Genomic DNA, 113999 nt, shown 5'->3' with positions numbered 1-113999 from the left:
AGTCGAGTGACAGGCCTAAGCGCCGTCCTGAGACAGACTTGAGGTCCCACGGGACCATTGACCAGCCCGGTGGGTGGCTGCGCCGCTGCCGGGCGAAGGGGAGCACATGCTCGATCCGAACGACGCGGCCGACACGCCCGAGACTCCCACCGACGACGCCTCCGAGGCGCCGCTGGTCACCACCACCCGCACGCGCCGCCGCGCCGCGGGTCGTCCCGCCGGCCCGCCGGCGGCGGTGTTCGCCCCGCCCGTCGAGGAGGCCCCCGAGCCCGACCCGGTGACCGACGAGGACGAGGACGCCGACGACGAGCAGGACGAGGCCACCGAGGTCGCGCCCAGGGTCTCCACGCTGCCCCCGGTCGGTGCGATGTTCCAGGCGCCGCCGGCCGAGCTGGCGCCCCCGCGCGAGCGCAAGCGGGTCGAGCCGCAGGACGACGCCGACGGCGACCAGGACGACGACGAGGACGGCTCCGGCGACGACGACGGGGGCGAGGGCGGACGCCGCCGGCGCCGCCGCGGAGGACGCCGCCGCCGCAAGAGCGACCAGGACAACGGCGACGACGAGGGCGAGTCCGGCTCCGACGAGTCCGACTCCGAGTCCGGCGACGACGACCAGTCCAGCTCCGGCTCCACCACCACCCGTCGTCGCCGCCGCCGTGCGCGCGCCGGCGAGGGTGCCGAGGGTTCGCCCGACGACCCCGAGAACACCGTCGTCAAGGTGCGTGAGGGCCGTACTGCCGAGGACGAGATCACCGGCGTCACCGGCTCCACCCGCCTCGAGGCCAAGAAGCAGCGCCGCCGCGAGGGCCGCGAGGCCGGCCGCCGCCGGGCGCCCATCGTCAGCGAGGCCGAGTTCCTGGCCCGCCGCGAGGCCGTCGACCGCGAGATGGTCGTGCGCCAGCGCGACGACTACACGCAGATCGCGGTGCTCGAGGACGGCGTCCTCGTGGAGCACTACGTCGCCCGCGAGTCCCAGACGTCGCTGATCGGCAACGTCTACCTGGGCAAGGTGCAGAACGTGCTGCCCAGCATGGAGGCGGCGTTCGTCGACATCGGCGCGGGCCGCAACGCGGTCATCTACGCCGGCGAGGTCGACTGGTCGAACATCCAGAACGGCAAGCAGCGCAAGATCGAGGACGCGCTCCAGCCGGGCCAGACGGTGCTCGTGCAGGTCTCCAAGGACCCGATCGGCCAGAAGGGCGCCCGGCTGACCAGCCAGGTCAGCCTGCCCGGCCGCTTCCTGGTCTACGTCCCGGGCGGCGGCAGCAACGGCATCAGCCGCAAGCTCCCCGAGAACGAGCGCGCGCGCCTCAAGGGCCTGCTCAAGGAGGCCCTGCCCGAGAGCGCCGGCGTGATCGTGCGCACCGCCGCCGAGGGCGCCACCGAGGACCAGCTGCAGCGCGACATCGCCGCGCTGACCGCACGCTGGGAGGACATCGAGAGCAAGGTGGCCGCCGGCAAGGCGCCCCAGCTGCTGTACTCCGAGCCCGACCTGATGATCAAGGTCATCCGCGACCTGTTCAACGAGGACTTCGCGTCGCTCACCATCCAGGGCGACGAGGCCTGGGACATGGTCGCCGGGTACATCGCCCACGTCGCGCCCGATCTCGAGGAGCGCGTCAAGCGCTGGCAGGGCGACGACGACATCTTCGCCGCCCGTCGCCTCGACGAGCAGATCCACAAGGCGCTGGACCGCAAGGTCCACCTGCCCTCGGGTGGCTCACTCGTCATCGACCGCACCGAGGCGATGGTCGTGGTCGACGTCAACACGGGCCGCTTCACCGGCTCGGGCGGCAACCTCGAGGAGACCGTCACCAAGAACAACCTCGAGGCGGCCGAGGAGATCGTGCGCCAGCTGCGCCTGCGCGACCTCGGCGGCATCATCGTCATCGACTTCATCGACATGGTGCTCGAGAGCAACCGCGATCTCGTGATGCGTCGCCTGGTCGAGTGCCTGGGCCGTGACCGTACGCGCCACCAGGTCGCGGAGGTCACCTCGCTGGGCCTGGTCCAGATGACGCGCAAGCGCATCGGCACCGGCCTGCTGGAGTCCTTCAGCCACGACTGCGAGGAGTGCCAGGGTCGCGGCGTCGTCATCCAGGACGCCCCCGTCGAGCCGAAGAAGGACGAGGGCCAGCGTCGCGGGCGTCGCGGCGGTCGCTCGGGCCGCGGCGGTGGCGGCAACGGTGGCAACGGAGGCGGCAACGGCAGCGGTGGCGGACGCCAGCAGCGTCAGGGCAAGGACGAGGAGTCCAGGCCCGAGCCCCAGGCCGAGGAGCCCCAGAGCGAGCAGCCTCAGGCGGAGAAGACGCCGGAACCGCAGCCCGTGACCGAGGCGCCGCAGGCCCAGGAGGCACCCGTTTTGACCGAGGACGGGGCGCCCGAGTAGAATCGACAGTCGGTGCGCTCGGCGCGCCACTCAGACTTTTTTTGCAGGACCCAGTTCAAGACCCAGTCTTTTTCAGTACAGAGTGAGGAATCCCGTGGTGTACGCAATCGTGCGCAATGGCGGCGGCCAGGCCAAGGTCGCGGTCGGCGACGTCATCTCGATCGACCAGGTCCAGGCGACCGAGGGCGACACCGTCCAGCTCGCCGCGGTCATGGTGGTCGACGGTGACCAGGTGACGGCCGGTGCCGACGCCTCCAAGGTCAAGGTCGACGCCGAGGTCATCGGTGGGCTCAAGGGCCCCAAGATCATCATCCAGAAGTACAAGAACAAGACCGGTTACAAGAAGCGCCAGGGTCACCGCCAGAAGTACACCCAGGTCAAGATCACCGGAATCTCCAAGTAAGGGACTGACGACATGGCACACAAGAAGGGCGCAGCCTCCACCAAGAACGGTCGCGACTCCAACGCCCAACGCCTCGGCGTCAAGCGTTTCGGCGGCCAGCTCGTCAACGCGGGCGAGATCATCGTCCGTCAGCGCGGCACCCACTTCCACCCCGGCTCCAACGTGGGCCGTGGCGGCGACGACACGCTCTTCGCCCTCGCCCCCGGCGCGGTCGAGTTCGGCACGAAGCGCGGCCGTCGCGTCGTGAACATCGTTCCGGGGCAGTGACGCGCAGATCTTCCTGAGGAGGGCGGTCCGCTGATGCGGGCTGCCCTCTCTCTTTTTTCCCACCCACCGTCCAGGAGAACCCATGGCGATCCCCTCGTTCGTTGACCAGGTCACCCTGCACGTGTCCGGAGGCAACGGCGGCAACGGCGTCGCCTCGGTCCACCGGGAGAAGTTCAAGCCGCTCGGCGGTCCCGACGGCGGCAACGGTGGTCACGGCGGCGACGTCATCCTCGTCGTGACGCCCGACGTCACCACGCTGATCGACTACCACCACGAGCCCCACCGCAAGGCCACCAGCGGCGCGCCCGGCGCGGGCTCGAACCGCAACGGCGCCAACGGCGAGGACCTCGTCCTCAAGGTTCCGGACGGCACCGTCGTGCGCGACGCGAACGGCGAGGTCCTGGCCGACCTGGTCGGCGCCGGCACCGAGCTCGTCATCGCGGCCGGCGGCCGCGGCGGGCTCGGCAACGCCGCGCTGGCCTCCAGCAAGCGCAAGGCCCCCGGCTTCGCGCTCAAGGGCGAGCCGGGCGAGGAGCGCACGGTCACCCTCGAGCTCAAGGTCGTGGCCGACATCGGCCTGATCGGCTTCCCCTCGGCCGGCAAGTCCAGCCTGATCGCGTCGCTGTCGCGGGCCCGTCCCAAGATCGCCGACTACCCGTTCACCACGCTGGTGCCCAACCTCGGTGTCGTGCGTGCGGGGGAGACCACGTTCACCGTGGCCGACGTCCCCGGCCTCATCGAGGGCGCCAGCGAGGGCCGCGGCCTCGGTCACGACTTCCTGCGCCACGTCGAGCGCTGTGCCGCCCTCGTGCACGTGATCGACTGCGCCACCGTCGAGCCCGGTCGCGACCCGCTCACCGACCTCGACATCATCGAGGCCGAGCTGGCCCGCTACGGCCAGTACGCCGGCGTCGACTTCTCCGACCGGCCCCGCCTCGTGGCGCTGAACAAGACCGACGTCCCCGACGCCGCCCAGATCGCCGAGTTCGTCATCGGCGAGCTGCGCGAGCGCGGCCTGCGGGTGTTCGAGGTCTCGGCCGCGAGCCACGCCGGCCTGCGCGAGCTGTCGTTCGCGATGGCCGAGATCGTCGCCGCCCGTCGCGCCGCCGAGCCCCACCGCGAGGCCACCCGCATCGTGCTGCGCCCGCCGGCGCCCTCGGGCGTGGGCCGCGAGTTCGAGGTCCGCAGGATCGACGGCCGCTGGCACGTCATCGGCGAGAAGCCCGCTCGCTGGGTGCGTCAGACCGACTTCAGCAACGACGAGGCCGTCGGCTTCCTCGCCGACCGGCTCAACCGGCTCGGCGTGGAGGACCACCTGCTGTCCCTCGGCGCGACCGCCGGCGACGACATCGTCATCGGTGCCGCCAACGAGCTCGAGCTGGGTCGCGACGAGGTCGTCTTCGACTTCGATCCCACGATCACCGCGGGCGCCGAGGTGCTCGGCCGCCGCGGCGAGGACCTGCGCCTCGACCAGAGCAACCGCCGCACGAACCAGGAGCGTCGTGAGCTGCTGGCCGCGCGCCGTGCCTGGGAGCTGGAGGCCGTCGCGCTGCGCGCCGAGGGCCGCGAGCCCGAGCCGTTCGACCCCAGCACGATCATCCCGGACTGGACGATCGGTGAGGAGTACCCCGGCGACGACGAGCTCGACGAGGACGAGCAGTGAGGGTCGTCGTCAAGGTCGGCTCGTCGTCGCTGACCACCCCCGACGGTCATCTCGACCCCGACAGGATCGGCACGGTGGTCGACGCCGTCGTCACCGTGAGGGCGCGCGGTGACGAGGTCGTCCTGGTGTCCTCGGGTGCCATCGCCGCGGGACTCGGCCCGCTGAACCTGCCGCGGCGCCCCCGCGACCTGCCCACGCAGCAGGCCGCGGCCGCCGTGGGCCAGCGCGCGCTCATCGCGCACTACTCGGAGTCGTTCGCGGCGGCCGGGCTCGTGGTGGGCCAGGTCCTGCTCACGGTCGACGACGTCAGCCGGCGCAGCCACTACCGCAACGCCCACCAGACCTTCGCGAAGCTCCTCGAGCTCGGAGTGGTGCCGGTGGTCAACGAGAACGACACCGTGGCCACGTCCGAGATCCGCTTCGGCGACAACGACCGGCTCGCCGCGCTCGTGGCGCACCTGGTGCACGCCGACGAGCTCCTGCTGCTGTCCGACGTCGACGGCCTCTACACCGGACACCCCGACCTGCCCGACTCCCGGCCCATCCGCGAGGTGCGCTCGGAGGCCGACCTCGCCGGCATCGACGTGGCCCGGGTCGGCTCGGCCGTCGGCACGGGCGGCATGGTGACCAAGCTCGAGGCTGCACGGATCGCCACGGCGGCCGGCATCCCGGTGCGGCTCACGTCGGCCGCACGTGCGGTGGAGGCCGTGGAGGGCGAGTCCGTCGGCACCCTGTTCACGCCCACCGGCAAGCGCCGCGCGGCGCGGCTCATGTGGCTCGCGCACGCCAGCGAGACCCGCGGGCGCCTCGTGCTCGACGCGGGCGCGCGACGCGCCCTGGTCGAGCGGGGTGCCTCCCTGCTGGCCGCCGGCATCGTGGCCGTCGAGGGCGACTTCGCGGCGGGCGACCCGGTCGACGTGGTCGACCCCGAGCACGTCGTGATCGCCCGCGGGCTGGTGAACTTCGACAGCGACGAGCTGCCCGAGATGTTGGGGCGCTCCACCGCCGACCTGGCGGCCGAGCTGGGTCCCGAGCGGGAGCGCGAGGTCATCCACCGCGACGACCTCATCCTCATGTCCTGAATCAGGACCCCTTGCCACGGACTCACCACCAGTGACACGGTCGAGTCACGGGAGGTGGACCGATGTCCGCACCGCAGCCCAGCAAGGTCGTCATGGAGCTGCGCGTGCACGGCGTCCGCGGCACGCCGACCGACTCGATGCTGGGCGTCCCGCCAGAGGACGTCGTCCAGGTGGCCGGCGACCGGCTCACCGGCTTCTACCGCATCGCCGGCGGCGCCGACCCGCCGCTGCGCACCCTTCCGGCAGGCCTGTCCCTCGAGGCGTACTCGTGGGGTGAGCTGACCTCGGGCGTGCGTGGGGTCCTCGGCTGGGTCACGCGCGTGCTGTGGCTCGTGCTGCTGCCCTTCGCGCTGGTCAATCTCGCGTTCTGGGCGCGCACGCAGGCCGGCGAGGACAACGGCCAGGCCCGGTGGGGCATGCGTGCGGTCCGGGTCAGCGCCGTGATCCTGACCGTGATCGCCATGCTCACCGTGAGCTTCATCGCGATCGACCTCGTCGCGTGGCAGTGCTTCCGGGCGAACGCGATCGCGTGTCCCGTGCTGCCCGACTGGATGGACCGGATCGCCGGACTGTCCGCGGGGGCGCGCATCGCCGTGATGTCGCTGGTGCCGCTCGGCGCGCTGCTGGCGCTCGTCGCCCTGTCGTTCCAGAGCCTGGCGCGGTACGAGGCCGCGGTGCACGAGACCGAGGTCACGATGACCGACGCGGAGCGGGCCGAGCCGCGCGCCAGCATCCTGGAGCACCCACTGATGTGGCGCGGGGAGCAGCGCACGCGGCGTCTGCAGCGGCTGCACATCGCCGCCGGACTGACCACGGTGGTGCTCTACACCGGGATCCACATGCTCGTCCGGGGGAGTGGGGGTTGGCTGTGGCCCACCACGCTCGCGGCCGCGCTCATCATGGTGCTCGTGGTGCTGCGCACCATGACGGTCGACGAGGACGACCTCGAGTACCGCGACGAGCCGAACCTGGGCCGGCTCACGCGCCGGGTGTTCCCGTGGACCGGACCGGGGCGCCTGATGCGACGGCTGCCGCTGGACATCCTGGCGTGGACGGCCCTGGGCGTGGTGGTGGCGCACCTGGCGGCGCTGTGGACCGCAGAGCTCTCCTTCGCCAAGCAGGAGCTCGCCTGGTACGGCTCGAACCTGTGGTTCATCGGACTCTTCGTCCTGCTCACGGTGGTCCACGTCATCGTGTTCGTGGGTGGCCGCGTGCGCCTGCGGTGGACCTTCGTGGTGGTGCTCGCGATGGTCGCGCTGGTGGTGTCGGGCTGGTTCGTCCCGGCCGGGTGGCTGGCGGTGGAGACCCTCGCGGCGTGGGGCCTGCTGCTGTTGTTCCACCGCAACCGCAGCCGGCTGGCCGGGAACCGGTGCGTCGCGTGGGGTGGTGCCGGTGCGTCCGTGATGCTGGGCGCGGCCACGATGGTGGCACTGCTGTTCACGTCCGCCGGGGCGGTCGCCGCCTCGAACTTCCTCAACGGCGACTCGCAGACCGTGGCCGACCTCATCACCGTCCGGAACGAGCGCTCGCCGGTGTCGGCACAGGGCGAGCCGCGGCTCGTCGCCGCCGGCGACGTGCGGCTCGACGGTGCCCGCGTGGTCCTGGAGAACGGCGCCGTGCGGGTCACCCACGGCACGGTCCGGACCGACGCGCTCGCACGCGAGAGCGACGGCGTGGCCTCCTACGCGACGGCGTCGACGATGGTCGACAAGGCGGTGCTGCTGCTCCCGCCGGGCACCACCACGGTGCAGCTGGTCGGGTCCTGCTTCGGTCGCGGTGACGACCCCGCCTACCCCGCGCAGGAGCCGTGCACCGGTGAGTCCAAGGGCTTCCGCACGGCGGGTGCGCTCGACGTGTCGCCCTCGTGCATCCTCGATCGAGCCCTCGTGCCGTGCCTGCGGGTCGTGGCCGCCGACGGCAGGGTGGCGCTCAAGGTCAACGACCCGCCGCAGACGCCGCTCGTCGTGCCGCAGGTGCTGGTGTGGACCCCGCTCATGCTGTCGTCGATGCTCGTCCTCGGCGGTGTGCTGACCGCGGTGATGGTGGTGCTCTACCGGACGAAGGCCGCACCGGCCATCCGCGACCTCGTCCTCGGCGACGATCCCGAGGTTCCCTCGCAGGACCGCGACGGCGTCACGGACGCTCGGGTCGCGGCCGGGCTGGCCCACCGGGTCGAGCGCCTGCTCGACGGCTCGGGCACGCTGACGACGGCTCTGGCACTGACGACGCTGGCGCTCTCCTCGGGCGGGCGAGCCCCGTGGTCGGTGTACCCGGGGCTGCGGGACGTCGCCACGATCTCGCTCTACATCGCCCTGCTGGGCAGCATCGGACTGATGATGGCCGGCGCGCGGGTGCGGCGCTCACCCACGGCCCGTCGCAACGTGGGCATCCTGTGGGACGTCACGACCTTCTGGCCGCGGGCGGCCCATCCCTTCGCGCCGCCCTGCTACGCCGAGCGCGTCGTCCCCGAGATCACGGCGCGGGCCCGCTGGGCGCTGGGGGACGACGACTCGAGCGCCGTGGTGCTGTCGGGACACAGCCAGGGCTCGCTGATCTGCGTGGCGGTGGCCTGCCGGCTCAACGGCCGGGCGAAGCAGCTGAGGCTGCTCACCTACGGCAGCCAGGTGCGCGCCATCTACGGCCGGGTCTTCCCTGCCGCGGCCGGACCCGACGCGCTGGGCTACGTCCCGACGCCGGGAGCGACGGGGCTTCGCGAGGCCTGGCCCGACGTCCCGGACGGGAGGCCGGGCGGTGAGCCGGCCGTCACCGGGCTGCGGTTCCTGCTGGCCCGACCCGAGCACTGGGTGAACCTGTTCCGGCGCGGCGACCCGCTGGGGTATCGCGTCTACTCCGACTGCGACGACCCGGTCTACGACAGGCCGACGCTCGAGGTGCGCCCGAACGGGTCGGGGGATCCCGGGTCGCTCGTGATGACCCACGGTGGCTACCAGCACTCGCCCGAGTACCGGATCGCCATCGCCCAGTGGACCGGCGAGACCGTGCACGTGCCCCCGACGGACCCGACGCTGGCGGTGCCGTTGCCCCCGGCCTGATGCACCAAATCTGAAAAACATTGCACGCGCGCCGCCCATGGGGCAGGATGCGTGACGTGGATCACACGACGCAGGCCATCGTGCGCGCGGCCCGCCACGCGCTGATCGCCGGCGAGCCCGTGGACGTCGGACGTGTGGCGGCCGAGGTCGGGGTGGACCGCAGCACCGTCTTCCGCCGCGTGGGCCGTCGTGACCGCCTCATCGCCGAGGCGCTCTGGGAGACCACCGAGAAGCTCGCGTGGCCTGCCTCCGTCGAGGCGTACCCGCCCGGCACGCCGCACCGCGCCGCCCGCGTCCTGCGGGCCTACGTGCGGTTGCTGATCGACGAGCCGTGGTTCCGCGAGTTCCTGCACCGCGATCCGGCGCGGGCCCTGCGGATCCTCACCACTGCCGAGCTGCCGACGCAGGGGCGCATGCTCGCGCTCGTGACCGGGCTGATCGCGAGCGAGCCGCCAGGACCGGTGGACCTGGCGCCCGACGCCCTGGCCTTCGTGGTGGTCCGCGTCGCGGAGTCGTTCATCTACGCCGACTTGATCACCGGGGCAGCCCCCGACGCCGATGCGGCGTACCGAGTTTTCGTCGCCCTCCTGGGGTGACCGGATGAAGGAGAGAGACATGACCGTTCACGGAGACACCGACCCGCGATTCGACCGGCTGCGCGAGGTCTTCGCCGCCAATCTGGAGTCGGGTGAGGAGCTCGGTGCCGCGATCGCGGTCGACCTCGACGGCGAGACGCTCGTCGACGTGTGGGGTGGGCACGCCGACGTCGCCCGCACCCGCGCGTGGGAGCGGGACACGATCGTCAACGTCTGGTCGACCACCAAGGAGGTCACCGCGCTGGCGATGCTGACGCTGGTCGAGCGCGGACTCGTCGACGTGGACGAGCCCGTGGCCACCTACTGGCCCGAGTTCGCCAAGAACGGCAAGGAGCACGTGCTGGTGCGCCACGTCATGTCGCACACCTCGGGCGTCTCCGGCTGGGACCAGCCCTTCGTCGTGGAGGACATGTACGACCGCGAGGAGTCGACCGCGCGGCTGGCCGCGCAGGAGCCGTGGTGGGAGCCGGGCACGGCCTCGGGCTACCACGCCATGAACCAGGGCCACCTGCTCGGTGAGATCGTCCGGCGGGTGACCGGGCGGACCCTCACGCAGTACGTCGCCGAGGAGATCGCCGGCCCGCTCGGCACCGACCTGCAGATCGGCGCGCAGGAGCAGGACGACGACCGCGTCGCCGAGATCGTGCCGCCCCCGCCGCTGCCGATCGACTTCTCGCAGATCGATCTCGAGTCGCCGATGGCCCGCACGTTCATGGGGCCGATCGCGGACGCGGCCGCCGCGAACACCACCGCGTGGCGTCGCGCCGAGCTCGGCGCCCTGAACGCGCACACGAACGCGCGGGCGCTGGCCCGGACCTTCTCCGTGGTCTCGCGCGGGGGAGAGGTCGACGGGGTGCGGCTGCTCTCACCCGCGACCATCGACGTGATCTTCCGCGAGCAGTCGCGGAACGTTGACCTCGTGCTCGGCGTGCCGCTCCGGTTCGGCATCGGGTTCGCGCTGCCCGAGCCGGCGACCCTGCCCTACATCCCCGAGGGGAGGATCTGCTTCTGGGGCGGCTGGGGCGGATCCCTGACGGTGATGTTCCCGGACCGCGGCCTGACGATCTCCTACGTCATGAACAAGATGGCTCCGGGCATCATCGGCTCGGAGCGCTCCGCGGCCTACGTCAAGGAGATCCTCGCCGCGGTGGGGTGAGCGGTCGAACTAGACTCGCCGCATGGGTACCGAGGTCCGCGAGGCCGCTCTCCGCGCGCGTGACGCCGCGCGCGTGCTGGCACTCGCGACGCGCAAGGACAAGGACGCGGCACTGACCGCGATGGCCGAGGCGCTCGTCGCCGGCACCGACCGCATCGTCGCCGCGAACCGCGACGACGTGGCGGAGGCGAGGGCCGAGGGGACCCCGGAGAACGTGATCGACCGGCTGGCGCTCGACGCCGACCGCGTCGCCGCCTTCGCCCAGGGCGTGCGCGCCATCGCGGCACTGCCCGATCCGATCGGCGAGGTCGTGCGCGGCTCCACACTGCCGAACGGCCTGCAGCTGCAGCAGATCCGCGTCCCCATGGGCGTCATCGGGATGATCTACGAGGGTCGTCCCAACGTCACGGCCGACGCCGCCGCGATCTGCCTCAAGGCCGGCAGCGCGTCGCTGCTGCGCGGCTCCCGCTCGGCCCGCCGGTCGAACGCCGTGATCGTGGAGATCATGCGCGACGCCGTGGCCTCGGCGGGCCTGCCGGCCGACGCGATCCAGGCCATCAGCGCCGAGGACCGCAGCACGTCGACCGACCTGATGACCGCCCGCGGTCTCGTCGACCTGGTGATCCCGCGCGGGGGAGCCGGCCTGATCCGCACGGTCGTCGAGCAGTCCACCGTGCCGGTCATCGAGACCGGCACCGGCAACGTGCACGTCTACGTCGACGCCGAAGCCGACCTCGACATGGCGCTGGACATCGTCCTGAACTCCAAGACCCAGCGCAACAGCGTGTGCAACGCGGCCGAGTCGCTGCTCGTGCACCGTGCGGTGGCCGACGAGTTCCTGCCGCGCGTCGTGAAGGAGCTCCAGCACCGCGGCGTCTCGATCCACGGCGACGAGGCCTTCCGTGCGTTCGACGGCGTCGACGCGGCCACCGAGGACGACTACGCCACCGAGTACCTCGACGCCCAGATCTCGGCGCGGGTCGTCGACTCGGTCGACGAGGCGATCGACCACGTCCGCCGCTACAGCTCGGGCCACACCGAGGCCGTCGTCACGCGATCGCTGGAGGCTGCTCGCCGCTTCACGATGGGCGTCGACTCGGCGGCCGTCATGGTCAACGCGTCCACCCGGTTCACCGACGGCGGCGAGTTCGGATTCGGTGCCGAGATCGGCATCTCGACCCAGAAGCTGCACGCCCGCGGACCGATGGGACTGACCGAGATGACCACCACCACGTACGTGGTGACCGGCACGGGTCAGACGCGCTGATAGATTGTCGCCCATGCTCGATCTGATGCTGGCCGCCGAGGAAGCGGCCCACCACGGCGAGGCCGCCATCAACCCCTGGATCATCGGCGGCATCGCCCTCGGGATCCTGATGGTGCTGCTGCTCATCACCTTCCTCTTCGGATTGGGTCGCGAGCACACCTGAGCATGACCGACCGTCGCCGCCGCATCGGCGTGATGGGCGGCACGTTCGATCCCATCCACCACGGACACCTCGTTGCCGCCAGCGAGGTGCAGTCGTGGTTCGACCTCGACGAGGTCGTCTTCGTCCCCACGGGCCAGCCCTGGCAGAAGTCCGAGCGCCAGGTCTCGCCCACCGAGGACCGTTACCTCATGACCGTCATCGCCACGGCGGCCAACCCGCGGTTCACCGTGAGCCGGGTCGACATCGACCGCCCCGGCCTCACCTACACGATCGACACCCTGCGCGAGCTCGCCGCACGGTACCCCGACGACGACCTGTACTTCATCACCGGCGCCGACGCGATGGCCGCGATCCTGACCTGGCGCGACCACGCCGAGCTGTTCGAGCTGGCGCACTTCGTCGGCTGTACCCGTCCCGGGCACGAGATGGACGAGTCCACGCTCGAGGGACTGCCCAGGGAGCGGGTCACCCTGGTGGAGATCCCCGCCCTGGCGATCAGCTCCACCGACTGCCGCGCACGGGTGCACGGCGGCGAGCCGGTCTGGTACCTCGTGCCGGACGGCGTCGTCCAGTACATCGGCAAGCACCGCCTCTACCAACCCCACGACCCACCGAAGGACCCCTCATGACCGCCACCGATCGCGCGATCGAACTGACGCGGGCCGCTGCACTCGCCGCCGCCGACAAGCAGGCGGCCGACATCATCGCCTTCGACGTCTCGGAGCAGCTGGCCATCACCGACGTCTTCCTGCTGTGCTCTGCCGCGAACCAGCCGCAGATGAACGCCGTGAAGGACGAGATCGAGAAGAAGCTGCTCGAGATCGGCGCCAGGACCATCCGCCGCGAGGGTCAGCGCGAGTCGCGCTGGATCCTCATGGACTACGGCGACATCGTCGTGCACGTGCAGCACTCCGAGGAGCGCGCGTTCTACGCCCTCGAGCGGCTGTGGAGCGACTGCCCGACCATCGACCTGAAGCTGCCGTGAAGCCCGGTTCGAACCCGGGTCGCCGGGTCATCCTGTGGCGCCACGGGCGCACCGAGTGGAACGTCGCCGGCCGCGTCCAGGGCCAGACCGACATCCCGCTCGACGAGGTGGGGCGCCAGCAGGCCGAGGAGGCCGCCGCGCGCCTCGCGTCGCTGCAGCCCGCCCGCATCGTCAGCTCCGACCTGTCGCGCGCCGCGGACACCGCGCGGGCGCTCGCGGCACGTACCGGTCTGGAGGTCGAGCTCGACCCGCGGCTGCGCGAGCTGGCGTTCGGCGCCCGCGAGGGCCTGACGTGGCGCGAGTCGTGGGAGCGCTTCCCCACGGAGATGCAGGCCTGGGCCGACGGCGACGAGACCCGCATCGAGGGTGCCGAGACGCACGCCCAGGCGGGCGCCCGCCTCGACGAGGCCCTGCGCGAGCACATCGAGCAGCTGCCGCTCGGCGAGACGCTCGTCGTGGTCGCCCACGGTGCCGTCCTGCGCACCGGCGCGCTCACCTTCCTCGGGATCGCCGAGCAGTCGTGGCGCCAGTTCGGCGGCCTGTCGAACTGCCACTGGTCGGTGCTGCAGGAGGCCCGGTGGGAGGACATGTCGCAGTGGCGGCTGGCGGAATGGAACTCCGGATCGCTGCCCGAGCCGGTCATGTCCGACGACGAGGCGGACGAACCCGACCCCGGTTTGGGGAAGTCGGGGGCGAGCAGGTAATCTTGTCGAGGTTGTTAGCGGGGCATTGGCGCAGTTGGTAGCGCGCTTCCATGGCATGGAAGAGGTCAGGAGTTCGAATCTCCTATGCTCCACCGGACAGAGGCCGACCCGCCGGGTCGGCCTCTTCTCATGTCCAGTGCGACAGACTTGCCCCATGGCGCGCTACGTGACGTACTCGCAGACCGGCGGACCCGAGGTCCTCGAGCTGCACGAAGGCCCTGAGCCCACCCCCGGCGAAGGCACGGTGGTCGTCGAGGTACGGGCCGCGGGCGTGAATCCGATCGACATCAAGCTGCGGGCGGGCATCCGGCCGTCGCCGCCGTTCGACGAGCCGCGCCGAGCAGGCTTCGACGGCGCGGGCGTCATCTCGGCCGTCGGGCCGGGCGTCGACGGCTGCGGCGTCGGTGACGCCGTGGTCGTGCAGAACACGCAGGGCACCTACGCGACCCACGTCGTGGCGTCCCCGGGGAACCTCACCGCTCTGCCCTCCGGCGTGGACTTCGAGGTCGCCGCCGCGCTGGGCGTGCCGGTCTCCACGGCCTACCAGGTGCTGCGGTCGCTCGGCGTCGAGACGGGCGACCGGCTGCTCCTGCACGGCGGTTCCGGAAGCGTCGGCCAGGCCGTCATCCAGCTGGCGCGCTCCTTCGGGGCCGAGATCGTCGCTACGGCGGGGGAGCGCAACCACGAGCGCCTGCGCGAACTGGGCGCCGTGCCGGTCGCCTACGGCGAGGGTCTGCTGGACCGGCTGCGGGAGGCCGCGCCCGAGGGCTTCACGGTCTCGCTCGACTGCGCCGGCACCGAGGAGGCGCTCGCGACGAGCATGGAGCTGGTCGACCACACGCGGATCGGCACGATCGTGCAGGGCGCGCAGTACCACGAGCTCGGCCTGCAGGCCTGGTCCGGCGGCTCGCCCGAGCCGCTGACCCCCGAGCAGCAGGGATGGCGCGACGAGGCTGTCGCGGCCGTGCTGCCTCTCGTCGCCGCCGGCGCGTTCGAGGTCGAGATCGGGCGGGTCATGCCGCTGGACGACGTCGTCGAGGCGCACCGGATCAGCGAGCGTGGGGCCGTGCGGGGAAAGATCGTCCTCGTCCCCTGAGTCGTCCCCGGCGTCCACAGCCGGCCCACAAGCGAGCCACACCGACCGCTGACGCTGCGTTGGTGTGCTGTTCACATGAACTCGTACCTGGGCTACGCAGCCGATCTCGTCGCCATCACCGTGATGGTCTTCGTCCTGTTCCTGCCGCGCGGCGGCCGTCGCGAGCTGGTGGTGGCCTACCTCGCGGTCAACGTCGGCGTCCTCGCCGTCGCCGCCGTGCTGTCCTCGAGTGGCGTGAGTGCCGGACTCGGTCTCGGGATCTTCGGCGTGCTGTCGATCATCCGGCTGCGCTCGGAGGAGCTCTCGCAGCGCGAGGTCGCCTACTACTTCGTCGCTCTGGCACTCGGCCTGCTGGGAGGACTGGCCCCGGCCGACTCCTGGCTCGCGCCGGGTCTGATGGTGGCGCTGCTGGCGGTGCTGTGGATCGGTGACCACCAGCGGCTCGCGGGTGGTGGTGGCGGTCAGGAGCTCGTCATCGACCGGGCGATCACCGACCCGTCGGAGCTGGCCTCCCACCTCACCGTCCTCCTGGGCGCCGAGCCGGGGAAGATCGAGGTGCGCCGGACCGATCTCGTCAACGACACGACGACGCTCGTCGTTCGTGGCCTGGGCGGCTCCCGATGACCCTCGTGGCCCAGCGGCTGGAGCCGGTCGGGCTCGCCGAGCTGGTGCAGGACGCGGCGCTGCTGACGCGTGTCGACCGCAAGTACCTCGTGCCGGCCGATGCCGTGGAGGAACTGCTGGAGGACGCTCCCGCCGGCACGCGCGAGCTGGAGATCGACGGTCTCCGGACGTTCGCCTACCGCTCGACGTACCTCGACACCCCGGACCTGGCCGCCTACCACCTGGCCGGCCGCGGCCGGCGCCGCCGGTTCAAGGTCCGGTCGCGCGCCTACGAGGACACGGGTACCTGCTGGCTCGAGGTGAAGGTGCCCGGTCCACGAGGCACGACCGCCAAGGAGCGGATCGAGCACCCCGATCCGGGACGGGTGCCGCTCGGGCTCGAGGCCCGGACGTTCGTCGACGCGGCCCTGGCGCGAGGCGGAGTCACCGGCGTGCGCGCCGCCGATCTGGAGCCCGTGGTCGTGACCTCGTACCGCCGGCGAACGCTGCTGCTGCCCGACGGGAGCCGCGTGACGATCGACCTCGACCTCGGGTGGACCGACGAACGCGCGTGTCGCGGGACTCGCCTCCACCGGCCCGGCCTGGCGATCGTCGAGACCAAGAGCCGCTCCAGCCCGTCGGCGTTCGACCGGCTGCTCTGGCGTCGCGGGCACCGACCCACCACCCTCTCGAAGTTCGCGGTCGGTCTGGCCGCGCTCGACCCCGACCTGCCGCCCCTGAAGTGGGCGCGAACCCTCAAGGAGATCCGATGACCACCCCGAACTGGAAGCGTCGCGTCGCGGCGTCCACCGCCGCCGCCGGACTGCTGCTGCTCGCTGCCTGCGGAGGTGGTGACGAGGCGTCGCAGGACGTGACGACCGGGGCCGTGACGGCCCAGCAGGCCCTCGCCGACAACGTCGCCCCGCACGCGAACCGCGACGACGCCGAGGACGCCGCGCAGTACGACGCGGCGAGCGCGATCAGCATCACGCTGGCCGACGGCGCGTCCACGACGTCGGACGACGCTGCTGTGGCGATTGACGGCGACACCGTGACGATCGGCGCGGCGGGGACGTACGTCCTCACGGGCTCGCTCGACGACGGCCAGGTCGTGGTCGCCAGTGAGGGCGACGGTGAGGTGAAGCTGGTGCTCGACGGCGTCGGCATCACCTCGGAGGCCGACTCGCCGCTGGTGGTCACGCAGGCGGATGAGACGACCGTCGTCCTCGCCGAGGGGTCGCAGAACACGCTCGCCGACGGCGCGGACTCCGCGGCCGACGACGAGGAGGAGGACGCCGCGAACGCGACGCTGTGGTCCTCGGACGACCTCACGATCGCGGGTGACGGCGCGTTGACCGTGACCTCACAGGCAGCCGACGGGATCACGGCCAAGGACGGCCTCGTCGTGCTGGGTGGCGAGATCAGTGTCGAGGCTGGCGACGACGGCATCCGCGGCAAGGACTACCTGGCACTCGACGGTGGGAGGATCTCGATCACGGCCGGGGGCGACGGGCTGAAGTCCGACGACGACACCGACGCGGGCACGGGGTACGTCCTGCTCGACGGTGCCGCGGTGACCGCGGACGTCGGCGACGACGGGGTCTCGGCCACCACGGACGTGCTGGTGGCATCGGGCTCGCTGGACGTCACCGCGACGGCGCCGTCGACCGAGGAGGACCCCTCGCCGAAGGGCCTCAACGCAGGCGCGGTGGTCGCGATCTCCGGCGGTGACGTCGTCGTCGACGAGTCCGAGGAGGCCGTCCAGGGCACGGTCGTCAGCATCACCGACGGCACGGTGGACCTCACGGCGACCGACGACGGGATCAATGCGTCCAGCGGATCGGGAGAGTCGATGGCGGCCGAGGACGGGGTCGAGCTGGTGATCTCGGGTGGCACGGTCACGGTCGACGCCGAGGGCGACGGTCTGGACTCCAACGGGACGACCACGATCACCGGTGGAACCGTCGTCGTCGACGGTCCCACTCGGGACGGCAACGGCGCGCTCGACGCCGCAGGGGGCACCGTCGTCCAAGGTGGCTCCCTGCTCGCGGTCGGCAGCGGTGGGATGGCCGAGGCCCCGACGGAGAGCTCGAAGCAGGGTTGGCTGCAGGCGAGTCTGGGCACTGCAGCGGCCGGCGCGACGGTCACCGTGCTCGACGCGGACGGAAACGAGGTCGCGACGCACACGCTGGCGAAGGCCGCCGGGAACCTCCTGGTCGCCGGCGACGACATCGAGACCGGCGCGTCCTACACGGTGCAGGTCGACGGCGAGGAGGTCGCCTCCGTCACCGCCGGCGAGAGCACCGGGGGCGGGATGCAGGGCGGACGCGGCGGGGGAGGTCCCGAGGGCGGGCCCGGCGGCGACATGGCGCCGCCTGAGCGTCAACGCTGAGTTCACGCGACGTTCAGCCGGGGGCGGCCCGGCGTTGGCGCGAGGCCGACACAGTGACGCCCGTGTCACGTTCCCTCGCAGCCCTCGCCGGCGCCGCCGTGCTGGCCACGGCCCTCCCGCTCCTGTCCACCTCGGTCGCCGACGCGGCCCCCGAGAAGTCGTTCCACCGCCTCGCGACCTACCCGGTGTTCCAGAACGTGCCCCCGGGCACGCCGGCCTCGGCCGAGACCGTCGCCGAGATCTCCGCGGTGTCCGACGACGGCAGGACGCTCGTCTACACCGACGCCCTCGGCAAGCGCATCGGCTTCCTCGACATCAGCGACCCCTCGAACCCGCGCGGTGACGGCTCGCTGTCACTGGAGGAGCTCGGCGACGCCGACGACCAGCCCACCTCGGTGAGCATCGTCGGGAAGTACGTCCTGGTCGTCGTGGACACCTCGGCGTCCTTCACCGAGCCGAGCGGCCGCCTGGACGTCGTGCGGCTGTCCGACGGCGTCCGCGTCCGGAGCATCGACCTGGCCGGTCAGCCCGACTCGATCGCCCTCGACGCCAAGAAGTCCGTCGCGGCCATCGCGATCGAGAACCAGCGCGACGAGGACTTCACCCCCGCCGGCCGCGCGAAGGGCGACCTGCCGCAGGCCCCGGGCGGCTTCGTGCAGCTGCTCGACCTCGAGGGCGGCCCCGCCGACTGGAGCCTGCGCCGCGTCGACCTCGACGCGGACACGCTGGCGGCGGCCGGGATCGCCGAGCCGACCGACCCCGAGCCCGAGTACGTCTCGATCAACGGCAAGGGCACGCTCGCCGTGACCCTGCAGGAGAACAACGGGATCGTCCTGATCGACACCGCCACCGGCGAGGTCACGAAGGCCTTCAGTGCGGGCTCGGTCGACCTCACGGGCATCGACGCGAAGAAGGACGGAAAGATCTCGCTGACCGACTCGCTGCCGTCGGTCGTGCGTGAGCCCGACGCGATCGCGTGGATCGACGACGACCACCTGGCCACCGCGAACGAGGGCGACTGGAAGGGCGGGAGCCGTGGCTGGACCGTGTTCGACACCGATGGCGACGTCGTGTGGGACGCCGGCAACACCTTCGAGCGCCTCGCCGTGAAGCACGGCCTGTACAACGACGATCGCGCCGCGAAGAAGGGCTCCGAGCCCGAGGGCCTGGCGGTCGCCGAGTTCGACGGCACCAAGTACGCCTTCGTCGGCTCCGAGCGCAGCAACTTCGTCGCCGTCTACGACATGCGCGACCCTGCGAAGCCGGAGTTCGTCCAGGTGATGCCGACGACCAACGGACCCGAGGGCCTGCTGCCGATCCCGTCGCGCGGCCTGTTCGCCGTCTCCAGCGAGACCGATGACGCGAGCGTCTCCGTGCGCGCCACGGTCGGGCTCTACGCATGGAAGCCCGGGAAGGCGACCTTCCCGTCGATCGTCTCCGAGGACAAGGGCGGCGACCCGATCGGCTGGCAGGCGCTCGGCGCGCTGACCGCCGATCCCACCGACGCGAGCACGCTGTGGACCGCCGCCGACACGGTGGTCAAGAACGGCACCCTCTACCGGGTCGACGTCTCCGCCTCCCCGGCGCGCATCACCGACACGGTGGCCGTGACCGAGGGCGGGGCGCCCGCGCCGCTCGACATCGAGGGCCTGTTCAAGCGTCCGCAGGGCGGCTTCTGGCTGGCCTCGGAGGGCGCCACCGGCCCCGCGAACGTGCTCGTGCGCACCGACGACGCCGGCGCGGTGCAGGAGCGCGTGAGCCTGCCCGCCGACATCACGGCCAAGCTCGGCAAGTGGGGCCTCGAGGGCGTCACCGCCACGACCGACGCCGCCGGGGAGCACGTCTGGTTCGCCCTCCAGCGCCCGCTCACGGGTGAGGACGTCGCGCGGATCGGCCGCTACGACGTCGCGGACCAGAGCTTCCACTGGTTCGGCTACGAGCTCGAGAACCCGCTGCGCGGCAGTGGCGACTGGGTCGGCCTGTCCGAGATCACGGCGATCGACGCCGACACGTTCGCGGTCATCGAGCGCGACAAGCTGAACGGCCCGGCTGCGCGCAACAAGCGCATCTACACCGTGACGATCCCGAAGGACTCCGCCGAGGAGTTGCCGATCCTGGACAAGCGCCTCGCGATCGACGTCCTCCCGCACCTGCGGGAGACACAGGGCTGGACGCAGGAGAAGCTCGAGGGCTTCACGATCGCGGCGGACGGCCAGCTGTACGGCGTCACCGACAACGACGGGCTCAAGGACGCCACGGGCGAGACCGTGTTCCTGCGGCTCGGAAAGGCGGCCGACGCGTTCAAGCAGGAGGTCGCCACGACGACGGGCCTGCGACTCTCGGCCTCGCGGGCCGAGTACGCGCAGCGGATCACCGCGACGGTCTCGGTCGGGGGAGCGCCTGCGGGCGCGGTCGAGCTGCGCGACGGCGCGAAGGTCGTCGCTCGCGCCAAGGTCGCCGGTGGCAAGGCCACCGTCACGCTGCCGAGGCTTGCGGTCGGGCGCCACAGCCTGACGGCACGGTTCACCGGGTCTGCGCTGGCGGCGGCCTCGACCAGCACGCCGGTGGCCGTCACCGTCGTGAAGACCTCGAGCCGCACCTCCCTCGCGGTCAAGCGAGCGGTGAAGCGCTTGAAGCCCGTCAAGGTGGTCGCGACGGTCCGCGCGGCGGGTCACCAGCCCACCGGCAAGGTGCGCTTCATGGCGGGCTCGAAGGTCCTGAAGACGGTGCGGCTGACGAACGGCAAGGCCGTTGCGACGGTGAAGCTCCGCTCCAGCCAGCGGATCCGCGCGGTCTACCTCGGCTCGGCCCAGACGAAGGGCTCGACTTCGGCACGAACCGCGGTCACCGTCAGGCCATAATGGGCTGATGCCCAAGATCTCCGCGCCCACGGTCGGCGCGCACCGCGAGGCGCAACGCGCCGCGCTGGTGCGCGCCGCCGAGGACGTCCTGCGGGAGGACGGCATCGCGGGGATCAAGCCGGGCACCGTCACCGAGCGCGCCGGGATGTCGCGGTCGAGCTTCTACGACTACTTCCCGTCGAAGGACGACCTGCTCGTCGCCGTGGCGATCGAGGCGTTCGACCGGTGGAACCGGGGCCTCGACGAGTCGATGGCGCAGGTCGAGCCGGGCCTCCCGCGCCTGCGCGCCCTCGTCGACGCCACGATGCGGATGACCGCAGACGGCCACCATGGCCTCGCCGGTGCGCTCCGCCAGGCCGATCTCTCGCCGACGCGCTTCGACGACCTCATGGTCCTGCACGACGCGCTCATGCGGCCGGTCGCCGAGGTCCTTGCGGAGCTCGGGATCCCGGACCGCTTCGTCCATCTCGTCCAGGGTGCGCTCGGGTCGGGGGTCCAGCTCATCGAGCACGGCGCCGATGCCGGGACGACCGCCGACGACGTGTTCGCGATGCTCACGACGGGACTGCCCCGGGACTGACGCGTTGGGAGCGTCTGACACACTGTCGGTATCTTCCCGACACAGTGTCGGGACGTTCTGACCCCGAGGGATGTGCATGTTCCTAGCGCTGCGCGAGCTGCGGTTCGCCCGTGGCCGATTCGCCCTGATGGGTGCGGTGATCTCGCTGATCTCCGTGCTCGTCGTCCTGCTCTCCGGACTGTCCACCGGACTCGTCAACGACGGCGTCTCCGGGCTGAAGGCCATGCCGGTCACCGCGTTCGCCTTCGACGAGGGGACGATGAAGGACAACGCGTTCAGCCGCTCGATCATCGAGCCCGACCAGCTCGCCCCGTGGCGTGACGCCGACGGCGTCGAGGCCGCCGAGCCGCTGGGTGTGAGCATCGTCAACAGCACGACCGATGCGGGGAAGCAGGTCGACCTCACGCTCTTCGGCGTCGACCCGGACGGCTTCCTGGCTCCGGCCACGTCGAGCGGTGACGGCATCGCCGGCGTGAACGGGATCGTCGTGTCCGAGACGCTCGCCGACGACGGGGTCGAGATCGGCACCGTCGTGACGCTCGACCGGATCGACGTGGAGCTGACCGTCGTCGGCTTCACCGAGGGCCAGGCCACCTTCGGCCACGTCGACGTGGCGTACCTGCCGCTGGAGACCTGGCAGCTCATCGCCTCGAACTCCGTGCAGCCCGGCCCGCCCACGCAGGCCACCACCGCCGCCGCGGACTACCCCCTGTTCAGCGCCATCGCCGTGCAGGCGCAGGACGGCGCGGAGGTCGACCTCGCCGCAGCCGACCGCGCCGCCGGGACGACGAGCATGACGCTCACCGAGTCGTTCAACGCCTCGCCGGGCTACGAGGCCGAGACGATGACCCTCAGCATGATCCAGGTCTTCCTCTACGTGATCTGCGCGCTCGTCGTGGGCGCCTTCTTCACCGTCTGGACGATCCAGCGCGCCGGCGACCTCGCCGTGCTGCGAGCGATGGGCGCGTCCAGCCGCTACCTGCTGCGCGACAGCCTCGCTCAGGCGACCGTCGTCCTTCTGGTCTTCACCGGCATCGGAGTCGCGGCCGGAGTCGCGATGGGCGCCGTCATGCCGGACACCATGCCGTTCGAGCTCGAGGCCGGACCGATCGCCGTCGCTTCCGCGCTGACCATCGTGCTGGGTCTGCTCGGCGCCGCCGTCTCCGTCCTGCGCATCACCCGGATCGATCCACTCGCCGCGCTGGGAGGCCGTCGATGAACACCCACACCCCCGCCCTGGAGATCGTCGACGCCACCTTGGAGCTTGGCGACGGCGACTCGCGCGTCCGCGCCCTCGACGCGGTCTCGCTGACCGTGCAGCCCGGTGAGTTCGTCGCGATCGTCGGCCCGTCGGGCTCGGGCAAGTCCTCGCTGCTGGCCGTTGCGGGTGCGCTGTCCCACCCGGACTCGGGCTCGGTCCGCGTCCACGGCACCGATCTGGCCACCCTCTCGAAGGGCGCCGCCGCGCGCTTCCGGCTGGCGCACGTCGGCTTCGTCTTCCAGTCGGGCAACCTGCTGCCCGCGCTCACGGCCGCCGACCAGGTGCGGCTGGCGGGTCGGCTCGCCGGAAGCCGCCGGGTCGACCCGACGGCCGTGCTCGACGCGGTGGGCATGGCCCATCGCGCGAAGCACCGCCCGGGCCACCTGTCCGGCGGCGAGCGCCAGCGCGTGGGCATCGCTCGTGCCCTGGTGAACGATCCGAGCCTCCTGCTGGTCGACGAGCCCACGGCGGCGCTCGACCGGCGCCGCAGTCACGAGGTCGTGCAGCTGCTCGCCGATCGCGCTCGCGACGCGAACGTCGCCGTGGTCATGGTGACCCACGACCACGACGTCCTCGAGCACTGCGACCGAGTGCTGGAGATGGTCGACGGATCTCTGACAGGGTTGGCGCATGCTGCCCGAAGGATGGATCCCGCACCGCCGCGCTGACGGCGAGGTGGTCGGGTGGATCGAGCTCGACGGTGACGACATCGCCGCGTTCGACCTCCTCGGCCGCCGCGCCACGCCCCCGGGCGTCGACTGGCACGAGGCCGAGCAGGCGCTCGACGAGCGGGGCATCGGCTACCTGGCCGACCAGTACACGCTGACGACGCCCGAGGGCGATCACCTGACCGTGCGCATCGGTGAGGCCACGACCGAGCAGGTCACGGTCGTGGAGGACGAGTTCGGCGGCGCTTCAGTGATCGGTGCCGATCCCGCGACCCACGTCCTCCCGTTCCCCGTGCCGGAGGACGTGCTGCGGACTCGCTGATCCCGTCTCAGGACAGGCTGAGCCGCATCAGCACCCGCGGGAACCGGTTGAGCACGGAGTCCGTGTCGGCGGCCTTGGTGAAGCCGGCTCGCTCGAACAACGCGCGCGTGCCGACGTAGGCCATCGTCAGGTCGACCTTGGCCCCGTCGTTGTCGACGGGGTAGGCCTCCACGGCCGGCGCCCCCTGGGAACGGGCATACTCCACGGCGCCCTCGATGAGGTGGTGCGCGATGCCCTGTCCCCGGTGCCCGGGACGCACGCGCATACACCACAGGCTCCAGACGCCGAGGTCGTCGACGTGGGGGATCTTGCGGTTCGTCGCGAACGAGGTGTCCGCACGCGGGTGGATCGCGGCCCAGCCGACCACCTCGTCACCGTCGTACGCCAGGACGCCGGGCGGGCCCTGCTGCATCAGCTCGCGGACGTACTCGCCGCGCGCCTCGCGGTGCAGCTCACGGTTGACCTTCCCCGGGACGCGATAGCTGAGGCACCAGCACGACTCGGCATCGGGCCGCTTGGGCCCCACCATCGTGCGGACGTCGTCGAACTTCGTGGCCGGACGAACCTCGATCGTCATGCGTCGAATGACATCAGATGACGGGGACGTTGGCCAGCGCCGCCTGCAGGTCCGCGTCCGACAGCGGATCGTCCTCGAGGCGACCGTTGAGGTACGAGTCGTAGGCGCCCAGCTCGAGCAGGCCGTGGCCCGACAGGCCCACGACGATGACAGGCTCGGTGCCCTGCTCCGTGGCCTCCAGCGCGCCACGGCGCGCCTGGGCCAGCGCGTGGGACGACTCTGGCGCGGGCACGATGCCCTCGGTGCGCGCGAACTCGACCGCGCTGTCGAAGCACTCGCTCTGGTGCAGCGCCACCGCCTCGACGAGTCCTTCGTGCACGGCATGGGAGACCAGCGGCGCCATCGCGTGATAGCGCAGGCCACCGGCGTGGATCGGCGAGGGCACGAAGTCGTGGCCGAGCGTGTACATCTTCATCAGCGGGGTCATGCCACCCGTGTCGCCGAAGTCGTACCGGTACTCGCCGCGGGTCAGGGTCGGGCACGAGGACGGCTCGACGGCCAGGATCCGCGGGGACTGGTTCCCGGCCAGCTTCTCGCGCAGGAACGGGAAGGTGAGGCCGGCGAAGTTCGAGCCGCCGCCGGCGCAGCCGATCACCAGGTCGGCACCGGACTCGCCGGCCATGGCGAGCTGCTTGAGCGCCTCCTCACCGATGATCGTCTGGTGCAGCAGCACGTGGTTGAGGACCGAGCCCAGCGCGTACTTGATGGTCTCGTCCTGGGCGGCGACCTCGACGGCCTCGCTGATCGCGATGCCGAGCGAGCCGGTGTGGTCCTCGGGCAGGGAGCGCCCGAACTCCGTCAGGCGGCTGGGGGAGCGGTGGACCTTGCCGCCGAAGACCTCGATCAGCGTGCGGCGCTGCGGCTTGGTGTCGAACGAGGCGCCGACCTGCCAGACCTCGCACTCGAGCCCGAACAGCGAGCAGGCATAGGCCAGCGCGGTGCCCCACTGACCGGCTCCGGTCTCGGTGGTCAGTCGCTTGATGCCGTGGATCGCGTTGTAGTAGACCTGCGGCACGGACGTGTTGGTCTTGTGCGAGCCGGCCGGCGAGACGCCCTCGTACTTGTAGTAGATCCGGGCGGACGTGCCGAGGGCCTTCTCCCAGCGACGGGCGCGCACGAGCGGCGACGGCCGGTACTGGCGGTACACGTCGCGGACCGGCTCGGGGATCTCGACGAAGCGCTCGGAGGTGACCTCCTGCGCGATCAGCTCGGGCGGGAACAGCGCGGCGAGGTCGTCGGGGCCGACCGGCTGGTGCGTTCCGGGGTGCAGCGGCGGAGGCGGCGGCGTGGGGAAGTCCGGGACGATGTTGTACCAGTGCGTAGGCATGTCGGACTCGGAGAGCACGAACCTGATCTGATCGGTCACGCGGCGAGCCTAGTGGCGCGATAGACCACGGGAGCACCCCGCAGGTAGGACTCGGCGAACTGCACCGGGGGCCTGAGGTGGCGCCGGTCGAGGTGGTCGTGGGACTTCATGTTGTGGTGCCGGCGGCACAGCGATCTCAGGTTCTCGGCGGAGGTGGTGCCGCCGCGGTCGTACGCCAGCTCGTGGTCGAGGTCGGTTTCCCTGATGTCGGCCTGACATCCGGCGACCCGACAGGTGCCGTCGCGCCAGCGCAGTGCCTCGCGCAGTGAGTCGCTGGGCTGGTAGCCGAGCTTCGTGGTGTCCATGACGTTCCCGAGCGGGTCGAGCACGAGCCGGCGCAGGAGAGTGTGCTCGCTGGTGACGAGCTCGCGCGCCCACTGCGCGGGGACCGGCTCGCGGTCGCCGCGGGTGAATCCGGCGCCGGTGGTGAGGCCGATCAGGTCGGTGGCGTCGATCGTGATGGCGACCTCGGCCCGGATGTCGGTGGAGGTGCCCTCGCTGCACGTGAGCCAGTGGGCGACGAGGTCGGCCTGCTTCTGGTCGCGGGTGCGACGGTCGCGCTCGCCGGTCTCGGGGTCGATCTTGGGTAGCGCCTTGGCCGCGGCACGCAGGCGGTTGCCCACGGCGACGGCGACGCCGGTGGGCAGCAGTGCGCTGAGCCAGGAGGTGCCGTCGTCGTTGTGGGAGATCTCGACCTGGCGCTGCTCGGTGGCGCGAGCCGCCTCGTCCTCGAACTGCTCGGGCTCGAGCCGGGCCCGCAGCCGCTTCAGCCAACTGCGCAGCTCACCCGGCGTGTGCTCGGCCGCGTATCCGACGGCCGTCTGGTCGAGGGCCTCGATCGCCTCGGGGGAGCGGAGCTTCGCCACGGTGTCGGCGATGAGGCCGACGCGGCGCGCATCGAGCACGCCGTCGCGGAACGCGTCCCAGACGGCGGGAGTGCGGTCGCGGACCTCCTCGCCCTGCACGACGATCCGCCAGACCGAGTTCTCGGTGATGCCGAGCAGCTGAGCGATCTCGAGCGCGATCCCGCGCCGCGCGAGCTCCTTGCCGAGCGGCACCTCGTCACCGGAGTCGATCCTGCGGATCTCCCGCTCACGATGCGTGAGCACGAGGTTCCACTCCGCGAACTCCGCCCGTGCCCGCGCACGCCGCACCTCGATGAAGGCGTCTGCTGCGGGCGAGGTCATGTCGACCAGTCTAGAACGGGTGTTCGACAAACGGGCCGAAAATGTTGGGCCTTCTCGTCAGGTGAGACTGCGGGCCGGCGGTCGCGAGGCCATCAGGATCGCCGCGACGACCGGCAGCGTCAGCAGGGCCGCCACGCCGCTCAGCGCACCGAAGCTCCACAGCGCCACCACCACGCCGGCCACGAGTCCACCGGCCGCGCCGGCGAGGTTCATCGTCAGGTCGCTGAACCCCTGGACAAGAGGCCTGACCTCGGCGTCGACGCTGCGCGTGAGCAGGGCGGCGCCCGCGATGACCGACATCGACCAGCCGACGCCCAGCAGCACCAGGCCGACCGTGATCTGCACGTTGGACTCCCCGGCCGTGCCGGCGATGCCGCACGCGAGGATCAGTACCGCCTGGCCCATCAGGATCGTGGGCTCGGCACCCCAGCGGTCGGTCATCCAGCCGAAGAGGGGCGAGAGGGCGAACATGCCCGCGATGTGCAGGCTGATGGTGAAGCCGATGATCGACAGCGAGGCGCCGTGGCCCGACATGTGCACCGGGGTGAGCGCCATGACCGCCACCATGACCGCGTGCGACAGGGCCACCGAGGCGATCGCGACGGCGGTGGTGCCGCGGACGTGGGGGAGTGCGGCGGCGATCCGCGGCGGGGGCGGGGCGGCGGCGTCGCGACGGTCGAGCGGATCGGGTCGCAGCAGCAACCACGTCAGCAGCCCGGCGCCCGTGAACGCGACGGCGGAGAACACCTGCGGACCGGCGAGCTCGGGGATGCCGAGGGCGCGGGCCACGGAGGCACCCGGACCCGTGAGGTTCGGGCCGGCCACCGATCCGATGGTGGTGGCCCACACGACGAGCGAGATCGAGCGGCCCACGGCTGCGGGCTCGGCACGATCGGCGGCGGCGAACCTCGACTGGAGGTTGGCCGCCGTGCTGGAGCCGAACAGCAGAAACCCGAGCAGCAGCAGCGGCAGCGAGGCCAGCTCGGCACCGATGACGACCGTGACGGCACCCAGGGCACCACCCAGCCAGCCGGCCGTCAGCGCGGGCCGGCGCCCACGGTGCACCGCAAAGTTCGACAGCGGAATGGTGAAGCCGGCGGCGCCCAGCGTCATCGCGACGACGGAGAGACCGGCCCAGCCGGCCGAGCCCGTGACGTCCTCGATCAGCAGGGCACCGACCGCGAGCCCGGCACCGTTGCCGATGCCGCCGACCACCTGGGCGAGGGCCAGCGTGCCGACGGTGCGGCGCTGCGCGGGCCAGGTCACCTCAGGCCCAGATCGTGACGCGCTCGGCCGGGTCGAGCCACAGGGCGTCGTCCGGCGTCACGTCGAAGGCCTCGTAGAAGGCGTCGATGTTGCTGACGACCTGGTTGCAGCGGAACTCCGGCGGCGAGTGCGGGTCGACCGTGAGGCGGCGGATCGTCTCGGCCGGGCGCACCTTGCCCTGCCACGCGCGCGCCCACGCCAGGAAGAAGCGCTGGTCGGGGGTGAGCCCGTCGATGGGCTCCGCGGGCTTGTCCTGCTGCGCCAGCCGGAACGCGAGGTGGGCGATGCCCAGGCCGCCGAGGTCGCCGATGTTCTCGCCGATCGTGAGCGCGCCGTTGACCGTCTGGCCGTCGGCGTTCTCGGGGCTGAGGTCGTCGTACTGCGCGATGATCCGCGCGGCGAGGGCGTCGAAGGCCGCGCGGTCCTCGTCGGTCCACCAGTTGCTCAGCGCGCCGGTGCCGTCGTACTGCGAGCCCTGGTCGTCGAAGCCGTGGCCGATCTCGTGGCCGATGACCGAGCCGATCGCGCCGTAGTTCACCGCGTCGTCGGCCTGCGCGTCGAAGAACGGCGGCTGCAGGATGGCGGCGGGGAAGACGATCTCGTTCATCGTCGGGTTGTAGTAGGCGTTGACCGTCTGCGGCGTCATGTACCACTCGTCGCGGTCGATCGGCTGGCCGATCTTGGCCAGCTCGCGGTCCATCGCCACCGACTGCGCCCGGCGGGCGTTGCCGACCAGGTCGGTCGGGTCGGTCTCGAGCGCCTCGTAGTCCTTGAAGCTCTCGGGGTGCCCGATCTTCGGGGTGAACGCGTCCAGCTTGGCCAGGGCGCGCTGCTTGGTCTCGTCGCTCATCCAGGGCAGCTCGCGGATGCTGATCCGGTAGGCCTCGAGCAGGTTCGCGATGAGCTCCTCCATGCGCGACTTCGCCTCGGCGGGGTACTCGGTGCGGACGTAGATCTTGCCGACGGCCTCGCCCATCGAGCCCTCGACGAAGCCGATGGCACGCTTCCACCGCGGGCGCAGCTCGTCGGTGCCCTGGAGGGTCTTGCCGTAGAACGCGAAGTTCTCCTCGACGAAGTCGTCGGACAGGAACGGCGCCGCGCCGTGCACCAGCTGCCAGCGCAGCCAGTCCTGCCACGCGGGCAGGACGTCGTCGGAGAGGAGGGTCTGGAGGCCCTCGAGGTAGGACGGCTGCGAGACGACCGCCTCGGCCAGCACGGCCTGCTCGATGCCGGCCGCCTCGGCCCAGGCGCGCCAGTCGAACGCGGGCGTCAGCGCGCCGAGCTCATCGAGGGTCTTGAGGTTGTAGGTCTTCTGGGCGTCGCGCACGGCGACGCGGTCCCAGTGGTGCGACGCGATGCGGGTCTCGAGATCGAGCACGCGGTCGGCGCGCTCGCTGGCGTCGGAGAGGCCGGCGAGCTCGAGCATCGTGGCGATGTGGTCGCGGTAGGCATCGCGGACGTCGGCGAACTGCTCGTCGCGGTAGTACGACTCGTCGGGCAGCCCGATGCCGGCCTGCACGACGTGCGTGACGTAGCGGTCGGGGTTCCCACGGTCGGGGGCGATGTAGAGGCCGATGATGCTGTTGACGCCCTCGCGCTCCAGCGTGCCGAGGGTGCGGACCAGTGAGGGCACCGAGTCGATCGCGTCGATGCGGGCGAGGTCGTCGGCCAGCGGTGCGGCGCCGAGCTGCTCGATGCGCTCGGTGTCCATGAAGCTGGCGAAGAGGTCGCCGATCTTGCGCTGCTCGTCGTCCTGCGGCTTGGCGGCGGCCTTCTCGACGATCGAGCGGACCAGGATCTCGGCCTCGTCGACCAGATCGACGAACCCTCCCGCGGTGGCCCGGTCGGGCTTGATCGGCGTCTCGCGCAGCCACGGCCCGTTCACGTGTCGGAACAAGTCGTCCTGGGGGCGGATCTGGGAGTCGAAGGTCGATGGATCGAGGCCGTTGGTCACGCGGTTTAGGCTACACAGCGTGGCTCAGAAGACCGAGGTTGAACTGATCGTTCGTCGCACCGAGGACCTGGCGCCGCGACTGCGCCGCGTGGTGCTCGGCGGTCCCGCGTTCGAGGAGTACCTCGCGCACCACCTGGAGTCGACCGACACCTACGTCAAGCTCGTCTTCGCCGATGGTGACGACACGGTGCTGCGCACCTACACGGTGCGGTGGGTCGACGCCGCGGCCGGCGAGCTCGCGATCGACTTCGTCACGCACGGCACCGAGGGCCTGGCCGGCCCGTGGGCGCTGCGCGCCAAGCCCGGGGACACGCTGCGGTTCCGCGGCCCCGGTGGTGCCTACCGACCCAGCCCCGACGCCGACCACCACCTCTTCGTGGGCGACGAGGCGGCGCTGCCGGCGATCGCCGCGTCGATCGAGGCGCTCGAGCCCGATGCCGCCGCTACGGCCTTCATCGAGGTCGACGGACCCGGGCACGAGATCGACCTGCCCAGCCCGGCGAGCGTCGACGTGAACTGGCTGTACCGCGACGGCGACGCGCCCGGCTCCACCACGCTGCTCGACCAGGCGGTGCGCGCGTGGGCGTGGCCCGAGGGTCGGGTGCAGGCCTTCGTGCACGGGGAGTCGGCGCTGCTGAAGTCCGTGCGGCCCTACCTGATGGACGGGCGCGTGGCCCGCCCCGACATCTCCGTCTCGGCCTACTGGCGCTGCGGCGAGACCGAGGAGGGCTTCCGCGCCTGGAAGAAGCAGCAGCAGGACGCGGTCATCCGCCCCGGCGCCTGAGCATGGTCTCGATACGCCCCTCGCTGCGCTCGTGAGCTACTCGACCAACGGCTCCGTGGCCGTGGTCTCGATACGCCCCTCGCTGCGCTCGTGAGCTACTCGACCACCGGCTCCGTGCCCATGGTCTCGATATGGCCCTCGGCCGCCGGTGATCGAGTGCCGGCGAGCGCAGCGAGACGGTGTACCGAGATCCCGTGACGCCTCACCGGTAGCCTCGACGGGTGACCGAATTGCGCAACGTGGCCGTGATCCTCGCCGGTGGCACCGGGACCCGGGTGGGTCTGGCCATCCCGAAGCAGCTCATCAAGATCGCCGGCAAGACGATCCTCGAGCACACGATCTCCGTGTTCCAGGCCGCCGACTCGGTCGACGAGATCATCATCCTGATGGCGCAGGGCCACCTCGATCCGGTGCACGCAATCGTCCGCGACGGCGCGTACCCGAAGGTCACGCAGGTCCTCGAGGGCGGCTCGACCCGCAACGAGACCACCAGCCTGGCGCTGAAGGCGCTCGGCGAGGACGAGTGCAACGTCCTCTTCCACGACGCCGTCCGCCCGCTCGTGTCGCAGAAGATCATCACCGACGTCGTCGAGGCGCTCGGCACGTACGAGGCCGTCGACACGGCGATCCCGTCGGCCGACACCGTGGTGCAGGTGCACGACGAGCGCTCCGGCGACCTCGACACGATCTCCGACGTGCTGCGCCGCGACCTGCTGCGCCGCGGCCAGACCCCGCAGGCGTTCCGCGCGTCGATCATCCGCGACGCCTACGAGAAGGCCTGGCAGGACCCCGACTTCACCGCCACCGACGATTGCACCGTCGTGCTGCGCTACCGCCCCGACGTGCCGATCGCGGTCGTCCAGGGGCACGAGCGGAACATGAAGGTCACCGAGCCGATCGACGTCTACATCGCCGACAAGCTCTTCCAGCTGGCCTCGGCCGAGACGCCGGAGGAGCTCGACGACGAGGGGTACCGGGCCGCGCTCGAGGGCAAGACGATGGTCGTGTTCGGCGGCTCCTACGGGATCGGCGGCGACATCGCGAAGCTGGCCGAGTCGTACGGCGCCCAGGTGTTCGCGTTCTCGCGCTCGTCCACGGGCACGCACGTCGACCGCCGTGAGGACGTCGCCGAGGCGGCCCGTGAGGTCATCGAGAAGGCCGGGCGCGTCGACTACGTCGTGAACACCGCGGGCGTCCTGCCGATCGGCGACCTCGCGGACACGTCGGAGGAGACGATCTGGGCCGCCACCGAGATCAACTACCTCGCGCCGATCTTCATCGCGCAGGAGTTCCGGCCGCTGCTGGCCGACTCGAACGGCTCGCTGCTGCTCTTCACGTCCTCGTCGTACACGCGCGGCCGCAAGGGCTACTCGCTGTACTCGTCGGCGAAGGCCGCCACCGTGAATCTCACCCAGGCGCTGGCCGACGAGTGGGCCGGCGAGGTGCGCGTGAACTGCGTGAATCCCGAGCGCACCGGCACCCCGATGCGCACCAAGGCGTTCGGCGAGGAGCCCGAGGGCACGCTGCTGTCGTCGGAGGAGGTCGCCCGCCGCTCGCTCGACGTGCTGGTCGCCTCCATGACCGGCCATGTCATCGACATCCGTCGCGAGGCCGGACCGGCGGCCATCGGCGGGGGTCACTGAGGCTCGATGCCCCAGGTCACGGCGGAGGCGTGGGTCCCGGTCCCGCCCGACACGGCGTTCGCGGTCTCACAGACCACGGGCGCCGTCCGGATGCGCTGGGACCCGTTCATCCGTGAGCAGCACCTGATCGACGCCGACCGTCCTGCGAAGGGCGTGCGCACGCACACGCGCGCCCGAGTCGGACCGCGGATGGTCTCGGAGTACGTCTCGTACCGCCCACCGACCTCGGTGGGCATGACGATGGTGACCGGCCCCTGGTTCTTCGCGTCGTTCGGCGGCGGCTGGCGGTTCGTGCCCGACGTCCGGGACGGGCGCGACGGCACGCGCGCCGTCTGGAAGTACACCTACTCGGTGCGCCCGTCGTGGCTGCGCTTCGTGGCTGAGCCGATCGGCCAATGGCTGCTGGGTCGCGAGATCCGCGCGAGGATCGCGGCGTGGGCGCGCGCGTGCGAGGACCCCGTCGTCCTCGACTCCCTCTGATCGCCTCGTGGCCGGTCGCGATACTGGACCGGTGACGGTCACCAGGCAGGACGTGCAGGCAGCAGCGGAGCGCATCGAGGGCCGCGTGCGGCGCACGCCGTTGTGGCGGGCGTCCGCCGACGGTTCGCTGTGGCTGAAGCTCGAGCAACTCCAGCACTGCGGTGTGTTCAAGACGCGCGGGGCGTTCAACCGGCAGCTCGCCGGCGTCGAGGCAGGGGAGATCACCGAGGCCGGCATCGTCGTTGCCTCGGGCGGGAACGCCGGGCTGGCGCAGGCCTTCGCGGCCCGCGAGCTGGGCCTCAAGGCCACCGTCTTCGTGCCCGAGTCGGCGCCCCAGGTGAAGGTCGACCGCATCGCCGCGTACGGGGCCGAGGTGCGGCGGGTCGGCAGTGAGTTCGCCGAGGCGTACCGGGCGTCCGTCGACTTCGCGGAGCAGTCGGGGGCCGTGCTCGCGCACGCCTACGACCAGGTCGAGGTCGCGGCGGGTGCCGGGACGCTGGCCGAGGAGATCCTCGAGGACGAGCCGTCGATCGACACGATCGTCGTCGCGGTCGGGGGCGGCGGGCTGTTCGCCGGCGTCGCGGCCTCGGCGCGCGGCCGGGCCCGGGTGGTCGCGGTCGAGCCCGAGCTGTGCCCCACGCTGCACCGCGCGATGGAGGCCGGCGGGCCGGTCGACGTGTCCGTCTCGGGAGTGGCGTCCGACTCGCTGGGCGCGCGCCGCCTCGGCGACCTCGCGTTCGCGGCGGTCGAGGCCGAGGCGCCGGTTCCGGTCATGGTCACCGACGACGAGATCGTCGCGGCCCGGTCGGCGCTGTGGGACGAGTTCCGCGTGCCGTCCGAGCACGGCGCCGCCGCGGCCTACGCGGCGCTGCACTCCGGGCGGTACGTGCCGCGGCCCGGCGAGCGCGTCGCGGTCGTGGTGTGCGGCGCGAACACCGACACGGCCACCCTGGCCTCGCGACCCGCGCACTGACCCGGCCGTCCGAACGATGGGTCGATTCGGCCCACATATGGGCCTCAGCGACTCAACTTTCCGTCCGGTTCCCCAGCTGTTCGGTCGCGCGGTTGCCCCTGCCGGGTCCGGCCGCGAGCATGAGGGATGACCTCGCCGCTGAGCAGGAGGCTGATGGTGGTCCTTCTCGTGACGCTGCTGATCGTCGGGACGGGGGTGCTCGCCGTGTGGTTCCTGCAGCGCCAGCTGATTTACTTCCCCGACTCCGAGCCGGTGCCGTCGGCCGCGGAGGTCGTCGACGGCGCTCGTGACGTCACCCTCCGCACGGAGGACGGGCTCGACCTCGGAGCCTGGTTCGTCCCGGCGGCGGAGGCGACGGACACAGGCCTGGCGGTCCTCGTCGCTCCGGGCAACGGTGGGAACCGGCTGAGCCGTGCCGAGTTCGCGAAGGAGCTGAGCCGTCGGGGGCTCGCGGTCCTGCTGATGGACTACCGCGGCTACGGCGGCAACCCGGGCCGGCCGAGCGAGTCGGGGCTCGCCGCCGACGCGGACGCCGCCGCGGCTGCGCTGGAGGAGCTCGGCTACCCGCCCGAGCGGACCATCCACTTCGGCGAGTCGCTCGGCACCGGCGTCGTGGCGGCGCTCCAGGCCAGGAGGCCTCCGGCGGGCGTGGTGCTTCGGTCGCCGTTCACGGAGCTCGCCGACGTCGGGGCGCACCACTATCCCTGGCTGCCGGTGCGCCTGCTGCTGCGTGACCGGTTCCCGGTGAGCGAGCACCTGGCGGACAGCGACGTCCCCGTCACGGTGATCTACGGGAACCGCGACTCGATCGTCCCCACCGCGCTCAGCGAGCAGGTCGCGGACGAGGCGCCGGCGCTGTTCGAGCGCGTCGTGCTGACGGCCGACCACAACGACTCCGTCATGTTCGGAGCGCCCGTCGCCGACGCGGTTCTGCGCCTGGCGAACGAGGTCGGGTGACGGTCAGCCGAGCGCCGCGGTCAGCGGCTCCAGCCCCGGGCCCTCGAGGTCGTCGAGCGCGATCGTCCGTCCCGTCAGCACGAGCAGGAGGGACAGCGCCAGGCCACGCACCTCGAGGCCGTCGCCGATCGCGACGTCCGAGTCCGTCGCCGTGAGGCGCGCGTGCGTGAGGAGCTCCTTCCCGCCACCGAACGACCGTGGTGTGCGGGCCTGGAGGCGGATCGCCCGCTCGACGGCCTCGAGCGGGTAGGTGTGCGCGATGCCGAGCGGCCGCCGGATGTCCTCGCCGTGGACGATCGCCTCCACGAGCCGGCTGTCGAGCGGTGCCGGCGGCGTGGTCGTGCGCCGGGCGACGGAGCGGAGCGCTTGGAAGGTCTCCGCGGGAGTCGCGCCGCGGTGTCGCTGGACACCCCGATCGTTCTGGCGGTCGAAGTCGAACCGTGCCCGCGCGAGTCCGGCGACGAAGCCGACGCGCGTGGTGAGCGCCGTGTCCACCAGGTGCGCGACGACGTCGTGCACCGTCCACGCGGCGCACAGCGACGGGGTGTCCCACGCGGCGGCGGGCAGCTGCTCCAGATCGGCGATCAGCGCATCGCGCTCGGCGTGGACGATCGGCCAGACGTCGGTCATGCGCACTCCCATGGGTCGGAACCGGTTGGCGCTCAGACTACGGACCCGCCGTCCACTACCGTGCCGAGCATGAGAGCCGTCCTGCAGACCCACTACGGGTCCGTCGACGACCTGCAGGTGGGGGAGATCGCTCGCCCGGAGCCCGCTGACGACGAGGTGCTGGTCCGGGTGCGGGCCGCGTCGGTGCACCCGGACGTGTGGCACGTCGTGGCCGGGCAGCCCGCCGTGCTGCGACTCATGGGCTCCGGGGTCCGGCGTCCGCGCCAGCAGGTGCCGGGCACCGACGTCGCGGGCGTGGTCGAGTCCGTGGGCCGTGAGGTCACCCGGTTCCAGCCCGGCGACGAGGTGTTCGGCGAGACGATCCGCGGCGTGCAGTGGCGCAACGGCGGCGCCTGGGCCGAGTTCGCGACCGCGCCCGAGGTGGGGCTCGCGCACCAGCCCTCCGGTGTCACGTTCGAGGAGGCCTCCGCGGTGCCGACGGCCGGCCTCATCGCCCTCAACAACCTCCCGCAGCGGTGGGTGCCGGCGGGGTCGCGGGTGCTGGTCAACGGGGCCGGCGGGGGAGTGGGCGCGATCGCGGTGCAGCTCGCCAAGGCCTACGGCGCAGAGGTCACGGCCGTCGAGCACACGAGCAAGCTCGACCTGGTCCGCTCGCTCGGCGCCGACCGCGTGATCGACTACACCGCCGAGGACTTCACCCGCAGCGGCGACCGCTGGGACGTCATCTTCGACGTGCCGGGCAACCATCCGTTCCGGGAGGTGCGCCGCGTGCTCGACCCGCATGGTCGCTACCTCCTCATCGGCCACGACGCGTTCGGTGCGGGCGGACACCACTGGCTCGGCGGCATCCCGCTCCAGCTCGGGCTCATGGCGCGCTCCGCGGTCAACCCCCAGCTGCGCGGCCCGTCGTTCGCCTCCCCGGACAAGCGCGAGCTGATGGGCACGCTGACGCAGCTCATGGAGACGGGGCAGCTGCGCGTGGTGGTCGACCGCACGTTCCCGCTCGAGCAGGCGCCCGACGCGCTGCGCCACCTCATGTCGGGGCGGGCGCTGGGGCGGGTCGTCGTCCGTCCGTGAGCCTGTCTCATCGGCCCCGGCCGGGCGTACGCTCCGAGGATGAGCGCCGATGAGCTGCTTCCACCCCTCCCGTCCGATGCCTTCGAGCGCGTCCTGTGCGTCGTCGCGCACCCCGACGACGTCGAGTACGGCACGTCGTCCGCGGTCGCGCGGTGGACGAGCGAGGGCGTCGACGTCGCCTACCTGCTGCTGACCCGCGGCGAGGCCGGCATGGACGCGCTGTCGCCGAAGGAGACGGCCGAGCTGCGCCAGAAAGAGCAGATCGAGGCGTCGAAGATCGTGGGCGTCTCGGACGTCCAGTTCCTCGACTATCCCGACGGGATCCTCGAGTACTCACTGGCGATGCGCCGGGACATCTCGATCGCGATTCGGCGTTTCCGGCCCGACGCGGTGCTGGTGGGCTCGTGGGAGGTCGAGTTCGTGGCCGGGCTGAACCAGGCCGACCACCGCGTCGCCGGACTGGCGGCCCTCGACGCGCTGCGCGACGCCGGCAACCGGTGGGTGTTCCCCGAGCTGCTCTCGGAGGGGCTCGAGCCGTGGTCGCCGCGCTGGCTCCTCGTCTCCGGCGACTCGGCGCCGACTCACGGCGTCGACGTCACGGGGGAGCCCCTCGAGAAGGGGATCGCGTCGCTCGAGGCGCACGGTCAGTACCTCGCGGGCATCGAGGGGCACCCGCCGCCGCGACCCATGATCACGGGCATCACCAAGATGCAGGGACGGCGGGTGGGCGTCGCGCACGCCGTGCTGTTCCGCGCCTTCGACTTCCACGCCCCGCCGCCGATCGCGCGCGAGGCGATGGAGCTGGGTGGAGGGGCTTCATCCGAGGAACCTCCGCTGGGCCTGAGCTGACTGAGACGGGGATGCCCGAAGCGGTCACGCCCAGACCCGGCCGTCGACGTAGAACGGCGCGCCGGGGACCGTCGCCGCGGTGATCGCCTCGAGGGCGGCTGCTGCGACGGCGGGCTGGCGTCCGTCGAAGGCGCCCACGCGGTTGGCGACAGCGAGGTCGTACGGGGGCTCGCCGGGCTCGAGAGCGAACGCCTCCACGGGTGAGCACCTGACGCCCAGCAGACCGTCGCGGATCTCGGCTGCGCAGGCCCGTTCGGTGGCCGCGGTGCCGCGTTCGGACCGGTCGACGACGAGGACGAACCCGGTCGGCGCCACGCGCTCGGCGATGGCGCGGGCGAGGGGGCCGGGCGCTCCGCCGATCTCGAGGACGCGCCGCCCGGGCCGCAGCGGCAGCACGTCGAGGACCTCCGCGAGACGCGACGACAGCTTCGGGCTGGGGTCCATGACGTCATCCTCGCAGCCCTCGACGTGAGCGGAGACACGCTCCGGACGTGGAATCCTCGGCTCGGCGTGGCGCGTTAGTTGAAATGTGAACAATTCTCTGCGACTGTCCCCCGAAGCCCAGGACCTGCTGTTCCGTGAGGCCCGCACCGCCAACTCCTTCACCGACGAGCCGGTGACCGACGAGCAGGTCGCGGCCATCCAGGACCTCGTGAAGTTCGGGCCGACCGCGATGAACTGCCAGCCCCTGCGCGTCGTGCTGATCCGCAGCGACGAGGCGCGCTCGCGTCTGCTCAAGCACATGGCGGACGGCAACCGCGACAAGACGGCGTCCGCGCCGCTGGTGGCCGTGCTGGCCGCCGACACGAACTTCAACGAGCACCTGCCCACCGTCTTCCCGCACGCGGAGGGCGCCAAGGACTGGTTCCCGGACGCGGACGCCCGTGAGGCCACCGCGCGCTTCAACGCCGCCATCCAGGTGGGCTACTTCGTGATGGGCGTGCGCGCCGCCGGCCTGGCCGCGGGCCCGATGACCGGGTTCGACGCCGCCGGCATCGACGAGGACCTGCTGGCCGGCACCGGCTACAAGTCGATGGTCGTCGTGAACATCGGCCACCCCGGCGAGAACGCCTGGTTCGACCGCCTGCCGCGCCTCGAGCACGAGCAGGTCGTCACCGCGCTCTGAGCCGTCAGGGGAGCGGGCGGGACGTCGGGGGAGCGTCCTCGGCGTCCGGCCCGTGACCCCGGCGCGTGACCTCGGCGCGCGCCCGGTCGATGCCGCCGTGCTCGAGCGCGGCGACGTGTGACTCGCCCTCCCACACGACGCTGCCCCGGTGCCGCACCGTGACGCGCATGTGCGCGCCGAGGTGCTCGATCGCGCCGGGCACGTTGCGCCGTTCGAGGGGGAGCGGCACCGGCAGCACGTGGGCACTGGCGAGGCTGCCCGATCCCTCGATGTCGATGCGCCACCGCGCGCTGCGGCCGTGGAGGGACCAGCGCTCGTCGGTGACCTCCGCGTGGACCGGTGAGACGACCGGGTCGCCGAGGCGGATCACCGAGCCGTCGGGCAGCCGCACGACCACGGCCGTGACGGTGGTGCGCAGCGGCCCCGCGGTGACCTCGCCGCCGGCGAACGCGACGCACACCGTCGGGTCGGCGAAACCCTGCGCCTGGCCCCACCACCACGAGTCGGGGAACCCGCCCTTGCCCCAGTTCTTCTCCGCGTAGACCGACCAGCCGTCGAGCTCCCAGGTCTCGTCGCCGACCACGGCCGTGCCGTGCGCGGACCCGCCGAGCAGCCACGGGTGCCAGTACTGGTTGAGCCCGGGGACCGACTGGAAGATGCTCGACCCGCCGAAGCTGCGCCGCGGCCAGGGCACGGGGTTCGTGATCCGGACGTCGAGTCGCGCGTTGGGCGCGAGGTCGACCCGCAGGCTGTCGGTGGTGCCGCGGAACACGTCGCCCGAGGTCACGCCCAGCTCGTGTTCGTCGGCTTGGCCCTCGGGGTGGGTCGTGGTGTGGAGGAAGCCGTTCGGGTGCGCCGCGAGCCCGAGCGTCGACCACGTCCCGTCGGCCGCCCGGTTCACCCCGTTGAGCGCGATCACCACGCGTCCAGATGCGGGATCGGTGAACCGCCAGAAGTAGCCCTCCATCGCAACCCCGTGCGCAGGCAGCGGATCCCCGAACGGCCGGTCCGCCCCGCTGGCCCGGTACGCGTGCTGTATGGATCCGAGGGCACGACGCAGCAGAGTCATGACTGCACTATCGCCGCGGTTGTGGAATGCGACAACTTCCCGCGATGCGCCGGCCGCGCACTGCTGGTGGGACTCGCCCGCCTCTCGCATACGGCCCGTCGAAGTTTCCATTCGGTGGCCCCAAATCTGAGAGAGTTTGTCCCGTGGAGCTTCTCACCGGAATCGGAACCGCAGGATTTCGCAGTTTTTCGCAGGAGGCTCCACAGTTCTTCAGCGGTCTTGGGAGCGTGAACTTCCTGGCCGGGCGCAACAACTCGGGCAAGTCGAACGTGCTTCGGCTACTCCTTCGACTCGCGCCCACTGAGGAACACGCAATCGAAGCAATCGACTACTACGGGGCTGCTGAGGCGCAGCCCATAGCGGTCTTCGTAGAGTGCACTGAGGATCGACTTCAGCAACGACTTAGCGACCGCGGTGTTCCAGATCATCTCTGGCAGGCCTTCGCCAACTCTGCGATGAATCGCTTCGGGGACGGTTCAATCTGGGTCCCATACGAACTTACGTCCCGCGGTCTGGGGCTGCGGGAGTCGCTGTTGGCGGAGGCTCAGAGGGGGATGTCGCGGCAGTCGCTTTCTGAGATTTCGTCAGCGTTGACTCATCAAGGAGGCGGAGGTGAGACCGACGACCTACAGCGAATTGTCAATCACCTGAACTTCGTCGATCTAGTGCCGAAGGTTGCGTTCGTCCCAGCGTCCCGCCAGGTTCGAGAGGGCGCCAGCCTTGGCCCGGATGGGTCTGGGATAGTCCGTGGCCTGCAGAGACTCAAGGATCCAACACTTGAACTTGCGTCAGAACGTCTCGCCTTCGAGGACGTCGAGCGCTTCGTTCGAACTGTGCTTGAGGACGAGCAGGTGGCTATTGAGATCCCACACGACGCTAGTCAGATCCTCATTCGGCAGGGAGGAATGCTGCTCCCGCTCTCGAGCATGGGTTCTGGAGTCGAACAAGTGGTCATTCTTGCGGCGGCCGTGGCACTAATGCCAGAGGCGCTCATTCTGATGGAGGAGCCGGAGGTCTATCTACACCCGCGGCTGCAACGGAAGTTAGTCAGGCATCTTGCTCAGCAACACAACAATCAATTTCTAATCGCTACCCACTCGGCACACATGTTGGATCACGACGATGCATGCATCTTCCACCTCACCAAGGAAGTAGGCCGAACTGAGGTTGCGCTCGCAACGTCGGCGAGCGAACGCTTTGGAATATGTGATGATTTGGGTTATCAAGCTTCGGACCTTCTCCAGTCAAACGCGGTGATCTGGGTCGAAGGACCGTCTGACCGTACGTACATCCGTCACTGGATCTCGATCCTCGCGCCCGAGCTTTCTGAACACGTCGACTACTCAATTATGTTCTTTGGTGGCGCATTGATGAGTCACCTCTCCGGGCTTAATCCCGATCTCTCCGTTCGCGCGGTCGAGCAGTTCATCTCCCTTCGACGCTTAAACCAAAACATGTACCTCGTGCTGGACTCCGACAAGAAAAAGCCGCGTCAACGCGTAAATGTCACCAAGCAACGGCTAATCGCGGAAATGGATGCTGGTGCCGGCATCTGGGTCAGCAAGGGCTACACGATAGAGAACTACGTGCCTCACGAACTTCTTAATGAGAGCTTGCTGAAAGTGCACCCGGCGGCCAAACCCCGGTGGGCGGGGGAGCAATATGAGAATCCCCTCGCAAACGTGGGCATCAAGGCGAGCAAGTCTGCCGTAGCCCGCGAAGTTGTCGCTCGATGGGACGAATTGACGCCCATGAGTGCTGAACTCTCAGCTCAGATCAGGAAAATCGTTGCCTTTATTCGAAGGTCGAACGAATCCTGACGTCGCTCACCTTCCAGGAGGAACGTGCGTGCCTGCAATGATCGGGAGTCGGGGTTACCGTCGGAGCATGTGCCGAAACATCAGGGTGCTCCACAACTTCGAGCCCGCGACGACCGATGACGAGGTGCGCGAGGCCGCGCTGCAGTTCGTGCGGAAGGTCAGCGGGTCGACGCGGCCCTCGCAGGCCAACGCGGAGGCGTTCGAGCGGGCGATCGACGAGATCGCGGAGGCGACGCGGCGGCTGCTCGACGACCTCGTGACGAAGGCGCCGCCGAAGAGTCGCGAGCTCGAGGCGATCAAGGGGCGCGAGCGTCACGAGAAGCGGATGGAGCGCGAGGTCCGGAACCGGACCGCGACCGCCTAGGCCGAACTCGTCGCCGTGTCGTGCACCAGGTGGTGCCACACAAGGGCGTGCCCGAGTGCGACCAGGAGGACGAGCAGGAGCGCCTCGGCCTGGATCGGGCGCAGGCCCACGAGGTCGGCGGCGCCGGGGAAGACACCCATGAGCGCCACCAGCACGTAGACGGCAATGGAGCCGGCCCGGATCGCGGTGAGGGCGGGCTCGTGGTCGGAGGTGAGCAGCCGCACCGTCGCCAGGCAGCCGGCCGCGGCGATGACGATGAAGCTGACCCTCCAGATGGCGGGCTGCTCCACGCCGCCGACCTGCGCGAACAGTCCCATCAGTGCCGGCAGCAGGAACGCGAGGTAGACCCCGCCGATCGCGCGGCGGCGGACCGGGTCGCCCACCCAACTGGTGTCGCGCAGCGTCACGCCCCACCACAGCCCGACCAGCGTGAAGCAGGTGGCGGAGAAGACCGCGTAGAACGTGTTGACATCCATCGTGTCTCCCCCGGAGCGCTCAGCCCCAGTGTGGCGCGACCTCGGCCACTTGGACAGACCCATGCCCTCGGAGAGGTGCAGGTGAGGGCGCTGCCTCCCTGAGTAGCGCCCCCACCGCACCGGTCCTGAAGGACCTCCCACGAAGTACCCCGACAGGACGCGAGTCAACGCGGGAAGCACCATCCAGTTCAGAGCGCCCGGGTTCAGGCCGTCAGCAACCCGACGCCGAGGGTGGCGAGACTGACCGCCAGCAGGAGGCCACCGGCGAAGACGAGAAGGATCAGCCGGTTCGGCTCGGTGCGACCGCGGCCCATCGAGGCGAAGAAGAAGCCGCCCGGCATGAGCAGTGCCGACACCGCGACGCCGGTGCGCGCGAGCCACTCCCAGATGCCGGTGAGCTCGGTGGCGTCGACGAACGGCTGGCAGACCAGCGCGAGCACCAGCAGCACGCCGGCGTGCGCGTGACCGGCGCGGGCGAACTTCTCCTGGAACGGTGTGGCGCGCTCGCGACCCGTGACGATGCGGACCATGTAGAGGCCGCCCGTCTCGACGGTCACGAGCGCGAGGAAGAGGATGCCGGCCAGTTGACGGGAGGCGTCGGAGAGCAGGGGTTCCATGGGGACTCCAATGTTCGGATAGTGGAACTATCCCATTTATTGGAGACCTTGACTATCCCATCTGTCAAGATGTCGTCATGCGCCTCGCCGAACTCTCCGCACGCAGCGGGCTGCCGACCGCGACGATCAAGTACTACCTCCGAGCGGGTCTCGTCCCACCCGGCGCCACGGAGGGCGCCACGTGGGCGCGCTACGACGAGTCGCACCTGCGGCGGTTGCGCCTGGTCCGCGCCCTCACTGATGTGGCCGGGCTGGCGCTCGACGAGGTCCGCGCCGTGGTCGCCGCGCTTGACGCGTCCGGATCGCTGCACGAGGCGCGCGGCGTGACGCAGTGGCACCTGTCGGCGCCCGTGCAGGACGAGCCGTCCGATGAGTCGCGGCGGCAGGTGGATGCCCTGCTCGCCCGGCGCGGCTGGGACCTCGAGCCCGACAGCCCGCACCGCCGAACCCTTGCGGCCGCGCTCGACACCGTCGACGAGCTCGACTTCCCGGCGACCGACGAGGTGCTGGACGCCTACGCCGAGGCCGCCGCGACCGTGGCGGCCGTAGACGTCCCACGGGTCGCCAGCGAGACCGATCCGATCGTCGCCGCGGAGAAGCTCATCGTCGGCACCCTGCTCTACGAGCCCGTGCTGACGACGCTGCGGCGGATGGCGCACGAGGCGGGCTCGGGCGTGTCATCGTGGACGGGTGGAAGCTGAATTCCCGGGCCCGTCCCTCCCCGCCGACTCACGAGCGGATGTCCTGATCCGCTACCTCGACTACTTCCGGGACCGTGTGATGGCGAAGACCGAGGGTCTCGACGAGGACGAGCGACGACGCAGCCGTCTGTCGTCCGGGTGGACCCCGATCGAACTCGTCAAACACCTCACGTTCGTGGAGCTGCGCTGGCTGGAATGGTCCTTCGAGGGCCGCGAGGTCGACGCGCCGTGGGGTGACCGACTCCACCACGAGCGGGACCAGCCCTGGCACGTGGCACCGGATGAGGCCACCGAGGACGTCATCGCTGCGCTGGCGACGCAAGGTGCACGCAGCCGAGCCGTGATCGCGGCCCACGACCTGGCCGACGTCGGCCGCCCCGGGCCGCACTGGAGAGGGGAGCCCGCCACGCTCGAACGCGTCCTGCTCCACCTCATCCAGGAGTACGCGCGCCACCTCGGGCACCTCGACATCGTGGCCGAGCTCGCCGGTGAGCCTGTCGGGGAGTAGCCCGGTTCTCGTTGTCGTGTCAGGCCGTCTCGCGGATGCGGTCGACGACGAGCGTGGGCACGTGATCGGGGTCGGCGCCGGGCGCGCGCTCGGGGAAGTCGAAGACCGCGAGGATCACCTGCATCGGGTAGGCCGGCGGGCTTGCACAGGTGCGCAGCGGCTCGCCGTCGACCGAGAAGCGGACCTCGTCGGTGGTCCAGTCGAAGGCGTACGTGTGGAACTCGGTGACGTCGATCGGCAGCCGCGTCGTCGCGAAGTCCTCGGGAACGTCAGGGTCGCGGAAGGCGTGCAGACCGGCGCCCACCTCCGCGGAGCCCGCCTGGAGCGTGTCGCCGAAGACCTCGAACAGGCAGATCTCGGACGACTCGCGGGGGTCGAGCTCGCGGCCCACGAGCCAGCACGAGGCCATCGAGCGCGGCGACAGGTCCATCCGCGCCACCACCTCGAGCGACGCGAGCCTCGGGGTCCAGCCCCAGAACGTCTCCTGCTCCTCCCGCACCGTCAGGCCCTCGCGGAACGGCTGCTGGCCGATCGTGCTGCCGACGGGCCCCGAGTGGTTACCGGTCTGCACGCCCGAGACGCGCAGCGCCGGCCGGTGGTCGTCGGCGCACCACAGACCCTGGTCAGGCCCGATGCGCAGGGTCAGGCAGGAGTCAGCGACCTCGAAGTCCGCCGCGGTGGTCGCGAGCGAGCTCCACGCCGGGAGGTAGTGGGGGAGCCAGGCCGATCGGTCGAGGCCCGGCCCGTCGAAGTCGTCGTCGAAGGCACTCGGCATGCCTCATGGTGCACGCGCCAGGTGCCAGAGTGGAAGTCATGACGGACGGTCAGGTCGCGCCCATCGAGCTGGCGTATCCCTTCACCGGCCGGTGGCTGGCCCGCAACAGCCCCGCGCGGCGCGTGCCGAGCCACGGCACCCACCTGATGGGGACGACCTACGCGATCGACTTCATCGCGGTGGACGAGCGGGGCAGGTCCGCGCCGTGGAGCTGGCGCGCGGCGGTGGCCACCGAGCCTCCCGAGGGCTTCGTCGGGTTCGGCCGCCCGATCCTGGCGCCGTGCTCGGGTCGTGTGGTGATCGCCCACGACGGCGAGCCCGACCACGAGGCGCGACGGTCCGCGCCGACGCTGCTCGGGTATGCCCTCACGCAGGCGCGGCGCGTGCGGGGCGGTGCCGCGGCGATCGCCGGCAACCACCTGGTGATCGCGGTGGGGGAGGGTGGACCGTTCGTCCTGCTCGCGCACCTGCGGCAGGGGTCGGTACGGGTGGCCGCCGGTGACGAGGTCGTCGAGGGCCGCGCGGTGGGCGCCTGCGGCAACTCGGGCAACAGCACCCAGCCGCACGTGCACCTCCAGGTGACGGACAGCCTCGAGTGGAACGTGGCCAGGGGACTGCCGCTGGCGTTCCGAGGGCCGGACGGCCCCACCCTCCCGGGCGAGTCCGAGATCGTGACTGCGTGACCCGCGTCAGTCCTCGGGCAGCTCGGCGAACTTCTTCTTCATGTCGTTGTACCAACCGAGCGACTTCTTCGGGTGGCGCCAACGCCCCTTCATGGCGTCGCGCGCCTCCTGGTGAGTGGCGTCACCGGCCTTCTCGGCGGCCTTCAGGTGCTTGTCCTGGGCATTGATCACGGCGTCGGCGTCCTCGCCGCGGTGGGCGTGGTCGCAGGGTCCGCCGAGGTCGCGGCAGGTCATGGTCTTCATGGTGTTCTCCTTCGTTGGGCCTTCATCTGTCTGACGAGTGGGAGGGCGTCGGTGTGACCGATCAGCCCCGGGGATCTGCGCCGTCGCGGCGCTGCACCGTCTCCAGCACCTCGGGGGCGGCGCGGAACGTGATGGCCTGCACGAGGCCGTCGCGGACGGTGAAGTCGAAGACGACCTGCGCGGCTCCCTTGAGGAACCACGCGGTGCCGGGCCGGTCCTCGACGAAGACGGGCAGGGCCGCGTGGGCGCTGCCGTTGAAGAACGCGGCCACCTCGCCGCGCCCCTCGATGCGCTCGGGCGTGCCGACCAGGATCGCCGCGTCGTCCGCCGAGACGAGCGCGTCGGGCGCCAGCAGCTGCAGCAGGCGGTCGAACTCGCCGTTCCTCGCCGCGGCCATGAACGCGTCCACGACCTCCCAGTCGGTGAGGCTGTCCTCGGGCCGCGGCTGGGTCACCTTGGCGCGGGCGCGCGAGGCGAGCTTGCGCGCCGCCGCCGGCGTGGTGTCCAGGACCGCGGCGATCGTGCCGAACTCGAAGCCGAAGCTGTCGTGCAGCACGAAGGCGACCCGCTCGCGCGGGGCCAGCCGCTCGAGCACGACGCTGAGCGCGATCCCGACGGTGTCGGCCAGAGCGACGTCGTCGGCCGGGTCGCCCTCGGTCTCGCCGGGGTCGACGTCCTCCCACGGCACCGGGGTGCGGGACTTCAGCCGGTCGAGGCAGAGCCGCGTGGTGACGGTGGTCAGCCAGGCGGGCAGGTCGTCGATCGGGGTCTCGTTGCGGTGCAGGCGCAGCCACGCCTGCTGGACGATGTCCTGCGCCTCGGCCGGGTCGCCGAGCACGCGCCCGGCGACCGCGACGAGGCGTGGTCGCTCCGCCTCGAACTGTTCGGTCTGCTCCACGGCGTCCACCCTTCCATCTCGTTCGTTCACCCCGTTGACGATCGGGACGTGCCGGATGTGACCGATCAGAGCGGAGTCGTCGTGAACTCGAGGAAGTCGTGGACGTCCATGGCGCGCAGGATCGCGGCGATAGGCGCGGGCACGTCGGCGTGGGCGTCGGTGCGCCTGCGCGGGTCGGAGATCACGTACCTGCGTCCGGCGCGGACCATCTCACCCTGGCCTGCTGCGAGCAGGTTGAGCGCCCAGTTCGGGTCGTGCCCGTAGGTGAGCGCCACGATGTGGCCCCGACCCGTGGCGAAGGCCAGCACCGGCGCCTCGAACGTGCGGCCGGTGCGCCGGCCGAAGTGCCGCAGCACCACCAGCGGGGGCACCTTTCTCGCGAGCGGCAGCATGTACGGGTTGAGGACCCGGGGAAGGGCGGGGAACCGGCCGAGGAAGGGCATGGACTCTCCTGTCAGGTGCTGTCGATGTCACGCCGGCGGAAGCCGGCGAAGCCGATGGTGGTGAACACGGCGATGAAGCCGACGAGCCAGGCCAGGCCGCTCCACTCCGGCGACGCGGACGTCACGTCGGGGACGTGGCGCAGCGGGCTGATGTCGAGCACCCAGTCCCACAGGTTGAACGTCGGGCCGAGGATGGTGAGGCCGAAGGTGGCCACCACGCCGAGCCAGCCGACGAGGCGCTTCGACGGTGCCGCGCCCACCACGGCGAGCGCGAGCGCGACCAGCACCCACACGCCCGGGATCGTCGCGGCGGCCTGCGCCACCACGTCGACGAACTCCACGGTCTCGTCCTCCGCCGAGGCGACGAGGCCGAGCGTGGTGCCCGCGACCAGCATCGCCACGGCCGTGGAGCCGAACGCCACGAGCGCGTTGCTGGCCAGGTAGGTCGGCCGCCGCAGCGGCGTGGCCAGCAGCGGGTCGACCCGGACGTCCGTCTCCTCGGCATGGATCCGCAGCACGACCTGCACGCCCATGGCGGCGGCGATGATCGCGATGATCTGCAGGATCGTCAGGAGGAACGCGAAGGTCAGGCTGCCCACGCCGCTCGCGGCGAGCACGACGCCGACGGCCGGGTTCTCGGCGATGAGGTCGCCGATCGAGGTGGCGATGGTGCCGAAGAGCAGGCCCAGCCCGGCGAAGCCGATCAACCAGGCAGCGAGCAGGCCGCGGTGGAGCCTGAAGGCCAGACCCCACGCGCTGCCGGCGAGCCCGGCGCGTGCCGGGCCGGGTCGGGTGGCGACCATGCCCTGGCCGAAGTCCCGGTGTCCCTGCAGGACGAACGCCGCGAGGACGAGCAGCACGGCGAAGACCAGTGCCAGCAGCAGCGGCCACGGGTCGTTCTCCGTGGCGGGCCGGGTCTCCTCGAGCCACCCGAGCGGCGTGAGCCACGTGACCCAGTCGGGGAAGTCGCTCGAGTCGATGTAGCCGCGCAGGACGTAGAGGACGCCGAGCGTGCCCACCGCCATGCTGCTCGCCGTCCGCGCCTCGGAGGCGAGCTGCGACGTCACCGCCGCGACGCTCGCGAACATCAGCGCCGACACGGTGAAGCTGGCCGAGAGGATCAGGGTCGGCACCACACCACCACCGCAGAGCAGCGTGACGACGAAGCAGAACACGCCCAGCGCGACGGCGGCGATGGCGGCCATGAGCACGGCGACGGCGAGTCGGGAGTGACGCGCGATCACCCCGGACGCGATGAGCTCGGCCTGCCCGGAGTCCTCGTTGGCGCGGCTGTTGCGCACCACGATGAGGATCGCCATCAGCCCGGCGAAGAACGCGCCCAGCTGGCCGGCACGCCAGGCGTTGAACCCGTCGGCCGTCATCAGGTCGCGTGCCGGGCCGAAGACGAGTGACAGGGCGGGGTTCGACCCGAGTGTGGCCGCCAGCGCGCGACGGTCGTCGGCGTCGGGGAACACCCACGCATAGGCCAGGATCGACGACGCCGACAGCACCGAGATCAGCACGACCCACGGCGCGATGAGGCGGGCGTCCTGGTGCAGCGAGACCTTGAGCAGCGTCCCGGTCCCGGTCAGCGGCGAAGTCCTGACGGCGGTCGTCATCGGGCGTCCTCACCGGTGTCGCCGTACTGCCGCAGGAACAGGTCCTCGAGCGATGCGGGCGACACCGTCAGCGCCGTCATCCCGAGCTCGGTCAGTGCGGCCATCGCCTCGTTGATGCGGGCCGGCTCGACCGTGGCGGTCAATCGTTGGTGCTCGTCGAGGTGAACGTCGTGGAGGACATCGAGCCGCTCGTGCGGCACGCTCGACAGCGTGGCGCTGATCGTGAGACGCGTCTGCCCGCGGAGGTCGTCGAGCGTCCCGGTCTGGACGACCCGCCCGGCGCGGATGATGCTCACGCGGTCGGCGAGTGCCTCGACCTCGCTCATGATGTGGCTCGACAGCAGGATCGTGCGGCCGCGCGCCTTCTCCTGCGCGATCTCGTCCTGGAACACCGCCTCCATGAGCGGGTCGAGGCCGGACGTCGGCTCGTCGAGGATCAGCAGCTCGACGTCGGCCGCGAGCGCCGCCACGATGGCCACCTTCTGCCGGTTGCCCTTGGAGTACTGACGTCCCTTCTTCGTGGGGTCCAGCTCGAAGCGCTCGAGCAGGTGCGCGCGTCGTCGCTCGTCCAGGCCGCCGCGCAGGTTGCCGAGCAGGTCGATCGCCTCGCCGCCCGACAGCCCCGGCCACAGCACGACGTCGCCGGGCACGTACGCGAGCCGGCGGTGCAGGGTGACCACGTCGCGCCACGGATCGCCGTCGAGCAGGCGCACGGTGCCCGAGCTCGCGCGCAGCAGGCCGAGCAGGACGCGGATCGTGGTGGACTTGCCGGCTCCGTTCGGGCCGAGGAAGCCGTGGACTTCCCCAGTGGCGACGCTCAGGTCGAGTCCGTCGAGTGCCGGGAACGAACCGAAGCGCTTGACGAGTCCGTCGACGACGATCGCCGGCTCTCCGGACGTGGGGGAGTGGGGCATCGGTCCTCCTCTCGTCCTCCCGTCGATCGTCGTGGACGGGAGCCCGGCTGTACAGGGTGCGCGATCGGTGGCGGGTGACCCGCTGCGGGAGGACAGTGGAGGAAGGGAGTGATCTCGATGACGAATCTCCTTCGGTGGACCGTCGTGGCGCTGGTGACCGTCCACGGCCTGATTCACCTCCTGGCGGCCGCCGAGAGATTCGGGTGGGCCGAGGATCCCACCCTCGAGAAGTCCACCGGACTGGGGCTGCTGTGGCTCGTCGCCGCGATGCTGCTGCTGGTCACGGCCCTCTTCGCCGCCCTCGGACGCGTGGTGGGCTGGTGGCTGCTGGCGGTGGTCGCGGCGGTGGTCTCGCAGGTCGCGATCATGACGTCGTGGGACGTCTCGGGCTCCGGCACCGTGGTCAATGCCTTCCTGCTGGTGGTGGCCGCGTACTCGTTCCTGCTGCGTGGCCCGTTCAGCTTCCACGCGCAGTGGCACCACCAGGTGGAGGAGGCGCTCGCCCAGGCGGACTCCCTCGCTCCGGTGATCACGGAGGAGGACCTCGACGCGCTGCCCGCGCCCGTGGCGGCCTACGTCCGCAGCGCGGGTGCCGTCGGCCGGCCGCGCCCCACGAGCGTGCGGGCCGACTTCACCGGTCGCATCCGCACCGGCCCGGACGCGCCGTGGATGGACTTCACCGGCAAGCAGGTCAACACGTTCGGGTCCGATCCGCGCCGCATCTTCCTCATGGAGGCCAGCCGGTACACGCTGCCGGTGCTCGTGCTGCACAGCTACGCCGGGGCGCGGGCGTCGATGCGGGCCAAGGTGCTCTCGGTGGCCACGGTGCTCGACGCCTCAGGGCCCGAGCTCGACCAGGGGGAGACGGTCACGGTCTTCAACGACCTCGTGGTGCTGGCGCCGGGCGCGATCGTCGGCGCGCCGATCCGGTGGACCCAGGTCGACGACCGTCAGGTGCGCGGCGTCTTCACGAACGGGCGGCAGACGGTGACGGCGGTGCTCACGTTCGACGGGGACCGGCTCGTCAACTTCGTGTCCGACGACCGCTTCAGGGCTTCGGACGACGGGACGGCGTTCATCCCCCAGACCTGGTCGACCCCGCTCGCCGGCCACACCGACGACGAGGGCCACCACGTGGTCTCCTCGGGAGTGGGTCGGTGGCGCGACCCGCGGGGCTGGTTCACGTACGTCGAGATGGAGTTCGAGGACGTCGACCTCGACCCGGTCAGGTCCGGGCGCTCGGCAGGAGCTCGCGCACCTCTTGGTCGCACCGGCAGGCCGCCGCGATCTCGGCGGCCCACTCCAGGGCCTCCTCGTACGTCCGCACCTCGATGAGCGCGAAACCGGCGATGGCGCCGTTCGCGGAGGGCTCGGGACCGTCGACGAGGGTGCGCTCGGGCGTGACGACGGTGGCCTCGGAGTGGTTCTTCAGGCCGCCGCCGAGGATCCAGACGCCGGCGTCCTTGGCCTCGTCCACCACGGCGTGAGCGGCCTTCACCACCTCGGGCAGGTCGGCCTCGGGAACCCGCATCGCACCCTCGACGAACGAGATCAGAAATTTCGCCATCTCACGGTTCCTTCCGGGAGCCACGACCCGTCGGGCTGACAGGCCCCTACTGGCCATTGTGGACCCGGAGGGACTCAGCGGCGTTGAACAGCGTTTACGCTCGCCCCATGACGGACCCGGAGGACGCGCGCTGGCTGAGCATGACGATCGATCTCGCCGTCGAGAACGTCGAGGCCGGCGGCGGTCCGTTCGCCGCCCTCCTGGTGCGTGACGGCGAGGTCGTCGCCACGGGCCAGAACCGGGTCACGCGCGACTTCGACCCCACCGCCCACGCCGAGGTCGTCGCCATCCGTGCGGCGGGCCGGGCGCTCGGCGACTTCTCCCTGGCCGGGCTCACGCTGTACGCGTCGTGCGAGCCGTGCCCGATGTGCCTCGCGGCGTCGCTGTGGGCACGCGTCGACCGGGTCGTGTACGCCGCCGATCGCGACGACGCCGCCGACGGGGGATTCGACGACCGGGAGTTCTACGAGCTGTTCGCCCGGGAACGCGCCACGTGGGGCGTCCCCGTGGTCAGCGCACGCACGGAGGCCGCGTCGCGTCCGTTCGCGGCGTGGCTCGCCCGCGCCGACCGCGTGCGCTACTGAGCCGGCGGGCGTCGTCACACCAGCTGGGCGAGGCGTTGCATCCCCGGGACACCGTGCGCCGCGAGGCGCTCGCGCGCGTCGTCCAGGGCTGCTGACGAATACCCCTCGGGGATGCGCGCGGGGTTGAGGGCGACCCCGTTCGACCACGCCTTCACGTCGGCCTCCGAGGTCGCCGCGGCGGCGGAGCGGCCGCCCAGGACCGTCATCGCGATCCACTGGCGCATCGAGTCGCCGTACGGAGTCGGGGCGCAGAGCCGGTTCTTCGCCGCGTCGTCGTCGCGGGTCGCCTCGACGTAGCCGGCGAGCGCCGCGCCGAAGCACGGGAAGCCGGCGCGGATGGGCTGCAGCGTGATCGCGTCGGGGCCCCAGATCGGCACGAGCGGCGGGTACTTGAGGCCGTCCGCGGCGCAGTGGACGACCAGGGCGTCGGGCGCCACCTGCACGGAGGCGTCGGCGAAGTCGAGGCGCCCGCGGCCGACCGATCTGAGGTGGCCGTGGCGGACGACGTGCTCGAGCGTGCGCAGCTGCTCCAGCTCCCACCGGCCGAGCGTGGGGCACTTCGCCATCGTGGGCGCCACGTCGCGGTCGATCCGCAGCATGATCCCGGCGTCCTCCAGGCGCAGGAAGAGGTCCCCGGGCGATGCCGCCTCGCGGGCGGTCTCCATGAGGTCGGCGACCATGCCCAGGAAGATCGCCGGCTCGGGCTGGATCACGGCACGGTCGAACAGCCAGGGATCGCGCGGACGCACCCACGTGATCCGATCGGGGTCCACACCGTGGGCCAGCAGCCAGATACAGGCGTCCGTCGCGGTCTTGCCCGCCCCGGCGATGACGTACTCGCTCGGCGCCTCCTCGAGACGGGCGAGGTCGTTGACCGCGATCACGTGCGCTCCGTCCTCGACGGCGAAGGGTGGCGGCTGCTCCGCGGGGATGCTCGGGGCCAGGTAGTGGGCGTCAACGATCCGGCAGTGCTCGGGCACGCCGAACCGTTCCCGGGAGACCAGCGACACCACCGTGCGGTCGCCGACGTACTCGCAGCCGGACAGGAGGTCCACCCGGCCAGATTCGGTCAGCGTCGTCAGCACCGACTCGAAGTAGCCGCAGATCTCGTTGCGGGTCGCGCGCTCCTGCAGGCCCCGCTCGGGTCCGCTCTCCTGGAGCCGCCCGCCGCCGAGCAGGGTGGACGCGACGCCGTAGAACGCGGAGGCCTGGTGCAGCCGGACGAACGGGTACGCCTCGAGCCAGTGACCGCCGGCGGCGTGCCGCCGGTCGACGAGGGCGACGCGGGCGTCGGCGTGGTCGACCAGGGCGTCGGTGAACGCCATCCCCATGGCGCCGGCGCCCACCACGAGGTAGTCCACGTCGAGCTGGGTGCTCATACGTTCACCGTGCGCCCGCGCGAGCACGGCGTCAACGGCCCATCAGGACCTCCGGGTGATCCGGTAGTCCAGGACGAGGAAGCCGAACCCGAAGAGCCGGAACGCGTGCTCGGCGCGCAGGGCGCCGTCGCGGACGAAGACGTCGAGCTCCTCCTCGAAGCCCGGCACCGACAGGGTGGTCAGCTCGTCGGCGGCGGTGTCGACGTAGGACAGGTAGTGCCCGGCCTGGCCGTCGTCGACGCGGCTGGTGAGGGCGAGGCCCCCGTCGGGTCGTGTGCGGGGACGCAGGGTGGCGGTGAAGCTGCCCTCGGGCAGGGGGAAGCCGACGCTGACGTAGCCCGCTCCCTCGTGCGCGTAGGTCGTGTAGATGCCGAGCATGATCGGCTCGTCGTCGTCGGCGAACGACCGGATCCAGCCGCGGACGGACACGGTGCCGTCCACGCCCGAGATCGTGTCGATGCGGCTGCGGATGCCGCGCTGGGCCTCGCGCTGGTTCATCGGCATGCTGGCCTGGCCCAGCGGCCGCGCGACCAGGCGGCGGTAGAGCAGGTAGCCGGGCCGGACCCAGGCGCGCCACCGCGGGACGATGTCGAGCGCGAACCGGGTGGTGTGCTCGTAGAACTCCCGCACGAGCGGATCGACGTGCTGCGGGTCGAAGTCGGGGCCGGCCAGGGCATCGAGCGAGGCGACGATGCCCGTGTCGGGGTGGTCCGCCGTGTAGGTCCCGCCGAGCTCCTCGGCGAGGGCCCGGACGTAGTCGGTGCCGACGAACCTCGACCGGGCAGGACGCGGGACCACGAACGGCAGGTCGGCGGCGCGGGCGCGCTCGGCCAGCAGGCTCACCTGCGGGTCGCGGAAGATCAGAGCCGAGAGGCTGCGCTGGGCCACGACCGTCACGGCGGCCGCCAGTGCCCCGGAGGCCCCTCCGCGGTGCAGGGCCTGGCCCATTGCCGCGCCGACGACGGGGCCCATCACCACCTTCTGCGGTCGCAGGCCGAGTGCGCCGATCGCGGCACCGGTGACCGTGCCGATCGTCCTCGGTCCGGCTCCCGCGCGCTCCGCGGCCGAGCCGAGCGGGGCGGCGAGCGCCGCGCTCACGGCGATCCGCTGCCACAGCGCCGGGATCTCGTCCTTGCCCTGGCGGGCGCGGGCGACGGCCTCGGACGCCGCGAGTGCGGCTCCTCCGGCCATCGAGGAGGCCACGACCGCACGGGTGCCGCGCCGGGAGGCGAGGGCCGCGCCGGCGAGACTTCCGACGATCGCGGCGAAGCCGAACGAGTCACGCGTGCTCACGCCCGCGAGCCTAGTCCGCGGTGGACCCGCTAGCGGAGGGTTCGCAGCTGCGACGACGTCGCCAGCGGCACGCCGTCGGGGGTCCAGATGCGGATGTCCTCGGTGAGCCAGCCGTCGCCGCTCGCGTCGACCGTGGTGGAGTCGACGAGCACCCAGTCCACCTCCTCGGTGGCCACCTCGGGCGTGAACCGGACGGTGGTGCGCACGGTGGGGATCCGGCGCATCTCGCTGACGACCGCCGCGAACGACGGGGCCAGGGCGTCGGAGAGGATGAGCAGCCGCTCCCACGGGTCCTCGACGCGTTCGTTGATGCGGATCCACGCGCTCAGGTTCGGCTCCGAGGAGCCGGAGAACGGCAGGGGAGCAGTGGCGGGCCGGATCTCGATCCGGGTGCTGATCGGCACGAACTCGGGCGGCACCACGAAGCGTCGCGCCTCCTCGAGCGGGAAGTCCACGACGGGTGGGCGCCCCGGATCCGTCGGCACGTCCGGACGGCGCGGAGCCGCGAGCACCGCGGTGGCCACCGCTGCGGTCTTGCCGCCTGACGTGGCCGTCGCGCTGGTGAGCTTCGTGGAGCGCCCGTCGTGCGTCAGCTCGGGCCGCACCCGAAGGCGCTCGGTGACGGGTCGCACGACGTGCGCGGTCAGCTCGATGGGGACGAGGTCGGGCGACGCCACGGCGCGCATCTCGCGCAGCATGATCGCTGCGACGACCCCGCCCTGCAGACCGCCGAACCCGTTGAACGGCTGGAGGTCGATGTCGTGCGCGCCGTCGAGCACGTCGGCGATCACGGCGGTCATCGCGTGGGCCGTCCGATCGCGGTGAGGCTCGCCGCGAGGGCGAAGCCGGCGGTCATCCACCAGGCGACCGCGAAGGCGTCGGCACCCGCCGGTTGCGCCGTGAGGACGGCGACGAGGGCGGCGACGCCCACCGCGATGCCGACCTGGCGCGCGGTCTGCAGGACGGCCGAGCCGGTGCTGCTCTGGTCCGGTGGCAGCGCGCTGCAGCCCAGCACCATGGACGACGGCACGACCAGTCCGACGCCGACGCCGGTGAGCAGCATGCCGGGGAGGATCGTCGCGGCGTACAAGGTGGAGGGGCCGGCGAGCACCGCCCACGACGCCACGCCCACGGCGAACACGACCGTGCCGAGCGCGATCGCGGCCCGGGGGCCGATCGTCGACACGAACCGGGCGCCGTACACCGCCACGAAGGGCACCAGGAGCGGACCGGGCGCGATGCCCAGGCCGGTCTGGAGCGCGGAGAGGCCCCACACGTCCTGCAGCCACAGCACGACGGACAGCAGCATGGCGCCGAACGCCACGTGGAACGCCAGGAGGGTGAGGCTCATCGAGGCGAAGTGCGGGGCCCGGAGCAGGGTGAGGCTCACGATCGGGTCCGCGGACCGCGCCACGGCCCACGCGTTGAGCGCGATCCCGAGCACCACGATCGCGGCGACCGTCAGGGTCCGCGTGGAGGTCCAGCCCCACTCGGAGCCGTCGACCAGGAGGAGGACGAGAGTGGCGACGGTGGTCACCAGGAGCAGGGCTCCGACGAGGCCCGGGCGCCGGCCGGGATGCCCGGTGGTGGCGGGCAGCACGCGCCAGCCGACGACCGCCGCCGCGATGCCCAGCGGGACGTTGACCAGGAAGATCCACCGCCAGTCGGCCTGCACGAGGACGCCTCCGACCACGGGGCCGAGCGCGGCGCCGACGCCGCCGAGACCGGCCCACAGCCGCACCGCGCCCGCGCGGCTCTCGGCCGGGAAGGAGGTCAGCACCAGGCCCAGCGACGAGGGGATCATGAGGGCCGCGCCCGCGGCCTGCACGATCCGGAACGCCACGAGCGTGCCGAGGTCGGGGCTGAACGCGCACGCGGCGGACGCGAGCGTGAACACCAGGAGGCCGGCCAGGAACCCGTTCTTGCTGCCGATGAGATCGCTGATCCGCCCGGCCGGCACGAGCAGTGCGGCGAAGGTGATCGCGTAGGCGTTCAGGATCCACGACAGGTTCGCGAGGTCGCTCTCGCCGATCGAGGCGGCGATGTCGTTCAGCGCGACGTTGACGATGAACAGGTCGAATCCGGACAGCAGCACGCCCACGGCGACGACCGCCATCACGGCGCGGGGCGAGGTCGTCCGCGTGGTCAGTTGTGTCACGAAACGGACTGTAGACCTAGTGCGTTGCATGACGCAACCGACTAGGCTGGGGTCATGCGCCGCAGCAGCTTCTCCGAGATGAACTGTTCGATCGCCCAGAGCCTCGAGGTGATCGGCGAGTGGTGGACCCCGCTCATCCTGCGCGATGCCCTCATGGGCGTGACCCGGTTCGAGCAGTTCCAGTCGCGCCTGGGCATCGCCCGGAACGTCCTGTCCGCCCGGCTCCAGACGCTGGTGGAGCACGGGATCCTCGAGGAGGTGCAGTACTCGGAGCGGCCGCCGCGGTTCGAGTACGTCCTCACGCAGAAGGGCCGCGACCTGTGGCCCGTCATCACGATGCTGCGCCAGTGGGGCGACCGCTGGCTCGCTCCCGAGGGCGCTCCGGTGGAGATCGTCCATGCCACGTGCGGCCACGTCGCCCACGCCGAGCTCACGTGCTCTGACTGTGGCGAGCGGTTGCGAGGGCGTGACCTCGAGCTGCGCCACGGGCCCGGCGCCCCCGACGGCGGCATCGTTCCCGAGCACGTCGACAGCGGCCGCGCGAAGGTCTAGTCCAGCGCCGCCCTCGCCACTTTTGGAACGGAATCAACCTCGCGGGGCGCTCCGCACGTCGATCCCGTTCCAAAAGTGGCAGGTGGCGGGTGACAGGGTGGAGCCATGCGACTCCTGCTGCTGCGCCACGGCCAGACGCCGTCCAACGTGCGCGGGCTGCTCGACACCGCGGCGCCGGGTGCCGAGCTGACCCCGTTGGGAATCCGTCAGGCCGAGGCCGTCCCGGATGCCCTCGGTGAGCGAGCGATCGACGCCGTTTTCGTCTCGAACCTGCGGCGCACGACCCTGACGGCCACGCCGCTGGCGGCGGCCAGCTCGCTCGAGCCGACCTCGCTGGAGGGCCTGCGTGAGATCGGCGCGGGCGACCTCGAGATGGCCGGTCACCACGACGCCCACCTGACCTACCTCCACACGGCCTTCGCCTGGGCGCGGGGACGGCTGGCGGCGCGGATGCCCGGCGGCGAGGACGGGCACGAGTTCCTCGACCGCTACGACGCCGCGATCGCCGACATCGCGCGATCGGGCGCCGAGACGGTGCTGGCCGTGTCGCACGGTGCCGCCATCCGCGCGTGGACCAGCGCGAGGGTGGGAGGGATCGACGTCGACTTCGTCGAGCGGTCGCCGCTGCCGAACACGGGCCTGGTCGAGGTCCAGGGCGATCCGCGGAACGGATGGACCCTCGTGGGCTGGCCCGAGGGTCCCGTGGGCGGCGCCCACCTCGACGTCCGGCAGGACGACCCGACCGGCGAGCCCGTCGACGAGGACTGACGCCGCTTCCCGGTCGAGTCGACAGCGGGCACGCGGGGGGTTAGACCTGAGGGATGGAACCAGTCACACGGGCGGGTGCGGGTCTCGCGGGGCTGGCGGCCGCCGCTCTCGGCGGCGTGGTCGCCTACGACCTCACGCAGAAGAAGCACGCGATCCTGCGCAACTTCCCCGTCCTCGGACACTTCCGCTACTGGGTCGAGACGGTCGGTCCCGAGCTGCGCCAGTACATCGTCACGAGCAACGACGAGGAGCGCCCGTTCTCGCGTGACCAGCGGCGCTGGGTCTACGCCAGCGCCAAGGGCGAGAACAGCTACTTCGGGTTCGGCACCGACAACGACATCGAGCGCGTCGTCGGCTACCCGATCATCAAGCACCGCACGTTCTCCGGCCCCGGCGCCACCACCGCGCCGCACGGCAGCGAGGGGATGCCGCTGCCCTCCGCGAAGGTGCTCGGTGGGCCACGCGGCCGGCGGCACGCCTTCCGTCCCGCCTCGGTGGTCAACATCTCGGGGATGAGCTTCGGCGCCCTCTCCGCACCCGCCATCCAGGCGCTCAACGCGGGCGCGGCCATCGCCGGGTGCATGCAGAACACGGGGGAGGGGTCGATCGCGCCGGCGCACCGTCACGGCGGCGACCTCGTCTTCCAGATCGGCACTGCCTACTTCGGCTGCCGCGACGAGCAGGGGCGGTTCGACCTCGGCCGGCTCGTCGACCTCGTGCAGTCGGCCCCGGTGCGCGCCATCGAGATCAAGCTCTCGCAGGGGGCCAAGCCCGGCCTCGGCGGCATGCTCCCGGGCGCCAAGGTCGACCGGACGATCGCCGAGATCCGCGGCATCCCCGAGGGGGTGGACTGCGCCTCGCCGAGCCGCCACACCGCCTTCGACGACGTGGACTCGATGCTCGACTTCGTCGAGACCGTCGCCGACGCCACGGGACTCCCGGTGGGCATCAAGTCGGCGGTCGGGAACATGGAGTTCTGGGACGAGCTCATCGAGCTCATGGGACCCCGTGAGCGCGGGGTCGACTTCGTCAACATCGACGGCGGCGAGGGCGGCACGGGCGCGGCGCCGATGATCTTCGCGGACTCGGTCGCCTACCCGTTCCGGATCGCGTTCACCGAGGTCTACAAGCGCTTCGCGGTGGCGGGGCTGACCGACGACCTCACGTTCATCGGCGCGGGCAAGCTCGGCCTCACCGAGAACGCGCTGGTGGCCTTCGCGCTGGGCGCCGACATGGTCAACGTCGGTCGCGAGGCGATGCTGTCGATCGGCTGCATCCAGGCCCAGAAGTGCCACACCGACCACTGCCCGGTCGGCGTCGCGACGCAGAACCCGCGCTACACCCGCGGGCTGGACCCGACGTCGAAGAAGGACCGGCTCGCCAGCTACGTCCTGGCCCTGCGCCGCGACCTGCTCAAGGTCTCCGAGGCCGTGGGCGTGGTGCACCCGGGGATGATGACCGCCGACGACATCGACATCCTCGACGGCCAGCGCTCATCGGAGTCCCTGCGCGACCTCTACGGCTACGAGAAGGGGTGGGGCGAGCTCGGCCCGAAGCTCCAGGAGGAGTTGATCGGCGTCATGGCCGCCCTGGGTGAGGACCAACGGGAGGCGGGTCAGCCCCTCCGCTGACCCGACCGACTCGGCGCGCTCACCCCCGACCCAACTTTTGTGACGCGATTCGCTCTGTGTGAGCTCTGACGGCCGAGCAGCGTCACAAAAGTTGGGTCGGGGGGCTTGGGGGCGACGCGGGGCTGACGCCGCCGGTCAGAACTGGCGCGAGTCCGACGAGGCGTCGGGGTCGGCGTTGCCGGCGCCGCGGACGGTGGCGGTTCCCGAGGGCTCGACGGCCATGAGCACGAGCTGCAGCGGCGTCACGGCCTGACCCGGCTGGTACGTGTAGTCGCACGTCACGGTGTCGAAGAAGTACGGGTCGCCGTTCGAGCCGCCCTCCTCGATGGGGCCGCAGCTCCACCCGGCCGAGCGCCGCTCCACGAATCCGGTCACGTCGTTCATGGTCAGGTCGACGCTCAGCGTGAACGACTCGGCCGCCGCGCCCTCCTGGGCGAGGATCGGGACGGTCAGCTCCCAGTAGAGCTCCTCGCCCGTCGCCACCACGGTGGGCTCGCCGACACCGAGGTCGACCGGCTCGACCGGCGGCTCCTCCGTGGGCTCCGGCTCGGTCGGCTGGGGCTCCGTCGGCTGGGGCGAGGGCTCCGGCGTGGGCTCGGGGCTGGTCTCCGGCGCCGGCTCGTCCGACGGAGGCGGATTGGTGGGCGCGGACGTCGTCGGATCGCCATCGGACGGCAGCTGAGTCACGCCGAGCGGCGTCGCGAGCAGCGCCTGGGGTCCGTCCGTCGGGAGGACCTCCGGCTTCGCTGGGCGCTCCTGGTCCACCGGTGCGAGCGCAGGCGTCGCGACCCGGGGCGGGGACGGCTCGGCCGAGCTGCTGGTCAGCCAGAGAACACCGGCCGCCACGACGGCGACGAGGCCCACGATCCCCGCGGCGACCGCGGCCACGGGTGCACCCGCGACGACTCCGCCGACGCTCGTGCCGATGCTCGCCCCCGCACCGCCACCCACACCGGACGACTGGCCCGAGGGCGTGGGCGAAGCGGCGGCGCCGACCGACCACGGGAACCCACCGGCGGAGACGCCACCCGCGAGCACGAGGGGCCAGACGAAGGCGCCCAGCTTCGTGTTGAGCCGGTGGAGGTCGTCGTAGAGCGCGGCGCACTCGGCGCACTGGTTGAGGTGGAGGTGGACCTTCGCGGTCGCCCGCGACGTCAGGCTGCCCCGGGCGAGGCGGCTGAGGCGTGCGCGCGTCCACGCGCACTGACCGTCGTCGGCGCGCGGGACGTGCTGGTCGAGGTACGCCACGCGCAGGCCCTCGCGCGCACGGTAGACGGTGCTCGAGACCGAGGCGACGGGGATCTCCAGCTCACGGGCGACCTCGGCCGGCTTGCTGCCCTGGACGTCGAGCTTCCACAGCAGCTGCTGCCAGTTGTCGGGCAGCGAGCGAAGGGCGCGCGCCGCGCGGTCGGCGTCGACCTCGTCGAAGACCTCGGGCTCGGCTTCGTCGGTCGAGTCGAGGAGCCACGGCTTGTCGGACGCGGCCTGCTCGCGGCCCGCCTGCCGACGGCGCTCGATGTTCAGGTTGCGGATGACCGTGTGGAGGTAGGGCCGGAAGCCCGACGTGGGGCCGCCGCCCTCGGTGATCTTGGTGATCACGCGCGCGAACGCCTCGGCGGCGAGGTCGTCGGCGTCGGTGTCCTGGCTGACGATCCTGGCCACGCGCAGCGCGTCCGCGCGGTGGCGCTCGTACAGCTGCGCCATCGCGTGCTCGTCCCCGGACCGCACCCCTTCCACCAGCTCGGTGTCAGGTGGCGCGGCGAGCGTTTCCTGATCCGTCATCGCCTCGTGGAGCGGTCCGTGTCCCGGCCCTGCTCCGCCTCCCCTTCGGCCGCCACGTTACGACACCACCCGGAACAAATGTCTCGTTTCGTCCCAATGTGAACAGGGACACGTTGCGTGCTTTTTGGCGCGAGATTTTCGCTCCCGTCACTCCAGTAGACGTTCAGACGTTCGCGTTCTCGGGGACGAGAAGCTCCACCACGAAGGAAACACATCGATGAGACGAACACTGTCGGCCGCTCGGGTCGCGCTCGTGGCGGCACTGGCGCTGCTGCTGACCGTGCTGGCACTTCCCGCGGTCGCGGCGACCTCGGGGATCACGTCGAATCTGTTGCTCAACGGCGCCACGTACCACGGCACCGAGGTCGTCGACGAGGGTGACGAGCTGACCCTGCGAGTGCAGTACGACACCCAGGTCCAGCCCGGCGCGACGGTGGACTTCGAGCTCGGTCCGAACGTGAAGGTCACCGGCGTCCTGGCCGCCAACACGGCGATCGAGTCGGTCCGCCAGGACGGCAACAAGGTCGCCATCACCTTCAAGGATCCGTGGCCGAGCGGCGTGAACCAGGGCGTCTTCGACCTGAAGTTCACCGTGAACCAGGTCGACGGCAGCACCGAGGACACCATCGTCTGGAAGGTGGACGGCCAGGAGAGCTCGATCGAGGTCATCGTCCGCGACTCGGGCGACGAGTTCGCGAATGTCTCCGAGGGCTTCTCGAAGGGTGTGGCCCCGGGCAACCTCGACAGCTTCGTGACGGTCGTCGACGGCCGGGTGAGGCTCAAGCCCGAGATCGTGGACCAGGACCTCACCTACACGCTGCGGGTCAACTCGCCCGAGGCGCGCGACGACTTCGAGATCGCCGACCGGCTGCCCGCGGGTCTCGGCTACGTGGCGGGCTCCTTCGGCGGTCAGCTGACCAGCTGGGACGCCGCCGGACTGAACCGGAAGACCACACCGTTCACGTTCGCCCCGACCGTCGCCGGTCAGCAGTTCAGAGGCGATGTCGACCTGCCCGGCCCGTCGATCCTCGCGATCACCTACCGGGCGGAGGTCACCGACGTGGCGGCGATCGAGGCTCTCCTGCAGGCGCAGTACGACCGGTTCTCGGGCGGCTACGGCCAGTTCGAGACCGTCCTGACGAACACGGCGAGCTTCGGTTCGGCCTCGGTCGTGCGCGAGGCGGGCGTCCGCCTGCGGCACTCCGTGGCGAACCCGAACCCCGGACCCAACGTGGGTGCGCTCTTCGGCAAGACGGCCGCCTGGAGCACCAAGAACATCGTCACGGACGAGGCAGGCAACCTCACGCCTCGGGCCGACCTCACCTACACGCTCAAGGCCGACCTGCGCGGCTGGGACGGCAGCAACCCGAACAAGGTCCTGGGCCGCAACGTGGTCATCAGCGACACGCTGCCCACCCAGGCGTCGTGGCGCACCGACGCGGCCGACTTCCTCACCTCCACCGGCATCAGCCTGACGAAGGCCGAGACCTGCCCCACGAGCGCGGCCGCTTTTGCCGGTGACGCGTTCGTCGGCCAGTACTGCGTGGACGGACAGCGGCTGCTCGTCAACGTCGGCAAGGACGCGACCACGAACGCCTTGATCGCGGTGAAGGCGCAGCTCACCACCGTCGACGGCCTCGCCGTCGCCGGCAGCACGACCATCAAGGACGCGACGCCGTACCGCTGGCGCAACGTGGCCGACTTCCACTACCGCGACGGCAACCCGCACTCCGTGACGCGCGACGTCACGGTGGTCGCGCTGCCCGACACGACGGGCGGGGTCAACGACCCGAGCGTGTTCACCAAGACCGGCGCCGCGCGTCAGCAGTCGGTCGAGCCGGGCGAGTCCGTCACGGTCGACTACACGTTCACGGTCGCCGCCGGCAAGGGCATCGACGTCCGCCACAGCCGCATCGTCGATCACGTCGACACCGACGTGTACGACCTGGGCGACCTCTCCGGCGTGACGGTCAAGGGGACCTACGACGGCGTCGCGCTCGACGCCTCGCACTTCGAGCTCCGGACGAACGCCGACGACGACCTCGTCATCGAGCTGAGCAGCGCCGGCGACGCCGTCGTCAGCGCCCGCGGAGCCGACAAGCGCCTCCAGGTCACGATCGCGCTGACCACGAAGGAGTTCGTCGGCAAGGAGACGAAGACGATCCGGAACAAGGCCACGCTGTTCGGCCTGGACGGCGTCCCGCTGCACTGGTCCGACACCGTCAGCGAGGCCACCTCCTACGGCGACGAGGCCGAGGTCCGCAAGCGGATCTGGGACAACGTGGCGCAGGAGTGGACCGAGTCGATCTCGGCGCAGATGGACGGATCGGGCTCGCTCGTCCAGGACCGCTACGTCTACCGGATCGAGTTCATCCCGCACGGCAGCTACGACCAGGTCGCGATCCTGCCTGTCGTGGACCAGCTGCCCGGCGCGGTCGACTTCCTCGGGTTCGTCGACGAGGCGGACCGAGCCACCGGCGCCGATCCCAGCACCGGACCGGTCGACATCGGCGGCAACCTGGTCGCGTCCTACGACGCGGGCAGCGAGTCCGTCACGATCAGGCAGAAGGACGGCACCCGCCTGGAGGCGGGTGGCTCGCTCGCGGCCTACGTGGCCGTGAAGGTCAACGACGCCTCGGCCCCGATCGTCAACCGGATCGGCGACACGTTCGCCGAGATCGTGCCCCTGCGCTCGGTCTCCGTCGGCGACTTCGTGTGGGTGGACTCTGACCGCGACGGCCGCCAGGACGACGGCGAGCCGGGCATCGAGGGCGTCGTCCTCGAGGTCGTCGGACCCGACGGCAAGCCCGTGGTGGACGTGTTCGGCCAGCCGGTCGGCCCCGTCACGACGGGTGCTGACGGTGCGTACACCTTCGACCACCTGCCCGCGCTGACCGGCGACGGGACGTACACCGTGCGGATCGACCGCGACGCGTCGGCGGAGGCGTTGAAGCCCTACGTGCCGACCAAGGCCGGCGAGGGCGACCGCGTGCTCGACTCGTCCACGTGGGAGGCCGCGACGGTCCCCGGCGAGCTGCACCAGGACGGCGACCGTGACCCGACGCTCGACTTCGGGTTCGTGACGAAGTCGTACGCGATCGGCGACCGCGTTTGGATCGACACGGACAAGGACGGCATCCAGGGCTCCGGCGAGAAGTCGCTGCCCGGTGTCACCGTCGAGCTGCTCGACGAGGACGGCGCCGTCCTGGCGACCACCACGACGGACCGCGACGGCCGGTACGCGTTCGACGAGCTCGCGGCGGGCACCTACCGGGTGCGCTTCACGCTCACGCCCGAGCAGCAGCGGACGTACGAGTTCACGCAGCGGGACGCCGGGGGCGACGACGCCCTCGACTCCGATGCGGACCCGGCGAACGGCCTCACCGTGGTGATCGTCCTCGACGACTCGAACGCCGCCCTTCAAGGCGACTACGAGCACCGCGAGATCACCGCGACGCAGGGCATCGACCCCACGTGGGACGCCGGTGTCGTCGTGAAGACCCCGCCGATGGACATCGGCACGGGGGAGGAGACGGGGGACCCGGAGGGTGACGACCCTGCGGTGTCCGACGGGTCGGGTTCTGGGGGATCCGACCCGAGCGAGCCCGCCGAGGCGTCGGACGGACAGCTGTCCAGGACCGGCACCAGCATCGGCCTCGGGCTCGTGGCGCTGATGCTCGCCCTCTTCGGGGCGGGTGGAGCGATCCTGTGGAGCGGACGGCGACGCACGCTGTAACGAGCGAGCGACGCGACCGCCCCACAGCATGGGGAGGTGACGGTGCCCCGGTCGGAAGACCGGGGCACCGTTGCGTCCGGAGGCGGCTCAGTCGCCGGGCTCGACCACGTCGACCAGGGTGAACCGGATGCACACGATCGGGGTGTCGTCCTCGACCGGTGATCCGGCGGTCGCCCAGAAGCCGCGGTGGCCGGCTCGCCACTCGTCGAGGTCTGCGTCGCCCTCGCCCTCGGCGGCGGCGAACTCCCACGGCACCTCGATGAAGGGGTGGATCGAGAGCCCGGTGACCTCCACGGTCCCGATGCGGTTCTCGTCGTCGTCCAGCAGGGCGAGCCGCTCGCCGATGTGCTCGAGCTCCTCCTGCTCCACCTCGTACTCCGCCAGGATGCCCGCGGTCGCGCGCTTCTTCCCGGCCAGGACGAGCCCGTTCAGGCGGGCGCGCAGCTCACCGGGGGAGCCCAGCTCGAGTCCCCGCATCCCGTCGACCCGCGGCCACGTCATCGCTGACCCTCCTTCGCCGAGGCGCAGTCGATGCAGAGCCGGGCGACCGGGCGAGCCCCCAGCCGCGCCGCGGCGATCTGCCGGCCGCACGACTCGCAGGTGCCGTACGTGCCGGCGGCGACCCGCTCCATGGCGGCGTCGATCTCGACCAGGTGCTGGCGGGTCTGCTGCAGCATCGAGTCGACCTGCGAGCGCTCGAACGCGACGGTGGACCCGTCGGGGTCGTGCTCGTCGTCGGCGTTGGAGTCCAGGGAGGCCTCGACGACCTGGTCGAAGTCCTTCATGAGGCCGTGCAGCTGGCCCCGGGTCCGCTCGCGTTCGGCCTCGAGTCGCTCGAGTGTCTCGTTCGTCATGGGGGACCTCCGTTCCGCGCCGCGCACGCGCCGCCCATCCATGATGCCGCGTCTGTCCACCGTGAGGGGGTTCCGCGGCGAGCGAGCCGCGACGACACTCAGGTGATGAGCACCGTCGACCTGCAACCCGCGGCCCAGGCCCTCCTCGCGACCGTCCGGGGCATCGAGGACGAGCACCTCGATCACGAGACCCCGTGTGAGGGCGTGTCCGTGGGTCAGATGCTCCACCACGTCGACGGACTGTCGCAGGCGTTCCGCGCGGCCGCCGACAAGGAGCTCGGGCCGCTGACCGACACCGCGCCGGATCCCGGGGCGTCTCCGACCGTGGAGGACGGCTGGCGCTCGGAGCTGGAGGGTCACCTGGAGCGGCTGCTGCTGGCCTGGCGCGAGCCCGCGGCGTGGGAGGGCATGACGCGGGCCGGTGGTGTCGACCTGCCGGGCGACGTCGCCGGGAGGGTCGCGCTCGACGAGGTGGTGCTGCACGGCTGGGACCTCGCCCGTGCCACCGGTCAGGAGTACGTCCTCGACGACGCGACGGCGGCCGCGTGCCTGGAGTTCGTGCAGCAGTTCGACCCGGCGGGAACGCCGGGGCTGTTCGGTCCGGCCGTCACCGTGCCGGACGACGCCCCCGTCCTCGATCGCCTGGTGGCGCGGGCCGGGCGCGACCCGCGCTGGGCGCCCCGCTGACCGTTCAGCCGCGCAGGACCTTCTCCATCGACTTGCCCTTGGCGAGCTCGTCGACCAGCTTGTCGAGGTAGCGGATCTTCTGCATCAACGGGTCCTCGACCTCCTCGACTCGCACGTGGCACACGACGCCCGTGATGAGGGAGGCGTTCAGGTTGAGGTCGGCCTGCGCGAAGAAGTCCTCGAACGTCGTCCCGGCATCGAGGTGCTTCTGCAGGGTGCTCTCGTCGAAGCCGGTCAGCCACTCGATGACCCGGTCGAGCTCGGCCTTCGTGCGACCCTTCTTCTCGACCTTCGTGACGTAGTGGGGGTAGACCGAGGCGACGCTCGTCGTGAAGATCCGGTGCATGCGCCGATCCTAGGCCCCGATCAGGCCTCGGCAGCAGCCTCGACGAACGCGTCGGCGAACGTGCCGAACTGCTCGAGGAACCGGGCGCGCTCGGAGCGGGGGAGGGCGTCCAGGGCGCGGTCCAGCAGACCGAGGTGCCGGTCGAGATCGCGGGCGAACTCCGCGAGAGCGCTCTCGTTGGCCACGAAGTGCCACGCGCTCTGGCCCGGCTCCCGGGACCGCTCCAGCAGCCCGGCCTTGAGGGCGGCGTTCGCCTGCCGGTTCACGGTGGACTGCTCGAGCCCGAGCTCGTCCGCGATCTCCCGCAGGGTCCGCGGCCGGCCGTCGGAGAACATCCACAGCAGCCGCTGGTCGGCGTGCCCGCGCGGCCCGACGACCGCCCGCTGGCCCCGCTCGAGTCGCGAGATCGCGGTGAGCGCGGACCAGGCGGGGTTGGCCCGGGCGGCCTCGGTGATGGAGGTCATGCTGGCTCCGGTGGTCGGGGAACGGACGTCATGTGTAGTCTACACAAGTCGAATGTGTAGGTTACACATCGCTGTTCCCGACAGGACCCGCCCATGCCCTCTCCTTCCGTCGTCGACGAGCGCGTCGAGACCCGCTTCTCGCCGATCGCCGTCATCCTCGTGCTGTGCTTCGGCAGTCTCGCCGGCGCGCTCATGCAGTCGCTCGTCATCCCGATCCAGAGCGACCTCCCGCGGCTCCTCGGCACGGAGCCGGGCAACGCGTCCTGGGCCGTCACAGCCACCCTGCTCGCGGCCGCGGTGACGATGCCCGTCACCGGGCGCCTCGCCGACATGTACGGCAAGAAGAAGATCATGGTCGTCTCGGCGGGGATCCTCGTGGCCGGCTCCGTGGTCGCCGCGATGTCGAGCTCGCTCGCGCCGTTCCTCGTCGGCCGCGCGCTCCAGGGCATGGCGATGGGCTACATCCCCGTCGCGATCAGCATGGTGCGCGAGGTCGCCCCACCCGAGAAGCGCGCCACCGCCGTCGCGGCCGTCAGTGCCACGCTCGGCGTCGGCGGCGCCCTCGGCCTGCCGCTGGCCGCGTGGATCGCCCAGGACTACTCGTGGCACGCGCTGTTCTGGTTCTCGTCCGTGCTCGCCGCGGTCATCCTCGTCGCGACCCTCGTCGTCGTCCCGAGCGTCCACGACGCGCACCCCGCCCGCATCGACGTCGTCGGTGTCATCGGACTGGCCATCGGCCTGGTGTCGGCGCTGGTCGGCGTCAGCAAGGGCAGCGAGTGGGGCTGGTCGGACGGTCGCACGATCGGCGCGATCGTCGGTGGCGTCGTCGTCCTGCTGCTGTGGGGCTGGTTCGAGCTGCGCCACCACGACCCGCTCGTGGACCTGCGTACGAGCGCCCATCCGCCCGTGCTGTTCACGAACCTCGCGGCCGTCCTGATCGGCTTCGGCATGATGGCGCAGTCCATCGTGCTGCCGCAGCTGCTGCAGCTGCCCGAGGAGACCGGCTTCGGGCTGGGCCAGACGATCCTCCAAGCGGGCCTGTGGATGGCGCCCGGTGGCCTGATGATGATGTTCTTCGCCCCCGTCTCGAGCCGGCTGATCACCTCGATCGGCGCCCGCCTCACACTGTCGATCGGCGCCACGGTCCTGGCGGTCGGCTACCTCGTGACGCTGTTCCTGATGAACGCGCCGTGGGAGCTCATGCTCGGCTCGCTGGTCGCCTGCGCCGGTGTCGGCATCGGCTACGCGGCCATGCCCACGCTGATCCTGGACAACGTTCCGGAGTCCGAGTCGGGCTCCGGCGTCGGTCTCAACGCCCTGATGCGCTCGGTCGGCACCACGATCGCCGGTGCCGTCATGGCGGCCGTGCTGACGAGCCGGACGGTGGACTTCGGGGGCTACGCGATCCCCGACAAGGGCGCGTTCCAGCTGTGCTTCGTCATCGGCGCGGGTGCCGCGTTCGCGGGTGCTCTCGTCGCGTTGCTGGTGCCGCGTCAGGGCCTCAGTCGTCGATGACGACCTCGCCCCGCTCCTTCATGGCGGCGAGGCTGTCGAGCATGTGCTGGAGGACCTCCGGCGGATGGGGCTCCCACCCGACGACCTCCTCGACCACGCGGATCGGCTCCTTGCTGCGGTAGGAGCGGGTGGGGTTCCCCGGGAACTTCTTGTCGGTGAGGTTCGGGTCGTCCTCGAAGGGCCCGGTCGGCTCCACCCGGTAGATGTGGCCGCGGCCCTCACCCACCGAGAGCTCGGCGCCCCACGTCGCGGCGTCCAGGGTGCCTGTGAAGTAGATGTGGCCGGCGGTGCGGTTCTCACCGAAGTTCGCCCTGCGACCCGGCTCGAGCAGGTCGCCGGGGGAGAGGACCGCCTTCGTGCCGTGGAAGAAGGGCCCGTCGTCGGGGCCCAGCCGCTCGTCGCTCATACGGTCAGGATCGCCCACGGTGACGCATCTGGGTACCCAGATGTCCCGAAGGACGAAGCGCGCGTCCCGTCAGGGGCCGGTCGCGCCCAGCCGGCGGTGCTCGGCCCAGGCGCGGTCGCGCAGGTCCATCGCGCCGGAGCAGGCCTGCAGGAACCGCTCGGTGGCGGCGCCGGGCGACGTGTCGCCGAGGTAGTACTCGATGAGGTCGCGGCGGGCCGCCGCGCTCGGGTCGGTCGAGAGGTGCTGCGCCACGAGCGCGGCCACGTCGGCGTCCTCGTCCAGCAGCGGCAGGGTGTCCATGAGGCGCGACGGCGGCACGGGCACACGGGGGCGGCACACGAGCACCGGCTTGCCGGTCGGCAGCCAGTTGAGGGTCACCGCCGAGACGTCGGTGATCAGCAGGTCGGCGTCCGCGAACGACTGCTCGAGCGGCACGTCGGTGTCCACGCGGTCGGCGCGGGCGCGGATCGCGGCGTCGGCCTCGCCGTAGGCCGGGTCGATGACGCCGTTCAGCGGGTGCGGGCGGTAGATCACGCGGTGGGTGCCCGCGAGGGCGTCGAGGACCGCGGACCCGTGGGTCAGCAGCGAGCCGTACGAGACCGACGGCTGCGACGCCTCCCAGGTGGGCGCGTAGAGGACCGTCGACCGCGACGGGTCGGGCTGCGGCTCCGGCGCGGGAGCGTCGAGCTGCGGCTGGCCGATCAGCACCGAGCGGGCCGACGCGTCGTAGAGCATCACGCCGGCGCTCGTGCGGTCGAGCGCGGCCTGACCGGCGAGGAAGCAGAAGTCGTAGGCCTTCACCTGGTTCGACACCGAGACGCCCTTGTCGCTGTCGCCGTGGCCCAGGTACACGTGCACGAGCGACGTGAAGCGCAGGCACTCGAAGTTGATCGGGTCGTGGTTCACGTACAGCGCGAGCTTCACGTCGCTGAGGGCCAGGATCTCGTCCAGCTGGCCGTAGCGGGCCAGGGTCACGCAGTCGAGGCCCGACTCGGCCCGCACGAGCGCGGCGGTGCGCGAGTCCTTGAACACGGCCACCACGCCGTGCGCGGCGTCGAGCGCCTTCAGCGCCGCGAACCACGGACGCAGCTGGTAGAGCGCGTCGGCGCCGTTGGGGAAGTAGACCAGGACCGACTGCGTGAACGCGCGACCCAGGCGGTCCTCGTCGGTGCGCTTGTCGGGCATGCCGACGGGCAGGAAGCGCGAGCGGCGCAGCCGCCCGATCGCCCACTGGCGGAGCCGGGGAACGATCCCAGCCCGCGAGTCAGCCACGGACGAGCCCCGGCCGCAGGACGTTGTCGACCATGGACAGTGCCGACGCGATCGCCATGTGCATGTCGAGGTACTGGTAGGTGCCGAGACGACCGCCGAAGTGCACCTGCGACTCCTGCTCGGTCAGCTCGCGGTAGGCCTTCAGGGCCGTGCGGTCGTCCGAGGTGTTCACGGGGTAGTAGGGCTCGTCGTCGGTGCCGGCGTTCGCGAAGCGGCTGAACTCGCGCATGATCACCGTGGCGTCCGACGGGTAGTCGCGCTCGGGGTGGAAGTGCCGGAACTCGTGGATCCGCGTGTAGGGGATGTCGGTGTCGGCGTAGTTCATCACCGGCGTGCCCTGGAAGTCGCCGATCGGCAGCACCTCGGACTCGAAGTCCAGGGTGCGCCAGCCGAGCGGGCCGTGCGCGTGGTCGAAGTACCGGTCGAGCGGGCCGGTGTAGACGATCGGCAGCTGCCCGACCGTGGCGGCCTTGTTGTAGGGCTGGCTCTCGTCGAAGAAGTCGGTGTCGAGGCTGATCGTGATGTTCGGGTGGTCGGCCATCCGCTCGAGCCACGCCGTGTAGCCGTCGGTGGGCAGGCCCTCGTAGCGGTCGTTGAAGTAGCGGTTGTCGTAGGTGTACCGCACCGGCAGCCGGGTGATGATGTCCGCCGACAGCTCGGTGGGATCGGTCTGCCACTGCTTGGCGGTGTAGCCCTTGATGAACGCCTCGTAGAGGGGGCGGCCGATCAGGCTGATCGCCTTCTCCTCCAGGTTCTGGGCCGCCGCGGCACCGCCCGACAGCGCGGCGCCGGCCTGCTCGGCGACCCACGCGCGCGCCTCGTCCGGACCCATCGCCGAGCGGGTGAACTGGTTGATGGTGCCGAGGTTGATCGGCAGCGGGAACACCTCGCCGCGGTACGTCGAGTAGACGTGGTGGCGGTAGCCGGTGAAGGTCGTGAAGCGGTTGGCGTAGTCCCAGACCCGCTCGTTCGAGGTGTGGAACAGGTGCGCGCCGTAGCGGTGCACCTCGATGCCGGTGGTGGGCTCGGCCTCGCTGTAGGCGTTGCCGCCCAGGTGCGAGCGGCGGTCGATCACGTGGACCTTGAGCCCGGGATCGTTGGCCAGCTGCTCGGCCACGGTGAGCCCGAAGAAGCCCGACCCGACGACGAGGACGTCAGTCATCGCGGCCGCCTTCCAGCGCGGGCATCGGCTGCCACGTGCGGTCGGCCCAGATCCTGCGGCCGTCGCGCCAGCCCTTCACGAGTGAGGAGAAGCCGCGGAAGGAGCGCTCGACGACCACGAGCCGCACGATCTCCTTGGCGAAGGTCAGCGCGGTGCCCAGGGCGAAGCCGGGCCGGCTCAGGTGGCCGTGCTCGTCGAAGTAGCGGCCGACGTAGGCCCGGTTGCGCATCACGTGGTACTTCGCCAGCGGGCTGGAGTCGTTGAGGTGGCGCACGCCGAGGCTGACCTGCTTCTGCTCGCGCTTCTTCTGCAGCACGAACTCGTCCACGTAGACGACCTCGGTCTCCAGGGAGGCCAGCCACGCGTAGATCGCGTCGTCCCAGGAGATGAAGAAGCGCGGGTCGGGCAGGCCGATGCGGCGGACCACGTCGGCGTGCACGAGCATGCCCTCGAAGGTGCCGGAGTTGGTCACGGCGTAGCCGTCGGTGTTGAACGTCTTCACCGAGTAGGGCAGCGGCACGCCGAGCCACTGGTTGAACTTCGCCTGCCAGTAGAAGGGGGTGCCGTCGACGTCGTAGCGGCGGCCGTGGATGACCTTGAACCGCGCCATCCACGGGGCAAACCGCTCGAGCGCGTCGGGCAGGATCTCGACGTCGTCGTCCATCAGCCAGACCCACTCGGCGCCGAGCTCGAGCGCGACCTTGGTGCCCTCGCTGAAGCCGCCGGCGCCGCCGGTGTTGGTCTCCATGCGGTGGTTCACGAGCAGGCCGGGAGGGAACTTCGCCTCCCACGCGGTGACGACCTCCTGCGTGTCGTCGGTGCTGGCGTTGTCGACGACGATGATGCGATCAGGGGGTGTCGTCATCGTCGAGGCGCTCTGCAGCAGCTCGTCGAGCAGTGCGGAGCGGTTGAACGTGACGATGGCGATCGCCAGGGTGCCGGTCGTCGAACTCACCACGACAGGCTATCGGCCCGCCTGACGGATCAGTGAATCCGACCTAAGGTGATCGAGTGGGGTTGCGCACCGCGGGTCGGGCACTCACCGTCGCCGGGATGCTGGCGGCGGCGGCCGGCGCGGGCCTGGTGGTCTCGCCTCCCGCCTGGGCTGTCGGCCCGGTCAACCCGGTGCTGATCGACATCGCCGATCCTGCCAACGCCGGCTTCCTCGTGTTCGTCGAGAACGACGTCATCCTCGAGGCCGACGAGTCCGAGGGCACGATGGCCGTCGGTGGCGACGTGACCTTCCGCCGCAACTACAACGTCATGCGTCCCGCCTCCTCTCCGACGCCCCAGAACGTCGCGCTCTACGTCGGCGGCGGGTTGAACTTCCCGCAGGCCGGCTCAGGATCGATTCTGCGGATCATGGGCGGTCAGGCCCGCGTGATGGACGACACCACCTACGACGCCTTCGTCGGCGGCCCGGGCGCCGTCGCCGTGCCGCCGGGGGAGGCCGCCGACTACATCCCCAGGCTCGAGGTCCAGACGGCGCAGACGGTCGCCGAGTTCACCCAGCCGGTGCCCGAGGTCAACTTCGACGCGGCGTTCTCGCAGTACAGGACGCTGTCGACGGAGATGGGGCAGTGCGCCAACACCGTCGCTCTCACATCGGCCGACGGGACCCAGCTCGTGCGGCCCGTCCCATCGGGGACGCAGGCATATCTGTCCCTCACGGCTGGGACGACGAACGTGCTCAACGTGACGGCCGCCGAGCTCGACGGGCTGACGAGCCTGACGTTCAACGAGCCGCGGCCGGGGCCCGGCACGACTCTCCTGATCAACGTGACCGGGAACTTCAACGGCAGCATGCCGAACCTCGCCGGTGTCTCGAGCGCGAACGCGCGGTACATGCTGTGGAACTTCCCGGACGCCACTGCCCTGGAGATCGAGAACTCGGACTCGCTGGAGGGCACGATCTATGCGCCGCGCGCCGACCTCGACTGGTTCGCCCACGGCAACATCGAGGGCAACGTGATCGCGCGGAGCTTCGACCACCTCAGCTTCGCGGGCCGTGATGTCCGGGAGGTGCACGACTTCCCCTTCCAGGGCGTCATCGACTGCGAGTCAGGAACGCAGCCGACCAGCGAGCCGTCCACGGAGCCGACGACGGAGCCGACCACGGAGCCGACGACCGAGCCCACCACGGAGCCGACGACCGAGCCCACCACGGAGCCGACGACCGAGCCCACCACCGAGTCGACGGACGTCGGCTCCGGCGGGGACGAGCAGGGACCCGGCTCGGACTACTACTGGAGTTCGGGCGGCGGCGGGGGAGGCACCGGCCTGGCCGACGCGGGCGGCCCGGGCGCCGCGATCCTCGCGGGCGGGGCGCTGGCCACCGCCGCGGGACTGCTGCTCCTGCTGCTCAGCGGTAGATCGAGCGCTCGGCGTCCGAACGCTGGACGAAGGCCGTGACGGCCTCGCGGAACGCCTCGAGCGAGCGCTGCTCCGGCGGGCCGAGCAGGTAGGTCGCGAGCTTCGAGCGGTACTCGGCCAGCTGGTCGGGGCCGCGTCCGGTGATCACGTCGAGGAACTCGTCCATGCCCTGGGCGTGGCTGCCGAGCAGCGTGGCGGCGGCGCTGGAGGGGTAGTCCTCGCGGAACTGCCTGGTCGAGACGCCCGCGTGGTTGAACACGGCGTAGGGCTTCTCGCCCGCGAGCCAGTCCGAGAGCACGCTCGAGATGTCGCTCACCAGGGCGGTGGACTGGTTCATCCAGCCGGTCAGCGACCCACTGGTGACCACGCGGTGGTCGATGCCGGTGCGCGCCTTGGCGTCGTCGAGGCGGCGCGAGATCACGGCGTGCGCGATGCGGTACTTGGCGTCGCGCTGGCCGGTGAACGGGTGCGGCTTGTAGACCACGCGCACCGACCCGTCGGCCAGCAGCGCGTCGATCAGCTGGACGCCGATGGCGCGCAGCGAGGAGTACTCCTGGTGCTGGTTCACGCCCTCCCACGTGGGGGCGTAGAGCACCGTGGGGATCTCGGCCTCGCCGACGCGGGGCGTGCGCTCGATCGCGTGCACCTGGGGGCGGCCGACGAACCGGTACTGGTCCTCGGGGATGTGCATGCCCGAGCGCCGGTAGCGGTCGGCGCCGGCCTCGCCGGCGACCCACAGCTCGTCGTAGACGCGCGAGAACGGGTTGTTGGAGGCGCTCTTGTCGCTGTCGCCGTGGCCGATGAACGCACTCATCATCGTGGGCAGGCGCAGCAGGTGGATGTTGTTGCCGGTGTTGCTGGGGTAGAGCGCCACCTTGACCATGGAGAAGTCGAGCATCAGCAGCTCGCCCGGCGCCGGCAGCGACAGCGTGGGCAGCGACGAGGACGCCATCCGCTCGAAGAGGGGATGGTCGCGCAGCACCACGAAGACCCGCTGGTCGAGACTCTCGAGGGCCTCGATCCAGGTGTTGATCTGGTAGGCCGCGGTGTCGGGGCCGGAGAGGTGGACGACCACCTCGGGCCGGTACTCGTCCAGGAACTTCTGGACGGCCGACAGCTGCGGCGTGAAGCCCGTGGCGCGCTTGGCCGTGCGCATCCGCCAGCTGGCGAGCACGTCGGGCACGGTCGCGGCGGCCAGGACCGCGAAGGCGGCCACTCCGGAGGACAGCACGATCCACCACGGGGCGCCGAGGATGGCCGGCGCGAGGGCCGCCAGTTGGACGAGCGTCACGAGCACGGGACGGCTGCGGGGCTCCTCGGCGATGTACGTGTCGCCCGGGATGTGGCGGGTGCGCATCGGCTTGAGGGGCCCGATCCGCCGGTACTCGGCGTGCAGGGCCCGCGCGCACAGGCCCGTGACGATGAGCAGCGTGACGAGCAGGAAGGCGTGCAACGCCGTGTCGTCGGCGAACTGCGAGGCGGCGGTGGCCGCCACGATGACGCGCAGGGCGAAGCGCAGGGGAGGCCCGGCCGACGCCTGGCGCAGCAGCATCGACGACAGGGGCGAGCGGCGCTCGAGGAGCCACTCGGAGACGACCGAGACGATCAGCGCGATCGCGGCGGCCAGGTCGAGGTCGAGGACGACGAGCAGCAGCGCCAGCAGGATCGTGCCGTTGACCAGCAACAGGCCCGGCAGCTCGCTGCTGTGACCCAGCCGCGCGACGAGAGAACGCACGAAACGCGCCGGGGAAGCCATGGGCGGCAATCTACCGCGTGTGACGGTTGTGGCCGGTGTACCGTCGGGGCGTGCCTTGGGGACGTCGCCGTTTTCGCCTCCCGGCGTCGATCGCCCATCCCGTGCGATTGCTGCCGCTGGCCTTCCTGACCCTCATCCTGGCCGGCACCCTCCTGCTGCTGCTGCCGTTCGCCCGCGAGGGCGAGGCCGACCCCTCGTTCATGGACGCGTTCTTCACGTCCACCTCGGCGGTCACGGTCACGGGCCTGGCGACGGTCGACACGGGCACCTACTGGTCGATCATCGGGCAGGCGATCATCCTGGTTCTCGTCGAGATCGGCGGCATCGGCATCATCGCGATGACCACGGTCCTGGGCCTGTTCGTGGGCGGGCGTCTCGGCCTGCGCACCCGGCTGGCGGCCCAGACCGACATGCACGTCGTGAGCCTCGGCGACGTGGGTCCGCTGTTCAAGCGCGTGGCCATCACGACCCTGCTCTTCCAGGGCGTCACCGCGGCGATCCTCACGTGGCGGTACGCCACCGGCTACTTCGACTCGTTCGCCGAGTCCCTCTGGCACGGCGTGTTCGACGCCGTGATGGCGTTCAACAACGCCGGCTTCTCGCTGCACCCCGACAGCCTCACCAGCTACGCCGGCGACTTCGCGGTGATCCTGCCGGTCTCGGTGGCCGTCTTCGCCGGAGGCCTGGGCTTCCCGGTCCTGGCCGAGCTCTACCAGGAGTGGCGCTCGCCGAAGACGTGGACGATCCACACGCGCCTCACGATCTGGGGCTCCCTGCTGCTGCTGGCCATCGCCTCGACGATGTTCGTCGTCGTCGAGTGGAACAACGCCGCCACGATCGGCGACCTCAGCCCGATCGACAAGCTGGTCACCGGCATCGAGGGCGGCATCATGACCCGCTCCGGCGGCCTGGCCAGCTTCGACTGGGGCGCGGTCGAGCCGGTCACGCTCTTCATGGCGATCATCATGATGTTCATCGGCGCGGGCAGCGCCTCGACCGCCGGCGGCATCAAGATCACGACGTTCCTGCTGCTGGCCTACGTGATCCTGGCCGAGCTGCGCGGTGAGGACCAGGTGCGCATCGGGTCGCGGGCGATCAACCCGCGCACGATCCGCACCGCGCTGAGCATCGCGCTCATCGCCGTGGGCCTGGTGACGGGCGGATCGATGGCGCTCATGATCCTGGCCGGCGTCCCGCTCGCGGACGGACTGTTCGAGTCCGCCTCCGCCTTCGGCACCGTGGGACTGTCCACGGGTCTGACCCCCGAACTCAACATCCCCGGCCAGCTGGTGCTCATCGTCTTGATGTTCATCGGCCGAGTGGGCACCATTACGGCAGCCTCCGCGTTCGTGCTGAGGCGGCGCCAATCCAGGTATCACCTTCCCGAGGAGCAACCGATCATTGGCTAACAACGACCCCCTCACCGCGCCCGTCCTCGTCGTGGGACTCGGCCGGTTCGGCTCCGCCGTCGCGCGGTCGCTGGTCCGGCTCGGCCACGACGTCCTGGGCGTCGACGAGGACCCCCAGTTGGTGCAGCGCTTCGCCAGCGAGTTCACCCACGTCGTCTCGGCCGACACCACCGACACCGAGGCCCTGCGCCAGATCGGCGCGGAGCAGTTCGACCGCGCCGTCGTGGGCATCGGCACCGACATCGAGGCCAGCGTCCTGACCGTGCTGAGCCTCGTCGAGCTGGGCGTCTCGGAGGTGTGGGCCAAGGCCATCAACGCCAAGCACGCCCGGATCCTCGAGCGCGTCGGCGCCACGCACGTCGTGCGTCCCGAGTCGGCGATGGGGGAGCGGGTGGCCCACATGGTCACCGGCGCGATGATCGACTACATCGAGTTCGACGACGGCTTCTCGATCGCCCGCACGCGAGCGCCGAAGCTGGCGGCCGGCCGCACGCTGCTGGAGTCCCAGCTGCGGGCCAGGTTCGGCGTCACCGTCGTCGGTGTGAAGCGTCGGGGCGAGGACTTCACCTACGCGCGGCCCGAGACCTCGATCGCCGCGTCGGACGAGCTCATCGTCTCCGGTCCCACGCGCAAGGTCGAGACGTTCTGCGCGCTGCGGAACGAGTAGTCCCGGGCGCCGGGTGAGTCCGTTGACCTCGACCGCGGCCGACCTCCTGCGCGACCTGCGCGATGCCGCGGACTCCTCCGCGCACCCGCAACGGCACTACCGCGGTGGCGCCGAGGTCCTGGGCGTGCGGATGGGGACGGTCTTCGACCTCGCCAAGCGCCACAGCGCCATGTCGCTGGCCGAGGTCGGCCGCCTGCTCGACGAGCCCGAGTACGAGCCGCGGCTGGCGGCCTTCTGCGTCCTCGACTTCCAGGTGCGGCGCCGGGGCGTCACGGACGCGGAGCGCGAGGAGCGCCACGACCTGTACCTGGCCCGGCACGACGCGATCGACTCGTGGGACATGGTCGACCGGGCCGCTCCGCGCGTGGTCGGTCAGTTCCTGCGCGACCGCTCGAGGGAGCCGCTGTTCGCGCTGGCCGCGTCGCCCGATCCCCTGCGTCGTCGCACGGCGATGACGGCGCCGCTGGCGTACACGCGCCCGGCGCACCCCGCGGGCATCGCCGACCTCCTGCGTCTGGCCGAGCTGCTCGCCGACGATCCCGACCCGACCGTCTCCAAGCCCGTCGGCATCGCGCTCAAGCACGCGGGCGCCGTCGCGCCGGAGGAGGTGCGCGCCTTCCTCGATCGGCTCGGCGACCGGCTTCCCGCGCCCGTGCGCCGCGAGGCGCGGGCCAAGCTGACGTAGTGATCGCTGGGGCCTCGACGATGCGGCGACCGCCGGTGCGCCGGGTGGGTCCGGTCGCCGGATAGTGTTGACCGGTGAACTACCAGACCCCGGAGGGTGCGGCACCCGACACTGCGGCGCACCGGTACACCAGCGAGTACGCCGGCCGCATCGAGACCGCGTGGCAGGACCGCTGGGAGGCCGAGGGCACCTTCGAGGCGCCGAACCCGGTCGGCGACCTCGCCGCCGACGACGGCCGGCACAACGCGGGCGGCTCCAAGTACTTCCTGATGGACATGTTCCCGTACCCCTCGGGCGCGGGCCTGCACGTCGGTCACCCGCTGGGCTACATCGCCACCGACGTCGTCGGCCGCTTCCGCCGCATGCAGGGCGACAACGTGCTGCACGCGCTGGGCTACGACGCGTTCGGCCTGCCCGCCGAGATCTACGCCGTCCAGACCGGCCGCCACCCGCGCGAGACGACGCTGGAGAACATCGCGAACATGCGGCGCCAGCTGCGCCGCCTCGGTCTGGCCCACGACGAGCGCCGCTCGTTCGCCACGATCGAGCCCGAGTTCATGCGCTGGACGCAGTGGATCTTCCTGCAGATCTTCAACTCCTGGTACGACCCCGAGCAGGGCAAGGCCCGGCCCATCGCCGAGCTGATCCAGGTGCTGGGCACCGACGACCCCGAGGTCATCGACCAGCACCGCCTGGCCTACATCAGCGAGTCGCCCGTGAACTGGTGCCCGGGCCTGGGCACCGTGCTGGCGAACGAGGAGGTCACCGCCGACGGTCGCAGCGAACGTGGCAACTTCCCCGTCTTCAAGCGCAGCCTGCGCCAGTGGAAGATGCGGATCACGGCCTACGCCGACCGCCTGATCGACGACCTCGACCGGGTCGACTGGCCCGAGCCGGTCAAGCTCATGCAGCGCAACTGGATCGGCCGCTCGCACGGAGCGAAGGTGCGCTTCGAGTCCGCCGCCGGCCCCATCGAGGTGTTCACGACCCGTCCCGACACGCTATTCGGCGCGACCTACGTGGTGCTGGCGCCCGAGCACCCGCTGGTCGACGAGCTGGCCGCCGAGACGTGGCCCGAGGCCGTCGACGAGCGCTGGACCGCCGGAGCCCCCGACCCCGTCTCGGCGATCGACCGGTACCGGCGCACCGCCGCGGCGAAGTCCGACGTCGAGCGCCAGGAGAACAAGGAGAAGACCGGCGTCTTCACCGGCTCCTTCGCGACCAACCCGGTGAACGGCGAGGCCGTCCCGGTGTTCGTCGCCGACTACGTCCTGATGGGCTACGGCACCGGAGCCATCATGGCCGTCCCCGGCCACGACGCTCGCGACTTCGAGTTCGCCACCGAGCTGAGCCTGCGGATCGTCCCGGTCGTGCAGGCGCCCGAGGACGAGGTCCTGCCGTGGACCGGCGCGGGCGTCGCGATCAACTCCGACAACACCGACGTCTTCGGCGACGAGGGCGTCATCCTGGACGGCCTGGCCGTCGACGATGCGAAGGTCGCGATCATCGCGTGGCTGGAGCAGCGCGGCCTCGGCGAGGGCACCACCACCTACCGCCTGCGCGACTGGCTGTTCAGCCGTCAGCGCTACTGGGGCGAGCCGTTCCCGATCGTCTACGACGAGGCCGGCCACGCGATCGCGCTGCCCGACTCGATGCTGCCGGTCGAGCTGCCCGAGGTGCCCGACTACTCGCCCAAGACGTTCGAGCCCGACGACGCCGAGAGCGAGCCCGAGCCGCCGCTGGCGCGCGTGCCCGAGTGGGTCGAGGTCGAGCTCGACCTCGGCGACGGCCCGAAGCGGTACCGCCGCGAGACCAACACGATGCCGAACTGGGCGGGCTCCAGCTGGTACGAGCTGCGCTACACCGATCCCCACAACAGCGAGGTGCTCGCCGACCCGACGAACGAGCGCTACTGGCTCGGTCCGAAGACGCCCGGCGGCACCGGCGGTGTCGACCTGTACGTCGGCGGCGTCGAGCACGCCGTCCTGCACCTGCTCTACGCGCGCTTCTGGCACAAGGCGATGTTCGACCTCGGTCACGTCAGCAGCGAGGAGCCGTTCCACCGCCTGTTCAACCAGGGCTACATCCAGGCGTACGCCTTCACCGACGAGCGGGGCACCTACGTTCCGGCCGACGAGGTCGAGGAGCGCGACGGCGGCTGGTTCTTCGAGGGCCGGGCGGTCAACCGCGAGTACGGGAAGATGGGCAAGAGCCTCAAGAACATCGTCACGCCCGACGACATGTACGACGCCTACGGCGCCGACACGTTCCGCGTGTACGAGATGAGCATGGGCCCGCTGGACGTCTCGCGTCCGTGGGAGACCCGCGCCGTGGTGGGTGCGCAGCGCTTCCTGCAGCGCGTCTGGCGCCTCGTCGTCGACGAGGAGACCGGCGAGGTCGTCGCCGACGACACCGAGCCCGACACCGCGGCGCTGCGTGCGCTGCACCAGGCGATCGCCGGCGTCACCGAGGACATGGGCGAGCTGCGGTTCAACACCGCGATCGCCAAGCTCATCGAGCTGACGAACCACCTCACCAAGGAGTCGGTGCGCTCGCGGTCGGTCCTCGAGCCGCTCGTGCTGATGCTGGCGCCCGTCGCCCCGCACCTGGCCGAGGAGCTGTGGTCCCGCCTGGGCCACGAGGAGACGCTCACGTACGAGGCCTGGCCCGTCGCCGACGAGCAGTACCTCGTCGAGGACCTGGTCACGTGCGTCGTGCAGATCCAGGGCAAGGTCCGCGGCAAGCTGGAGGTCCCCGCCGACATCAGCGACGAGGACCTCACGGCCCTCGCGCTGGCCGAGCCCAACGTCGTGCGCACCATCGGCGACCAGGAGATCCGCAAGGTCATCGTCCGCGCGCCGAAGCTGGTCAGCGTCGTCGTCTGAGCCTGCTGGAGGAGGACTCTCGCGTGCCACGATGAGCGGGTGACCGCCATCGAGCTGAGCAACGTCGTCAAGACCTTCGGTGCCGTGCGCGCCCTGGACGGTGTCGATCTGTCGGTCGAGGTCGGGGAGGTCCATGGCTTCCTGGGGCCGAACGGCGCGGGCAAGTCGACCACGATCCGTGTCCTCCTCGGGCTGCTGAAGGCCGATTCCGGCACGGCGAGGCTGCTCGGTGGAGACCCGTGGGACGAGGCGGCGGAGCTCCACCGCCGGATCGCGTACGTTCCCGGCGACGTGGCCCTGTGGCCCGGCCTCACCGGCGGCGAGGTCATCGACGTGCTCGCGCGGATGCGCGGCGGCCTGGACGAGGCGCGTCGTGCAGAGATGATCGATCGGTTCGAGTTCGATCCCAGCAAGAAGAACCGCACCTACTCCAAGGGGAACCGGCAGAAGGTGGCGCTGATCGCCGCCCTGGCGAGCCGGGCCGAGCTGTACCTGCTGGACGAGCCGACGTCCGGGCTCGATCCCCTCATGGAGGCGGAGTTCCAGCGGGCCGTGCTCGAGCTGAAGGGCGAGGGCGCCACCGTGCTGCTCAGCTCGCACATCCTCGCCGAGGCGGAGGCGCTGTCCGACCGGATCAGCATCATCCGGGCCGGTCGCGTGGTGCAGAGCGGCTCGCTCGCCGAGCTCCGGCACCTGACCCGGACGACGGTCATCGCGGAAACCGCGCGGCCCGCCGCGCTCATCGCGGAGGTGGAGGGGGTGCACCATCCCCGGTTCGACGGCACGCGGGTCACGTTCGACGTCGAATCGGCCCACCTCGACGACGCCGTGCAGGCGCTGGCACCCCTCGGCGTGCTCTCGCTCGCGGCCCATCCGCCGACGCTGGAGGAGCTCTTCCTGCGTCAGTACGGCGAGGAGGTGACGTCGTGAGCTCCCCCTTCACGGGGACTCGACATCTCGTCAGGCTCGTCCTGCGACGTGCCGGCTCATCCTGCCGCTGTGGATCATCGGCCTCGGAGGCACGATCGCGGCCAGCGCGGTGGCCGTCCCGTCGATCTACGACACCCCCGAGAAGATCGCCGGGTACGCGAGCGCGGTCGGGGCGAGTCCGGTCAGCTTCCTCATGTCCGGTCGCCAGGCCGGGATCGACACCCTCGGCGGCATCGTCGCCAACGAGATCTCACAGGTCGCGCAGCTGGGCATCTGCCTCATGGTGATGTTCCTGGTGGTGCGCCACACCCGGGCCGAGGAGGAGACCGGTCGTGCCGAGCTGGTCCGCTCGACGGTGGTGGGCCGCCACGCCGCGACGCTCGCGGGTCTGCTGTACGGCGTGTCGGCGGCGCTCCTGATCGGCCTCGTCACGACCGTCGCGATGCTCGCGGTGGACCTGGATCCCGTGGGCAGCCTGACCTACGGCGCGGGCCTGACGCTGCTCGGACTCGCCTACGTCGCCGTCACGCTGGTCGCCGTGCAGATCTCGACGTCGGCGCGGGGCGCCCTCGCGCTGACCGGGGCGGCGATCGCGGTGGGCTACCTGGTCCGGGGCCTGGGAGCGATGCAGGACAACGCACTCGTCTGGGCCTCGCCCTTCGGGTGGGCGCAGCGCATGGACGCCTTCGGCGACGAGCAGTGGTGGCCTGCCGTGCCCCTGGTGCTGCTGACGGCCGCGCTGCTCGTCGTGGCTGGCCGGCTCACCGTCCGTCGCGACTTCGCGGGTGGCGTGCTGCCGGATCGCCCCGGGCGGCCGCGCGCGTCCCGGTTCCTCAGCACGCCGCTGGGCCTGGCCCTTCGCCTCCAGCGTGGGCTGGTCATCGGCTGGGCCATCGGAGTGACGGCACTCGGACTCCTCTACGGCGCGGTCATCCCGACCATCCCGGACCTGGTCGCCTCGAACCCCGACATCGCCGAGGTCATCGGAGCCTCACCCGACGTCGAGGAGCAGCTCATCGACGCGTTCCTGCGCTACATCTTCCTGTTCATGGCGGTCGTCTCCTGCGGCTTCGCGGTCACGTCGGTGCTCCGGCTCCGCGCGGAGGAGGAGTCCGGCCGCGCGGAGCTGGTGCTGGCCACCGGTGTCCGGCGGGTCTCGTGGATGGCCGCCGCCGTCTCGGTCGCGTTCGTCGGTGCACTGCTCCTCTCGCTGCTGATGGGTCTGGGCCTCGCCGTGGGCTACGCGGTCGGCCTGGGGGAGTGGGACCGGATCGTGGAGCAGGTGGGCGGGCAGGTGAGCTACCTGCCGGGCGTGCTCGTCGTGGCCGCGCTCGCCGTCGCCCTCTTCGGGCTGTGGCCGCACCGCGCCCTGCTGGCGTGGGCGGTCGTGGCGTTCGTCGCCCTCCATGTCATGCTCGGAGAGACGCTGCGGCTGCCGGACTGGGTCGACTCGCTCTCGCCGTTCACGCACCTGCCCGAGGTGCCGGTCGAAAGGTTCGACCCGGTCCCGGCGCTGGTCGAGATCGTCCTGGCGGCGGCCCTCGTGGCGGTGGGCCTGTGGGCGTTCCGGCGCCGCGACGTCACCACCGGGTGATCCGACCGCCTCAGACCCGCGCCGCGGCCGTCTCGGTGCCGGGCCGGGCGTAGACGCCCCAGGCCACGACCAGCATCACGGCGTACACCCCGGCGAAGGCCCACAGGCCGCCGGTGATGCCCAGCTCGGCGAACGTCCGGGGGACGAAGAACGAGCCCAGGGCACCGACGGCGCCCGCGATGCCGATGCAGCCGGCCGCCGCCCGGTGCGCGCGCGCCTTCGCGGCGTCGTCGTCGGCGCCGATGAGGAACGCGATCGGGATCATCCGGTAGACCGAGCCGTTGCCGATGCCCGCGGCGGCGAACAGCAGCAGGAACAGTCCCAGGAAGAGCCCGAAGCCGGCCTCCTCGACGGTGAGCACCAGACCGACGACGCCGACGCCCATGGCCAGGTACGAGCCCATCGTCACGCGGGTGCCGCCGAACCGGTCGGCCAGCGCACCGCCGAAGGGCCGGGTCAGGGCGCCGGTGGCCGCGCCGAGGAACGCCACCGCGATCGGCACGTCCGGGTGCATCGCCTTCATGAGCGTGGGGAACGTCAGCGAGAAGCCCAGGAACGAGCCGAACGTGCCGATGTACAGGAACGAGATCACCCAGGTGTGGTGGTTCTTCACGGCGAGCGCGTAGCTGCGCAGGTCCGACTTCGCGTTCGACAGGTTGTTCATGAGCACGAACGCCGCGAGCGCCGACAGGATCGCGGCGGGCACGAAGATCAGGCCGGCGCGCTCGAGCGCGATGCCCGCGCCCGACGTGATGATGAGCGGCACGACCAGCTGCACGATGCCGGTGCCGAGGTTGCCGCCGGCGGCGTTGATGCCGAGCGCCTTGCCCTTCTCGCGCTGCGGGTAGAAGAACGAGATGTTGACCATCGACGAGGCGAAGTTGCCACCGCCGAGACCCGCGAGCGACGCCACCAGGAGCATGACGCCGAACGAGGTCGTCGGGTCGCTGACGGCCCACGCCAGCCCGAGCGAGGGGATGAGCAGCAGCAGTGCCGAGATCACCGTCCAGTTGCGCCCGCCGAACACCGGGACCATGAACGTGTAGAGCACGCGCATGGCCGCGCCGGTGAGTCCGGGCAGGGCGATCAGCCAGTAGAGCTGGTCGGTCGTGTAGGCGAAGCCGGCCGCGCCGAGGTTGGGCACCACCACGCTCCACACACCGAGCATCATGAAGCCGAAGAACTCGGCGAAGACCGAGACGGCGAGATTGCGGCGGGCGATCGCGCGTCCCTCGCCCTCCCACTGGTCGGTGTCCTCGGGGTTCCAGCCGTCGATCCAGCGGCCGGGGCGGTGGACGAGTGTCGAGGTCTGCAGGTCGGTCTTCACGGTGGTCATCAGGACTCCTGACGCGGGTCGGGTCGGACGCCACGACGCTAGGAACGCCGCATTTCACCCACGCGCTCCTTCGGGTAACCGGGCGGGAACGTTCTCCTCACAGGCCGTCCCGTCCGGGTGTGAGACCGATGTCATTGTTTGTTACATCCACATCTCGGGTCGGAAACCTGCGGCACCGAGGCTGGATGCATGACACGCAAGAGACTCATCGTCGTCGGCGCCGGCATGGTCGCGCGCCGCCTGGTCGAGGCACTCGTCGAGCGCGGCGCCACCGCGCAGTGGGACATCGACGTGTTCGGGGAGGAGAGCCGCCCGCCGTACGACCGCGTGGCGCTCACCTCCTTCTTCACGGTCGCCGACCCCGACGACCTGCTGCTCGGCGACCAGGGCCTGTGGCGCACGCCGGGCGTCCGCCTGCACCGTCATGCCCAGGTCAGGGGCATCGACCGTGAGTCCCGCACGGTCACGGTGCACGGTCGCGAGGAGCACTACGACGAGCTCGTGCTGGCCACCGGCTCGTACGCCGCGGTGCCGCCGATCGACGGTGCCGACCTGCCGGGCTGCTTCGTCTACCGCACGGTCGACGACGTCACCGAGCTGCGCACCTGGGTGCGTGACCGCGGCGAGCAGCTCGGTCACCCGGCCCGTGGCGTCGTCATCGGCGGCGGCCTGCTGGGCCTCGAGGCCGCCGGCGCCCTGCGCGAGCTGGGTGCGGAGTGCACGGTCGTCGAGTTCGCCGACCGCCTCATGCCCGTGCAGCTCGACCTCGCCGGGGGACAGGCGCTGCGCCGCCTCATCGAGGGCCTCGGCGTCGAGGTGCGCACCTCCACCGCGACGAAGTCCGTGCGCACCGGTCGCGGCACGAAGAAGGTCGGCCGGATGACCTTCGCCGACGGCGAGACCATCCCGGCCGACGTCGTCGTCTTCGCCACCGGCGTGCGGCCCCGCGACGAGCTCGCCCGCGAGGCCGGGCTCGAGGTGCACCCGCGCGGTGGTGTCATGGCCGACCCGGCCTGCCGCACCAGCGACGAGCACATCTGGGCCATCGGCGAGGTCGCCTGCATCGCCGACCGCGTCTGGGGCCTGGTGGGCCCGGGCTACACGATGGCGGAGGTCGTGGCCGACCGGCTGCTCGGTGGCTCGGCCGCCTTCACCGGCGCCGACCTGTCCACCAAGCTCAAGCTGATGGGCGTCGACGTCGCCAGCTTCGGCGACGCCTTCGCCGCGAAGGGCGGCAGCCTCGAGGTGGTCTACGCCGACCCGCTCGCCGGCGTCTACAAGAAGCTCGTGATGAGCGACGACGCCTCCACGCTGCTCGGCGGCATGCTCGTCGGCGACGCCTCGGCCTACACGAGCCTGCGCCCGATGGTCGACGCCGAGCTCGGCAGCGATCCCGCGGCCTGGCTCATGCCCGACGGCGTCGAGCCGCCCTCCACGGGCGCGCTGCCCGACACGGCCACCGTCTGCTCCTGCAACAACGTGTCGGCCGGCTCGATCCGGTGCGCGATCAGCGGCGGTGAGTGCACCGACCTCGCCGGCGTGAAGGCGTGCACGAAGGCCGGCACCAGCTGCGGCTCGTGCGTGCCGCTGGTGAAGCAGATCGTCAACGCCGAGCTCGAGTCGCAGGGCATCGCCGTCAGCAACGCGCTGTGCGAGCACTTCGACCTGAGCCGCGCCGAGCTGTACGAGGTCGCCCGCATGACCGGCATCGGCTCCTTCAGCGAGCTGATCGCCAAGCACGGCCGCGGCCAGGGCTGCGACATCTGCCGCCCCGTCGCCGCCTCGATCCTGTCGACGCTGGGTCGCGGCCACGTGCTGGACCGCGAGAACGCGCGCCTGCAGGACACCAACGACCACGTCATGGCGAACCTGCAGAAGGACGGCACCTACTCGGTCGTGCCGCGCATCCCCGGCGGCGAGGTCACGCCCGAGGGGCTCATCGTCATCGGTCAGGTCGCCGCCGACTTCGGGCTCTACACGAAGATCACCGGCGGCCAGCGGATCGACCTCTTCGGCGCTCGCATCGACCAGCTGCCGGCGATCTGGAAGCGTCTCGTGGACGCAGGCTTCGAGTCGGGTCACGCGTACGGCAAGAGCCTGCGCACCGTGAAGTCGTGCGTCGGCCAGACCTGGTGCCGGTACGGCGTGCAGGACTCCGTCGGCCTGGCCGTCGAGCTCGAGCTGCGCTACCGCGGCCTGCGCTCGCCGCACAAGATCAAGCTCGGCGTCTCGGGCTGCGCCCGCGAGTGTGCCGAGGCCCGAGGCAAGGACGTCGGCGTGATCGCCACCGACCACGGCTGGAACATGTACGTCGGCGGCAACGGCGGCTTCACGCCCCGCCACGCGCAGCTCTTCGCGGAGGATCTCACCACCGAGGAGCTGATCCGGGCCATCGACCGATTCCTGCTCTACTACGTGCGCACGGCCGACCGGCTGCAGCGGACGGCGCCCTGGATCGAGTCGATCGAGGGCGGCATCGAGCACGTGCGTGACGTCGTCCTGCACGACTCGCTGGGCATCGGGGAGGAGCTGGACGCGCAGATGGCCGAGCACGTCGAGAACTACGCCGACGAGTGGGCGCAGACCCTGGCCGACCCGGAGAAGCTGGCCCAGTTCGGCTCCTTCGTCAACGCGCCGGACACTCCCGATCCCGACCTGTCCTACGTCGAGGAGCGGGGCCAGCGCCGGCCCGCCGACCCCGTCGTCATCGCCGGCGGCACGCTGCCCGTGCGGACGGAGGCAGTGACATGAGCGCGGCGGCGGTGTCGGAGAGCGCGTGGACGGCGGTGTGCACGATCGACCGCCTCTGGGTCGACCGCGGCGCGGCGGCGCTGGTGAACGGCGAGCAGGTGGCGCTCTTCCGCCTCGGTGACGGCGAGATCCTCGCGGTGGGCCACCGCGATCCGTTCACGGGCTCGAACGTCATCGCCCGCGGTCTCGTCGGGTCGCGGGGCGACGTGCCCACGGTCGCGTCGCCCCTGCACAAGCAGGTGTTCGACCTGCGCACCGGCGTCTGCCTCGACGACCCGGAGGTCTCGCTGGGCCACTGGGACGTGCGGGTGGTCGACGACGTCGTGTGGCTGAGACGGGGCGAGGCGTGACCCCTCACGGGCCGGTGCTCGCCGGGACCCGCATCCTCGTCACCGCCCAGCGCCGCGCCACCGACCTGGCCAGCGCGCTCGTCCGACGTGGCGCGCAGGTGCACATCGCCGCGACCCTCGGGGTCGAGGCGCACATCGACGAGGACACGCTCGTGCGGCGCACGCAGGAGCTCATCGCCGACCCACCGGACGTCGTGGTCGTCACGACCGGCATCGGGTTCCGCAGCTGGCTGGAGACGGCCGAGTCGGTCGACCTGCTCGAGCCGCTGCTCGAGGTCCTGGCGGCGGCGCGGATCGTCGCGCGGGGGCCCAAGGCCCGGGGCGCCATCCAGGCCTCGGGACTCGTGGCGGACTGGGTCGCCGAGTCCGAGACGTCGCGCGAGATGGCCGAGTACCTCGTGGCCGAGGGCGTCGACGGGATGCGGATCGCGGTGCAGCACCACGGCGCCGGCGACGACGGGCTGGAGTCGGCGGTCACGGCGGCCGGCGCGTCCACGGTGCCCCTCGTGGTCTACCGCTGGGGCCCGCCGCCGGACCCCGAGGCCGTCGAGCGGTCGGTGCGCGACGCCGCGTGCGGCGGCTTCGACGCGATCGTCTTCACCTCCGCCCCCGGCGCGAGCGCCTGGCTGTCCGTCGTTCGCGACCTCGGCAAGCGCGCCGCCCTGCTGGAGCTGGCGCGCGAGGGGCGGCTCGTGCTCGCCGCCGTCGGACCGGTCACGGCCGAGCCCCTCGTCGTCGCGGGCTTCGAGCCGCTCGTGCCCGATCGCGGGCGTCTCGGCGCCCTCGTGAGGTCGGTGGTCCTGCACTTCGGTGGCGACGACCTCGGCGTCGACGTCGCCACCGGCCGGCTGCGCCTGCACGCCACCGCCGCCACCGTCGACCATGCGGTGCTGCCGCTCCCGCCCGCCGGGCTGGCCGTCCTGCGGCTGCTGGCGTCCGACCCCGGCGCCGTCTTCACCCGCGACCAGGTGCTGTCGGTGCTGCCCCGCGCCACCGACGACCACCACGCCGCCGACGTCGCCGTCGGGCGCCTCCGGGAGGCCCTCGGCGACCGCAGCCTCGTCAAGACCGTCGTCAAGCGCGGCTACCGCCTCGAACCGCTCCACCGGGAGGACATCGCATGAGGATCGCGTCGCAGCCCGTCCTGATCGCCTGCAGTCACGGCACCCGCTCGGCCCGCGGAGCGGCCGCGGTGGCCGCCCTCGTCGAGGCCGTGCGCACCGCGCTGCCCTCCGTGGAGGTGCTCGACACGTGGGTCGACGTCCAGGAGCCGGCCCTCCCCACGGTCGCCGAGTCGGTGGCCGACCGCGAGGCCGTCGTCGTGCCGCTGCTGCTCTCGGCCGGCTACCACGTGCACCACGACATCGCGGGCGTCGTCGCGAGGCGTCCCGGCCACGTCGCTGCCGCGCCGCTGGGGCCGCACGCTGCCATCACGCGGACGCTCGTGTCGCGCCTGCACGACGAGGGCCTGCGACCCGACGACAGCGTGGTGCTGGGCGCCTCGGCGTCCAGCGATCCGCGGGCCCTGGCCGACCTCCGCGCGACGGCGGCCGAACTGTCGTTCCGGCTCGGCCGCCGCGTCGAGCTCGGCCACGTGGGCCACTGCGGCACGCCGCTGGCCGACGTCGTTGCCGGCGTGCGGCGTCCGGGCCGGCGGGTGCTGGTCGCCAGCCACCTGCTCGCGCCCGGTCACTTCCACGACGCTCTCGGCCGGGCCGGGGCCGACGTCGTCACGGCCCCCCTGCTCGACGAGCGCCGGCCCGACGAGCGGCTGGTGTCCCTCGTGCTGGAGCGGTACGCCGCCGCCTGCGCCCACGACCTCGCGACCGCGGTGTGACGGTGGTCGACACCGTCTGCGGCTACTGCGGCGTCGGGTGCGGCCTGACGCTCCAGGTCGAGCGGCGTCACGACACCGTGCGGGTCACCGGTGCCGTGGGCACGGCGAGCCACCCCGCCAACGCCGGACGGCTCTGCACGAAGGGCGCCACCACCGCCGACCTGCTCGCCGCCCCGGGACGCATGGAGAAGGCCTCGGTGCGCTCCGACCGTGGGTCCGAGCGGGTGGAGGTCGGCATCGAGGCAGCACTCGACGAGGCCGCCACCCGGTTCCGTGCCGTGATCGACGAGCACGGACCCGACGCGGTGGCCCTCTACGTCTCGGGCCAGATGTCGCTGGAGGCTCAGTACCTCGCCACCAAGCTCGCCAAGGGCTACCTGCGCACCGTCAACATCGAGTCGAACTCGCGGCTGTGCATGGCCAGCGCGGGCACCGGTTACAAGCAGTCGCTGGGCGCCGACGGCCCGCCCGGCTCCTACGACGACTTCGACCACGCCGACCTGTTCCTGGTGATCGGCTCGAACATGGCCGACGCCCACCCGATCCTGTTCCTGCGGATGATGGAGCGGGTCAAGGCCGGTGCGCGCCTCGTCGTCGTCGATCCCCGGCGCACGGCGACCGCCGAGAAGGCCGACCTCTTCTGCCAGATCCGACCCGGCACCGACCTGGCCTTCCTCAACGGCCTGCTGCACCTGCTGGTGGAGGCCGGTGCCGTCGACCGCGAGTTCGTCGACCGGCACACCCGCGGCTGGGACGACGTCGAGGCGATGCTGGCCGACTACTCGCCCGACAACGTCGCCGCCACGACCGGCATCGCCGCCGACGACCTGCGGACGGTCGCCGGCTGGATCGCCGAGGCGGGCGACTGGATGACCTGCTGGACCATGGGCCTCAACCAGTCCACGCACGGCACCTGGAACACCAACGCGATCTGCAACCTGCACCTGGCGACCGGAGCGATCTGCCGTCCGGGCTCGGGCCCCTTCTCGCTGACGGGCCAGCCGAACGCGATGGGCGGCCGCGAGATGGGCTACATGGGTCCCGGCCTGCCGGGGCAGCGCTCGGTGGTCTCGGCCGCCGACCGTGCGTTCTGCGAGGACGTGTGGGGCCTGGCGCCCGGCACGATCCGCGACGAGGTGGGTCGCGGCACGATCGACCTCTTCGAGCAGCTGGCGGCCGGCGACGTGCGGGCCGCGTGGATCATCTGCACCAACCCCGCGCACTCCGTCGCGAACCGGTCCACCGTCCTGGAGGGGCTCGCCGCGGCCGACCTCGTGGTGGTGCAGGACGCCTACGCCGAGAACGAGACGCTCACCCACGCCGACGTCGCGCTGCCGGCCGCGCTCTGGACCGAGGCTGAGGGCGTCATGGTGAACTCCGAGCGCAACCTCACCCTGTGCCGGCCGGCCGGGCCGCCGCCGGGCGACGCCCGCCCCGACTGGAGGCTCATCGCGGACATCGCGACGCGGCTCGGCTTCGGGGAGGCCTTCGCCTTCGACAGCGCCGAGGAGGTGTTCGAGGAGATCCGCGCGTTCGCCAACCCGACCACCGGGTACGACCTGCGCGGAGCGACCTACGAGCGTCTGCGGGAGGGCCCGCTGCAGTGGCCGTGCCCGCCGGGCGGAGAGCGTCGTAATCCCGTTCGCTACGTCGGCGACGGCGGGATCGCGTTCCCGATGCCAGACGGGCGTGCCGTGTTCCATGCCCGGCCGCACCTGCCGCCGGCCGAGCTGCCCGACGACGACTTCCCCGTGGTGCTCAATACCGGCCGGCTGCCGCACCAGTGGCACACGATGACCAAGACCGGCAAGGTCCCGCGGCTCAACCGGCTCAACCCCGACCCCTTCGTCGAGGTCCACCCCGACGACGCCGCGGTCCTCGGGATCGGCGAGGGCTCGTCGGTGCGGATCGTCTCGCGGCGCGGTGAGGCGGTGCTGCCGGCCGTCGTCACCGACCGCGTGCTGCCCGGCACGTGCTTCGCACCGATGCACTGGGGCGAGATGACGGGGGAGGGGCTGGCGGTCAACGCGGTCACGAACGACGCGGTCGACCCCGACTCGCTGCAACCGGAGTTCAAGGCCTGCGCCGTGCGCCTGGAGCGCGCGCCGATCCGGCTGCCCGTCGCGCCCCCGGCCGGCGCGGAGCCGTCCGAGCTGGAGACGGCCTGGCTCGCCGGCTACCTGGCCGCGATGACGCACCGCGCGCCGACGCTGCCTCCGTCGGCGCCGGTCGCGCCGGAGGTTCGCGCGTGGTTCGCCGAGGTGCTCGCCGCCGTCGCGCCCGATGCACAGGAGGCGTCCGCCGACGTCACGATCCTCACCGCGTCGCAGACGGGCCGGGTCGAGGACCACGCCCCGGAGCTGGTCCGACTCCTGTCCGGACGGGGCGTCACCGCCGTCCACCGCTCGCTCGCCGGCGTCCGTCCCGAGGACCTCACCGGCACGGTCCTGTTCGTCACGAGCACGACCGGTGACGGCGACCCGCCCACGGAGGCGGCGGCGTTCTGGCGCCTCCTCGCGGACGCGCCACGCCTCGCCGGCCTGCGCTACAGCGTGCTGGCCTTCGGCGACTCCACGTACGCCGACTTCTGCGGGTTCGGGCGGCGCCTCGACGAGCGGCTGGCCGACCTCGGTGCCGAGCGCCTCGCCGCACGCGTCGACTGCGAGCCGGCCTTCGACGCGCCGGCCTCGGACTGGCTCGACTCCGTCGGGCGGGCGCTGGGCGCCGTCGACACGATCACGGTCGCCGAGCCCGACACCCCGGCGTACGGGCGCAACCGGCCCCTGGTCACGCGGATGACACGCAACGAGCTGCTGACCACTCCCGAGTCGTCCAAGGAGGTGCGCCGGTTCGGCTTCCACCTCCCCGAGGGCACGCTCGAGTACGAGCCGGGCGACGCCCTCGCGGTGGCGCCACGCGTGGACCCGGCCTACGTGGACGCCTGGCTGACGCTCACCGGTCTGGACGGCGACGCCCTGCTGGAGTCCGACGGCGAGCCGGTGCGCCTCGCCGACGCGCTCGCCGAGCGGTACGACCCGGTCACGATCACCCCGGCCGTCGTGCGCCTGGTCATCGACCGCCATCGCGGCGGCCTCAGTGGGCTGCCCGACCCAGACGACCGGCTCGCGGTGCAGGAGTGGGCGTGGGGGCGGCAGATCGTCGACCTGCTGCACGACCACCCCACGCTGGCGCGACTCGACCAGTGGCTCACCGTCCTCGGCCCGCTCACCCCACGGCAGTACTCGATCTCGTCCAGCCCGCTCGAGGACCCGCGTGAGGTGCAGGTGACCGTCTCGGTCGTCCGGCACCGCGTGCACGGCCTGTGGCGCCACGGCATCTGCTCCAGCCACCTCGCCGACCGGGCGGGGGAGCAGGACGTCAGCATCCACGTGCAGCGCCAGCGCCACTTCTGGCCGCCGGGCGACCCGGACGCAGCCGCCATCATGATCGGCCCCGGCACGGGCATCGCGCCGTTCCGCGGGTTCCTCCAGCATCGGGCGCTCGCCGGCGAGCCCGGTCCGAACTGGCTGTTCTTCGGCGACCGGAACGCGAGCTCGGACTTCCTCTACCGCGACGAGCTCGAGTCGCTGCGGCGCGACGGCGTGCTGACGCGGCTCGACACGGCGTTCTCGCGCGACCAGGACCGGCGGGTCTACGTGCAGGACCGGATGCGCGAGCAGGGCCCCGAGCTGTGGCGCTGGCTCGACGAGGGCGCCCACCTCTACGTGTGCGGCGATCGCGTGCACATGGCCAAGGACGTCGAGGCCACGCTGCTGCACCTGGCCGAGCGCCACGGGGGCCTGTCCCGGGACGGTGCGCGCGACTGGCTCGCGGGGCTGGCCGAGGAGGGCCGCTACGCCAAGGACGTCTACTGACGACCGGCGCGACCCCGCTGGGTAGGGTTTCGGCATGACCGTGGCCGTCGTGACCGACTCCACCGCGTCGTTGGATCCCGACGACGCGGCACGCGAGGGGATCACGGTCGTGCCCACCACGGTCATCATCGGCGCCCGGGTCTACACCGAGGGCGTCGACGTGACGTCCCAGATGATCGCCGACGCGCTCACCGAGTCCGTTCCGGTGAGCACCTCGCGGCCGTCGCCCGAGACGTTCCAGGCCGTCTACCGTGCCCTCGCGTCCACCGGCGTCGACGAGATCGTGTCGGTCCACATCAGCTCGAAGGTCTCCGGCACCGTCGACGCGGCCCGGCTCGCGGCCGACCGGGTCGACGTCCCCGTCCGCGTCGTCGACACGATGCAGGCGGGACTGGCCACCGGGTTCGCGGCGGGCGCCGCCGCCCGCGCGCGCGACGCCGGCGGCACCGCCGAGCAGGTGGAGGCCGCCGCCGTCGCCTCGGCCCGCTCGGCCCGCGTCCTGCTCTACGTCGACACGCTGGAGTACCTGCGCCGCGGCGGCCGCATCGGCCGGGCCGCGGCGCTCATCGGGTCCGCGCTGGCGGTCAAGCCCATCCTCACCCTGGAGGACGGCGAGGTGACGCCGCTGGAGAAGGTGCGCACGTCGTCCAAGGCACTGGCCCGACTCGTCACGCTCGCCGTCGAGACGGTGGGCACCTACCCCGGGGACTACGACATCGGCGTGCTGCACCTGGCCAGCGAGCCGGTGGCGGTGGGGGTGGCCCACTCCCTCGCGCAGCGGCTGGACCGCGCCGAGATCGGCGTGGACGAGGTGGGTGCCGACATCGGGGCCCACGTCGGACCCGGGATGATCGCGGTCACCGTCAGCGCCCGCTGACCGTCCACAGGACCACCGCCGCGGGACCGGCGGTCCACAGGCCGTGCGCAGGTGGTTCCGCCGCCCGCGGGGCGTTCCTAGGGTCGCGACATGGCCCCCGTCCCGCCCGAGACCCGCGCCCAGGTCGCACGGCAGCGCCTCGCCGAGCTGGCCGCGACCTTCGACGCCACGCTTCCCGATCCTGACCGGCCACCGCCCGGGCGACGGCGCAGGCCCGACCTCTCCCGACGCCTGCTGCGGCCCGGCCACGTGCGGTTCGCAGCCGTCGTGGGCGGCGCCGCGGCGGTCCTCGTCGTGTGGTGGCTGCTGGCGGGGCGGCCCCACGAGGTCACGGTTCCGGCGTCCTCGGGGGTGGAGGTCGCCGGCAGCGAGCCGTCCGCGGGAGCCACGGCGGGCACGCTCGTGGTCGACGTCGCAGGCCGAGTGCGCCGCCCCGGCATCGTCACGCTGCCGCCGGGGTCGCGCGTGCACGAGGCGATCAAGGCCGCGGGCGGGACCAAGGGCAAGGTCGACACGGCGTCCCTCAACCTCGCTCGCGTGCTCACCGACGGGGAGCAGGTGGTGGTCGGTGCCCCGGCCGCCGCGCCGGCCGGGGGAGCCTCGGGCGCTTCGGGGCCGGCGGACGCTGTCGTGAACCTCAACTCCGCCGACCTCGTGGCTCTGGACTCGCTGCCCGGCGTCGGACCGGTGACGGCCGAGGCGATCGTCGCATGGCGCGAGGAGAACGGTCCGTTCCGCTCCGTCGACGACCTTCTGGACGTCAAGGGGATCGGCGAGGCGACCCTGGCCGACCTGCGTGACCGGGTCTCGGTCTGACCTGCGCGTCGTCCCGGCCGCTCTCGCGGCCTGGGCGACCGCAGCAGCTCTGACCCGAGCCCCGGTCGCTGCGTCGCTCGTCGTGGCCGTGGTCGCCGTGGTGGTGCTCGCCTGGGGCTGGCGCCGGCCCTTGTTGGCCTTTCCCGCGGCGGTCCTCGTCGTGGTCGCGGCCACGTGCGGATGGCGCGTGACGGCCGTCGAGTCCTCCCCGGTGACCCACCTGGCCGAGCGCGGGGCGACGGTGCGGGCGGAGGTGCACGTCCGCGAGGACGGGCGGCTGTTCGCAGGTGCCGGCCGCGCGGGGACGGTCGTGCCGGTGACCGTGCGCGTCGTGGAGTCGCGCGGCCGGACCTGGCGCGTCCGGGTCCGGGCGACGGCCTTCGTGGAGGGTTCCGAGCGCTTCGTCACCGGGACGCGGCTGACGGTCCGTGCCGGGCTCCAGCCTTCGGACGACAGCGACGAGGCGGCCGTGCTGCGGGTGCACGACTGGCGCCCGGCGGGCGCCGGTCCGTGGTGGTGGCGGTGGAGCGAGGTGGTGCGCGAAGGCGTCCGTGACGGTGTCGACCACCGCGACGACCAGGCCGCGGCGCTGGTGCCCGCGCTCGTCGCGGGGGACGAGTCGGGCCTCTCCGACCGCACGCGTGAGGAGTTCGCGACCACGGGCCTGACCCACCTGCTCGCTGTGTCCGGCGCGAACCTGACGATCGTGCTGGGCATCGTGCTGCTGGGCCTGCGCGCTGTCGGGGCGTCGCGTCGCGTCGTGCTCGTGGCCGGCGCGCTGACCGTCGTGGCGTTCGTGGTCGTCGCGCGACCCGAACCCAGCGTCCAGCGCGCGGCGGTGATGGGCTCGGTCGCCCTCGCGGGGCTCCTCGTCGGCAGCCGCGGTGCCGGACTGCGAGCCCTGGCGTGGTCGGTCGTGGCGCTGGTGGTGCTGGACCCGTGGCTGGCCACCCGGCCCGGCTTCGTCCTCTCGGTCTCGGCCACGGCGGGCATCATCGCGCTCACGCCGGTGCTGACCCGCCGGCTGCACTGGCTCCCGCTGCCCGTCGCCACCGCCGTGGCGGTGCCGATCGCGGCACACCTCGCGTGCCTCCCGGTCGTCACGTCGCTGAGCGGCGAGATCTCGATGGTGGCCGTCTTCGCGAACATCGTCGTCGCGCCCGCGGTCGCGCCGGCCACGGTCGCGGGACTCGCCGCAGGACTGATCGATCTCGTGGCGCCCGCCCTCGCCCCGGTGCCCGGCACGGTCGCCTGGGCGGCGGCCTCGGTGATCGTCCGGGTGGCCCGTCTCGGTGCCTCCGCACCGGGCGCCGCGATCACGTGGCCCTGGCCGTGGTGGACGCTGATCCCCGTCACGCCGATGGTCGGGTGGGGCGTGTGGGGGCTGCTGCGCCGCCCTGCGCTCGCGGTCGGCATGACCCTCGGGCTGCTGATCGCGATCGTGCGCACGCCGACCCCCGGCTGGCCGCCGCGCGACGTGGTGGTCGTGGCGTGCGACGTCGGGCAGGGCGACGGGTTCGTCGTGCCCACAGCGCCGGGGGAGGCGATCGTGATCGACGTCGGCCAGGAGCCCGGCCCCATCCGCCGCTGCCTGACCGAGCTCGAGATCGACCGCATCGCCCTGCTGCTGTTCACCCACGGCGACGCCGACCACGTCGACGGCTGGCGTGGGGCGGTGCGCGGCCGTGAGGTCGCCGTGCTCGCCGACGGCCCGTCCGGCGGTCCCTCGGTGCCCGCCGCGCGTCGGATCCGGCTGCTCGCGGGCCAGCACGTGAAGGTGGGTGACGTCGGCCTCGAGGTGCTCTGGCCGCGGGCCGACACCGGCCGTGTGACGCCCGAGGCGCGCAACGACGCGAGCGTGGTGGTGCGGGCCACCGTGCGCGGACACCGGATCCTGTTCACCGGCGACCTGGGGGAGGAGGCGCAGCGTGGCCTCGGCCGGCTCAACGCCGACCTGTCCGCCGACGTCCTCAAGGTGGCGCACCATGGCAGCGCAGACCGCTGGGAGGGACTGCTCGAACGGGTCGGTCCGTCGGTCGCGCTGGTCGGCGTCGGGGCGGACAACCCGCACGGGCACCCGACCTCCGCGGTGCTCGACGACCTCGCGCGTCAGCGGGTCGCGGTGTGGCGCACCGACACCTCCGGCACGATCGCCGTCCTCGATCGCGACGGGCGCCTCGTCGTGTCGGCCCGGTGACCTATTCTCGGGACGTGGCGAACCCGTTCGGCAAGATCCTGCTGGTCACCGGCAACTCCGAGTTCCTCTCCGACCGCGCCAAGCGCCAGGCCGTGGCCCAGGTCCGCGAAGCCGCTCCCGAGGCCGAGATCGCCGAGACGGCCGCCTCGGCCCTGGCTCCCGGCGAGTTCACGGCCCTCACCAGCGCCTCGCTGTTCAGCCAGGCCACCGCGGTGGTCCTCACGGATCTACAGGATCTCGGCGAGCAGGTCGCCGGAGAGCTGCTCCAGTACGCCGCGTCGCCGTCCGACGACACCGCCGTCGTGCTCGTGCACGGCGGGGGAGCCAAGGGCAAGGGCCTGCTCGACAAGCTGCGCAAGACTGCAGCCGTCTCCGAGGTCGCCCAGCAGGCGCCGAAGTACGAGCGCGACCTCATCGCGTGGGTGCGTCAGGAGGCCCGCTCGCAAGGGCGCGCCATCGACGACGAGGGCGCCGCCCTGCTCGTCGCGGCCGTGGGCTCCGACCTGCGGTCGCTCGCGGCCGCGGTCGACCAGCTCGTCACCACTCTGGCCGAGGGGGAGCGGCTCGACGCCACCGTGGTCGGCCGCTACTTCGGCGGCCGAGCCGAGGTCCGCGGCTACGAGATCGCCGACGCCGCCCTCGACGGCCGGCTCGACCTCGCGCTCGAGCGGGCGCGGTGGGCCGAGTCCGCCAAGGTCGCCCCGCTGCTGATCACCGCCGCGCTCGCCTCGGGGCTGCGCCAGTTGGCCCGGGTCGCCACCGCCGATCCCGGCCTGCGCGACGCCGACCTGGCGCGCGAGGTGGGCGCACCGCCGTTCAAGATTCGCTCGCTGCGCCAGAGCGCCCGCGGCTGGAGCGAGGCCTCGCTGCGCCAGGCGCTCGACGCCGTCGCCCACGCCGACCTGCAGGTCAAGGGCGGCTCCGCCGAGCCCGGCCACGCCGTCGAGCGGATGATCATCGACATCGCCGTGGCTCGCGCCCGCACGTCGTAGGCAACGCGAAAACGCCCCGCACCATCAGGTGCGGGGCGTTGTCGTGAAGATCAGAGCGAGGCGGCCTTCTTGGCGATCGCGGACTTGCGGTTCGCGGCCTGGTTCTTGTGGATGACACCCTTGGAAGCAGCCTTGTCGAGCTTCTTCGCGGTGTCGGCGGCGAGGGTCTTGGCCTCGTCGGTGTTGCCGGCCTCGACGGCCTCCTGGAAGCGGCGAACGGCGGTCTTCAGCGCGGAGCGCACGGACTTGTTGCGCTCGCGCGCGGCCTCGTTCTGCCGGTTGCGCTTGATCTGCGACTTGATGTTCGCCACGGCAAACCTTTTCTTTCGTCGTTCCGGTGATGAGAAGTCTTGGTCGCGTCCGAGCCCGTCGTACGGTGGGCTGGACACGCAATCGTCAATGCTACCAGCGGGAGCACCCGGTCCTCAAATCCGCTCCGTCTCGTACGCTCGGGTCGTGCAGCTCTTCTACGACATCCTCGTCTGGGTCCACATCGCGTGCTGGGTCGCGGCCCTCGTCCTGTGGGCCATGTCGCTCCGCGCCCCGCGGGTCCCCAAGGGCATGGCGCACGCCGTCGCCACGGCCCTGGTGATCGGCATCGTGCTCACCGGGATCGGCTCGGCCAGCGAGGCCGTGCACGACCCGAACAACGCCAAGGTCGGCGTCAAGCTCGTCATCGCGGCGGTCGCCACGGCGCTCGCGTTCATGAAGCAGAAGCTGCCCGCCCCGAACCCCTGGGGCCACGTCGTCGCAGCCCTGGTCGTGGTCAACGTCGTCATCGCATACGCCTGGCGATGATCGCTGGTCACGACCTGTGCCCGGGTCGTGGACAATGGACCTCACCATGACGCGCTCCACTCCTGCCCCCACCGTGGGGTCGACTCCGCCCGAACTGCTGCGGAACTTCTGCATCATCGCGCACATCGACCACGGCAAGTCGACCCTCGCCGACCGGATGCTCCAGCTCACCGGCGTCGTCGATGCGCGCGCCGCCCGCGCGCAGTACCTCGACCGGATGGACATCGAGCGCGAGCGTGGCATCACGATCAAGAGCCAGGCCGTGCGGATGCCGTTCACCAAGTCCGACGGTGACGACGACGGCACGACCTACATCCTCAACATGATCGACACCCCCGGGCACGTGGACTTCACGTACGAGGTGAGCCGGTCCCTGGAGGCGTGCGAGGGCGCGATCCTGCTGGTCGACGCCGCTCAGGGCATCGAGGCCCAGACGCTGGCGAACCTCTACCTGGCGATGGACGCGGACCTGCACATCATTCCCGTGCTCAACAAGATCGACCTGCCCGGCGCGCAGCCGGAGAAGTACGCCGCGGAGATCGCCGGGATCATCGGTGGCGAGCCCGACGACGTGCTGCGCGTCTCGGCCAAGACGGGCCAGGGCGTCGAGGCGCTGCTGAACCTCATCGTCGACGAGGTGCCGCCGCCCCAGGGCGACCCCGACGGTCCGCCGCGCGCGCTGATCTTCGACTCCGTCTACGACACGTACCGCGGCGTCGTCACCTACGTCCGCGTGATCGACGGCAAGCTCAGCCACCGCGACCGGATCAAGATGATGTCCACCGGCGCGGTGCACGAGATGCTCGAGGTCGGCGTCATCAGCCCCGAGCCCGTCAAGGCCGACCACCTCGGCGTCGGCGAGGTCGGCTACCTCATCACCGGGGTGAAGGAGGTCCGCCAGAGCCGCGTGGGCGACACGGTGACCTCGGCCACCAAGCCCGCCGCCGAGCCGCTGGGCGGCTACCAGCACCCGAACCCGATGGTGTTCTCCGGCCTGTACCCGATCGACGGCGACGACTTCGCCACCCTGCGCGACGCGCTGGAGAAGCTCCAGCTCAACGACGCCGCGCTCGTCTACGAGCCCGAGTCCTCCGGCGCGCTCGGCTTCGGCTTCCGCATCGGCTTCCTGGGCCTGCTGCACCTCGAGATCGTGCGCGAGCGGCTCGAGCGCGAGTTCAACCTCGACCTCATCTCGACCGCGCCGAACGTCGTCTACCGGGTGAAGCTCGAGGACGGCAGTGAGCACACCGTCACGAATCCGAGCGAGTACCCGAACGCCGGCAAGATCTCCGAGGTCTACGAGCCCATCGTGTCCGCCACGATCCTCGCGCCGTCGGACTACATCGGCACGATCATGGAGCTGTGCCAGGCGCGGCGCGGCCAGCTCGGCGGCATGGACTACCTCTCCGACGACCGCGTCGAGATCCGCTACACGCTGCCCATGGGCGAGATCATGTTCGACTTCTTCGACGCGCTGAAGTCGCGCACGAAGGGCTACGCCTCGCTCAACTACGAGCTGTCCGGCGAGCAGGCCGCCGACCTCGTGAAGGTCGACATCCTGCTCCAGGGCGAGCCCGTGGACGCCTTCAGCGCGATCGTGCACCGCGACAGCGCGTACTCGTACGGCGTCGCCCTGGCCGGCAAGCTCAAGGAGCTCATCCCGCGCCAGCAGTTCGAGGTGCCGATCCAGGCCGCCATCGGCGCGCGGATCATCGCCCGCGAGAACATCCGCGCGATCCGCAAGGACGTGCTCGCCAAGTGTTACGGCGGCGACATCAGCCGCAAGCGCAAGCTGCTGGAGAAGCAGAAGGAGGGCAAGAAGCGCATGAAGATGGTCGGCCGCGTCGAGGTCCCCCAGGAGGCCTTCATCGCCGCGCTCTCCACCGGCGACACCAAGCAGAGCTGAGCCGCTCGCCCGCCGCTCCGCTGCCCGCACAGGGTGGGCGGTGCCGCGCCCGGGGTGATTTCGTGACTGAGCGGTAACGGGGCCCTCCGCACGTATAGGGTGACCTGCATCACACGCTTGCCATCCGTCCCTGGGAGAACTCCAATGGCTGTTTCCGAAGCCGACCAGCTCTTGATCGTCCAGAACCGCGCTCGCAACGTCGGCGAGTTGTTCTTCGGCCGCGTCGAGGCCTCCGGGCCTCGCGAGGCGTTCCGCTACCCCGATGCCGACGAGAGCTGGCACTCGCTGACCTGGAACCAGGCCGGCGAGCAGGTCTCGAAGCTCGCGGCGGGCCTCGTCGCGCTGGGCATCGAGCCCGAGGAGCGGGTCGCGATCGCGTCCGGCACCCGCATCGAGTGGATCCTGGCCGACCTGGCGATCAACTCCGCCGGCGCGGCGACCACCACGGTCTACCCGAGCACCGTCACTCCTGACGTCGTCTACATCCTGTCCGACTCCGACAGTCGCGTCGTGTTCGCCGAGGACGACGCCCAGGTCGCGAAGCTGCGCGACGGCCGATCCGAGCTGCCGCAGGTCATGAAGGTCGTCGCCTTCGAGGGCGAGACCGACGGCGACTGGGTGATCTCGCTCGACGACCTCCTCGCCCAGGGCGAGAAGTACCTCGCCGACCACCCGGGCGTCGTGCAGGAGCGCATCGCCGCGACCGGACCGGAGTCGCTGGCCACCCTGATCTACACGTCAGGCACCACCGGACGACCCAAGGGCGTCCGCCTCGTCCACGACTGCTGGACCTACGAGGGTGCCGCCGTCGCCGCGCCGGGCCTGCTCACGATCGACGACCTCGAATACCGCTGGCTGCCCATGGCGCACTCGTTCGGCAAGGTGCTGCTCACGACGCAGCTCGCCGTCGGGTTCCCGTGCGCGGTCGACGGCCGCGTGCCGAAGATCGTGGAGAACCTCGCCGTCGTGAGGCCCACCTTCATGGGCGCCGCGCCGCGCATCTTCGAGAAGGCCTACGGCCGCATCGTCGGCATGATGGAGGAGGAGGGTGGCGCCAAGCTCAAGCTCTTCCACTGGGCCGAGCGCGTCGGCCTGCAGAAGTCGCGCCTCGAGCGGGCCGGCAAGCCCGTGCCGCTGCCGCTCAAGGCGCAGCACGCCGTCGCCGACAAGCTGGTCTTCTCCAAGGTCCGCGACCGCTTCGGCGGCCGGGTCCGCTTCTTCATCTCCGGTGCCGCGGCGCTGTCCACCGACATCGCCGAGTGGTTCCATGCCGCGGGCATCCTGGTGCTCGAGGGCTACGGCCTGACCGAGACCTCGGCCGGTGCCGTGGTCGGTCACCCCGACGACTACCGCATCGGCACCGTCGGTCGACCCTTCCCGGGCACCGAGGTCAAGATCGCGACCGACGGCGAGATCCTCATCAAGGGCCCCGGCGTCATGCGCGGCTACCACAACCTCGACTCCGAGTCCGCCTCCGCGCTGGTCGACGACGGCTGGCTCGCCACGGGCGACATCGGCGAGTTCGACGCCGACGGCTACCTGCGCATCACCGACCGCAAGAAGGACCTGTTCAAGACGTCGGGCGGCAAGTACGTCGCGCCGTCGCACATCGAGGGCGCGTTCAAGGCGGTCTGCCCGCTGGCCAGCCAGATGGTGGTCCACGGGAACGACCGCAAGTTCTGCTCGGCGCTCATCACGCTCGACCCCGACGCGGTCGACGCCTGGGCCGCAAATCACGGCATGGAGGGCAAGTCCTACCAGGAGATCGTCTCCTCGCCGGGGATCCAGCAGCAGATCGCGCAGGACATCGAGGAGCTCAACGCCAAGCTCAACCCGTGGGAGACGATCAAGAAGTGGGCCGTGCTGGACCACGACCTGTCGATCGAGTCCGGTGAGATCACGCCGAGCATGAAGGTGAAGCGGCGCGTCGTGGAGGACCGCTACTCCGACGTCCTCGACGGGTTCTACGCCGGGGCCTGACCGCGGGACCGCCCCGTACGCTGGGGACGTGGCGTTCGGCATCTACCTGCACGTGCCGTTCTGCTCCGTGCGGTGCGGCTACTGCGACTTCAACACGTACACCGCCGACGAGCTCGGCGGGCCGGACGTCGTCGGCGCCTCCCGGTCGACCTACATCGAGGCGGCGTTGAGCGAGCTGGCCCTCGTGCCCGAGCGCACCGTGGACACGGTGTTCGTGGGCGGCGGCACGCCGTCGCAGGTGGCCGCGAGCGACCTCGTGCGATTCCTGCGCTCCGTCGACGACCGCCTCGGGCTCGCACCGGGCGCCGAGGTCACCACCGAGGCCAACCCCGACAGCGTCTCTCCGCAGTCGTTGGCCGAGCTGCGCGAGGGCGGGTTCACCCGGATCTCCTTCGGCATGCAGTCGGCCGTGCGGCACGTGCTCTCGGTGCTCGACCGCACCCACGATCCCGAGCGCGTCCCGCAGGCCGTGGCGTGGGCCCGCGAGGCCGGCTTCGAGCAGGTCAGCCTCGACCTGATCTACGGCACGCCGTCGGAGTCGATGGACGACTGGCGCCACACCGTCGAGTCGGCCCTGGAGATGGAGCCCGACCACATCAGCGCCTACGCCCTGATCGTCGAGGCCGGCACCGCGTTCGCGCGCAAGGTGCGCCGCGGCGAGGTGGTCATGCCCGACGACGACGAGACCGCCGACAAGTACCTGCTCGCCGACGACCTGCTCGAGGCGGCCGGCCTGAGCTGGTACGAGCTGTCGAACTGGGCTCGCGACGAGGCGGCGCAGTGTCGTCACAACGTGGGCTACTGGAACGGCGGCGAGTGGTGGGGCGTCGGCCCGGGCGCCCACTCCTTCGTCGACGGCGAGCGCTGGTGGAACGTCAAGCACCCCGCCGCCTACGCCCAGCGCCTCGCCGCGGGGAACTCGCCGCGCGCCGACGGCGAGCGGCCCGATGCGCAGGCCCGGCACCTCGAGGACGTGATGCTGCGCATCCGGCTGGCCGAGGGGATCGAGCCGGCGCTGCTCGGCGACGTCGACCGCTTCATCCAGGCGGGCTGGCTCGAGCCGCTCGGGGACCGCGTCGTGCTCACACGTTCAGGTCGGCTGATGGCCGACCGCGTGGTCCTGGAGGCCGTCGGCGGCGAGTGAGACCTGTTCGGCGGACGTCGCGCTGCGCTACGTTCAGCGCATGGGGGACACGGAGGTCACCACCGCCCAGGGCGGGTCGACCGGCAAGGTCAGCCGCCCGGTCCTCACGGCCATGGTCATCGGGTCCATGGTGGGCGCCGGCGTCTTTGGGCTCCCGGCCCGCTTCGGCACGGCCACCGGCGTCGCCGGTGCGCTGATCGCGTGGACCGTCGCCGGCACCGGGATGCTCATGCTCGCGTTCTGCTTCCAGACCCTCGCGATCCGCAAGCCCGAGCTGGACTCCGGCGTGTTCATCTACGCCAAGGCGGGCTTCGGGGACTACGCCGGCTTCAACTCCGCCGTGGGCTTCTGGGCCAGCACGATGGCGGGCAACGCGTTCTACTGGATCTTCATCACGGCGACGATCGGCTTCTTCTTCCCCGAGTTCGGGGAGGGCGACACGCTGCTGGCCGTGGCGGTGTCGACCATGGGCGTGTGGGTGTTCCACTACCTCATCGCCCGGGGCGTGCGTGACGCGGCGGTCATCAACCGGATCGTCACGATCTGCAAGGTCATCCCGATCCTGACGTTCATCGTCGTGCTGGGCTTCCAGTTCGACGCAGGCGTCTTCAGCGACAACTTCTTCGCCTACGACGATCTGGGCACCCTCACCGAGCAGGTCAAGAACACGATGATCATCACGACCTTCGTGTTCATCGGGATCGAGGGCGCCAGCGTCTACTCCCGCTACGCGCAGCGACGCGAGGACGTCGGCCGCGCGACGGTGCTGGGGTTCCTCAGCGTCCTCGCGATCTTCTCGCTCGTGACCATGGTCTCCTACGGCGCCTTCAGCCAGGCAGAGATCGTGGGGACCCCTCAGCCGTCGATGATCGGGCTGTTCGAGCAGGCCGTCGGCCCGTGGGGCAAGTGGTTCATCAGCATCGGCGTCATCGTGTCGGTGCTCGGTGCCTACCTGGCGTGGACGCTGATGGCGGCGGAGGTCGTGTTCATCCCGGCCCGCAGCGACGACATGCCCAGGTTCCTCGGTCGGGAGAACGCTGCGGGCACCCCCATCGCCGCGCTGGTCGCGACGTCGATCGGCGTTCAGGTGCTGCTGGCCCTGACGCTGTTCATCGAGGACTCGTTGGACTTCATGCTGGACCTCACCACGAGTCTCGCGCTCGTGCCCTACCTGCTGGCGGCGGCGTACGCGCTGAAGCTCGCACTGAGCGGCGAGACGTACGAGGCGGAGGACTCCGCCGAGCGGCGCAAGCACCTGGTGTTCGCCGCCGTCGCCTCCGCGTACGCGATCTTCCTGTTCATCGCGGCGGGGCTGGAGTTCCTGCTGCTCTCGTGCCTGGTCTACGCGCCCGCCGCGGTGCTGTTCGTCGTCGCGCGCCGCGAGCGCCGCCTGCGGGTGTTCACCCCGGCCGAGCTGGCGTTGTTCGTGGTCATCGCCATCGGTGCGGTGGTCGCCCTCTACCAACTGCTCACCGGCGGGATCACCGTGTGATCCCACGTCCCGAAGGAGTCTCATGACGCAGCCCTCCGACGCCTACGGCGTCCACTCCGAAGTCGGCCGCCTCCGCAAGGTGCTCGTCTGCGCGCCCGGACTGGCGCACGAGCGGCTGACGCCCTCGAACTGCGACGACCTGCTGTTCGACGACGTCCTGTGGGTGCAGAACGCCCAGCGCGACCACCTGGACTTCGTCGACAAGATGCGCGAGCGCGAGATCGACGTGGTCGAGCTGCACGACGTGCTCTCCGCGACGATGGCCGACCGCACCGCGCGAGCCTGGCTGCTCGACCGCAAGATCGTGGCGAACGAGGTCGGCATCGGCCTCGTGGAGGAGACCCGCGGCTACCTCGACGAGCTGCCGGCCGACGAGCTGACGAAGTTCCTCATCGGCGGCCTGTCCACCCGTGACCTCCCGCGCGAGCTGGCGCCGGGCTACCGCGCCCTCGTCCGCGAGGCGCACGGCGGCCACGAGTACCTCATGCCTCCGCTGCCGAACACGCTGTACACGCGCGACACCACGTGCTGGGTACACGGCGGCCTGACGCTGAACCCGCTGTACTGGGCGGCCCGCAAGGACGAGACGCTCCTGATGAAGGCCATCTACGAGTTCCACCCCGAGTTCGCCGGGTCGAAGGTCTGGTGGGGCGACCCCGAGGAGAACTGGGGGACCGCCACGGTCGAGGGCGGTGACGTGCTCGTCCCGGGCAACGGCGTCGTGCTGGTCGGGATGAGCGAGCGCTCGTCGCGCCAGGGCATCACCCAGCTGGCGAAGGCCCTGTTCGACCAGGGTGCGGCCGAGAAGGTCATCGTCGCCGGCATGCCGAAGCTGCGCGCCGCCATGCACCTCGACACCGTCTTCACGTTCGCCGACCGCGACGTCGTCACGATCTACCCCGAGATCGTCAACACAATCCACGCGTTCACGATCCTGCCCGGCGAGGGACTGCCCGGCATCGAGGTCATCGACCACGAGGACGCGCTGTTCGTGGACGTCGTCGCCGAGGCGCTCGGGGTCGAGAAGTTCCAGATCGTCGAGACCGGCGGCAGCGAGTACGACACCGAGCGCCAGCAGTGGGACAGCGGCAACAACCTCGTCGCGCTCGAGCCGGGCGTCGTCATCGCCTACGACCGCAACACCCACACGAACTCGCTGCTGCGCAAGGCCGGCATCGAGGTGATCGAGATCGTCGGAGCCGAGCTCGGCCGCGGCCGCGGGGGCGGGCACTGCATGACGTGCCCGATCATCCGCGACCCGCTCGATGCCTGAGGAGTCAGGAGCGCGCCGACGCTGGGTGCGGCTCGGCCTGGTCGCGGTCCTGCTGACGGTCATCGTCGTGGTGATCCGCGGGCTGCTGGGCGACATCGACTGGGAGCAGGTCCGCACCGCGATCGCCCAGCTCGCGCCGTGGCAGTTCGCCGTCCTCGTGATCGGGCTGCTGGTGCGCCAGTTCCTCAATGCCCTGCCGCTCGCCCTGTTCATCCCGGGGTGTCCGCCGATCAGGGCCATGCAGAACGACCAGGCGGCCATCCTGATGACCACGGTCGCCCCTCCGCCCTCCGACGTCGTGCTGCGGCTGGCGATGTTCGGGTCCTGGGGGATCCCGGCGCCGGCGGGCCTGGCCGGCACCGTCATGAACACCGTGACGTTCTACGTGGTGCGATTCGGCGCGCCGCTGCTGGGGATCGCGCTGATGCTCGGCCTCGGCACGTTCTACCTCGGCGAGTTCGTCCCCGCCGTCCTGAGCGGTTCGGTGAGTGCCGCACTCCTGGCCGTCGTGTGGCTGGCGTTCCGCGGCGAGGCGTTCACGGTGGGTTTCGCCCGCCGGCTGGCACGGTTCGTCGGACGGATGCGCCACGGGGTCGACCCCGAGGCGTGGGCTGCCTGGGCGGCGGACTTCCGCGGGCGCGTCGTCGACCGCGTCCCGTGGGCACTGCCGCGCTCGGTACTCGCCCTCGTGGCGATGGTCGTCGTCGATGCGACGCTGATCGTCGCGTCGCTGCGGTTCGTCGGGGTCACCACGTCGGAGGTTCCCGCCATCGAGGTGCTCGTGGCCTTCCTCGTCGCCTACCCGCTGACGCTGTTCCCCTTCTCGGGGCTCGGCATCCTCGACGCGGTCGTCGTCGCGACCCTGCTGGCGATCGAGGCCGGCGCGGACGAGGCCGAGCTCGTGGCGGGCTTCGTGATCTGGCGCACGATCACGATCGCGGGGCCGCTCGTGCTGGGGCTGCTCTCCGTGGGGCTGTGGAAGCTGCAGCTGCTCAGGGCGAGGTGACGAAGTCGATGAGCTCCTCGACCCGGCCCAGGAACGCGGGCTCGAGGTCGGTCCAGGAGTCGACCCGGCCGAGGATCGCCTTCCAGGCCCGCGCGATGTCGGCCTGGTCGTCGTGCGGCCAGCCCAGGTGGGCGCAGATGCCGCGCTTCCACTCGATGCTCCGCGGGATCGTCGGCCAGGCGTCCATGCCGAGCCGCTGCGGCTTGATCGACTGCCAGACGTCGACGTAGGGGTGCCCGACCACGAGCAGGTGCGGCACGTGCGCGACCTCGTCGGCGAGACGCTGCTCCTTCGATCCGGGCACCAGGTGGTCGACGAGCACGCCGAGCCGGCGCTTCGGACCGGGGGAGAAGTCGCGGACGATCGCCGCCAGGTCGTCGATGCCGTTGAGGTACTCCACGGCCACGCCCTCGGCGCGCAGGTCGTCGCCCCAGACCTTCTCGACGAGCTCGGCGTCGTGGCGGCCCTCGACGTAGATCCGGCTGGGCAGCGCGACCTTCGCCCGGGTGTCGGCGGCGATCCGCGAGCCCGAGGCGGTGCGGGTGGGCGCGGCCTTCCCCTTCGGCGTGGGGGCGACCAGCACGACCGGCTTGCCCTCCAAGAGGAAGCCGGGGCCGAGCGGGAAGACCTTGCGTCGCAGGCGCCGGTCCTCGAGCTGGACCGTGCCGAGGTCGCGCTCGACGCGCATGATCTCGCCGACGAAGCCCGTGGAGGCCTCCTCCACGACGAGGCCGGTGTCGGCAGCCACCTCGGTGGAGCGGCCGCGGGCGGGCCGGCGCCAGTCGCCGGAGAGGACGTCGGAGCCGTAGCGGTCAGCCATGGCCGAACCACACTCCCAGGAGTCGCTGGTGGAAGTCCTCGACGTCGTCCTTGGTGCCGCTGTCGAGGGTGTCGTGCACGATCAGCCCGATCGCCAGGTCGACCGCCGCGGGCCAGCTCTCGGGCACGGTGGCGGGGATCTCGTCGGTGACGAGTGCGCCCAGCGCGACGTCGGGGGAGTGGCCGGGCCGGGTGACCACCATGACCAGCTCGCCGCCCTCCGGGCCGTGGCCGAGGTGGCTGACCTCGACGAAGGCCTCGCCCACGGCACTCGCCCAGACCGCGGCCATCGTCCCGCCGCGCGACTCGTGCGCGACGGTGGTCCCGTCGGCGGCCGTCACGGCGTAGGGGGTGTACACGAGCACCTGGCCGCCGTCGGCGACCTCGATCGCGCCGTCGGGGCGTACGGAGACCTCACTCACCCCGACAGGTTGCCATGCCGCCCGGCGGCCTCCGCGCAGGCGCACCGCCCTCGACGACCTCGGTAGACTGGCACTGGTCAGGTTCGAGTGCCAGCAGCGTGGGAGGTGACAGCGTGATCGAGGACCGTCGGCTCAACGTCCTGCGAGCCATCGTCGAGGACTACGTCGCCACGCAGGAGCCCGTCGGCTCCAAGGCGCTCGTCGAGCGTCACCGCCTCGGCGTCTCGTCGGCCACGATCCGCAACGACATGGCGGCCCTCGAGGACGAGGGCTACCTCACGGCGCCGCACACCAGCGCCGGCCGGATCCCCACCGACAAGGGCTACCGGATGTTCGTCGACCGGCTGGCCGAGGTCAAGGCGCTCTCGGTCGCCGAGCGCCGCGCCATCGAGACGTTCCTCTCGGGCGCCATCGACGTCGACGACATCGTCATGCGCAGCGTGAAGATCCTCGCGCAGCTGACGAACCAGGTCGCGATCGTCCAGTACCCGTCGCTCACGCGCTCCACCGTCCGTCACGTGGAGCTCGTCGCGCTCGAGGGCTCGCGCGTGCTGATCGTCGTGATCACCAGCAGCGGCCGCGTCGAGCAGCGCATCGTCGAGCTCGCGCAGACCCCCGGCGAGGGCCTGCTGAGCGACCTCAAGTCGCGCATCGTCCGCGCCACGCTGGGCGAGCGGCTGCCCGAGGCCTCGCTGCGGCTGGCCGAGCTGATCGACACGTTCGCCACCGACGACCGCCCGGTCGTCACCTCGATCGTCACGACCCTGGCGAACACGTTCTCCAACGAGCGCTCCGACGAGCGCGTGGCGGTCGGCGGCACGGCGAACCTCGCGCGCTTCGGCGCTGACTTCGACACCGCGATCCGTCCCGTGCTGGAGGCGATGGAGGAGCAGGTCGTGCTGCTGCACCTGCTCGGTGAGGCCACGGTCGGACCGCACGTGCGGATCGGGCGCGAGACGGGCCGCGACGACCTGTCGGGCACGGCCGTCGTGTCCAGCAACTACGGACCCGACGGCGAGAGCTTCGCCCAACTGGGCACCATGGGACCGACGCGCATGGACTACCCCGCCACGATGGCCGCCGTCGGCGCCGTCGCCCGCTACGTCGGGCGGATCCTCGCCGACGGCTGAGCGATCCACCCCAGGAATTGCGAGAGAGAAAGAGACCTTGGACTACTACGAACTGCTGGGCGTGTCCCGCGAGGCGACCCCGGAGGAGCTGAAGAAGGCGTACCGCCGGCTGGCCCGCCAGCTGCACCCGGACGTCAACGACGCCCCCGACGCGTCCGAGCGCTTCAAGGAGGTCACCACGGCCTACGAGGTGCTGTCCGACCCGCAGAAGCGCGCCGTCTACGACCGTGGCGGCGACCCGCTGTCCGCCGGTGGCGGCATGGGCGGCGGCTTCGGCCAGGGCTTCAGCTTCGACGACATCATGGATGCGTTCTTCGGCCAGACGTCCTCGCGCGGCCCGCGCCCGCGCGTGCAGCGCGGCCAGGATGCGCTGCTGCGCCTGTCGATCTCCCTCGCGGAGGCCGCGTTCGGCGTCAGCCGCGAGATCAAGGTCGACACCGCGGTGACCTGTGAGGTCTGCGACGGCACCGGCGCGAACGAGGGCTCCGAGCCGGTCACGTGCGGCACCTGCCACGGCCACGGCAACGTCCACCACGTCCAGCGCTCGCTGCTCGGCGACATCCGCACCTCGCGTCCGTGCCCCACGTGCCACGGCTACGGCACGGTCATCCCCGACCCCTGCCGCGAGTGCAACGGCGAGGGCCGCGTCCGCTCGCGCCGCAGCCTGCAGGTCAACGTGCCCGCCGGCGTCGACGACGGGAACCGGATCCAGCTCGCCGGCGAGGGCGAGGTCGGCGCGGGCGGTGGCCCGGCCGGCGACCTCTACATCGAGGTCAAGGTGGCCCGCCACCCCGTCTTCACGCGCCAGGGCGACGCCCTCGCGTGCCAGATCACGGTCCCGATGACCGCTGCCGCGCTGGGCACCCGCATCGACCTGCCCACCCTCGACGCGGAGCGCGACGAGGTCGACGACGCCGAGCGCTCCGTCCCGATCGAGGTGCCGCCGGGCACCCAGTCGGGCGAGACCGTGGTGGCCCGTGGCTTCGGCGTCCCGCGCCTGCGCGGCTCGGGTCGCGGCGACCTCACCGTGCACGTCGTGGTGGAGACCCCGCGCGAGCTCGACGCCGAGCAGCGCGAGCTGCTCGAGAGGCTCGCCGCCGCGCGCGGCGAGGAGCACGTCGACCCGGTCGTGGGTCACAACTCGCGCTCCGGCGTCTTCGGCCGCATCCGCGACGCCTTCAAGTGAGCCGGTCGCTAGAGTCGGCGCATGGCTGCTGACTGCATCTTCTGCAAGATCGTCGCGGGCGAGATCCCGGCCGACGTCGTCGCCGAGTCCGAGCACACGATCGCGTTCCGGGACATCAACCCGAAGGCGCCGGTGCACGTGCTCGTCGTGCCGAAGGTGCACGAGCGCGACGCGGCGTCCCTCGCCTCGGCGGAGCCCGCCGTCGCGGCCGAGCTGCTGGCCCAGACGCGTGTGGTGGCCTCGCAGGAGGGGTACGAGGACTACAACCTGGTGTTCAACACCGGGGAGAACGCGGGACAGACCGTCTTCCACGCGCACGTGCACGTGCTGGCCGGCGTCGACGTCTCGAAGCTGTTCCTGGCCTGACGCTACGCTGGAGGGGTATGACTGACGACACTGCACAGCCACGACACACGGTGACGATTCCCGCGTCCGTGCCCCTGGTCTCCCTGTTCGGGCCCGCCGACGAGTTCCTGCGCCTCATGGAGTCCGCCTTCGAGGCGAAGATCCATGCGCGCGGGAACGAGGTCACGATCACGGGCGAGCCCTCCGAGGCCGCCCTGGTCGAGCGACTCCTCGACGAGCTCGTGACGATCCTGCGCACGGGTCAGGCGCTCAGCGCCGAGACCGTGGAGCGCAGCATCGGCATGCTCCGCACCGAGACGCAGGAGCGCCCGGCCGACGTGCTGAGCCTCAACATCCTGTCCAGCCGCGGGCGCACGATCCGGCCCAAGACGCTCAACCAGAAGAAGTACGTCGACGCGATCGACGAGCACACGATCGTGTTCGGTATCGGCCCGGCCGGCACCGGCAAGACCTACCTCGCGATGGCCAAGGCCGTCCAGGCCCTCCAGGCCAAGGAGGTCACCCGGATCATCCTGACCCGCCCGGCCGTCGAGGCCGGCGAGCGGCTCGGCTACCTGCCGGGCACCCTCAGCGAGAAGATCGACCCGTACCTGCGCCCGCTGTACGACGCGCTGCACGACATGCTCGACCCCGAGTCGATCCCGAAGCTGCTGACGTCGGGCGTCATCGAGGTGGCGCCGCTGGCGTACATGCGCGGCCGCACGCTCAACGACGCGTTCATCATCCTCGACGAGGCGCAGAACACCACCGCCGAGCAGATGAAGATGTTCCTCACCCGTCTCGGCTTCGGCTCGAAGATGGTGGTCACGGGCGACGTCACCCAGGTCGACCTGCCCGGCGGCGCCACCAGCGGCCTGCGGGTGGTGCAGCAGATCCTCGACGAGGTCCGCGACGTGCACTTCAGCCGCCTGACCAGCCACGACGTCGTCCGCCACAAGCTGGTGGGCCGCATCGTGGCTGCGTACGACGACTACGAGGCGAACGGGCGCGCTCGCTCCGAGGTCGCGGGGGGAGCGCATGACCGTCGACGTCCTCAATGAGTCCGGGGTCGACGTCGACGTCGCCTCGCTCACCTCGCTGTGCCGCTTCGTGATGCGGCGGATGCGGCTGCACCCCCAGACCGAGATGACGCTGCGGCTCGTCGACGTCGACACGATCTCCGTCCTGAATCGCGAGTGGATGGGCAAGCAGGGGCCCACCGACGTGCTGTCGTTCCCGATGGACGAGCTGACTCCCGGCCGCGAGGACGAGGAGCTCGACGCGGGCTACCTCGGCGACATCGCCCTGTGCCCGCAGGTCGCCGAGCAGCAGGCCCCCGCCGCCGGCCACGAGCGCGACGACGAGATGGCGCTGCTCACCGTCCACGGCATCCTGCACCTGCTGGGCTACGACCACGCCGAGCCCGAGGAGCACGCCGAGATGTTCGGCATCCAGGGCCGACTGCTGCTCGAGTGGGCCGACCCGGCCCTGCGGGAGCAGTG

Annotated in this window: 106 protein-coding genes and 1 tRNA gene (1 of these 107 only partly in view); 72 read left to right on the top strand and 35 right to left on the bottom strand. The window is 71.3% G+C overall.

Annotation, left to right across the window (positions count from 1 at the left end):
* Positions 1-106: 106 nt before the first annotated feature.
* From ACY1JX_RS05525 to ACY1JX_RS05415, 23 genes are all read left to right on the top strand, one after another.
* Positions 107-2389, top strand: coding sequence for an Rne/Rng family ribonuclease (locus tag ACY1JX_RS05525; RefSeq protein ID WP_462565477.1), 2283 nt, complete (start codon positions 107-109; stop codon positions 2387-2389).
* Between the two features lie 97 nt (positions 2390-2486).
* Positions 2487-2792 (top strand): 50S ribosomal protein L21, encoded by a 306-nt coding sequence (gene rplU / locus ACY1JX_RS05520; protein WP_078701245.1) that lies wholly within the window; start codon positions 2487-2489, stop codon positions 2790-2792.
* Positions 2793-2804: 12 nt separating this feature from the next.
* A complete protein-coding gene (gene rpmA, locus ACY1JX_RS05515; RefSeq protein ID WP_181755190.1) occupies positions 2805-3059 on the top strand; it encodes a 50S ribosomal protein L27 in 255 nt (84 codons plus the stop codon).
* Positions 3060-3141: 82 nt separating this feature from the next.
* The gene (gene obgE / locus ACY1JX_RS05510) at positions 3142-4722 is read left to right on the top strand and encodes a GTPase ObgE (protein ID WP_462565476.1); all 1581 of its coding nucleotides are present in this window, start codon (positions 3142-3144) and stop codon (positions 4720-4722) included.
* Positions 4719-5804 carry a glutamate 5-kinase gene (gene proB, locus ACY1JX_RS05505; protein ID WP_181755192.1) on the top strand — a complete coding sequence of 362 codons (1086 nt, stop codon included), beginning with the start codon at positions 4719-4721 and terminating at the stop codon, positions 5802-5804. Before obgE ends, proB begins: the two co-directional genes overlap by 4 nt.
* A gap of 62 nt (positions 5805-5866) precedes the next feature.
* Positions 5867-8857, top strand: a complete 2991-nt coding sequence (locus ACY1JX_RS05500; protein WP_462565475.1) for a hypothetical protein — start codon at positions 5867-5869, stop codon at positions 8855-8857.
* 56 nt (positions 8858-8913) lie between these two features.
* The gene (locus ACY1JX_RS05495) at positions 8914-9453 is read left to right on the top strand and encodes a QsdR family transcriptional regulator (protein WP_181755194.1); all 540 of its coding nucleotides are present in this window, start codon (positions 8914-8916) and stop codon (positions 9451-9453) included.
* 19 nt (positions 9454-9472) lie between these two features.
* The gene (locus ACY1JX_RS05490) at positions 9473-10609 is read left to right on the top strand and encodes a serine hydrolase domain-containing protein (RefSeq protein ID WP_462565474.1); all 1137 of its coding nucleotides are present in this window, start codon (positions 9473-9475) and stop codon (positions 10607-10609) included.
* Between the two features lie 22 nt (positions 10610-10631).
* A complete protein-coding gene (locus ACY1JX_RS05485) occupies positions 10632-11876 on the top strand; it encodes a glutamate-5-semialdehyde dehydrogenase (protein ID WP_462565473.1) in 1245 nt (414 codons plus the stop codon).
* 13 nt (positions 11877-11889) lie between these two features.
* Entirely contained in the window at positions 11890-12039 is a 150-nt protein-coding gene (locus ACY1JX_RS05480; RefSeq protein WP_286929548.1) for a hypothetical protein, read from the top strand.
* A 32-nt stretch (positions 12040-12071) separates the two neighbouring features.
* The gene (nadD, locus tag ACY1JX_RS05475) at positions 12072-12668 is read left to right on the top strand and encodes a nicotinate-nucleotide adenylyltransferase (protein WP_462565875.1); all 597 of its coding nucleotides are present in this window, start codon (positions 12072-12074) and stop codon (positions 12666-12668) included.
* Positions 12665-13024 (top strand): ribosome silencing factor, encoded by a 360-nt coding sequence (gene rsfS, locus ACY1JX_RS05470; RefSeq protein WP_181755200.1) that lies wholly within the window; start codon positions 12665-12667, stop codon positions 13022-13024. Before nadD ends, rsfS begins: the two co-directional genes overlap by 4 nt.
* Positions 13021-13728 carry a histidine phosphatase family protein gene (locus tag ACY1JX_RS05465; protein ID WP_462565472.1) on the top strand — a complete coding sequence of 236 codons (708 nt, stop codon included), beginning with the start codon at positions 13021-13023 and terminating at the stop codon, positions 13726-13728. The genes rsfS and ACY1JX_RS05465 overlap by 4 nt, the downstream gene beginning before the upstream one ends.
* 19 nt (positions 13729-13747) lie before the next feature.
* Positions 13748-13820, top strand: a tRNA-Ala gene (locus ACY1JX_RS05460).
* A gap of 62 nt (positions 13821-13882) precedes the next feature.
* Positions 13883-14824 (top strand): quinone oxidoreductase family protein, encoded by a 942-nt coding sequence (locus ACY1JX_RS05455; protein ID WP_462565471.1) that lies wholly within the window; start codon positions 13883-13885, stop codon positions 14822-14824.
* 75 nt (positions 14825-14899) lie between these two features.
* Complete coding sequence (locus ACY1JX_RS05450; RefSeq protein WP_462565470.1) at positions 14900-15448, top strand: DUF4956 domain-containing protein; 549 nt, start codon at positions 14900-14902, stop codon at positions 15446-15448.
* Entirely contained in the window at positions 15445-16200 is a 756-nt protein-coding gene (locus ACY1JX_RS05445) for a polyphosphate polymerase domain-containing protein (RefSeq protein ID WP_462565469.1), read from the top strand. Before ACY1JX_RS05450 ends, ACY1JX_RS05445 begins: the two co-directional genes overlap by 4 nt.
* Positions 16197-17819, top strand: a complete 1623-nt coding sequence (locus ACY1JX_RS05440) for a carbohydrate-binding domain-containing protein (protein ID WP_462565468.1) — start codon at positions 16197-16199, stop codon at positions 17817-17819. The genes ACY1JX_RS05445 and ACY1JX_RS05440 overlap by 4 nt, the downstream gene beginning before the upstream one ends.
* 62 nt (positions 17820-17881) lie before the next feature.
* Positions 17882-20680: an esterase-like activity of phytase family protein gene (locus ACY1JX_RS05435; protein WP_462565467.1), complete on the top strand. Its 2799-nt coding sequence runs from the start codon at positions 17882-17884 to the stop codon at positions 20678-20680.
* Between the two features lie 7 nt (positions 20681-20687).
* Positions 20688-21260 carry a TetR/AcrR family transcriptional regulator gene (locus ACY1JX_RS05430; protein WP_462565466.1) on the top strand — a complete coding sequence of 191 codons (573 nt, stop codon included), beginning with the start codon at positions 20688-20690 and terminating at the stop codon, positions 21258-21260.
* A gap of 76 nt (positions 21261-21336) precedes the next feature.
* Positions 21337-22479, top strand: coding sequence for an ABC transporter permease (locus ACY1JX_RS05425; protein WP_462565465.1), 1143 nt, complete (start codon positions 21337-21339; stop codon positions 22477-22479).
* Positions 22476-23189, top strand: a complete 714-nt coding sequence (locus ACY1JX_RS05420; protein ID WP_286929557.1) for an ABC transporter ATP-binding protein — start codon at positions 22476-22478, stop codon at positions 23187-23189. The genes ACY1JX_RS05425 and ACY1JX_RS05420 overlap by 4 nt, the downstream gene beginning before the upstream one ends.
* Positions 23152-23511 (top strand): hypothetical protein, encoded by a 360-nt coding sequence (locus tag ACY1JX_RS05415; RefSeq protein WP_286929558.1) that lies wholly within the window; start codon positions 23152-23154, stop codon positions 23509-23511. Before ACY1JX_RS05420 ends, ACY1JX_RS05415 begins: the two co-directional genes overlap by 38 nt.
* 7 nt (positions 23512-23518) lie before the next feature.
* Here ACY1JX_RS05415 and ACY1JX_RS05410 read toward each other — a convergent pair whose 3' ends face one another.
* From ACY1JX_RS05410 to ACY1JX_RS05390, 5 genes are read right to left on the bottom strand one after another with little or no spacing between them, the layout of a single operon-like run.
* Entirely contained in the window at positions 23519-24088 is a 570-nt protein-coding gene (locus ACY1JX_RS05410; protein WP_286929559.1) for a GNAT family N-acetyltransferase, read from the bottom strand.
* 13 nt (positions 24089-24101) lie between these two features.
* Entirely contained in the window at positions 24102-25454 is a 1353-nt protein-coding gene (locus tag ACY1JX_RS05405) for a TrpB-like pyridoxal phosphate-dependent enzyme (protein ID WP_286929560.1), read from the bottom strand.
* On the bottom strand, positions 25451-26641 hold the full coding sequence (locus tag ACY1JX_RS05400; RefSeq protein ID WP_462565464.1) for an HNH endonuclease: 1191 nt from the start codon (positions 26639-26641) through the stop codon (positions 25451-25453). Before ACY1JX_RS05400 ends, ACY1JX_RS05405 begins: the two co-directional genes overlap by 4 nt.
* 57 nt (positions 26642-26698) lie before the next feature.
* Positions 26699-27907: an MFS transporter gene (locus tag ACY1JX_RS05395; protein ID WP_462565463.1), complete on the bottom strand. Its 1209-nt coding sequence runs from the start codon at positions 27905-27907 to the stop codon at positions 26699-26701.
* A gap of 1 nt (position 27908) precedes the next feature.
* Positions 27909-29861 carry a M13 family metallopeptidase gene (locus ACY1JX_RS05390; protein ID WP_462565462.1) on the bottom strand — a complete coding sequence of 651 codons (1953 nt, stop codon included), beginning with the start codon at positions 29859-29861 and terminating at the stop codon, positions 27909-27911.
* Positions 29862-29880: 19 nt separating this feature from the next.
* On the opposite strand from ACY1JX_RS05390, the gene ACY1JX_RS05385 reads away from it, so the two are divergent.
* From ACY1JX_RS05385 to ACY1JX_RS05365, 5 genes are all read left to right on the top strand, one after another.
* Complete coding sequence (locus ACY1JX_RS05385) at positions 29881-30645, top strand: siderophore-interacting protein (RefSeq protein ID WP_462565461.1); 765 nt, start codon at positions 29881-29883, stop codon at positions 30643-30645.
* A gap of 221 nt (positions 30646-30866) precedes the next feature.
* Positions 30867-32288, top strand: a complete 1422-nt coding sequence (locus ACY1JX_RS05380; RefSeq protein WP_462565460.1) for an SDR family NAD(P)-dependent oxidoreductase — start codon at positions 30867-30869, stop codon at positions 32286-32288.
* Between the two features lie 6 nt (positions 32289-32294).
* A complete protein-coding gene (locus ACY1JX_RS05375) occupies positions 32295-32768 on the top strand; it encodes an SRPBCC family protein (protein WP_181755217.1) in 474 nt (157 codons plus the stop codon).
* A gap of 31 nt (positions 32769-32799) precedes the next feature.
* Positions 32800-33741 (top strand): threonine/serine dehydratase, encoded by a 942-nt coding sequence (locus tag ACY1JX_RS05370; RefSeq protein ID WP_462565459.1) that lies wholly within the window; start codon positions 32800-32802, stop codon positions 33739-33741.
* A 153-nt stretch (positions 33742-33894) separates the two neighbouring features.
* Positions 33895-34698: an alpha/beta hydrolase gene (locus tag ACY1JX_RS05365; RefSeq protein WP_462565458.1), complete on the top strand. Its 804-nt coding sequence runs from the start codon at positions 33895-33897 to the stop codon at positions 34696-34698.
* Between the two features lie 3 nt (positions 34699-34701).
* Here ACY1JX_RS05365 and ACY1JX_RS05360 read toward each other — a convergent pair whose 3' ends face one another.
* Positions 34702-35328: a maleylpyruvate isomerase family mycothiol-dependent enzyme gene (locus tag ACY1JX_RS05360; RefSeq protein ID WP_462565457.1), complete on the bottom strand. Its 627-nt coding sequence runs from the start codon at positions 35326-35328 to the stop codon at positions 34702-34704.
* A 69-nt stretch (positions 35329-35397) separates the two neighbouring features.
* Here ACY1JX_RS05360 and ACY1JX_RS05355 point away from each other — a divergent pair, with 69 nt between their 5' ends.
* Both ACY1JX_RS05355 and ACY1JX_RS05350 read left to right on the top strand, forming a co-directional pair.
* Complete coding sequence (locus ACY1JX_RS05355; protein WP_462565456.1) at positions 35398-36405, top strand: NAD(P)-dependent alcohol dehydrogenase; 1008 nt, start codon at positions 35398-35400, stop codon at positions 36403-36405.
* Between the two features lie 39 nt (positions 36406-36444).
* Complete coding sequence (locus tag ACY1JX_RS05350) at positions 36445-37254, top strand: PIG-L deacetylase family protein (RefSeq protein WP_462565455.1); 810 nt, start codon at positions 36445-36447, stop codon at positions 37252-37254.
* A 24-nt stretch (positions 37255-37278) separates the two neighbouring features.
* Here the strand turns inward: ACY1JX_RS05350 and ACY1JX_RS05345 are convergent, their stop codons facing one another.
* Entirely contained in the window at positions 37279-37698 is a 420-nt protein-coding gene (locus ACY1JX_RS05345; RefSeq protein WP_462565454.1) for a methyltransferase domain-containing protein, read from the bottom strand.
* 85 nt (positions 37699-37783) lie between these two features.
* On the opposite strand from ACY1JX_RS05345, the gene ACY1JX_RS05340 reads away from it, so the two are divergent.
* Positions 37784-38380 (top strand): malonic semialdehyde reductase, encoded by a 597-nt coding sequence (locus ACY1JX_RS05340; RefSeq protein WP_462565453.1) that lies wholly within the window; start codon positions 37784-37786, stop codon positions 38378-38380.
* Between the two features lie 4 nt (positions 38381-38384).
* Here the strand turns inward: ACY1JX_RS05340 and ACY1JX_RS05335 are convergent, their stop codons facing one another.
* Positions 38385-39449, bottom strand: coding sequence for a tocopherol cyclase family protein (locus ACY1JX_RS05335; RefSeq protein ID WP_462565452.1), 1065 nt, complete (start codon positions 39447-39449; stop codon positions 38385-38387).
* Positions 39450-39592: 143 nt separating this feature from the next.
* On the opposite strand from ACY1JX_RS05335, the gene ACY1JX_RS05330 reads away from it, so the two are divergent.
* A complete protein-coding gene (locus ACY1JX_RS05330) occupies positions 39593-41269 on the top strand; it encodes an ATP-dependent nuclease (protein WP_286929575.1) in 1677 nt (558 codons plus the stop codon).
* A gap of 67 nt (positions 41270-41336) precedes the next feature.
* Complete coding sequence (locus tag ACY1JX_RS05325; protein ID WP_181755227.1) at positions 41337-41633, top strand: DUF2277 domain-containing protein; 297 nt, start codon at positions 41337-41339, stop codon at positions 41631-41633.
* Here ACY1JX_RS05325 and ACY1JX_RS05320 read toward each other — a convergent pair.
* On the bottom strand, positions 41630-42109 hold the full coding sequence (locus ACY1JX_RS05320) for a hypothetical protein (RefSeq protein ID WP_286929576.1): 480 nt from the start codon (positions 42107-42109) through the stop codon (positions 41630-41632). The two genes, ACY1JX_RS05325 and ACY1JX_RS05320, sit on opposite strands and share 4 nt — an antisense overlap.
* Positions 42110-42312: 203 nt before the next feature.
* On the bottom strand, positions 42313-42726 hold the full coding sequence (locus tag ACY1JX_RS05315) for a hypothetical protein (protein WP_286929577.1): 414 nt from the start codon (positions 42724-42726) through the stop codon (positions 42313-42315).
* Between the two features lie 77 nt (positions 42727-42803).
* On the opposite strand from ACY1JX_RS05315, the gene ACY1JX_RS05310 reads away from it, so the two are divergent.
* Both ACY1JX_RS05310 and ACY1JX_RS05305 read left to right on the top strand, forming a co-directional pair.
* On the top strand, positions 42804-43427 hold the full coding sequence (locus tag ACY1JX_RS05310) for a MerR family transcriptional regulator (protein WP_462565451.1): 624 nt from the start codon (positions 42804-42806) through the stop codon (positions 43425-43427).
* Positions 43417-43935 carry a DinB family protein gene (locus ACY1JX_RS05305; protein WP_462565450.1) on the top strand — a complete coding sequence of 173 codons (519 nt, stop codon included), beginning with the start codon at positions 43417-43419 and terminating at the stop codon, positions 43933-43935. Before ACY1JX_RS05310 ends, ACY1JX_RS05305 begins: the two co-directional genes overlap by 11 nt.
* A 19-nt stretch (positions 43936-43954) precedes the next feature.
* On the opposite strand, the gene ACY1JX_RS05300 is transcribed toward ACY1JX_RS05305, so the two are convergent.
* Positions 43955-44710 (bottom strand): glycoside hydrolase family 16 protein, encoded by a 756-nt coding sequence (locus tag ACY1JX_RS05300; RefSeq protein WP_462565449.1) that lies wholly within the window; start codon positions 44708-44710, stop codon positions 43955-43957.
* Positions 44711-44748: 38 nt separating this feature from the next.
* Between ACY1JX_RS05300 and ACY1JX_RS05295 the strand changes: the two genes are divergently transcribed.
* Positions 44749-45393, top strand: coding sequence for a M23 family metallopeptidase (locus ACY1JX_RS05295; protein ID WP_462565448.1), 645 nt, complete (start codon positions 44749-44751; stop codon positions 45391-45393).
* Between the two features lie 6 nt (positions 45394-45399).
* On the opposite strand, the gene ACY1JX_RS05290 is transcribed toward ACY1JX_RS05295, so the two are convergent.
* The 5 genes from ACY1JX_RS05290 to ACY1JX_RS05270 form a co-directional block, all read right to left on the bottom strand.
* A complete protein-coding gene (locus ACY1JX_RS05290) occupies positions 45400-45636 on the bottom strand; it encodes a hypothetical protein (protein WP_181755238.1) in 237 nt (78 codons plus the stop codon).
* A gap of 61 nt (positions 45637-45697) precedes the next feature.
* Positions 45698-46534, bottom strand: a complete 837-nt coding sequence (locus ACY1JX_RS05285; RefSeq protein WP_462565447.1) for a sigma-70 family RNA polymerase sigma factor — start codon at positions 46532-46534, stop codon at positions 45698-45700.
* A gap of 65 nt (positions 46535-46599) precedes the next feature.
* A complete protein-coding gene (locus ACY1JX_RS05280) occupies positions 46600-46977 on the bottom strand; it encodes a PNPOx family protein (protein ID WP_462565446.1) in 378 nt (125 codons plus the stop codon).
* An 11-nt stretch (positions 46978-46988) separates the two neighbouring features.
* A complete protein-coding gene (locus tag ACY1JX_RS05275; protein ID WP_462565445.1) occupies positions 46989-48596 on the bottom strand; it encodes an ABC transporter permease in 1608 nt (535 codons plus the stop codon).
* Entirely contained in the window at positions 48593-49510 is a 918-nt protein-coding gene (locus ACY1JX_RS05270; protein WP_462565444.1) for an ABC transporter ATP-binding protein, read from the bottom strand. Before ACY1JX_RS05270 ends, ACY1JX_RS05275 begins: the two co-directional genes overlap by 4 nt.
* A 117-nt stretch (positions 49511-49627) precedes the next feature.
* Between ACY1JX_RS05270 and ACY1JX_RS05265 the strand changes: the two genes are divergently transcribed.
* The gene (locus tag ACY1JX_RS05265) at positions 49628-50845 is read left to right on the top strand and encodes a DUF6544 family protein (RefSeq protein WP_462565443.1); all 1218 of its coding nucleotides are present in this window, start codon (positions 49628-49630) and stop codon (positions 50843-50845) included.
* Here ACY1JX_RS05265 and ACY1JX_RS05260 read toward each other — a convergent pair.
* A complete protein-coding gene (locus ACY1JX_RS05260) occupies positions 50736-51077 on the bottom strand; it encodes a YciI family protein (RefSeq protein ID WP_462565442.1) in 342 nt (113 codons plus the stop codon). The genes ACY1JX_RS05265 and ACY1JX_RS05260 overlap by 110 nt on opposite strands.
* A 107-nt stretch (positions 51078-51184) precedes the next feature.
* Here ACY1JX_RS05260 and ACY1JX_RS05255 point away from each other — a divergent pair, with 107 nt between their 5' ends.
* Complete coding sequence (locus ACY1JX_RS05255; RefSeq protein WP_462565441.1) at positions 51185-51661, top strand: nucleoside deaminase; 477 nt, start codon at positions 51185-51187, stop codon at positions 51659-51661.
* A 14-nt stretch (positions 51662-51675) separates the two neighbouring features.
* Here ACY1JX_RS05255 and ACY1JX_RS05250 read toward each other — a convergent pair whose 3' ends face one another.
* The 4 genes from ACY1JX_RS05250 to ACY1JX_RS05235 are packed head-to-tail and all read right to left on the bottom strand — an operon-like array spanning position 51676 to position 56491.
* On the bottom strand, positions 51676-53040 hold the full coding sequence (locus ACY1JX_RS05250; protein WP_462565440.1) for an NAD(P)-binding protein: 1365 nt from the start codon (positions 53038-53040) through the stop codon (positions 51676-51678).
* Positions 53041-53082: 42 nt separating this feature from the next.
* A complete protein-coding gene (locus ACY1JX_RS05245; RefSeq protein ID WP_462565439.1) occupies positions 53083-54333 on the bottom strand; it encodes a hypothetical protein in 1251 nt (416 codons plus the stop codon).
* Between the two features lie 29 nt (positions 54334-54362).
* Positions 54363-55133 (bottom strand): acyl-CoA thioesterase, encoded by a 771-nt coding sequence (locus ACY1JX_RS05240; RefSeq protein ID WP_462565438.1) that lies wholly within the window; start codon positions 55131-55133, stop codon positions 54363-54365.
* A complete protein-coding gene (locus ACY1JX_RS05235) occupies positions 55130-56491 on the bottom strand; it encodes an MFS transporter (RefSeq protein ID WP_462565437.1) in 1362 nt (453 codons plus the stop codon). Before ACY1JX_RS05235 ends, ACY1JX_RS05240 begins: the two co-directional genes overlap by 4 nt.
* A 54-nt stretch (positions 56492-56545) precedes the next feature.
* Between ACY1JX_RS05235 and ACY1JX_RS05230 the strand changes: the two genes are divergently transcribed.
* The 3 genes from ACY1JX_RS05230 to ACY1JX_RS05220 all read left to right on the top strand — a co-directional run bounded on the left by ACY1JX_RS05230 (position 56546) and on the right by ACY1JX_RS05220 (position 59442).
* Positions 56546-57043 (top strand): winged helix-turn-helix transcriptional regulator, encoded by a 498-nt coding sequence (locus tag ACY1JX_RS05230; protein WP_462565436.1) that lies wholly within the window; start codon positions 56546-56548, stop codon positions 57041-57043.
* A gap of 105 nt (positions 57044-57148) precedes the next feature.
* Positions 57149-57811, top strand: a complete 663-nt coding sequence (locus ACY1JX_RS05225; protein ID WP_286929595.1) for a histidine phosphatase family protein — start codon at positions 57149-57151, stop codon at positions 57809-57811.
* Positions 57812-57864: 53 nt separating this feature from the next.
* Positions 57865-59442: a glutamate synthase-related protein gene (locus tag ACY1JX_RS05220; RefSeq protein WP_462565435.1), complete on the top strand. Its 1578-nt coding sequence runs from the start codon at positions 57865-57867 to the stop codon at positions 59440-59442.
* 135 nt (positions 59443-59577) lie between these two features.
* On the opposite strand, the gene ACY1JX_RS05215 is transcribed toward ACY1JX_RS05220, so the two are convergent.
* The gene (locus ACY1JX_RS05215; protein WP_462565434.1) at positions 59578-61224 is read right to left on the bottom strand and encodes a sigma-70 family RNA polymerase sigma factor; all 1647 of its coding nucleotides are present in this window, start codon (positions 61222-61224) and stop codon (positions 59578-59580) included.
* A 217-nt stretch (positions 61225-61441) separates the two neighbouring features.
* Between ACY1JX_RS05215 and ACY1JX_RS05210 the strand changes: the two genes are divergently transcribed.
* Positions 61442-64960 carry an SdrD B-like domain-containing protein gene (locus ACY1JX_RS05210; protein ID WP_462565433.1) on the top strand — a complete coding sequence of 1173 codons (3519 nt, stop codon included), beginning with the start codon at positions 61442-61444 and terminating at the stop codon, positions 64958-64960.
* Between the two features lie 87 nt (positions 64961-65047).
* Here the strand turns inward: ACY1JX_RS05210 and ACY1JX_RS05205 are convergent, their stop codons facing one another.
* Both ACY1JX_RS05205 and ACY1JX_RS05200 read right to left on the bottom strand, forming a co-directional pair.
* Positions 65048-65461 (bottom strand): ASCH domain-containing protein, encoded by a 414-nt coding sequence (locus tag ACY1JX_RS05205; RefSeq protein WP_462565432.1) that lies wholly within the window; start codon positions 65459-65461, stop codon positions 65048-65050.
* Positions 65458-65814 carry a TraR/DksA family transcriptional regulator gene (locus ACY1JX_RS05200; RefSeq protein WP_462565431.1) on the bottom strand — a complete coding sequence of 119 codons (357 nt, stop codon included), beginning with the start codon at positions 65812-65814 and terminating at the stop codon, positions 65458-65460. The genes ACY1JX_RS05205 and ACY1JX_RS05200 overlap by 4 nt, the downstream gene beginning before the upstream one ends.
* A 105-nt stretch (positions 65815-65919) precedes the next feature.
* On the opposite strand from ACY1JX_RS05200, the gene ACY1JX_RS05195 reads away from it, so the two are divergent.
* Positions 65920-66501: a TIGR03086 family metal-binding protein gene (locus tag ACY1JX_RS05195; protein WP_462565430.1), complete on the top strand. Its 582-nt coding sequence runs from the start codon at positions 65920-65922 to the stop codon at positions 66499-66501.
* Between the two features lie 4 nt (positions 66502-66505).
* On the opposite strand, the gene ACY1JX_RS05190 is transcribed toward ACY1JX_RS05195, so the two are convergent.
* Positions 66506-66847, bottom strand: coding sequence for a DUF2200 domain-containing protein (locus tag ACY1JX_RS05190; protein WP_462565429.1), 342 nt, complete (start codon positions 66845-66847; stop codon positions 66506-66508).
* 20 nt (positions 66848-66867) lie between these two features.
* On the bottom strand, positions 66868-67311 hold the full coding sequence (locus ACY1JX_RS05185) for a MarR family transcriptional regulator (protein WP_462565428.1): 444 nt from the start codon (positions 67309-67311) through the stop codon (positions 66868-66870).
* Between the two features lie 93 nt (positions 67312-67404).
* Between ACY1JX_RS05185 and ACY1JX_RS05180 the strand changes: the two genes are divergently transcribed.
* Positions 67405-68826 carry an MFS transporter gene (locus ACY1JX_RS05180; protein ID WP_462565427.1) on the top strand — a complete coding sequence of 474 codons (1422 nt, stop codon included), beginning with the start codon at positions 67405-67407 and terminating at the stop codon, positions 68824-68826.
* Here ACY1JX_RS05180 and arr read toward each other — a convergent pair.
* The 4 genes from arr to ACY1JX_RS05160 all read right to left on the bottom strand — a co-directional run bounded on the left by arr (position 68813) and on the right by ACY1JX_RS05160 (position 72621).
* The gene (gene arr / locus ACY1JX_RS05175; RefSeq protein WP_462565426.1) at positions 68813-69232 is read right to left on the bottom strand and encodes an NAD(+)--rifampin ADP-ribosyltransferase; all 420 of its coding nucleotides are present in this window, start codon (positions 69230-69232) and stop codon (positions 68813-68815) included. The two genes, ACY1JX_RS05180 and arr, sit on opposite strands and share 14 nt — an antisense overlap.
* Before the next feature lie 69 nt (positions 69233-69301).
* Positions 69302-70504, bottom strand: a complete 1203-nt coding sequence (locus ACY1JX_RS05170) for a CDP-glycerol glycerophosphotransferase family protein (protein WP_462565425.1) — start codon at positions 70502-70504, stop codon at positions 69302-69304.
* Positions 70497-71666 carry a UDP-galactopyranose mutase gene (gene glf / locus ACY1JX_RS05165; RefSeq protein ID WP_462565424.1) on the bottom strand — a complete coding sequence of 390 codons (1170 nt, stop codon included), beginning with the start codon at positions 71664-71666 and terminating at the stop codon, positions 70497-70499. The genes ACY1JX_RS05170 and glf overlap by 8 nt, the downstream gene beginning before the upstream one ends.
* Positions 71659-72621, bottom strand: a complete 963-nt coding sequence (locus ACY1JX_RS05160) for a glycosyltransferase (RefSeq protein WP_206679988.1) — start codon at positions 72619-72621, stop codon at positions 71659-71661. The genes glf and ACY1JX_RS05160 overlap by 8 nt, the downstream gene beginning before the upstream one ends.
* Before the next feature lie 56 nt (positions 72622-72677).
* Between ACY1JX_RS05160 and ACY1JX_RS05155 the strand changes: the two genes are divergently transcribed.
* Positions 72678-74078, top strand: a complete 1401-nt coding sequence (locus tag ACY1JX_RS05155) for a collagen-binding domain-containing protein (RefSeq protein ID WP_462565423.1) — start codon at positions 72678-72680, stop codon at positions 74076-74078.
* Here ACY1JX_RS05155 and ACY1JX_RS05150 read toward each other — a convergent pair.
* Positions 74029-75795: a CDP-glycerol glycerophosphotransferase family protein gene (locus ACY1JX_RS05150; RefSeq protein WP_462565422.1), complete on the bottom strand. Its 1767-nt coding sequence runs from the start codon at positions 75793-75795 to the stop codon at positions 74029-74031. The genes ACY1JX_RS05155 and ACY1JX_RS05150 overlap by 50 nt on opposite strands.
* Before the next feature lie 101 nt (positions 75796-75896).
* Between ACY1JX_RS05150 and ACY1JX_RS05145 the strand changes: the two genes are divergently transcribed.
* From ACY1JX_RS05145 to ACY1JX_RS05120, 6 genes are all read left to right on the top strand, one after another.
* Positions 75897-77204, top strand: a complete 1308-nt coding sequence (locus tag ACY1JX_RS05145; protein ID WP_462565421.1) for a TrkH family potassium uptake protein — start codon at positions 75897-75899, stop codon at positions 77202-77204.
* On the top strand, positions 77197-77871 hold the full coding sequence (locus tag ACY1JX_RS05140; protein WP_181755269.1) for a potassium channel family protein: 675 nt from the start codon (positions 77197-77199) through the stop codon (positions 77869-77871). The genes ACY1JX_RS05145 and ACY1JX_RS05140 overlap by 8 nt, the downstream gene beginning before the upstream one ends.
* Positions 77872-77893: 22 nt before the next feature.
* Positions 77894-78556 (top strand): DNA alkylation repair protein, encoded by a 663-nt coding sequence (locus ACY1JX_RS05135; RefSeq protein ID WP_462565420.1) that lies wholly within the window; start codon positions 77894-77896, stop codon positions 78554-78556.
* A gap of 74 nt (positions 78557-78630) precedes the next feature.
* Positions 78631-81441, top strand: coding sequence for a leucine--tRNA ligase (gene leuS / locus ACY1JX_RS05130; protein ID WP_462565419.1), 2811 nt, complete (start codon positions 78631-78633; stop codon positions 81439-81441).
* 39 nt (positions 81442-81480) lie between these two features.
* The gene (locus ACY1JX_RS05125; protein WP_462565418.1) at positions 81481-82371 is read left to right on the top strand and encodes an ABC transporter ATP-binding protein; all 891 of its coding nucleotides are present in this window, start codon (positions 81481-81483) and stop codon (positions 82369-82371) included.
* A 109-nt stretch (positions 82372-82480) separates the two neighbouring features.
* Entirely contained in the window at positions 82481-83965 is a 1485-nt protein-coding gene (locus ACY1JX_RS05120) for an ABC transporter permease (RefSeq protein WP_462565417.1), read from the top strand.
* A gap of 10 nt (positions 83966-83975) precedes the next feature.
* Here ACY1JX_RS05120 and ACY1JX_RS05115 read toward each other — a convergent pair whose 3' ends face one another.
* On the bottom strand, positions 83976-85301 hold the full coding sequence (locus ACY1JX_RS05115; protein WP_462565416.1) for an MFS transporter: 1326 nt from the start codon (positions 85299-85301) through the stop codon (positions 83976-83978).
* A 189-nt stretch (positions 85302-85490) separates the two neighbouring features.
* Here ACY1JX_RS05115 and nirB point away from each other — a divergent pair, with 189 nt between their 5' ends.
* The 9 genes from nirB (at position 85491) to holA (ending at position 98996) form a co-directional block, all read left to right on the top strand.
* The gene (gene nirB / locus ACY1JX_RS05110) at positions 85491-88052 is read left to right on the top strand and encodes a nitrite reductase large subunit NirB (protein WP_462565415.1); all 2562 of its coding nucleotides are present in this window, start codon (positions 85491-85493) and stop codon (positions 88050-88052) included.
* Positions 88049-88402 (top strand): nitrite reductase small subunit NirD, encoded by a 354-nt coding sequence (gene nirD, locus ACY1JX_RS05105; protein ID WP_462565414.1) that lies wholly within the window; start codon positions 88049-88051, stop codon positions 88400-88402. The genes nirB and nirD overlap by 4 nt, the downstream gene beginning before the upstream one ends.
* Positions 88399-89526: a uroporphyrinogen-III synthase gene (locus ACY1JX_RS05100; RefSeq protein WP_462565413.1), complete on the top strand. Its 1128-nt coding sequence runs from the start codon at positions 88399-88401 to the stop codon at positions 89524-89526. The genes nirD and ACY1JX_RS05100 overlap by 4 nt, the downstream gene beginning before the upstream one ends.
* The gene (locus tag ACY1JX_RS05095; protein WP_462565412.1) at positions 89523-90239 is read left to right on the top strand and encodes a sirohydrochlorin chelatase; all 717 of its coding nucleotides are present in this window, start codon (positions 89523-89525) and stop codon (positions 90237-90239) included. The genes ACY1JX_RS05100 and ACY1JX_RS05095 overlap by 4 nt, the downstream gene beginning before the upstream one ends.
* Positions 90240-90241: 2 nt before the next feature.
* A complete protein-coding gene (locus tag ACY1JX_RS05090; protein WP_462565411.1) occupies positions 90242-94114 on the top strand; it encodes a molybdopterin-dependent oxidoreductase in 3873 nt (1290 codons plus the stop codon).
* A gap of 34 nt (positions 94115-94148) precedes the next feature.
* The gene (locus ACY1JX_RS05085) at positions 94149-94991 is read left to right on the top strand and encodes a DegV family protein (protein WP_462565410.1); all 843 of its coding nucleotides are present in this window, start codon (positions 94149-94151) and stop codon (positions 94989-94991) included.
* Between the two features lie 90 nt (positions 94992-95081).
* On the top strand, positions 95082-95807 hold the full coding sequence (locus ACY1JX_RS05080) for a helix-hairpin-helix domain-containing protein (RefSeq protein WP_462565409.1): 726 nt from the start codon (positions 95082-95084) through the stop codon (positions 95805-95807).
* Positions 95788-98004, top strand: a complete 2217-nt coding sequence (locus ACY1JX_RS05075; RefSeq protein WP_462565408.1) for a ComEC/Rec2 family competence protein — start codon at positions 95788-95790, stop codon at positions 98002-98004. Before ACY1JX_RS05080 ends, ACY1JX_RS05075 begins: the two co-directional genes overlap by 20 nt.
* A gap of 14 nt (positions 98005-98018) precedes the next feature.
* Positions 98019-98996 (top strand): DNA polymerase III subunit delta, encoded by a 978-nt coding sequence (holA, locus tag ACY1JX_RS05070; protein WP_462565407.1) that lies wholly within the window; start codon positions 98019-98021, stop codon positions 98994-98996.
* Positions 98997-99046: 50 nt separating this feature from the next.
* Here holA and rpsT read toward each other — a convergent pair whose 3' ends face one another.
* A complete protein-coding gene (gene rpsT / locus ACY1JX_RS05065) occupies positions 99047-99307 on the bottom strand; it encodes a 30S ribosomal protein S20 (protein WP_078698622.1) in 261 nt (86 codons plus the stop codon).
* A 145-nt stretch (positions 99308-99452) separates the two neighbouring features.
* On the opposite strand from rpsT, the gene ACY1JX_RS05060 reads away from it, so the two are divergent.
* The 7 genes from ACY1JX_RS05060 to ACY1JX_RS05030 all read left to right on the top strand — a co-directional run bounded on the left by ACY1JX_RS05060 (position 99453) and on the right by ACY1JX_RS05030 (position 108595).
* Positions 99453-99794 (top strand): hypothetical protein, encoded by a 342-nt coding sequence (locus ACY1JX_RS05060; protein ID WP_078698621.1) that lies wholly within the window; start codon positions 99453-99455, stop codon positions 99792-99794.
* 46 nt (positions 99795-99840) lie between these two features.
* Entirely contained in the window at positions 99841-101700 is a 1860-nt protein-coding gene (gene lepA, locus ACY1JX_RS05055) for a translation elongation factor 4 (protein WP_181755285.1), read from the top strand.
* A gap of 144 nt (positions 101701-101844) precedes the next feature.
* Positions 101845-103680: an AMP-dependent synthetase/ligase gene (locus tag ACY1JX_RS05050; protein ID WP_462565406.1), complete on the top strand. Its 1836-nt coding sequence runs from the start codon at positions 101845-101847 to the stop codon at positions 103678-103680.
* Between the two features lie 28 nt (positions 103681-103708).
* Positions 103709-104824, top strand: coding sequence for a radical SAM family heme chaperone HemW (gene hemW, locus ACY1JX_RS05045; protein WP_462565405.1), 1116 nt, complete (start codon positions 103709-103711; stop codon positions 104822-104824).
* Between the two features lie 40 nt (positions 104825-104864).
* On the top strand, positions 104865-106316 hold the full coding sequence (locus tag ACY1JX_RS05040; RefSeq protein ID WP_286929629.1) for a basic amino acid/polyamine antiporter: 1452 nt from the start codon (positions 104865-104867) through the stop codon (positions 106314-106316).
* 22 nt (positions 106317-106338) lie between these two features.
* Positions 106339-107589: an arginine deiminase gene (locus tag ACY1JX_RS05035; RefSeq protein WP_286929630.1), complete on the top strand. Its 1251-nt coding sequence runs from the start codon at positions 106339-106341 to the stop codon at positions 107587-107589.
* Positions 107582-108595: a lysylphosphatidylglycerol synthase domain-containing protein gene (locus ACY1JX_RS05030; RefSeq protein WP_286929631.1), complete on the top strand. Its 1014-nt coding sequence runs from the start codon at positions 107582-107584 to the stop codon at positions 108593-108595. Before ACY1JX_RS05035 ends, ACY1JX_RS05030 begins: the two co-directional genes overlap by 8 nt.
* Here ACY1JX_RS05030 and ACY1JX_RS05025 read toward each other — a convergent pair.
* Both ACY1JX_RS05025 and ACY1JX_RS05020 read right to left on the bottom strand, forming a co-directional pair.
* Positions 108582-109415, bottom strand: a complete 834-nt coding sequence (locus tag ACY1JX_RS05025) for a DUF3097 domain-containing protein (RefSeq protein WP_181755291.1) — start codon at positions 109413-109415, stop codon at positions 108582-108584. The genes ACY1JX_RS05030 and ACY1JX_RS05025 overlap by 14 nt on opposite strands.
* The gene (locus tag ACY1JX_RS05020; protein ID WP_462565404.1) at positions 109408-109836 is read right to left on the bottom strand and encodes a hypothetical protein; all 429 of its coding nucleotides are present in this window, start codon (positions 109834-109836) and stop codon (positions 109408-109410) included. The genes ACY1JX_RS05025 and ACY1JX_RS05020 overlap by 8 nt, the downstream gene beginning before the upstream one ends.
* A gap of 113 nt (positions 109837-109949) precedes the next feature.
* Here ACY1JX_RS05020 and hrcA point away from each other — a divergent pair, with 113 nt between their 5' ends.
* The 5 genes in view from hrcA to ybeY are tightly spaced (at most 37 nt apart) and all read left to right on the top strand, a layout consistent with a single transcriptional unit that may run on beyond the window.
* On the top strand, positions 109950-110966 hold the full coding sequence (hrcA, locus tag ACY1JX_RS05015; RefSeq protein WP_181755293.1) for a heat-inducible transcriptional repressor HrcA: 1017 nt from the start codon (positions 109950-109952) through the stop codon (positions 110964-110966).
* Between the two features lie 37 nt (positions 110967-111003).
* Entirely contained in the window at positions 111004-112152 is a 1149-nt protein-coding gene (gene dnaJ / locus ACY1JX_RS05010; RefSeq protein WP_462565403.1) for a molecular chaperone DnaJ, read from the top strand.
* A 21-nt stretch (positions 112153-112173) separates the two neighbouring features.
* Complete coding sequence (locus ACY1JX_RS05005) at positions 112174-112518, top strand: histidine triad nucleotide-binding protein (RefSeq protein WP_181755295.1); 345 nt, start codon at positions 112174-112176, stop codon at positions 112516-112518.
* A 17-nt stretch (positions 112519-112535) separates the two neighbouring features.
* Positions 112536-113558 (top strand): PhoH family protein, encoded by a 1023-nt coding sequence (locus tag ACY1JX_RS05000; protein WP_181755296.1) that lies wholly within the window; start codon positions 112536-112538, stop codon positions 113556-113558.
* Positions 113536-113999: the 5' portion of an rRNA maturation RNase YbeY gene (gene ybeY, locus ACY1JX_RS04995; RefSeq protein ID WP_181755297.1), read on the top strand. 1 nt of this gene lie beyond the right edge of the window; the window shows 464 of its 465 coding nt (coding positions 1-464); it begins with the start codon at positions 113536-113538; its stop codon straddles the right edge of the window (only 2 of its three bases are visible, at positions 113998-113999). The genes ACY1JX_RS05000 and ybeY overlap by 23 nt, the downstream gene beginning before the upstream one ends.

Source organism: Aeromicrobium sp. JP4, from assembly GCF_054957925.1.
This window is presented reverse-complemented; position numbering and strand designations above follow the sequence as displayed.

Coding starts and splice junctions, on each gene's coding strand:
- ACY1JX_RS05525 (WP_462565477.1), top strand. CDS start 107: ATGCTCGATCCGAACGACGCGGCCGACACGCCCGAGACTCCCACCGAC.
- rpmA (WP_181755190.1), top strand. CDS start 2,805: ATGGCACACAAGAAGGGCGCAGCCTCCACCAAGAACGGTCGCGACTCC.
- obgE (WP_462565476.1), top strand. CDS start 3,142: ATGGCGATCCCCTCGTTCGTTGACCAGGTCACCCTGCACGTGTCCGGA.
- ACY1JX_RS05500 (WP_462565475.1), top strand. CDS start 5,867: ATGTCCGCACCGCAGCCCAGCAAGGTCGTCATGGAGCTGCGCGTGCAC.
- ACY1JX_RS05490 (WP_462565474.1), top strand. CDS start 9,473: ATGACCGTTCACGGAGACACCGACCCGCGATTCGACCGGCTGCGCGAG.
- ACY1JX_RS05485 (WP_462565473.1), top strand. CDS start 10,632: ATGGGTACCGAGGTCCGCGAGGCCGCTCTCCGCGCGCGTGACGCCGCG.
- ACY1JX_RS05480 (WP_286929548.1), top strand. CDS start 11,890: ATGCTCGATCTGATGCTGGCCGCCGAGGAAGCGGCCCACCACGGCGAG.
- nadD (WP_462565875.1), top strand. CDS start 12,072: ATGGGCGGCACGTTCGATCCCATCCACCACGGACACCTCGTTGCCGCC.
- rsfS (WP_181755200.1), top strand. CDS start 12,665: ATGACCGCCACCGATCGCGCGATCGAACTGACGCGGGCCGCTGCACTC.
- ACY1JX_RS05455 (WP_462565471.1), top strand. CDS start 13,883: ATGGCGCGCTACGTGACGTACTCGCAGACCGGCGGACCCGAGGTCCTC.
- ACY1JX_RS05450 (WP_462565470.1), top strand. CDS start 14,900: ATGAACTCGTACCTGGGCTACGCAGCCGATCTCGTCGCCATCACCGTG.
- ACY1JX_RS05445 (WP_462565469.1), top strand. CDS start 15,445: ATGACCCTCGTGGCCCAGCGGCTGGAGCCGGTCGGGCTCGCCGAGCTG.
- ACY1JX_RS05440 (WP_462565468.1), top strand. CDS start 16,197: ATGACCACCCCGAACTGGAAGCGTCGCGTCGCGGCGTCCACCGCCGCC.
- ACY1JX_RS05430 (WP_462565466.1), top strand. CDS start 20,688: ATGCCCAAGATCTCCGCGCCCACGGTCGGCGCGCACCGCGAGGCGCAA.
- ACY1JX_RS05425 (WP_462565465.1), top strand. CDS start 21,337: ATGTTCCTAGCGCTGCGCGAGCTGCGGTTCGCCCGTGGCCGATTCGCC.
- ACY1JX_RS05420 (WP_286929557.1), top strand. CDS start 22,476: ATGAACACCCACACCCCCGCCCTGGAGATCGTCGACGCCACCTTGGAG.
- ACY1JX_RS05415 (WP_286929558.1), top strand. CDS start 23,152: ATGCTGCCCGAAGGATGGATCCCGCACCGCCGCGCTGACGGCGAGGTG.
- ACY1JX_RS05410 (WP_286929559.1), bottom strand. CDS start 24,088: ATGACGATCGAGGTTCGTCCGGCCACGAAGTTCGACGACGTCCGCACG.
- ACY1JX_RS05400 (WP_462565464.1), bottom strand. CDS start 26,641: ATGACCTCGCCCGCAGCAGACGCCTTCATCGAGGTGCGGCGTGCGCGG.
- ACY1JX_RS05375 (WP_181755217.1), top strand. CDS start 32,295: ATGCCCCAGGTCACGGCGGAGGCGTGGGTCCCGGTCCCGCCCGACACG.
- ACY1JX_RS05365 (WP_462565458.1), top strand. CDS start 33,895: ATGGTGGTCCTTCTCGTGACGCTGCTGATCGTCGGGACGGGGGTGCTC.
- ACY1JX_RS05360 (WP_462565457.1), bottom strand. CDS start 35,328: ATGACCGACGTCTGGCCGATCGTCCACGCCGAGCGCGATGCGCTGATC.
- ACY1JX_RS05355 (WP_462565456.1), top strand. CDS start 35,398: ATGAGAGCCGTCCTGCAGACCCACTACGGGTCCGTCGACGACCTGCAG.
- ACY1JX_RS05350 (WP_462565455.1), top strand. CDS start 36,445: ATGAGCGCCGATGAGCTGCTTCCACCCCTCCCGTCCGATGCCTTCGAG.
- ACY1JX_RS05345 (WP_462565454.1), bottom strand. CDS start 37,698: ATGGACCCCAGCCCGAAGCTGTCGTCGCGTCTCGCGGAGGTCCTCGAC.
- ACY1JX_RS05335 (WP_462565452.1), bottom strand. CDS start 39,449: ATGACTCTGCTGCGTCGTGCCCTCGGATCCATACAGCACGCGTACCGG.
- ACY1JX_RS05325 (WP_181755227.1), top strand. CDS start 41,337: ATGTGCCGAAACATCAGGGTGCTCCACAACTTCGAGCCCGCGACGACC.
- ACY1JX_RS05320 (WP_286929576.1), bottom strand. CDS start 42,109: ATGGATGTCAACACGTTCTACGCGGTCTTCTCCGCCACCTGCTTCACG.
- ACY1JX_RS05315 (WP_286929577.1), bottom strand. CDS start 42,726: ATGGAACCCCTGCTCTCCGACGCCTCCCGTCAACTGGCCGGCATCCTC.
- ACY1JX_RS05310 (WP_462565451.1), top strand. CDS start 42,804: ATGCGCCTCGCCGAACTCTCCGCACGCAGCGGGCTGCCGACCGCGACG.
- ACY1JX_RS05300 (WP_462565449.1), bottom strand. CDS start 44,710: ATGCCGAGTGCCTTCGACGACGACTTCGACGGGCCGGGCCTCGACCGA.
- ACY1JX_RS05295 (WP_462565448.1), top strand. CDS start 44,749: ATGACGGACGGTCAGGTCGCGCCCATCGAGCTGGCGTATCCCTTCACC.
- ACY1JX_RS05290 (WP_181755238.1), bottom strand. CDS start 45,636: ATGAAGACCATGACCTGCCGCGACCTCGGCGGACCCTGCGACCACGCC.
- ACY1JX_RS05280 (WP_462565446.1), bottom strand. CDS start 46,977: ATGCCCTTCCTCGGCCGGTTCCCCGCCCTTCCCCGGGTCCTCAACCCG.
- ACY1JX_RS05275 (WP_462565445.1), bottom strand. CDS start 48,596: ATGACGACCGCCGTCAGGACTTCGCCGCTGACCGGGACCGGGACGCTG.
- ACY1JX_RS05270 (WP_462565444.1), bottom strand. CDS start 49,510: ATGCCCCACTCCCCCACGTCCGGAGAGCCGGCGATCGTCGTCGACGGA.
- ACY1JX_RS05265 (WP_462565443.1), top strand. CDS start 49,628: ATGACGAATCTCCTTCGGTGGACCGTCGTGGCGCTGGTGACCGTCCAC.
- ACY1JX_RS05260 (WP_462565442.1), bottom strand. CDS start 51,077: ATGGCGAAATTTCTGATCTCGTTCGTCGAGGGTGCGATGCGGGTTCCC.
- ACY1JX_RS05255 (WP_462565441.1), top strand. CDS start 51,185: ATGACGGACCCGGAGGACGCGCGCTGGCTGAGCATGACGATCGATCTC.
- ACY1JX_RS05250 (WP_462565440.1), bottom strand. CDS start 53,040: ATGAGCACCCAGCTCGACGTGGACTACCTCGTGGTGGGCGCCGGCGCC.
- ACY1JX_RS05240 (WP_462565438.1), bottom strand. CDS start 55,133: ATGACCGCCGTGATCGCCGACGTGCTCGACGGCGCGCACGACATCGAC.
- ACY1JX_RS05230 (WP_462565436.1), top strand. CDS start 56,546: ATGCGCCGCAGCAGCTTCTCCGAGATGAACTGTTCGATCGCCCAGAGC.
- ACY1JX_RS05225 (WP_286929595.1), top strand. CDS start 57,149: ATGCGACTCCTGCTGCTGCGCCACGGCCAGACGCCGTCCAACGTGCGC.
- ACY1JX_RS05220 (WP_462565435.1), top strand. CDS start 57,865: ATGGAACCAGTCACACGGGCGGGTGCGGGTCTCGCGGGGCTGGCGGCC.
- ACY1JX_RS05215 (WP_462565434.1), bottom strand. CDS start 61,224: ATGACGGATCAGGAAACGCTCGCCGCGCCACCTGACACCGAGCTGGTG.
- ACY1JX_RS05210 (WP_462565433.1), top strand. CDS start 61,442: ATGAGACGAACACTGTCGGCCGCTCGGGTCGCGCTCGTGGCGGCACTG.
- ACY1JX_RS05205 (WP_462565432.1), bottom strand. CDS start 65,461: ATGACGTGGCCGCGGGTCGACGGGATGCGGGGACTCGAGCTGGGCTCC.
- ACY1JX_RS05200 (WP_462565431.1), bottom strand. CDS start 65,814: ATGACGAACGAGACACTCGAGCGACTCGAGGCCGAACGCGAGCGGACC.
- ACY1JX_RS05195 (WP_462565430.1), top strand. CDS start 65,920: ATGAGCACCGTCGACCTGCAACCCGCGGCCCAGGCCCTCCTCGCGACC.
- ACY1JX_RS05190 (WP_462565429.1), bottom strand. CDS start 66,847: ATGCACCGGATCTTCACGACGAGCGTCGCCTCGGTCTACCCCCACTAC.
- ACY1JX_RS05185 (WP_462565428.1), bottom strand. CDS start 67,311: ATGACCTCCATCACCGAGGCCGCCCGGGCCAACCCCGCCTGGTCCGCG.
- ACY1JX_RS05180 (WP_462565427.1), top strand. CDS start 67,405: ATGCCCTCTCCTTCCGTCGTCGACGAGCGCGTCGAGACCCGCTTCTCG.
- arr (WP_462565426.1), bottom strand. CDS start 69,232: ATGAGCGACGAGCGGCTGGGCCCCGACGACGGGCCCTTCTTCCACGGC.
- glf (WP_462565424.1), bottom strand. CDS start 71,666: ATGACTGACGTCCTCGTCGTCGGGTCGGGCTTCTTCGGGCTCACCGTG.
- ACY1JX_RS05150 (WP_462565422.1), bottom strand. CDS start 75,795: ATGGCTTCCCCGGCGCGTTTCGTGCGTTCTCTCGTCGCGCGGCTGGGT.
- ACY1JX_RS05115 (WP_462565416.1), bottom strand. CDS start 85,301: ATGACCACCGTGAAGACCGACCTGCAGACCTCGACACTCGTCCACCGC.
- nirB (WP_462565415.1), top strand. CDS start 85,491: ATGACACGCAAGAGACTCATCGTCGTCGGCGCCGGCATGGTCGCGCGC.
- nirD (WP_462565414.1), top strand. CDS start 88,049: ATGAGCGCGGCGGCGGTGTCGGAGAGCGCGTGGACGGCGGTGTGCACG.
- ACY1JX_RS05095 (WP_462565412.1), top strand. CDS start 89,523: ATGAGGATCGCGTCGCAGCCCGTCCTGATCGCCTGCAGTCACGGCACC.
- ACY1JX_RS05085 (WP_462565410.1), top strand. CDS start 94,149: ATGACCGTGGCCGTCGTGACCGACTCCACCGCGTCGTTGGATCCCGAC.
- ACY1JX_RS05080 (WP_462565409.1), top strand. CDS start 95,082: ATGGCCCCCGTCCCGCCCGAGACCCGCGCCCAGGTCGCACGGCAGCGC.
- lepA (WP_181755285.1), top strand. CDS start 99,841: ATGACGCGCTCCACTCCTGCCCCCACCGTGGGGTCGACTCCGCCCGAA.
- ACY1JX_RS05050 (WP_462565406.1), top strand. CDS start 101,845: ATGGCTGTTTCCGAAGCCGACCAGCTCTTGATCGTCCAGAACCGCGCT.
- ACY1JX_RS05040 (WP_286929629.1), top strand. CDS start 104,865: ATGGGGGACACGGAGGTCACCACCGCCCAGGGCGGGTCGACCGGCAAG.
- ACY1JX_RS05035 (WP_286929630.1), top strand. CDS start 106,339: ATGACGCAGCCCTCCGACGCCTACGGCGTCCACTCCGAAGTCGGCCGC.
- ACY1JX_RS05030 (WP_286929631.1), top strand. CDS start 107,582: ATGCCTGAGGAGTCAGGAGCGCGCCGACGCTGGGTGCGGCTCGGCCTG.
- ACY1JX_RS05025 (WP_181755291.1), bottom strand. CDS start 109,415: ATGGCTGACCGCTACGGCTCCGACGTCCTCTCCGGCGACTGGCGCCGG.
- ACY1JX_RS05005 (WP_181755295.1), top strand. CDS start 112,174: ATGGCTGCTGACTGCATCTTCTGCAAGATCGTCGCGGGCGAGATCCCG.
- ACY1JX_RS05000 (WP_181755296.1), top strand. CDS start 112,536: ATGACTGACGACACTGCACAGCCACGACACACGGTGACGATTCCCGCG.